The organism is Enterococcus sp. AMC2644 (assembly GCF_058216475.1).
Genome location: NZ_CM177095.1, coordinates 2,721,029 through 2,836,371 on the forward strand (window position 1 = coordinate 2,721,029; position 115,343 = coordinate 2,836,371).

The following is a 115,343-nucleotide window of genomic DNA, read 5'->3' on the forward strand; positions in this document are numbered from 1 at the left end:
AAATTAAAGCAAAATAATTAATTACGCTAGAAAATAGGAGGTCTCCAAATGGCCAATTATCGTGATCGTAGAGTTGCTCAAGAAATTTTGAAAGAAGTTAATCAAATTTTGAGAAGAAAAGTTCGTGATCCACGCGTCCAAGATGTCACTATTACAGACGTTCATGTGACCGGAGATTTACAACAAGCAACGATTTATTACAGTATTTTATCTGACTTAGCTTCAGATAAACAAAAAGCGCAAAGTGGCTTAGAAAAAGCAACAGGTTTAATTCGTCGTGAATTAGGTCATGAATTGTCACTTTATAAAACACCTGAATTAATCTTTGAGTTAGATGAATCTGTCGTTTATGGAAATAAAATTGACGAAATGATTCGTAATTTAAACAAAGACTAGTCGAGATGGAAACGAGACAGCATTGTTTCGTTTCCGTTTTTTGTTTTAGGAATTGTCCAATACGCAAGTGAAGAACGATATGTTATAATAATTGAGGTTAAAAAATAAATTGAGGTGTATCCATGAACGGCATTTTACCCCTATGGAAAGAACGCGGCATGACAAGTCATGACTGTGTATTTAAATTAAGAAAAATTTTACATACAAAAAAAGTAGGACATGGTGGGACTTTGGATCCAGATGTAGATGGGGTCTTGCCAATTTGTATTGGTAAAGGAACCAAGGTTATTGAATTTCTCAGTGATTCAGGAAAAGTTTATGAAGGGGAAATTACACTTGGCTATAGTACGACTACAGAAGACGTTTCTGGTGAAATTGTTGAAAAGCAGGCGATTGATACGCCTTTTTCTACTGAACAAATTGATCAGGCGATGCAACAGTTGACAGGAGAAATCACGCAAATTCCGCCGATGTATTCAGCAGTCAAAGTCAATGGAAAACGACTATATGAATATGCAAGAAATGGGGAGACGGTTGAACGTCCGCAGCGTAAAGCACAAATTGATGTGTTTGAACGGACGACAGAACCCGTCTGGAGTGACGAAACAAAAACGCAATCGTGGCGTTTTCGTGTAGTTTGCGGCAAAGGCACATACGTCCGCACGCTAGCAGTCGATACTGGTAAAGCATTAGGAATTCCTGCCCATATGTCTGATTTGACTCGTATTGCTAGTGGTGGTTTTACCAAAGAGCAATCAGTGACATTAGCTCAAGTAGCACAAGCTATGGAAGATGAATTGATTGCACAGCTTTTATTGCCAATTGAATTTGGTGTGAAGGATTTCCTACGAGTTGATATTACAGAAGACTTATGGAAAAAGGTCAAAAATGGGATGCGTTTGCCTTATCAGGAATTCGGATTTCCACAAATGCCTAAAGAAACTTTTGCGGTATTTTATCAAGATAAAGTTGTTTGTCTATATCAACCGCATGAAAAACAACAAGGAATTGTGAAACCATTAAAAGTATTACAAACAGAGTGAGGAGCAAAAGTAGAATGAAAGTAATTGAAATTCGTCATCCTTATGAACAAGCGATGATTCCAGATGATGACGTCGTTTTAGTAATGGGCTTTTTTGACGGTGTTCATCGAGGTCATCAAAAAGTTATTCAAGAAGGAAAAAAAATTGCCGATGAAAAAGGGCTGAAGTTAGCGGTTATGACCTTTAATCAGCACCCATCGATTGTTTTTCAAAAAGTACAACCAGAATTAATGCGTTATCTAACAAGCTTGGAACAAAAGAAACGTTTGATGGAAGAACAAGAAGTTGACTATTTATATATTGTTGAATTTACTTCAGCGTTTGCTAATTTAAAACCGCAAGATTTTGTTGATCAATACATGGTAGACTTACATGCAGCTTTTGTTGTTGCTGGTTTTGATTATACCTATGGACCAAAAGATATTGCTAACATGTCCTGTCTTGCAGATTATGCTAAAGATCGGTTTGGAATTCTAACAGTTCCCAAAGAAAGCTTAGAAGAACGTAAAATTAGTTCAACACGTATTCGTGAAGATTTAGATGCTGGCCGAATGGAAGAAGTAACAGAACTATTAGGCTATATTTATGAAATTGACGGAACTGTTGTTCATGGTGATGCACGTGGACGTACATTAGGTTTTCCTACAGCGAATATCAAAACTAAAAGTACAACTCGTTTACCTAAAGAAGGCGTTTATGTAACCGAATTGAAGGTTGGCGATAAGTGGTACCCATCAATGGGGTCAATTGGTCATAACGATACTTTTGAAAAAGGTCGACAATTAACAGTTGAAGTGTACATTTTAGATTTTAAAGAAGATATTTATGGAGAACAAGTTACTGTGCGTTGGAATCATTTCTTACGAGATCAGGTTGCTTTTGATGGAGCTGAAAGCTTAATTAAACAGTTGAAACAAGATGAATACGATACGAAGATGTATTTTGACTTAAACTAACACAAAGGATTGGTTGCTATTCAATAGCGAATCAATCCTTTTTTTGCTGTTTTTTTAGACTAAGTCCCCATGTTAATTGACAAAGAAAAATAAATAGAAAGAGGACAAAAATAATCGTGAAAGCAATTAATCGAAGTTCAAGCATTTGGATTGTATCAGAGGCTGCTGGTTTGCGGAAAAAAGTATAAGTGATTGTAAGAATAAATATAAGTGACCATAAAATATTTGTACCCAACCAAAGTGTTTTCATTGACACGCACCTCCTATAGTTACAATTATCATAACAAAAAATAAGTTTTAATAATATATAAAATATAGAAAATTCAGAAAATACGCTGTTAGTTTTACCATTTGCTTATTTTCGCCAAATTAAATGGTGAAATTGGAGGCGAACAAATGAATAATTGGATGAATAGTGAAAAAAGAACTGGTTAGTTTTATTGAAATATCATATAAGCATCGTTAAAGGTGCAGATTGATTAATTGAGTGGGGCACACAGGCGGATATATCTATGTAAAAAACATCCAAACGTTGGCGAAAAGGAACTCGTTTCAGTAAATCTGTGTGAAAATTTATTGAAGTATAAGTATTTCTCCCATTTGGATGTTTTTTTGTTAAACAGTTTTATTTATAGAATAATTCTGTAAAGTAAGGCTGATTTTCTTCGTTAAATGCTACGCCAATACCGAGATTTTCAAATCCGTTGTTCAAGATATTTTTACGGTGTCCTTCTGAATTTAATAATCCTTGATGAGCAAAAATGCTACTTGCTTGACCATACGCAAGGTTTTCACCTGCTAGTGTATAAGAGATTTGGTCATCGTTCATTCGATCGAAAGGGGATTTTCCTTGTAAATTAATATGGTCAAAATAATTATTTTCAGCCATATCTTTACTATGCTTACGTCCAGTCTCTTTCGCTTGGTCAGACCAATTCAAAACTGATAAGCCACGTTTCACACGAGAAGCGTTCGTCAATTCAAATAATTGTATTTCGAAACCTATTTGAAGATTGGTCGTTTGAGTTGCATAAAGATAGTTTTTATTTAGTTCTGCTTGTTTTTCGATAATCTGAACAGCAGTTAACTTCTCGCCATCATGTAAATCATAAAAGAAAGTAACGAAATTATTATCTATTTGATAAACATCATATTCACCTTCGCTATTGATGAGATAATTGTAAAGTCCTTTGCGAATTGCTCCTTCTGGTTCGCCAAGAATGTCTCGAATATTTTGTTTGGTTGTCCCTATCTGAATATTGAGAGTTGAAGCAAGTAACTCTTGATTCGTAAATAAACCACGAGCAATATTATCTTGATCGTATGCAACCATCATAAAATTTTGATAATTTTGATGATAGCTTGCCCATTGTGTGCCATATTCATTTTGTGTCTGGTTAATTGCAGTTCCATAGACTGTTTCGATGTCTTGTTTGCTAGCGCCAATTTCAATGTTTCCGACTGAAAAAGTTTGAGATTCTGGCTGATTCATTTCTAAAGTTGCGGGTGTCGACTCTTCATGGGTAATCAATTGAGAGACTGATTCGTGAACAAGCTGTGTTCCTTTAACAAATAAATCTAACCAAAAAGCACGTGTGAAAAACAATAATACGAGTACACAGAAAAAATAAAAAGTTCGTTTTAAGATAAAAAACACCTCCTAATAAGTCTACTATACTGGATAATTAAGCAATTCAATAAACTAGGAGTTTGAGAACTGCTTTTTCTTAATTATTTTTTATAGTATAAATAAAAAACTATCTGAGAATGAACTGAAAGTCCACTCAGATAGTCTTATTTATAGTTTTTCAATGATAGGTAAAATCTCACTTAGGGAAGTTACTTCATAAGTAGGTTTTACAGTATCTGGTATATGTTGGTGATGATTAATCCAAATATTAGGGATGTTTTGGCGATTTGAACCTAAAATATCAGTCATTAAATTGTCACCAACCATAATTGCTTGGTTCGGCAAGGTATTGTTTTTTTCAAGTGCAAATTCAAAAATTTTTGGATCAGGTTTACCAACACCAACTTCACCGGAAATAATAATATGTGTAAAATAAGGTGCAATTTCTGGTGTAATTGCTAATTTTGTTCGTTGTAATGAGGGTGAACCATTTGTTACTAGTACAAGTTGATAATTGTCTTTTAATTGGTCTAATACTGTAAAAGTGTCTGAATAGACGAAAGGATGTTTTTTGCGTTCCAGAATAAATTGTTGGGCTAATTTTTTTCCTAACGCTAAATCCTCAATGCCACAAGCTTTTAAACCGTTTGTCCAAGCATCGACTTGATATTGTTTGATTAATTGGTGCATTTGTTGAAACTCTTCGCCAGGATCATCGAATGTTCCCCATAACCCTTCGAAAGGATTGATGCCAATCATTTGAGTAAAAGAATAAGTTGGATAACCTTGATACAATTTTGTTGCTGCTTGCCTAACGGCGTTTTCCAATAGTTCAGAATCAAGAGTGGTAACTGTTTTGCAAGTTTCTTGAAATGCAGTTTTAATGCTGTGTTTGTCCCACAATAATGTATCATCTAAATCAAAAAAAATAGTCGAAATCATCTGGTTTCTCCTTTGTAGAGCTATAATTAGCTACATTTTAGCAAAATTTAATCGAAAAAGAAATCATTTTTTAATTGATTACTTAGGTAATAAAAATTTTTCGAAAACTTCATTTCCAATGAAAAGACCTTGTTGTGTTAATTGGATGCGGTCATCATTAACGATTAACCATTTTTTTTCAATTAATTCTGGCAAAATTTTACCATAGACATCCATAAAGGAAACTTCAAATTTTTCGGCAAAACGCTTTTGAGAGATGCCTTCTAATTTTCGTAATCCCAAAAACATCTCTTCTTCGATTTGATTTTTTTTAGTCAACTGTTCGGTCTCAACGATTGGTAGCAGGCTATCGCGCAGAGGACGCAAATAATGCTGGATCGGTCCAAAATTTTTATAGCGTTCATTACCTAAATAACCACTGGCGCCGGCACCAAAACCATAGTAGTTTTCATTATTCCAATAAACAAGGTTATGCTGTGATTCTTTTCCTGCAGTAGCAAAATTGCTGACTTCATATTGATGGTGCCCAGATTTTTCCATAGCTTCGATTGCTTCTTCAAACATTTGACTTTCGACTTCTTGTGAAGGTAATTCTAATCGACCTTGTCGTACCCAGTTCATAAATTGAGTTTTATTTTCTAAAATCAATGAGTACATTGAATAGTGTGGCAAGCCCAATTCGATTGCTCGATGCAGGGTATCACGAAAATCTTCTAGCGTTTGTCCTGGTAACGCATAGATTAAATCAATACTAACATTATCAAATTGGTTTTTTTCAAGAACTCGAATTGTTTCATAAACATCTTCAGCAGTGTGTTTACGACCAATTTTTTTTAATAAACGATTATTAAAGGTTTGGACACCCATCGATAAACGATTAACGCCATGATGCTTCATTACATGTAACTTTTCTTCCGTTAAATCACCAGGATTTGCCTCCACTGTAAACTCTGTTGTGGTATTAGTGGGTAGCAAATGGTGAATGCCGGTCAATAAGACATCCAATTGTTTTGCAGATAAAGAAGTTGGGGTGCCTCCCCCGATGTAAATTGTTTCCGAGTAATCAGTAGGATGGATTTGTAGCGTAAGTTCAATCTCTTTTAAAAGTAACTGGATATATTCGTCGACAGGTTGTCCTTCTAAAAAGACTTTATTAAAATCGCAGTAATAACAAATGTGTTCGCAAAAGGGAATGTGGATATATGTCGAGGTATTTTTAACTCGAGGTGTTTCTTCAAACATAAATGTGTTTCCTCCATTATCACAAATTCTGTGATCCATTGTATTCGAAAAATAGTGTACCATACTTTATAGAAGAGGCGATATATAGAAGTCTTTGATTTAATTAAAAAGCGATTAGCACTCGCGTGATTCGAGTGCTAATTATTGAGAGTTTCTTCTTGACTTCTATTTTAAATATGATATATTTATACATGTAGTTAGCACTTGATATGCAAGAGTGCTAATTAAGAGGTGATAAATTTGTTAACAGAAAGACAAGAAAACATCTTGCGTCTGATCATCCAAAATTATACAAATTTAGGCCAGCCAGTTGGCTCGAAAAAATTAATGGAGGATGGCATTGAAGCAAGTTCAGCAACGATTCGTAATGAGATGAAAATGCTTGAAGATTATGGACTGCTTGCGAAAACACATTCTTCTTCAGGTCGAGTGCCATCAATGACTGGTTATCGATATTATGTCGATCACCTACTAACACCTTCAAAAGTAGATAACGAAGATGTTGTACTGATTAGGCAGTCTTTTGGTAAAGAATTTCATGAGATTAATGAAATTATTCAACAGTCTGCGAATATTTTATCTACTTTGACAAGTTATACTGCATTGTCGCTAGGACCAGATGTCAAAGATCGGAAATTAACTGGTTTTCGAATTGTTCCTTTAAACAATCGCCAAATCATTGCAGTAATTGTCACAGATAAAGGAAATGTGGAAAGTCAGATATTTTCAATTCCTAAAAACTTAAGTAGTGATGACCTTGAAAAAATGGTTCGTATCATTAATGATAAATTGATTGGGCAACCGCTCATGAACGTCTATCATCGTTTGCGGACCGAAATTCCGATGATTCTGCACAAATACTTTCAAACGACTGACGGTGTTCTGGATTTATTTGACGGCATGTTAAATCATATTTTTGAAGAGAAGGTTTTTGTCGGAGGAAGAATGAATTTATTGAATTTCGAACATACCCAAGACGTGGAACAATTTAAGTCGATGTATTCATTTATGAAGGATTCAGAAAACTTAAATCAATTGTTAGCACCACGTGATGGCGCCATTCAAATTCGAATTGGTTCTGAACTTGGAGATAACCTATTGAATAATATGAGTATGATTCAAGCAAGTTATGACATTGAAGGACACGGGAAAGGAACCATCGCTTTGTTAGGGCCTACAAGTATGCCTTATTCGAAAATGTTTGGTTTAGTCGATGTATTTCGACAAGAATTAGCTTTAACGTTGGCTAATTATTATCGATCATTAGATTCTGATAATTAGCTAGTTAATCAATAGCATGATTTCAACATAGAAGGGAAGTTAGTCCATTGTCAGAAAAAGAACAAGCTTCTGAAGAATTAAAGGAAGCTAATGAAGTAGAAGAATCGACAGTAGACGAATCTACAGAAGAAACAGAAGTTGTTTCTGAAGTCGATGAACTGAAAAAACAACTAGAAGAGACAGAAGACAAATTCTTACGTGCGCGTGCTGAAATTGCAAATATTACAAATCGTAATCGCAATGAAAGAGAATTATTGCAAAAATATCGTTCGCAAGATTTAGGTAAGAAATTATTGCCTGCCATTGACAATTTAGAGCGTGCAATAGGGTCTGAAGTGACTGATGAACAAAGTATCAGTTTGAAAAAAGGCGTGGAGATGGTATTAGATAGTTTACGTCAAGCTTTAAAAGAAGAAGGAATTGAAGAAATTCTAGCTGCTGGAGTAGCTTTTGATCCAAATCTACATCAAGCTGTGCAAACCGTACCTGCATCTGACGAATATCCGTCAGATACGATTGTGGAAGTCTTACAAAAAGGCTATAAATTACATGATCGTGTTTTACGTGCAAGCATGGTTGTTGTCGCACAATAATAAAATTTGATAATTTAATTGAAACGAATACACACAAAGGAGATCTTTAATATGAGCAAAATTATTGGTATTGACTTAGGTACAACAAACTCAGCTGTTTCTGTATTAGAAGGCGGCGAAGCAAAAATTATTACAAACCCAGAAGGAAATCGTACAACACCATCTGTTGTTTCTTTCAAAAATGGTGAAATTCAAGTTGGTGAAGTAGCAAAACGTCAAGCAGTGACTAATCCTAACACAATTTCATCAATTAAACGCCATATTGGTGAAGCTGGTTATAAAGTAGAAGTAGAAGGTAAAACTTATACACCACAAGAAATCTCAGCAATGATTTTACAATACATCAAAGGCTTTGCTGAAGATTATTTAGGTGAAAAAGTTGAAAAAGCAGTTATTACTGTACCTGCATACTTTAATGATTCACAACGTCAAGCAACAAAAGATGCTGGTAAAATTGCTGGTTTAGAAGTTGAACGTATTGTTAACGAACCAACTGCAGCAGCATTGGCTTATGGTTTAGACAAAACTGATCGTGATGAAAAAGTTTTAGTATTTGACCTTGGTGGTGGTACATTTGACGTGTCTATCCTTGAATTAGGTGATGGGGTCTTTGACGTATTGTCAACAGCTGGGGATAACAACCTTGGTGGAGATGACTTTGACAATAAAATTATCGATTACATGGTAGAAGAATTCAAAAAAGAAAATGGTATTGATTTAAGTAAAGATAAAATGGCTGTTCAACGTTTGAAAGATGCAGCTGAAAAAGCGAAAAAAGATTTATCTGGTGTAACAAGCACACAAATTAGCTTACCATTTATCACAGCTGGTGAGGCTGGCCCATTACATTTAGAGTTAACATTAACACGTGCAAAATTTGATGAATTAACTGCTGATTTAGTAGAACGTACAAAAATTCCTGTACGCCAAGCATTAAAAGACGCTGGTATTTCTCAATCTGAAATTGATGAGGTTATCCTAGTTGGTGGTTCTACTCGTATTCCTGCAGTTGTAGAAGCTGTACGTAAAGAAACTGGAAAAGAACCTAACAAATCAGTAAACCCTGATGAAGTAGTTGCAATGGGAGCTGCCATTCAAGGTGGTGTTATTACTGGTGATGTTAAAGATGTCGTATTACTTGACGTAACACCACTTTCATTAGGTATTGAAACAATGGGTGGCGTATTTACAAAATTAATTGATCGTAATACAACAATTCCAACAAGTAAATCTCAAGTATTCTCAACAGCAGCAGATAATCAACCAGCCGTAGACATCCATGTATTACAAGGTGAACGACCAATGTCTGCAGATAATAAAACACTTGGAAGATTCCAATTAACTGATATTCCACCAGCACCACGTGGAATTCCTCAAATCGAAGTTACATTTGATATCGACAAAAACGGTATTGTAAATGTTTCTGCAAAAGATTTAGGTACTCAAAAAGAACAAACTATTACAATTAAATCTTCTTCAGGTTTATCAGATGATGAAATTGAACGTATGGTTAAAGATGCTGAAGCAAACGCCGAAGCAGATAAAGCTCGTAAAGAAGAAGTAGATTTACGTAATGATGTAGATGCTTTGTTATTCACTGTTGACAAGACTTTGAAAGAGTTAGAAGGTAAAGTTGATGCTGATGAAGTGAAAAAAGCTGAAGATGCACGTGATGAATTAAAAGCCGCTGTTGAAGCAAACAATATTGAAGAAATGAAAACAAAACGTGATGCGTTGAATGAAATCGTACAAAACTTAACAGTTAAATTGTACGAACAAGCCGCTCAACAACAAGCACAACAAGATCCTAATGCTGCTCAAGGTGGCGCAGATGATGTGGTTGATGCCGATTTTGAAGAAGTAGATAACGACTAAGCTCGTTACTTGTGAAAAGCCAAAGTCATCCGCTTTGGCTTTTTCTTCTGGATTGAAGAGATGAAAATAAACATTTTTTCAAAGGATTTTTTCAAAAGGATGTTCCTTCTTTCGGTTTTATGATAAAATACGAAAGACTGTTAAAAGCAAGAAAACGGAGGGAAGCCAATGGCAACAAAACGTGATTATTACGAAGTCTTAGGTTTACAAAAAGGGGCTTCGGATGACGAAATTAAAAAAGCGTATCGTAAGCTTTCCAAAAAATACCATCCAGATATTAACAAAGAAGCAGATGCTGAAACGAAATTTAAAGAAGTTTCAGAAGCCTATGAAATCTTAAGTGACCCACAAAAACGTGCAGCTTATGATCAATATGGACATGCCGGTACAGATCCAAACTATGGTGGCGGAGCTGGTGGTTTCGGTGGATTTAACGGTGGCTTCTCAAGTGCTGGAGGATTTGGCGGTTTTGAAGATATTTTTGAATCATTCTTTGGTGGAGGCGGGCGTACGGTAAACCCTAATGCTCCTCGACAAGGAGAAGATTTACAATACTCAGTTAATTTAACATTTGAAGAAGCAATCTTCGGTGTAGAAAAAGATATTCAATACAAACGCGATGAAACATGTCATACGTGTGGTGGGAATGGTGCTAAACCAGGAACACAACCTGAAACGTGTCATAAATGTCATGGCTCAGGTACGGTTAATGTGGAACGTCAAACGCCACTAGGTCGTGTTATGAGTCGTCAAACATGTGATGTTTGTCATGGTACTGGTAAAGAAATTAAGGATGTTTGTGAGACTTGTCATGGTACTGGTCATGAAAAGAAAACGCACAGTGTTAAAGTGAATGTTCCTGCGGGAGTAGAAAACGGTCAACAAATGCGTTTAGCTGGTCAAGGTGAAGCTGGTACAAATGGTGGTCCTTACGGTGATTTATATGTTGTTTTCTATGTAGAAGAAAGTGATATTTTTGATCGTGATGGTGCGGAAATTTATTATGAATTACCATTAAACTTTGTTCAAGCTGCCTTAGGTGACGAGGTTAATGTTCCAACGGTTCATGGTGAGGTTAAATTAAAAATTCCTGCTGGAACACAAACAGGAACTAAATTCCGGTTACGCGGTAAAGGTGCGCCACGACTACGTGGTAATGGTAATGGTGATCAACAAGTTACAGTTAAATTGATTACACCGAGAAACTTAAATGAAAATCAAAAAGAAGCATTACGCCAATTTGCAGAAGTTAGTGGTCAAAAAACTACGGAGCAACAACCAGAAGGTTTTTTCGATAAAATGAAAGATGCATTTGGAAAGAAAAAATAAAACGCTGAAAGTAGTAGAAAGTCTATTTGGAAATAGATTTTCTACTACTTTTTTTGAAAAAATGATAACTATATCCTATAGATTGAAAGTAACTTAATTACGTATTATTTAAAAGTTTTTATAACATGTAGAATATTTATTTAAACAAACTAACATTTTTGAAAGGTTGATAAACAAAGTAGTGTGGTACACTATAATTAACGATAGTAGAATGATTACTAGTTATTGTGAATTTTTTAACTTACGATTGTTCTTTATCAAATAAATTAAAAGGAGTAGATTTATGGAAACCGTTAAAAATTTAAAAAAGGCGAAAAGTTGGAATATGGTTTTGTTGGTGTTATGCAGTATTTTTTTAATTGTCACTTTGTTTAGTTTGCCTACAGCTTTAAATCCCGACCCTTCATTATACAATGAACAATTATTAGGGCCACAAGCATCACAATTATATGAGCAAGCCAATAGTTTGCAATCTAAAGTGTATGCAGCAATTGATGTAGTGATCTCAATTGCTATTGTTGTGTTGCTATTTCTAAATAATCAAAAGTTAAAAAGAAGGACGCTAGCGTCGAAAATGCCATACTATTTATATCTAGGTTGGGCTGTAATAGGTATTGTTTATTCTCTTTTATTTACACCTGCTGTTGATTTAGGAGAAATGACTCAGATGATGACTATCATCACCTTAGTTATTCAAATTTTACTAGCTTTGCCAGCAATCTTAGCGTTAATTTATTTATTTAAAGCTGATACTGGAGAGGAAGTATGAAGAAAGAAAAACGTAAAAAGTTAAGCAAAAAGAAACAAATTGTTTTAAGTATCGTTGCGGCTATCCTTGCGGTTTCAGTGATTGCTATGGCGTATGTTTACAGTCGTCCAACACAAGTAAAAGAAGATGCGTATCGAATTGTAACGCTTGAAAAAGCTAATCCGCTACTATTTAAAGGTATTGCTGCACCTGCCACAACCGATACTTTTTATTACGATCAATCAAAAGGTGATATATCAGAAATTTTAGTCCAAAATGGTCAGGAAATTAAAGCAGATACGGCTGTTTTGGCGTATGAAAATAAAGCTGTTCAAGAGCAAATAGATGAACAAGAACAAAGTCTAGAGAAATTGAATTTTGCTATCCAAACGGCACAACAAAATTTGGATAATGCCTATGCAAAAAAACAAGAAATTCAAGACAAGCTATATACGGCTTCTACGCGATTTGAAAATGCTGATGACAGCATGCCTGAAGGCCAAGCGATTCGTCAAGAAGAACAAGCTAAAAAAGATCAATACATGGAAGCTTTATCAGCACAAGATGATGTTATTTTACAAGCACAACAAGCATTGGATTCTGCTTATTTAGATGCAAATAGTGCAAATGAAAGTATTGAAAGTACTCAAAATAAGATTGTTACCAACATTTTTTCTAAAAATGAGGGGATTGTGATGATTGATATGAAAGGTGAAGCCAATCCAGCTGTTCCATTGATACAAGTGATTAGTAAAGAAACCATTATTGAGGCCAAAGTTACAGAATATGATTATAGTCGGTTGAAAAAGGATACACCAGTCACGATTCAATTAATAAATGACAATACAAAAATTGATGGCACAATTACAAAAATTAATCCTTTACCTGATTCATCCGAAGCAACTCAGACGAGTATTGCGACGTACACTTTTACCGTCAAGCCAGTTAAAAATATTCAATATGGCTATAATTGTCAAATTATGTTACCGATAGATGAGTTGCGTATTCCCGAAAATGCCTTGATAACTGAAAAAGAACAATCCTTTGTTTTTGTTGTTAAAAATGGTAAAGCACATAAAAAATCAATTTCATTTGAAAAAAAAGATGGTTTTGTTATTGTAACGAAAGGTTTATCTGAAAAAGAACAACTTATTGAAAATCCTGATAATAAATTAAGCGATGGTCAAGAAGTGATGGTGAAGTAGATGATTGATTTACAATATATCAACAAATATTATCAAAATGAAGAAGAACGTCTACAGGTCCTGAATAATATTAATCTACACATCGATTCAGGTGAAATGATTGCAATTATGGGGCCTTCTGGATCTGGTAAATCTACATTGATTAACTTATTGGGCTTTATCGATAAATCTTTCGAAGGTGAGTATTTATTTGAAGGAGAGTCTTTTATCACTTGGTCAGACGATGCTCTTTCAAAAGTACGTAACCAAACAGTCGGATTTGTTTTTCAAAATTTTAGCTTAATTGAAAATAATACAGTATATGAAAATGTTGAGTTACCATTACTTTATAATGGATATAGTTTTCATCAAACAAAACAAAAAGTTTTAGCAGCTCTAGAGATGGTTGGCTTAGCAGACAAAGCGACGAAATATCCTAAGCAGCTATCAGGAGGGCAACAGCAACGAGTGGCAATTGCTCGGGCAGTAATTAATGAACCCAAATTTATTATTGCTGACGAACCAACAGGTGCTTTAGATACCCATACTTCAGAAGAAATTATGAAACTTTTTGTTCAATTAAATCAAGAAAAAAATGCCACGATTATTTTAGTTACGCACGATCCAGAGATGATTCCGTATTGCACACGGCTAATTCAAATTCGAGATGGTGCCATTATAGAAGATAAGGGGTTGAATCGATGAATCTTTACGTAAATTGGCGGACATCGATTCGCTCTGTTTTTAAAAATCGCAAACGTAGCTTATTGACCATGTTTGGGATTATTATTGGCATCGCTGCCGTTATAACTATTTTGGCAATTGGACGTGGTTTTGAAAAAGATACGATTAAAAACTTAAATAGTGGTGATTCTGACGCAATTGAAATTCAAGTAAATTTTACGCCCCAAAATGAAAGCTTATATACAAGTAATGTCAATTTTTTTAACGATACGGACCGAGAAGTCGTTGATCAAATAACTGGAGTCAAAACAGTTACCTATCCTAAAATGGAAGGGACAGTTTATAAAGAGGTCAGTATTGCAGATAAAAAACAAACAAAGCAAATTTCTTTAGTAAAAAAGTCAACACAGGAAATACTTTTTGGGCGAGCATTAGTTGCTTATGATAATGATACAGAAAATAAGGTCGTCGTTATTGATTCAGTCACTGCTAAAGATTTATATCAAACAGCTGAAAATGCACTGAATCGTGGATTTGAAATTGAAGGCCATTTGTTTCAAATTGTCGGGGTTTACCAAGGAAATGAAATGGAAAGTATGTTTTCAATGCCTGAAAGTAATATTTCGATTCCAGATAAAGTTTATGAACGATACTTTACAAATGATTCTTCAAGTTCAACCTTAATTGTCACTTTAGAACAAGATGCTACACCCGCAACAGTGACCACGGATGTAATTAAACGCTTAGAAGAAAAAGGAACTATGAAAGATTTTGGTGAATATATGGTTTTTGATACCGCCGTGTTAACAGATGGTATCAGTCAAATATTAGGAACGATTACGTTGTTTATTTCATGTGTAGCCGGGATATCGTTATTAATCGCTGGTGTCGGAGTAATGAATATGATGTATATTTCAGTTTCTGAGCGGACCAAAGAAATAGGTATTCGCCGAGCTTTAGGAGCAACTCGCAATTCTATTCGTTTACAGTTTCTTCTAGAAGGAGTAACTTTGACCTTGGTAGGCGGAATTGTTGGGTACGTCATTGGTATTGCTTGTGCATATTTAATCGGTTCTTTAATCGATGTTTCGGTTGCTATTGATTTCTTTACAATTGCGCTAGCTGTAGGGGTGTCAAGTGGGATTGGTATTGTTTTTTCTGTAATGCCTGCTTCTGAAGCAGCTAAAAAAGATTTAATAGAGATTTTAAGATAGTTAAAAAGAGACGAGGGTATCAGTCTGATAACAGTGAAATATCCGAACTATATAGAGTGTGTCACTTTCTTTAACAGGCAGTGTACGTTCTATATAATTCGGATAGGGTCACCTTATTTGACTTATGTCATCGTCTCATTTTTAAATATTCAATACTTTGTCCAAGAAATCTTTGGTACGTTCATGTTGAGGATGATTGAAGAGTTGCTCTGGAGAGCCATCTTCTAAGAAATTACCACCATCAATAAACATCACACGATTGGCTACTTCTTTCGCAAAGCCCATTTCGTGAGTGACAATCACCATGGTCATACCTTGTTTGGCTAATTTTTTCATAACGTTTAATACATCACCGACCATTTCTGGATCAAGTGCTGAAGTTGGTTCATCAAATAACATAATATCTGGATTCATAGCTAGCGCACGAGCGATAGCCACACGTTGTTTTTGTCCGCCGGATAGATTATCGGGATACATGTTCTTTTTATCTGCTAAACCAACCGTTTCAAGTAATTTAGTTGCTTGTTCTTCTGCTTCTTTTTTTGAAGAACCTTTCAAATCCATAGGAGCTAAAATAATATTCTCTAGGACAGAAAGATGTGGGAACAAGTTGAAATGTTGGAATACCATGCCGATGTGTTGGCGGACTTGATTAATGTTAGTTGTTTTGTCCATCAAATGTGCACCATCGATGATAATATCACCACTTGTAGGCTCTTCTAAGCGATTTAAACAACGTAAGAAAGTAGATTTGCCCGAACCGGAAGGACCGATGATACAAACAACATCTCCCTCTTTAATTGAAGTGCTGACATTATTTAAAACAGTATTATCTCCATATTTTTTTACGAGATTTTCAACAAGAATTTTTTCTTTCATCTTAGTTCACCTTCTTTTCTAACACTTTGGCAAATTTTGTTAGTGCCGTAATTACAATTAAATACATAATAGCAATAATTAAGTAAACGTACGTACTTTGCATTGTTCTTGCTACAATAATTTTCCCAGTTTGTAATAGTTCCACCACACCAATAACAGAAATGATTGTTGTGTCTTTCAATGAGATAACAAATTGATTAACGAAAGAAGGAATCATAATCCGAATTGCTTGCGGTAAAATTATTTTTTGCATGGTACGAATATAAGAAAGCCCTAAGCTTCGGGAAGCTTCCATCTGTCCTTTAGGAACTGCATTGATACCGCCACGAACAATTTCTGCAATATAGGCACTTGCATTTAGGGTTAAGGTAATGACACCGGCTGCGAAGTCGGGGATAGTAACACCAATTGCATCAGATAACCCAAAGAAGATAAAGAATGCTAATACCATCATTGGAATACCGCGAATGATATCTACATAAATTGAAGCAAACACACGTAAAGCTTTAATTGGTGCTACACTAAATAGTCCAAAGATGATACCAACTACTAATGCTAAAGCAAAAGAAATTAATGCTAAAGCAATTGTTTTACCCAAACCTGTTAGTAAGATTTTGTAGTTGTTTTTAATTAAACCAGTGAATGTCGATTCATTCACGCTACTTTCAGCTTTTTTACCATCTTGAATATAGCGAGAAACAATTTCATCATATTCACCAGTGCGTTTCATTTCAGCTAAAGCTTCATTAAACATTTCTACTAATTCAGGATTTTGCCCTTTTTTAACAGCAAAACCATACTCGCCACCGGATTCACGGTCAATTGGCGTTTCTAATTCTTGGCCTTGAGCAATTGCGTAACCAATTACTGGATAGTCATCCATTAAAGCGTCAATTGCTCCAACACGAACAGCATCATACAATTGATCTGCAGCATCGTAATACTTAATATTATAATTGTATTCATCTTTATTTTTTTCTAAGAAATCAGCGCTTTCTGTACCAACTTTAGCACCAACTGTTTTTCCATCTAAATCTTCATAAGAAGTAATGTCCGTTGTCCCAGTCTTAACAGCTAATTGAATGCCACTTTCAAAATAAGGGTCTGAAAAATCAAAAGATTCTTTTCGTTGATCTGTAATTGACATTCCAGCAATCATACCGTCTGCTTGATTACCTTCGACTGCTTGAACTGCACCAGAGAAGCCAATGTGATTGAAACGAATGTTAAAGCCTTGTAGTTCAGCTACACGATTTAATAAGTCCACATCAATTCCAATATATTGATTATTTTCATCTTGGAATTCAAAGGGAGCAAATGCAGAATCACTAGCTATAATATATGAATCTTTCTTAGGCTCGATTTTTTTCATCTCGCCAGATTCAGCTTCTTCTGTGCCAGAGGTAATATATTTAGCAACAATTTTATCGTATTCACCAGATTCTTTCATTTTCTTTAATCCAGTATTGAACTTGTCTAGTAATTCTTTATTTTCGCCTTTTTTAACAGCAAAACCATAAGAATTTCCTTTTTCTGGCTCACCAACTAATTTTAATTGTTCGCCTTGGTTAATAGCGTATCCCAAAACAGGAAAATCATCAAAGATTGCAACGACTGTCCCATTTTTAATTGCACCGTATAAACCAGTTGCATCATCGTAGTTTTTGACATCAAATTCATACTTATCTTTGTTGTCTTCTAAAAAAGTTGCACTTTCTGTACCAACTTTAGCACCAACCGTTTTTCCTTTTAAATCATCTAAAGAAGTGGTGTCATTATCATCAGCTTTTACAGCCATTTGAATACCACTGTCAAAATATGGATCAGAGAAATCAAAGCTTTTTTTGCGTTCGTCTGTGATACTCATCCCAGCGATCATAGCATCCAATTGATTTGATTGAACTCCTTGTATAGATGAATCGAACCCAAGAGGGCGCAAGTCAACGTCAAAATCTTGATCGTCAGCGATAGCTTTTAACAAATCGATATCGATCCCAACGTATTCATTTTTTTCGTTTTGGAATTCAAAAGGGGCGAATGTGACATCCGTACCTATTTTATAAGTTTTTTCAGCAGCGAGTGTTGTCACGCTAGAAAAAAAGAATAACGTCATTATAAACGAAAATAATGAAATGAATAGAGTTTTTCTTTTCATATTAAATAATTCCTCCTAAGTGTCAGATATTACAAAATTATATATCAAAGCTTTTGCACTAGGCAAGAAAATAGCCGGAATTTACAAAAAAAATCTTTTCTTCTGACATTCAATGTCAGAAATAACGACATAATAACCTTTTTTGATTGAAAAGTTAGAAAAAATAGCGAAAGTATGTTCGCTGTGTTAAAATAATGAAAGTAGATGGTCTTGATATTCAAGACTTTTAAAGAAGAAAGAAGGCATGCATTTTATGATTGAAAGAGATACTACTCATCATTTTGAATTAGTCTCCAAATATCAACCTGCAGGAGATCAGCCCGAAGCAATTAAAGAGTTGACAGAAGGTGTGCTAGCAAATAAAAAAGAACAAATTTTGCTAGGAGCGACAGGTACAGGAAAGACATATACAATTTCGAATGTTATTCAAAATGTTAATAAACCTACGTTGATTATTGCTCATAATAAAACTTTAGCAGGTCAATTATATGGAGAATTTAAAGAGTTTTTCCCAAACAATGCCGTAGAATATTTTGTTAGTTATTATGATTATTATCAACCTGAAGCGTATGTTCCTTCAAGTGACACTTATATTGAAAAAGATTCAAGTATCAACGATGAAATAGATAAATTACGACATTCTGCAACTAGTGCATTATTAGAACGCAATGATGTGATAGTTGTTGCCTCTGTGTCGTGTATTTTTGGCTTGGGTTCACCAATGGAGTACCAAAAGCAAGTTGTTTCTTTACGTGTAGGTATGGAAATTAGCCGTGATCAGTTGTTGCGTTCATTAATTGAAATTCAATTTGAAAGAAATGATATTGATTTTCAACGTGGTCGTTTTCGTGTACGAGGGGATGTTGTAGAAATTTTCCCAGCTTCACGTGATGAGCGAGCGTTACGTGTAGAATTTTTTGGAGATGAAATTGATCGAATTCGTGAAGTGGATGCTTTAACGGGTGAAATTTTAGGTGAAACGGAGCATGTATCAATTTTTCCAGCAACTCACTTTTTAACTGATAGCGATCATATGGAACACGCTATTACTTCTATTCAAAAAGAATTAGATCTGAGGTTGACTATTTTAAAAGAAAATAATCAGTTGTTAGAAGCACAACGATTGGAGCAACGGACAAATTATGACATAGAGATGTTGCGTGAAATGGGCTATACCTCAGGAATTGAAAATTATTCTAGACATATGGATGGACGTCAAGAAGGCGAACCACCCTACACATTAATTGACTTCTTTCCAGATGACTATCTTATTGTTATTGATGAGTCACATGTGACTATGCCTCAAATTAGAGGTATGTACAATGGGGACCGTGCGAGAAAACAAATGCTGGTCGATTACGGTTTTCGTTTACCTTCTGCACTGGATAACCGTCCGTTACGGTTAGAAGAATTTGAAAAGCATGTTAACCAAATTATTTATGTTTCAGCAACACCAGGGCCTTATGAACATGAGCAGACAGATAGTGTTGTTCAACAAATCATCCGACCTACTGGTTTATTAGATCCCATCATTGAGGTTCGCCCAATTATGGGACAAATTGATGATTTAGTTGGTGAAATTAATGAACGTGTAGAAAAAAATGAGCGTGTTTTTGTTACAACATTAACGAAAAAAATGTCTGAAGACTTAACTGATTATTTCAAAGAATTAGGAATTAAAGTAAAGTATCTTCATAGTGATATTAAAACATTAGAACGTACAGAAATTATTCGCGACTTACGCTTAGGAGAATTTGATGTATTAGTTGGAATTAATTTACTGCGTGAGGGCTTGGATGTTCCAGAAGTTTCGTTAGTAGCAATTTTAGATGCTGATAAAGAAGGATTTTTACGAAGCGAACGGTCATTAGTCCAAACTATAGGACGTGCTGCAAGAAATGCAGAAGGCAAAGTAATTATGTATGCAGATAAGATGACTGACTCAATGCAACGAGCTATTGATGAAACGTCTCGTCGTCGTAGCATTCAGAAAGCGTACAATAAAGAACATGGAATTGTACCAAAAACGATCATCAAAGAAATTCGTGATTTGATTTCAATTTCGAAAGTTGCTGAAGAAGCTGCAGATTATGATGTGAATTCATATGAAGATCTATCAAAAGAAGAAAAAGAATTATTATTATTGAAATTAGAAAAAGAAATGAAAGAAGCTGCGAAAGCATTGGATTTTGAAAGAGCAGCAACTTTACGCGACACTATATTAGAGTTGAAAGCTTAGTTTACAGGAGGTATGTTATGGCGAATGATAAAATCGTGATTCATGGCGCACGTGCGCATAATTTAAAAAATATTGATGTTACTATTCCACGTGACCAATTGGTTGTAGTTACTGGATTGTCTGGTTCGGGGAAAAGTTCGCTAGCTTTTGATACGCTTTACGCAGAAGGACAACGACGTTATGTTGAGAGTCTCTCTGCTTATGCGCGTCAATTCTTAGGTCAAATGGATAAGCCAGATGTAGATAGTATTGATGGTCTGAGCCCAGCAATCTCAATTGATCAAAAAACAACCAGTAAAAATCCCAGATCTACTGTTGGAACAGTGACCGAAATTAATGATTATTTACGACTTTTATATGCTCGTATTGGTCATCCAATTTGTCCCAATGATCATATTGAAATTACTAGTCAATCCGTGGAACAAATGGTTGACCAAGTTTTGGAATTACCTGATCGAAGTAAAATTCAAATTTTAGCTCCTGTCGTCTCTCAAAAGAAAGGGCAGCATAAACGAGTCTTTGAAACTATTCAACGGGAAGGTTATGTTCGTATCCGTGTCGATGGAGAAATTTATGATATTTCTGAAGCCCCAGAACTTGAAAAAAACAAAAAGCACGACATTGCAATTATTATTGATCGGATTGTAGTAAAAGAAGGAATTCGTTCTCGTTTATTTGATTCTTTTGAAGCTGCTTTACGTTTATCGGAAGGCTATGTAATTGTTGATGTTGTTGGACAAGAGGAATTATTATTTAGTGAACACTATTCATGTCCTTATTGTGGCTTTACAGTGGGTGAGTTAGAGCCGCGTTTATTCTCATTTAATGCTCCATTTGGTGCATGCGCCGAGTGTGATGGTTTAGGTGTTAAACTAGAAGTTGATATTGACTTAGTAATTCCTGACCAGACGAAGACATTACGAGAAGGTGCTTTGATACCGTGGAATCCGATTAGTTCACAATATTATCCACAAATGTTAGAACAAGCGTGTTTAGAGTTTAATATTGATATGGATATACCGTTTGAAAATTTACCTGAAGACCAACGTGATATTATTTTGAATGGATCAAATGGTGAATTATTCCATTTCCATTATGAAAATGATTTTGGTGGTGTGCGAGATGTAGAGGTTCCTTTTGAAGGGATATTGACAAATATCAAACGTCGTTATCATGAGACAAATAGTGATTTTACTCGGGATCAAATGCGTTTATACATGACGGAATTGACATGTAAATCTTGTCAAGGTTATCGTTTAAATCCACAAGCTTTATCAGTCAAGGTCAACAGCAAGCATATTGGAGAAATTAGTGAATTAGCAATTAATAAAGCTGTATCTTTTATAGATAGTTTAGAATTAAGTACCCAAGAATCGATGATTGCCCGTCCAATTGTTAAAGAGATTGATGATCGATTAAGTTTTCTACAAAATGTGGGGTTGGATTATTTGACATTAAGCCGTTCTGCGGGAACTTTATCTGGTGGAGAAGCGCAACGGATTCGTTTAGCTACGCAAATTGGTTCCAATCTGTCGGGTGTTTTATATATTCTTGATGAGCCTTCAATTGGTTTGCATCAACGGGACAATGATCGCTTATTAGATTCTTTAAGGAAAATGCGGGATTTAGGAAACACTTTAATTGTTGTTGAACATGATGAAGACACCATGAAAGCTGCAGATTATTTAATTGATGTAGGACCAGGTGCAGGTCATGCAGGTGGTGAAATTGTTGCAGCAGGTACCCCAGAAGAGGTCGCCGCTAATCCTAATTCATTGACAGGTCAGTATTTATCCGGTAAAAGAAACATTCCTGTTCCCAAAGAACGACGTCAATCGAATGGTCAAGCAATTAAAATTACTGGTGCTTCTGAAAACAACCTTAAAAATGTGTCTGTTGCGTTTCCTTTAGGACAGTTTGTAGCTGTAACAGGAGTTTCTGGTTCAGGAAAATCGACTTTAGTTAATGAAATTTTGAAAAAAGCTTTAGCACAAAAAATTAATCGAAATTCAAATAAACCAGGGAAATTTAAGAAAATGACCGGTTACGAAAGTATCGAAAAAATTATTGATATCGATCAAAGTCCAATTGGTCGGACACCACGTAGTAATCCAGCGACTTATACAAGTGTCTTTGATGATATTCGTGATTTGTTTGCGCAAACCAATGAAGCGAAAATTCGTGGATATAAAAAGGGCCGCTTTAGTTTTAATGTAAAAGGAGGTCGCTGTGAAGCTTGTAAAGGTGACGGGATTATCAAGATTGAAATGCATTTCTTACCTGATGTTTATGTTCCCTGTGAAGTCTGTCATGGAAAACGATATAATTCAGAAACACTAGAAGTTCATTACAAGGGGAAAAATATTTCTGAAATCTTAGATATGACCGTAGAAGATGCTGTTGAATTCTTTAAACATATTCCGAAAATTCATCGTAAACTTCAAACAATTGTTGATGTTGGTTTAGGTTATGTGACTCTAGGACAACCAGCCACAACTTTATCAGGTGGTGAAGCGCAACGAATGAAGTTGGCAAGTGAACTTCATAAGAAATCGAATGGGAAAAGCTTTTACATTTTAGATGAACCAACAACAGGATTGCACTCGGATGATATAGCCCGATTATTGAAGGTATTAGAACGCTTAGTGGATGCCGGAAATACTATTTTAGTGATTGAACATAACTTAGATGTCATTAAATCTGCCGACCATGTGATTGACTTAGGTCCAGAAGGTGGCGAAGGTGGGGGAACCATTTTGGCAACTGGAACACCTGAAGAAATTGCGCAAGTTAAAGAAAGTTATACCGGAAAGTATTTGCAGGCAATTTTAGAAAAGGGTTAAGTTTATAGAAAACTCTAATAAAAAGCTTGCTACAATACTAGAGGTTAGATAAAATTACAGATAGTTGGAATCTTCTTAAATGAAATTCCACCTATAAGTTCTATCCGTTCAAATGGAAAAAAAGCGATCAGAAGAAATTCTAAATCGCTTTTTTTCTTTGAATTAAAATAATAAAAATTAGCAATGATACGCCCGGAATGATATAATGATATGTAAACATTGAATTGCACATATACGCAATAGATGAGAGGAGCAAAAACGATGGTAGAAAGTTTAGAATTAGTTATTATTACAGGAATGAGTGGTGCCGGAAAAACTGTCGCAATTCAAAGCTTTGAAGACATGGGGTATTTCTGTATTGATAATATGCCTCCAAGCTTAATTCCTAAATTTTGGGAACTAATTAAAGAATCAGGAAAAGTTACGAAGATTGCTTTAGTCGTTGACTTACGTTCTCGTTCATTTTTTGAAGAAATTCAAAGTATGTTAATAGATATTGAAAATACTGCTTTTATTGATACCCGTGTTCTGTTTTTAGACGCCTCGGATAATGAATTAGTGTCACGTTATAAAGAAACACGACGCACACATCCACTTGCGATGGATGGCTTGGTGACGGAAGGGATTCGTAAAGAACGAGCTATTTTAGAAGATTTAAAGACACGAGCATCTATTGTTATTGATACAACAACTTTAACACCACGTCAGTTACGTGAAAAAATCAATCAAGAGTTTCGTCATTCTCAAGATCATGGTTTCCGAGTTGAGATGGTATCCTTTGGGTTTAAATATGGCTTGCCAATTGATGCTGATATTGCAATGGATGTTCGCTTTTTACCAAACCCACATTATATTAGCGAGCTACGTCCATTAACTGGGATGGATAAACCAGTCTACGATTATGTAATGTCTTTTGATGAGACAGAAAACTTTTATGCACAATTTTTAAGTTTATTGAAAATAATTATGCCAGGCTATGTCAAAGAAGGAAAAAGTAGTTTAACGATTGCAATTGGTTGTACAGGAGGGCAACATCGTTCAGTAGCTTTAACTGAGCGTGTTGGGAAAGCCTTAGCTGAAGATTATAAAGTAAATATCACACATCGTGATAAAGATAAACGAAAAGAGACGGTGAACCGCTCATGAAAATGAAAACCTACCGTATCAGAAAACCAAAGATTGTCGTTGTCGGTGGTGGCACTGGTTTACCAGTAATATTAAAAGGATTACGAAATCAAGGGGTAGACATTACGGCAGTAGTAACGGTGGCTGATGACGGTGGAAGTAGTGGCCAATTACGTGACTCAGTAACTACCATGACGCCACCAGGTGATTTACGAAATGTATTAGTAGCTCTGTCAGATATGCCTAAACTATATTCAGATGTTTTTCAATATCGATTTAACAAAGAAGATAAATTTTTAGCCAATCATGCCTTAGGAAATTTGATTATTGCAGCCATGTCTGAAATGCGTGGTAGTACGTATGAAGCTGTGCAACTCTTATCAAAAATGATGCATGTTGACGGTCGGGTCTATCCTTCTTCTGATGAACCACTAGTCTTACATGCTGTGTTTAAGGATGGTACAACTGCTGTAGGTGAATCCAAAATTGCTTTAGATCGAAAAACTATTGATCATGTATTTGTTCGCAACCATGCAAATGATGATGAACCAAAAGCGGCACGTAAAGTCGTAACATCCATTTTAGAAGCAGATATGATTGTTTTAGGACCAGGTAGTTTATTTACAAGTATTTTACCAAATTTGATGATTTCTGAAATTGGTCAAGCTATGCTTGAAACAACGGCTGAGGTCGTATATATCTGTAATATTATGACGCAAAAAGGAGAAACAGAACATTTTACAGATACCGATCATGTTCGTGTTTTACATCAACATCTAAAAGCGCGTTTTGTTGATACTGTCTTGGTGAATACTGAACCAGTACCAGAAGGATATATGGATACAGAAACCTATGATGAATATCTAGTACAAGTTCAACATGACTTTAACGGTCTTCGTAAAGAAAACTGTCGTGTAGTTTCTACCGATTTTTTAGAATTGCGAGATAATGGTGTATTTCATGATGGAGAAAAAGTTGTACAAGAGTTACTACGTATTGTGTATGGCGCACGATTAAAAAACTAAAGAGAGGAGAAGGATAGGATGTCTTTTGCAGCAGATGTGAAAAAAGAACTGACGGGCTTAGAAGTTCATCGTGAACATGCAAAGGCTGAATTGGCAGCATTGATTCGCATGAATGGTTCAATTAGTTTATCAAATCAACAAATTATATTAAATGTCCAAACAGAAAATGCTGCGATTGCTCGTCGGATTTATTCTTTACTCAAAGATCACTATGATGTGCGTAGTGAGTTATTGGTTCGTCGAAAAATGAAATTGAAAAAAAATAACGTCTATATTGTTCGTTTAAAACAAGAAACACGAGCTGTTTTAGATGATTTAGGAATTATGGATGGTTTAATGTTTCATAGTCATGTTTCAGGAGAAATTATGGGAAATGCTCAAAAAATGCGCTCATATCTAAGGGGCGCATTTATGGCGTCTGGCTCTATTAATAATCCGGAGACAAGTCGTTACCATTTAGAGATTTATTCGATTTATGAAGAACACAATCAAGATATTTGTAATATGTTAAATTATTACGGGTTAAACGCACGTACCTTAGAGAGGCGTAATGGGTATATTTCTTATTTGAAGGGTGCCGAACATATTGCTGATTTTTTAACGTTGATTGGCGCAACGAATTCTATGCTAAAATTTGAAGATGTTCGGATTGTTAGAGATATGCGAAATTCAGTAAATCGTTTAGTGAATTGTGAGACAGCAAATATGAATAAAACAATTGATGCAGCATCAAAACAAATTGAAAATATACAATATATTGAAGATCGTGTTGGATTACAATCGTTACCAGAAAAACTGCAGGAAATTGCGGAACTTCGTTTGGAGCATCCGGAAGTGAGCCTTAAAGAGTTGGGGGAGATGATTCCTTCGGGTGTGATTTCAAAATCAGGAATTAATCATCGTATTCGCAAAATTAATGAATTTGCGGATCGTTTACGTGAGGATGCAACTTAAGATAGGAATGTAACATAAGTAAAAAAGATAAAACTATCCGGGCTATTTAGAGATTTCTATCTAAATAGCCCGGATAGTTTACTGTTAAAGGGGCTTATAGCCTAACTTTTATTTTAAGCTAAATAACTTTTTAATGTGTCTTGATCAATAGTTTCATCAAAAATGTGGTCATTAATAATAATTGTAGGCACAAACTTAATAGTTGCACGCTCTGTTTCTTCAATTAAGCTTTGAGCATAATCTAAATGGTTATGTTCCGACAAATGAAGTTCATTTTTAGCAAATTCAGCAACTTCTTCTAAGGATAAGTTTCCCCATTGTGCTTGTGTAGCAAAAATTTTTGTTAAATCCACAAGTGTTTGTTTGGCATCTTCTGTTGTTACAAAACGGTGCATAACATTTCCTCGTTGAAGTGACTCTTTCGGCCGATCAACTAACTTGATAATACGTTGGATTTTATGCTCGCTAACTGCTTCGTTTAAAAGTTCAAGAGACTCCTCAAACCATTTTTTGCAATAGGGACAACGAACATTAAGAAATTCTAATAATTGCTTAGGTGCTGAATCACCAATAAAAATTCCGTTGTCTGTGTTAGTTTCATTTGCTTTAATTACTGAGATATCCATGAAAATTCCTCCCTTTATAAAGTATAGTGTAACGAATTTTTATATGATTGAAAAGTTACCTGTTTGGAATGTATTCGGAAAGTTTTCAAAATTTTTCAAAGAAGAGCTTTTTTTATCGCCACCGGAAAAAAACCTATGCTATACTAATAGAAGAGCGAGTCTTAGAATAAAGGAAGGCTGTTAGTATGAAACTTAATATTGGCGAATTATTTAACTTAGAATATTGGAGACAATTGTTATCTATTGATGTATTTTCATTACCTTTTTTAATAAATGTATTAGACATTATTGTTGTTTGGTATATTGTTTATAAACTAATCCAACTGGTACGAGGAACCAAAGCTATCCAATTATTTAAAGGGGTAGCGATGTTTATTGGTATTCGTTTCGTAGCAGAACTAATTGGCTTACACACATTGTCGTGGTTGATGGATCAAGTAATCACATACGGGGTGATTGCGGCAATTGTTATTTTTCAACCAGAAATTCGACGGGGCTTGGAACATTTAGGTCGAACAACTTTCTTTACCCCTACAAAAAATGAAAGTAATAAAGATGAACAGATGATTAAAGCTTTTGATAAAGCAATTCAGTACATGTCAAAACGAAAAATTGGTGCATTAATTACAATTGAACGTAACACTGGCTTAGAGGAATATATCGAAACTGGGATTCCTTTAGATGCAGATATTACAGGTGAGTTATTGATAAATATTTTTATCCCGAATACACCATTACACGATGGTGCAGTTATTATTCGTGATGGGAAAATTTCTGTTTCTTGTGCTTATTTACCGCTGTCAGATAGTGTATTATTACCAAAAGAATTTGGGACTAGACATCGAGCAGCTCTAGGTGTTTCGGAAGTAAGTGATGCTTTAACAATCATTGTTTCAGAAGAAACAGGAAACGTAAGTATTACTTTGAATAACCAGCTATATCCAGATTTAAGTCAAGAAGAATATTTGAAAATGTTAAATGATGCATTTATTTTAGAAGAAAAACCAAAAGAAAAGAAGAATTTTTTTCGCACGATTTTAGATGAGTTGAATAGATTAAACAAAGGAGGCAAATAATGTTTACTAAGCAGAGAAAAAGCAACGTCATGTATGGATTGTTAGCTTTGTTGTTTAGTTTAGTATTATTTTTTAATGCTAATGGATCAAGCCTTCAAAGCAGTTTAATTACACCTAGTGCTTATGAGGAAACGGTGACCGATGTACCAATCCAGACTATCTATGATTCAGATAAGTATTTTATTCAAGGCTATCAGCCAACTGTAGACGTGACACTATCTAGTGTGAACCGTGTGCAATTAAATGCAGAAAAAAATGTTGAAACTCGAAATTTTCATGTAGTGGCTGATTTAACAGACTTAGATGTGGGAACACATGATGTGTTGTTAGAAATTCAAGATATGAGTAATAGTGTTACTGGGAAGATTGAATCAAGAATTTTTACTGTCACAATTGAAAAAAAAGTTAGCAAAAAATTTCCAGTTGAAATCAATTACTCAGAAGATAATTTGCAAGATGGCTTTCAATTAGATAAAATAGTTTCTGAGCCAAGTGAAGTGACTGTAGTTACTGGTGAACAAACGCTAAAAGATATTGCAAAAGTCATGGCTGATGTTGATGATTTAAAAGGTGTGACAAATAATCAGTCTATTGAAGCTCCCGTATATGCAGTAGATAAAAATGGTGAGATTTTACAAACCGAAATCAATCCACAAACAGTAGATGTTAGCTTGCAAGTTTCTGTACCTGAGAAATCAGTTAGTTTGTATGCTGTTCAGCAAGGAACAACACCTACTGGAGTTTCGCATTTTGACTTTCTAGTAAGTCCTACACAAGCAGTAATTTCTGGATCACAACAGTTGCTAGATACAGTTGAAAGTATCGGTGTCCCTGTAGATGTATCGGATGTGCAAAAAACAACAAAAAAAGTAGTGACTATTCCAACTGAAAAAGGCGTTGTAGCAACACCAAAACAGGTGACAGTGGAAATATCACCAATCTTTACAGAAAAAAGTAGCACGACAAATGTATCCAGTGAATCTGCAGAAGCAGAGGGAAGCAACGAGTCAACTACAGGAGCTGGACAATCACTACCGCAAACTTCTGAAGGAACAGTTCCTTCTACTGAAGAAAAAAATTCTTCAAACGAACCAGAAGTAACTTCAAGTTTTAGTGAAGAAACAATAGAAGAAAGTACTCAAGAATCATCTTCAATAATTGAAGAACAAGAGACAATGAGAGAGGAACAATAATTATGGGAAAATATTTTGGTACGGATGGTGTTCGTGGCGAGGCCAATAAAGAGTTAACACCAGAGCTAGCATTTAAATTAGGCCGTTGTGGCGGTTATGTATTAAGTCAACATGAAACAGAAGACAAGCGTCCACGTGTTCTTGTGGGGCGCGATACGCGTATTTCTGGACAATTATTAGAAAATGCTTTAGTCGCAGGCTTACTGTCTGTAGGGATTGAGGTGTTCCAATTAGGAGTTATTTCAACGCCAGGAGTAGCCTATTTAACCCGTATTCAAAAAGCGAGTGCAGGCGTTATGATTTCTGCTTCTCACAATCCAGCTCAAGACAATGGTATTAAGTTTTTCGGGAATGATGGCTTTAAATTAGTCGATGAGCAAGAAGCTGAAATTGAAGCTTTGTTAGATGCGAAAGAAGATACATTACCACGGCCTTCAGCTGAAGGTTTGGGAACAGTAGAAGAATTTCCAGAAGGGTTATTGAAATATTCGCAATTCTTGCAACAAACAATTAGTGGTGATTTATCTGGTTTAACGGTTTGTATTGATGCAGCAAATGGGGCAACTGCAACATCTGTTAATCGCTTGTTTGCAGATTTGGAAACGGATTTCTATACAATGGGAACATCACCAAATGGCTTAAATATCAATGATGGTGTTGGTTCAACACATCCAGAAAAACTAGCTGAATTTGTTGTTGAAAAAGAGGCAGATGCAGGATTAGCTTTTGATGGCGATGGCGATCGTATTATTGCGGTGGATGAACGTGGTCAAATCGTTGATGGCGACAAAATCATGTACATTTGTGCAAAATATTTAGCGCAACAAAAACGATTGAAGCAAGATACGATTGTAACAACTGTCATGAGTAACTTAGGCTTTCATAAAGCCGTGGAAGAAATTGGCTTAAAAGATGTTATTACACAAGTAGGCGATCGTTATGTTGTCGAAGAAATGCGCAAAAATGATTACAATTTTGGTGGCGAACAATCTGGACACATGGTCTTCTTAGATTTTAATACGACGGGTGATGGTATGTTATCCGGAATTCAATTATTGAGCATCATGAAGCAGACAGGAAAAAAACTATCAGAATTAGCGGATGAGGTGACCATTTATCCACAAAAATTAGTGAATATTCGTGTTTCAAACAAAAATGGTGCGATGGAAGTACCAGCTATCAAAGCTGTGATTGATGAAGCTGAAGCCGAAATGAATGGCGAAGGCCGTATTTTGGTTCGACCTTCAGGAACAGAACCGTTGTTACGCGTGATGGCTGAAGCTCCAACTGATGAAAAAGTTAATTATTATGTCGATAAGATTGCGGATGTTGTTCGTAAAGAAATCGGTTTGTAGAAAAATGAGAGAAAAATCCGAACGATTTTTCTCTCATTTTTTATAACAAATAGCAAGAAAATTCAGTAATTAGTTATGAGTATAGTTAAAAGGAGGAAGAATATGAGTCAAGAATTAACAAAAAAAATTCCTGAATTAATCACAGAGGTCGAAAAAGTCATCTTAGGAAAACGAGATGTTATCCAGCTAACTGTTGCTTCTTTATTAGCCGGTGGGCATGTTTTATTTGAAGATATACCCGGTGTTGGAAAGACATTGATGATTAAAACATTAGCTCAGGCTATTCATGGGAAATTTTCTCGAATTCAGTTTACTCCAGATCTATTTCCTAGTGATATTTTGGGTGTTTCTATTTTTAATAATCAAACCAATCAATTTGAGTTTCGTAGAGGCCCTATTTTCACAACAGTATTATTAGCAGATGAGATTAACCGGACTAGTCCGCGTACACAAGCAGCTTTATTGGAAGCAATGTCAGAGGGAAAAGTAACAATTGATAATCAAACCTATACTTTGTCTCCACATTTTTTTGTTTTAGCTACGCAAAATCCGATTGAATACGAAGGGACCTATCCGCTTCCTGAAGCACAACTTGACCGCTTTTTATTTCGCTTAAAAATAGGCTATCCAAATTTTCAAGATGAATTAACATTAATGACTGGAAAGCAACAAGAGATAAGTATTCGCCGAATTTTAACAGAGCAAGAAGTAGACGAATTGAAAGCATTAGTGGATACAATATTTATACAAGAAAATGTTGCAAAATATGCTTTGCAATTGGTTCAAGCTAGTCGTAATCATCAAGGAATTACATTGGGCGTTAGCCCGCGTGGAAGTGTAGCCTTTATTCGGGGGGCTAAAGCGTACGCACTAACTGAAGGTCGTCAATACGTTGTTCCTGAAGACCTCCAAAAGATTTTACCAGCGGTTTTTGGTCATCGTATCCAACTAAAAAATCGAAATAGTGAAGAAGAGAGAATAGCAATTTTACAGCAAATTATTGAGCGTGTTCCTGTACCTATCCGGAGGTGAGTGGATGAAACAAATTAAAAATTGGCGTAATGCATTTATGTTAGGTCTAGCTTACTGCTTTATTGTTGTTTATGCGCTTATTTTTACTAATGAAACTGGATGGACGCTTTTGTTATTTGCTAGCCTACTCATCATAATTGAACTGATCAGTGTGTTAGGTTCTTTGCGGCGCCTAAAAATTATTAGTAATGAGCAGCAGATTATGCAGGTAGGAGAAAAGACAGAGCTTCGGTTAGATATTACGAGACGAGGAAAATACCCGTTAATTTTGTTTCGCACAAAATTATCTAGTATCTGTTTTAGTGGCTCTATTTTCTTTTATTTTTTCAACGGGAAAATGCAAAAGCAGGTTGTTTGGTCACCAGAACAACGAGGCTATTATCAAAAAATTCCTATACAAGTATCTAGTCAAGACTTTTTTGGATGGTTTCGAAAAAGTCAAACAGTACAGCTAACAATAGCAGCATTTGTATTACCGAAAATTTCATCGGAAGCAGAAACAGTCATTTCTTATTTTCAACATGAATTGCAACGTAGTTCTTATGGGGAGTCAAGCTTCACAGTGAAAAACTATCGGCCTTATAGAATAGGGGATGCTTTAAAACAAATTGATTGGAAGGCTTCAAGTCGTCAGCAGGAATTAATTTATCGAGAGTATCAACAATTTCAAACTTCTGAATGGGTGTTTATTTTTTATGGCCAAGATAGCTTGTACTTTGAAGAGATGTTGAGTATATTTTATTCGCTACAACAGCAATTTCCGCAAATACCAACATTATTATTAGGAACACAATCAGATACTTTTGCTACTGATGATTTAAGACAGTATGCATTCATTCAACCTTTAACAATGCCTCCATCTTTGCCAAAATTTTATCAAAAGAGAATTTATATTTTTACACCTAAACATTCAGAGGAATTGAAAGAGCAAATCATTGATTTACAGCGAGACAATCAAGTCACTCTTTATACGTACAAAGAGTTAATGGCGATGTTAGGAATTGAGGTGAGCTTATGATTAAACAACTAAAAGAGAAGCTGGTACCCATGTTACTAACATTTATTACTTTTTTTCTTTTTTTTCTTCAATTTTTATCAATTTATCGATTAGGTAACCATCTGTTAGCTGGGATAACAGTAGGCCTTTTTTGTTTGATTGCAGGGATTATTCCTTATCGTTGGCTAAAACTTCCTTTTTATGGTTTAGCTAGTAGTTGTACAGCTTACCTTTTTATGCCAATGGAACAGTCTTTTTCCAAAGAATGGTTTGACCTTTTTTTACAGACCTTAAAAGAAGACTATTTGGGTTTTTCTAGTGGTGAAGTTTCTTTTATTCCACCAGCAATTGCGTTAACTATTATTTTGCTATTAATGATTTTACTGATTGAAATGCAAATTGAATATCTTCGTATTTATTTGAGTACAGTCATTGTTGTAGGTTATTTACTCCTGTTAGTTATTTACAATCACTTAGATTTAAGCTTAGTTATTTTGTTTATTTTATGTAACGCATTATTTTTTCGTTTAGTGGTTTATCTAAAGGAACGTCAAACAGTCATTTTAGGGACGCTGGTTATTGGAGTTCTATTTTTAGGTGCTTTAACAATTCCAAAAACTCAAATAGAAAGCCGGTTATTAGAAGCAAGTTCATCTATTAGGAATCAACTGAACCAGCAAGGATTTTACCGTTATTTTGAACAAAATGGACAGGGAAATGGGAAAGGTAGTCCGTTATCACGTACTGGTTTCAGCGAGGATGACAACTTATTAGGTGGTCCATTGTTAGATGATAGAACAATCCTGTTTGAAGCAAATCAACAGCAAGCACATTATTGGCGAGTAGATAGTAAGAATATCTATACAGGGAAAGGGTGGCAGCCTTCATCAGAAAATCTGACTCGTGAAAGCATATTAAATGCCTCTGAACTGACCGTATCAGCACGTGATTATCAAGGTGCGCTTGCTGAAAACGAGACAATTGATGTAACTTTTTATAATCGTAATAATAATCAATACTTGCCTTTGCCTTATGGAGAAAAACAAATTCAATTAACTTCGGGTCAAAGTAGTTTTTATCTTTACAACGAAAGCGACCGAATAGATTTCTTAGGTAATGCTGTACAAATTGATTGGCAAAATTTAAATTATTCTGCTGCAGAATTATCTGAAGTTGAAGTGACTGTGCCAACCAATAGTGTAAATTATTTGCAACTACCTGAGGACTTACCACAAAGAGTATATGATTTAGCTGATGAGTTGATTATGAATCAAGTAACGATGTTTGATAAGGTAACGGCTGTTCAAGATTATTTAAAAACATCTCCTGATTTTCGCTATTCGAAATTAGATGCGAAAGTACCACCAGAAAATCAAGATTATGTGGATCATTTCTTATTTGATTCACAAGTGGGCTATTGTGATAATTTTTCGACAGCCATGTCTATTTTGCTGCGAAGTGTTGGTATTCCTACACGTTGGGTGAAAGGTTTTGCTCCAGGTACAGTGACAGAAACCACTGATGACTATCAAACGTATACAGTTCGAAATCAAGATGCTCATTCTTGGGTTGAGGTTTATTTCGAAGGTTATGGTTGGTTACCGTTCGAACCCACTCCATCTTTTAGTCAGCCTCTAGAAGAAGTAACAGAGGAGACGCTTGAAACAACTGATTTAGAAAGTACAGAAACCACGAAATCATCAACAAGTATTTCAACGGCAAGTAGTGAGCAAGTAAGCATCATAGAATCTGTTCCAACAGAACAGAATAATCAACCATTTCGTTTAGCAAGGGTTTGGAATTGGTTGAAATGGTTGCTGTTATTTGTTGTTTTAATTACAAGTTGGTACTGGTATTTTTATGTGTTTATCTTACTTTTGTTGAAGATTAGTAAACAGCCACTACTAAGTATTTATCCATTGTTGCTAGCTAAACTAGAAAGAAAAATACCCCGTCCTCAAGAGCAGACCTTACAACAATATGCGGAACAAGTCGAAAAAGTTTCTTCAACAGTTGGTAGTGAATTTTTAATGTTAACCTCTTATTATGAAATAGCTATTTACAGTAATAAAAAAATAACCAAAAATGAGAAAGAAATAATAAAATCACTAGCATGGAAACTAAATAAACCATTTAAAGCATATAAATTGGAATAATTTATATGCTTTTTTCTTTAAAATCAGTCTTCAGACGTATGAGAAAAGTATGAGAAAAGCTTTTTTTATGTGCTATAATGAAGTGCAGAAGGGCTGAAGCCTTTTTTGAGTGAGAAGGAGAAAAGAAATGAAAAGTGTATATATTGTATTAACTGATACTGGGACGGTATTGACTAAATGTATCAAAATATTTACTAGAAAAAATTATAATCATTCATCGATTGCTTTAGATAGACAACTTGATAAAGTTTACAGTTTTGGTCGAAAAAAAGTTAACAATCCTTTTGATGGAGGCTTTGTAAAAGAAAACCTATATCAGGATTTTTTCTTACGTTCACGTTGTCAAGTATATTATTTAGAGATGTCTGATGAACACTTTGATCGAATACAAAAAAAGATTACAGAGTTTGAATTGAAAAGAACCGATTATCGTTATAATTTTCTAGGCTTAATCGGAATTGCCTTACACCAAGAATGGGAACGTGAAAACGCCTTTTTCTGTTCACAATTTTTAGCTTATGTTTTGCAAGAAAGTGGTATCGTAGAATTCCATAAACCTATTTATCTCATTACTCCAAATGATTTAGTTGCTCAATTGAATCCTCAACTAATTTATCAAGGAACAGTGAGTCATTACTTAGCAAATCAAACATTATATGCTGAAAATCAAGAACTAAGTTATGAAACACATTATCTACCTCAAACATTTACAAAAAAATGGACTTTTCCAGTTATTAATCGTTTTTTATAAATGCCATCATCATTAGAAAATCAGGCGAAAATCTTATAACATTTTAACTTATTTTGTTATGTTTTGACTAAAAATTTAAAAGAATAGTAGGATGTTAACAGAGAGTAATTTCTCTGTTAAATCATTTAAATTTTGAGGAGTGACACAACATGTATGAAGAAAAACGTTTTGACTGGAGTAGCTTAATTTTAGGGATACTATTTTTCGTTGTATCATTGATGGCTTTCCAAAACCCTGGTGGTAGCTTGATGGCAATCGTTATTTATTTAGCTATTACAGCAATTATTAATGGCGTTGCAAGCATTTTTATTCGCAACAAAGTGAAACAATTAACTGGCTTTAAAGGAACTGCTCTATTGCTTTTAGGCATTTTAGAAGTGGTTTTGGGAATTGTTTTGATGTTTAATTTATATGCAGGGGTTATGACGATCGCTTATGTCTTTGCGATGTGGTTTGTGATTGATTCTGTACGTAACTTATTTATATTAAATGAGGCACGTTTAGTAAGTACTGCCTATTATTGGTTTTCTATGATTTTAAATATTGTGGGAATTTTCATTGGGATTTCTTTATTTTTTGACCCAATTGTTTCAATGTTAACCTTATCATTCTTAGTAGGATTCTACTTAATGTTAACTGGAATTTTTTATATCGTACGAGCATTTATAAAATAAAAAAAGGGACGTTGATTTGATATGCCCCCTATATAGGACACTGAAATATAAAAGTCCTATATAGGGGGTGTTTTGTATGCAGAAAGTAAAATGAAGTTTACACCAGAAGGAAGAGTCGTGCTAGTAGAGAGCTATTTAAATGTTTTAGGAAGTCTAAATGCTCTTTCGAAAAATACGGTCTGAGGAATAATAATCAACTACAAGATTGGAGAAAGATACATAATACTCATAGAAATTTCGAATCAGGAAGCGGTGGTAAGCCATTTAAGTAACGAATATAAATTGAGCTTTTCTTAAATTAATAAGCTGTGAAAAAACATACCACAAGCGGAATTAATATAAACTGACCAATTTTCCTCTAGATTAAGTAAATTTTTTAATATCTATCCATTTCAGTTTGCTATAGAGTATTAAGTTAGTTGAATATAAATTTTAATGTAAATTCAATAGGTTGAGATATAAAATCACCTTATACTGTAGCTGCTGCTTTAATCATTTCGTAAGTTTCCATTGCTAAATGTAATTTGTGCCCTTCAATCATTTCTTTAGGAGTATCTTTAGGAAAATAAACCCTTGTTCGAATATTGAATCCTTGCTCTGTTTTTCTCATTTGATGATGGGCGATATCACGGCGTAAAGTACCATCCAATAACTTTGATGTCCCAGCCAATGAGGGAAGAAATCCTTCGTCAGATGGGATAGATTTATACCCAGGGATTACAATAACTTCAGTGGGACCACCATACATCCCCATTGTTTCTATGCCTACTTTTTCTACATCATCATTCTCTAAAGAGGCAAAATGAAAATGTTCAGGATGTTCCGACATAACTGAGGAATCTCCGCCACTCAATACAAATGTTAACTTCTCTCTGAATGTTTCAAGAGTCATCCCTTCAACAACTATATCTGCTGTAGCTGGAATCATTGAGTCATCATCATGATAGCTTTTTGAAATATCGCGCCACATTTGTGCAGAACGCTCCAATTCATTTTCATATAGTTTTCTAATCCCTTCAGCTCCAAGCATTTTTCTTGCTTGGAGATTAATCTCTTTTGCTTCCTTATAGCTCAAATAATTGACATCATCAAAACTTAAGTTTTTACCCTTATAAGGGATTTTTGCATCTAGATAAATCATTTCCTGTAACACATGTTTTTCTCTTTCATAACTAATATATTCAAGCTGTTTTTCTGAATAATTATCTCCATCAATTATTATCTTAATTTTTAAGTTTGTCATAATGATTCTCCTTTATTTATATTATTAATCACTATATAGCTAGAAATTTTCCATTTTCTCTTTAATAGTTAATCCCATATACACAAATTCATAGATCATATTTCCGTGACGTTTGATGGTAGTTTTCTCATCAATATATGTCATTTCACCCTTAGCGAAGTTTCTTGAGGTGGATGGGTGCATTCCTTTAATTTTTAAAAATAATTTGGCAATGAACGGTGCGCTTGAAAAAGCATCTCGTACTTCGAGTTCTTCTATTTGTGTGATTGTATATGTTAATTTCTTATCTCCTTGACTAAATACATATTCTATTTCTTTTGGATACATTTTTCCTGACAACTCTTCTTTATACTCCCTAATTAAACGGCATTTAGGATTTTGCAAGTCTTCCATTATTAAATTTCCGTCTTTATCTTGTAAAAACATCATAGGTAAGCGCTTATTTCCATATTCTTTCTGTGTACCAATATCAAAAACTAAAAGTGCATAATCCCCAAAATCCTGTCTGCCCCATAACCAGTGATCCCATGTTGAATTATGTTTCATATTTCCCCACTGATGATCGTGATAACCGGCTCCTGTGACTTGATGCTCTTCGCCGTTATAAAATAAGGTTCCTTTTACATTGCCTCTTGGTACTGCGCAAAGCCAAGTAAAGTAACCTTCTTCATCATCACCAAAAGTGAATCCACCTGCGCCAGGTCTCCATGGTTTAGTGGTACTTACTAATGTTAAATCTGCAGCAACATTAGAGGCTTCTCCAACGCCACCAGCTCCATCAGTTCCATTTACTCCGCCAGTTTGATCTACATGGATTTTATAGGTTTGAAGGTCTCCATCTAAATAATGTGGCCCGAATCTAACATCGCATCGATCTTTTCCGAAACTCGCATCGTTTTTAGTTAACACAACATTATCTTTATATTCTTTCCCATCTGGTGCTGTAATTTTTAAGACAACGGAAGGAATTGTACCATCTTTTCCAATTGTTTTATTGTCTTTTGTGTTGAAGTGGATAACTGCTTTTGAGCCATCATCTAAAATCATGTCAAAATACCACCATTCATAAACTCCTGCGCGATCATCGTCTCTTTTTCCATCTTCCCACTTTTCGATGATACCATTTTTCGTTCCCATCCTTTTATAATCTTTTTCTTGATCCATGACTCTGATTGAAATATTGGATGTCATAATAATCACTCCTAATAAATATTGTTGATGAAACAAAATATATCATCAGCTTTTTATTAATTCAATCCATGAAGCTGATCCAATATCTTGATTTTTGTATCAGCATAGTTGTTTAAGTTAATTTGCATACAGAGTCTCATCGTTTAATTTACAAAATAGTTCTAGGGTGATACAATTTATATCAACAATAATTATTGAGGATGATAAGGATGTCAAGAAATGAAAGAGAAAACTTACGTGTTAAGAAAAGTATTACAGATTCGCTATTCTATTGGCTTTCAAAAAAGAATTTTTCTGAGATTACTGTGACCGATATCATCACTAAAGCGAATGTTGCAAGAGCTTCATATTATCGAAACTTTTCATCTAAAGAAGAAATTATAGAGTCGTATATGGACGCAGCCTATGAGAATCTTGTTATTGAACACCTTAAAAACAATGATAATGGATTATTTAACTATAAAAATATGATTGATGGATTCGAACAGGCTTTGAACTTCTTCTTCTTAGATCGTTCTTATCTTTTATTATTGTATCGTGGTGGATTTGGTAGCCTTATTCAAGATACTTTTAATCGATATATAGAAGATTTAGCTGGTGATATGTCTAGTAACTCTATTGAAAGATTTAAATTATACTTTATATCGGGGGCTGTTTTTAATATTCTGATTAAATGGTTAGAAGATGGAGCTCTTGAATCTCCAACTGAAATTGCAAAGCTAACTGCTGATTGTTTACTTTTTGGAATACCTTCTACGTAACTTTATTAGTTGAACAGTCTTCTTTCGATATTTACCTTGTAAAAGTGGTCAAGAGTATCACGACCTGCCAGTTACTACAAAATAGATACGTTATTTAATTCAAAATGTGATATTTGGAGAACTTACGGAAAAATCCTTAGATTTTTTATTAGAACGCGAAAATAATAGTAGATGCTAGCATATTAGTTAGATATGTGAGGCTTAGTTCAAATGAACAAATATTTGAAAGATTCCTGTATTAAGAATCTGAACAAAAAATGAGAAAGAGTTATTTAATAATTGTTAAAATAATTATACAAAATAAATTATGATCCACTCCATATAAATATGATCTCTTATTTTCGTAGTAACTACTAAAAAAATACTTAAATAATCTCTTCAATATTCTACTTATAGAGAAGTGGAATTATTTTGAAGTAGTGGGAGGAGAAGTGTTACTTTTATGTTGAAACAGCGGTATAAATACCATGTTTGGTTTAAATACAGCTACATCTTTTTGTGTAATTTCTGATTTGTACTTCGACCCTTTCAACGAGGGCGTAGTGAGAATTATCTGATTGCTTTGTTTTTCATTGTCTTTTTCCGGATGTAGATAAGATGTTTTTAAACAAAAAACACATATCAACGTGATATGTGTCTAAAGTTTAATTAAATATAGGAAAACCAGAAAAAGAATTTTCGTCCAATTTTTCAATACGTTTGTTAATTCGTCGTACGATACCTTCAGAAAACTCGATAGCACCAATACTTTTACGTGTGATGATTAGCAACTCTTTTTCTTTAGTAAAACGCTGTTGTTTACGATAGATATTAGCTAATCGTTCAACATATTCATAGTGTGTGTAGTCAGTACATGCAATTAAATAAAGTAATAAATCGGCAGCTTTTTCTAATTCGTTATTGCTATAATACGTAATTGCTTCGCGATATAGTTTAATTTCTAATTCTTCTAGTAATTTGGCCTGTTGTTTTTGTTTTTTCCATTCATTCACTGAAAGCTTTCCAGCAATCTGACCAGTAGCATCATAAGAAAAGATCACAGGGACATCATTTGGATGTGCTTGTTCTTGATAAATTCTTTTCATGAAATAACCTCCTGTGTTTATGATGTAAGTTAAATATACTATATTTGTTAGAAAATTTCCACTTTATTTCTAGGCTGAATTAAGAGAGCGTGCGTTTGATTTGGATATAACCAATAATTTCGGAAATTCCCATAAAGATTAAAAGACTACCAAATAACGTCATAATACTAGCAACAGCTTTAAACATTAATAATAAACCACCAAAAACTAGTAATGCACCGTACAAAATCCATGGTAAATAGCGTTGATTTAAGTTTCTTAAATTAAATCCTTGAACAATCCGTAATGAACCGTTTAGAACAATTAAGATACCCAAGAAAATCGTTAAAATTGTAAAAATTGGTTTAGCTAGAGCTAAAACAGCAGCAGCAGCGACTAAAAAAAGCACTCCGACGATCATTTCGAAACCCATATAGCCCGAACGACGTTTTTCTTGATATGCACTCCAAAGATTACTTACCCCTAAGATTGCGATATAACCAGCGACTAAATAAATGATACCTTGAGTGAACTGTTTTGGATACATAATCGCAAATCCACCGGTTAAAATATAAAGTACGCTACGCAATAAAGCATATTTTTGAAATTGTTGAATAATTTTACTCATAATGTCACCTCATTTTAGTTATTTCCTTTATTTTAACGAAGTTTTATCAAAATAGAAAATTATTTGCTAAAATTAAGGAAATTCATTTGATAGAATTTCTCAACCTCTGTTAAACTAAAAAGAAAAGACTAGGAGAGTAAAATGGACGTGTTCACAGGATTATTTGGAGCTTTTACAGTAATATTATATGCCTACTTATTTTTATTAAAAAAAGAATTGGTGTTTGTAGCAAAACGTAAATCAACATTTTCAATTATAGTACCTATTGCGGTTGCGGGATTCATTGGCGCTTCGCAAATTTTTGCAGAAACACTTGATGAGAAAATGAGAGGTCTTTTTGCCACTTTATTGATTTTGAGTTATTTAATTAACGGGAGAGGAATGACCGAAGATCGTTTCGTTAGTCACTCACTAGATAATCGAGGGATTAAATTTACAGAAATTGATCGAGTCGTTTTATTTCAAGACGCGAAGGAGAAAGTGGTACGTATTAATTTTTTTAAACGTGGATTACGAGGTCCTTTGATGAAATTTAACACCTCGATTGAGGAAATTGCCGTTTTTTTAAAGCAACATTTAAAAGAAGGGACACCGATTGACGTTATTACACAAGATGAAAAAAATTAGGAGAATTTTGCCACTAGTTTTAGATTACTAGTAACCCTAACCAGCCATTCTTTGGATTAAAAGTATAAATAAAAGAGCTGTTATAAAAGGTTAAAAAAGTGTTTGTATGGGGATGATAAAAAATAATCGTGTCAAATGTATCTATTCCTTTTAATTTGCTGTTTTATTCTAGCGCGATTATTTATGAATAATTATGATCTTGAAAAAATTCAATCAAGCAACTAATAGCTGCATTTAAATCAACTGTACTGGGTTGTCTTATTTCTCACTTTTTATTTTGTAGGAATTGTAAAAAACTGTTGAACATCTAATAGTGATGAATGTAGGGCTTTTTTAGTAGCAGGTAGGAGAATTTATATTTTTTCAGTAGCTAAGATGAGTGAGCATTACTAATAATAAAATCTATTAATTGGGATTTTTGGCTGGGGTGTTGTTCTAGCGAGTGCATACCATGTGGAGAATAATTTCAAGGAGAGTTCTAATGGCTAGTAACCATAAATAGAATTGATTTGTCTACAATAAGAGCGAGTGGAATATAGCCACTCGCTCTTGTTGTTATTTAAAAATACGGAAACGTTCTTCGTCAGATAGAAATTCTTTTTCGCCAGCTTCAGCTTCTTTTGAGCCAAAGACTAATTGAGAGCGTAGTTTCCAATTAGCAGGAATATTCCACTCATTTGCAACAGCTTCATCAATTACTGGATTGTAATGTTGAAGACTAGCACCTATGCCAGCTTCAGCTAGGGCTGTCCAAGTGTTTGCAGTTGCAATTCCATTTGATTGTTCGGCCCATACTGGGAAATTATCTGCATATAAAGCAAATTGTTCTTGTAAGTTTGTTACTGTATCTTGATTGTAAAAGAATAAGACAGTACCAAATCCTGCTTTGAAACTAGCTAATTTTTGTTTAGTTCCTTCAAAAGCTTCCGCTGGAGTTAGGGGCTCTAAAGCAGCTTCTGTTAATTCCCATAATTTTTCGTGTGCATCTCCGAATAAAATAACTGCGCGTGTTGATTGTGCGTTAAAAGCACTTGGGCTAGCTTTTACAGCTTCTTTGATTAATTCTTCGATTTCTTTTTCAGATAAAGAAACGTTGCGTCCTAATGCATAGATTGAACGACGATTTTTTAGTGAGTTTAAAAAGTTTGTCATGTTGTATTCCACCTTTAGTTTTCTTAGTTACAAGAGCTAGTATAAACCCTTACTAAAAGTCAGTAAACAAATTTGCTTGGGTTTTATAAAAAAAGTAAAAATAGCGAACGTGCGTTTGTTATTTTAGGTATCTATGTTAAAATATAATATAAGGAGAATCAGGATTATTTCTATTAATGAACATGAAAATAATTGATACAATGCTATAATAGTGAAAAAAAGGAGGGTCTCACTTGAGCTTGCAATTTATAACAGGCGGTGGCAATACTAATCATCAAAAAGCAATTATTGATATTGCAAGTGAATGGTTAGCTAATCCGCAACAAGACGTTTTTTTTCTAGTTCCTAACTATAACAAATTTGAACGTGAACAAGAATTACTAGCACAATTAAAACAACAACAAGGGGCAAAAGAATTCACTTCTATTCGCGGACAGGTCTACAGTTTCAATCGTTTAGCTTGGTATTTTTTACAACGTACTGGCAACTTTGGAGGCACTATGATCTCTGATGTTGGTTCCGCTATGATTATGCGTAAAGTTTTGGAATCAGTGATGGGAAAATTGACGATTTTTCGAGGTGAAATTAACAAAACTGGATTCATTGCTCAGTTGATTGAGTTGTACAAAGAATTTCAACTAGGGAATATTCATGCTGAAGATTTACATTTTGGCAGTGGAAAAACAGACTTTGATTTAAAAATGAAAGAATTACAAGTGGTTTTTACTGCGTATGAGGAAGAACTATTGCAACGTCAATTGCAAATTGAACAACCCATTCCGATGTTAACACGATTTTTAACAAATACCGGTGAGTTCTCATCAAATCAAGAACTACCTAATCTGAATAAAAGTCTTTTTATTGTCAGTGGATTTTCAAATTTTTCTGCACAAGAACAAGCGTTGTTGCAGGTGTTAATGCAACAAAGTCATCTTTGTGTGGATTTATGTATTGATAACATCCATAAAGAATTAGACCCAATGGACTTGTTTTTTGAAGGACAACAAACTTATAGTCTTTTAAAAAACTTTGCTCAATTGTATCAAGTACCTGTACTTTTTGATAAGAAAGGGTCACCATTAGACAATGTGCCTGTAGGATATTCAAGTGTAGAAAAGTACTGGCGCACAAATGAAATAAACGATTCGGATAAAAAGACTTTAAAAAGTTTTTTAGAAATTTGGAAAGCAGACTCCCCAGAGGAAGAACTACGACAAGTTGGGGTAGAGATTCGTCGATTAGTTTCAGCGTCGACAAAAACTAATCAGCCGATTCGTTATCGGGATATTCAATTAGTAACATTAAAACCAGAAATTTATTATTCGTTGATTCCGATTGTTTTTGATGAATTGGCAATTCCGTATTATTTAGATGAAGACCGTAAAATGGAGCAACATCCTTTAGTAGAATTTATTCATGCTTTGTTTGCGTTGGATAAATATTATTATCGTTTATCCGATATTTTTCGATTTTTACGAACAGAACTCTATATTCCTCAAGAAATGAAAGTAGAGAGTAAAGACTGGCAACAAGCTCGTAATCAATTCCGTTACGCAGTAGATATTACTGAGAATAAAGCATTGTCTCATCATTTCCAAGGAAACGATTGGTTAAAAGCAGAAGATTGGCAGTTAATCGAATACAATTTTGAAGAGAAACAATTAACGGATACACTTTCCGTTGAAGAACAAACAAATCAAGTTCGTCGTGCTTTTCGTCGGGATATTGCTGCTTTCTTTAAAAAAATTAAATCAGCTAAAGTAACGTACGAAGCGCTTGAGATTTTTTATCAATTTTTAATTCAGCAAGGCATTGAAGAACAACTTATTCATTGGCGAAATCAAGAAATTGAACGTGGTCATTTAGAACAAGCCCGTAACCACGAGCAAACTTGGTCTTCGTTAATGGATTTATTAGATGAATTCGCTGAAATTTATGGAAATGATCCTTTTAATTTTGAGTTATTCGAAGAGATTTTATCCAGTGGGCTAGCTAACTTTACATTCGGTAAAATTCCTACAGCAATTGATCAAGTGAAAATTAATCCTTTAGATTTAGCAAGACCAATGCAAGCTAAAGTTACGTTTGCTATTGGATTAGATGAGACAACTTTTCCTAGGAAGGTTGAAAATAAAACCTTACTGTCTAGTGAAGAGCGTACACAATTAAACGAAACACTGAAAGAAAACCAATATTTACGTGATCATGTAGGTGAAACTTTACGAAATGAACCTTTTGTTGCATATAATGTTTTACTATCTGCTTCTGAGAAATTATATATGACGTATGCAGCTAACCATGACACGCAACAAAACATTAAAATGTCCTCTTATTTAGTTCGCTTATTGGACAGTACAGGAATTGAGTTACAGCATCGACAAAGTTTAACTTTAGAAAGCAATCCAACGTATTATGTTGGAACCTACCGTAGTTTAATTCGTCAATTAAATAGTTTGTATCGTCAATCATTGGATGAAGAAATAAATTTACCAAGTGTTTGGCGTTGGCTGGAAAAACAATTACGTGGTGAATATAAAGAACTGGCAGAACGAGTATTTGCTAGTCAACAGCATCGTAATGTACCTGTCTCTTTACCAAAAGAAACAGCACTTGCGTTATATGGAACAGAAATTCATAGTTCGATTTCTCGAATGGAGACGTTCTACCAATGTGAATATCGTTATTTTATTGATTATGGTTTACGTTTAAATGAGCGAGATATTTATGGATTAAACCCAGCAATTACGGGTGAGTTTTTCCACGATGCATTAGATCGTTTTTTAACTGTATTAATTGAGGAAAATATCTCATTAAGCCAATTAACTGCTGAAGATCGGGGTCATTTTGTTGAGAAGGTGTTAAAAGAAATTTTTGGCGAAATTCGTTACAATTTATTGAATCGCTCAGCGCGAATGAACTTTATTCGCCATCAATTAAGTAAGACAATTCAACGCGTAACTTGGGCCTTGCATAAACAAGGAGAAAAAACCCAGTTGTCTCCTGTACAAACAGAAGTTCTATTTGGTCAAATTGCAGGTAAGCGAGGAGTTACCGGTTTACAATTACCTTTAAATTCTGGTGGGAAGCTACACCTGCGTGGTAAGATTGATCGCATTGATACTGCTGTTGTAGATGGACAACCTTGGTTATCGGTCGTCGATTATAAATCCAGTAGTCGTGAATTTGATTTAACAGAAGCATATTATGGTTTGGCAATGCAATTAGTAACGTATTTAGATGTTGCTTTAACGGATGCAGTAGAATTAATTGGTCGCGATGATGCTAAAGTCGCAGGAGCTTATTATTTCCATGTACATAATCCAGTCATGGATAATCAAAAAGCTACCGATGACGAACGATTGAAGCAATATAAATACGATGGTTTATTTGTTGACGATGCAGAAGTTTTCCCGATTTATGATGATACACTAACGAAATCGAAAAATTCAGCACTATTTCCAATTCGCAAAGATAAGAACGAAACATTACAAAAGGTTACACAAAGCAAGGATAAATTTTATACAGAAGAAGAGATTAATTATTTAATTCAGCATAATCGAAAAAAAATGGTTGATGGCGGGAATCGAATACTTTCAGGAGAAATTGCATTAAATCCATCCTATAAAATGAAAGATAAGAAGCGAGCTTGTCAGCATTGCCCATTTCGAAGTGTTTGTAATTTTGATGTGATGTTACAGGAAAATGATTATCATCGTATAAAACAATTATCAAAAGAAGAAATTATCGAACGAATGAGGGAGGAAAAAAATGACTAAGATCCCCTTAAAACCTAGCAATGAAACCTTTACTGATACGCAATGGCAATCCATTTTCGATAAAGGTGATAACTTATTAATTTCTGCTTCAGCTGGATCAGGGAAAACGACTGTTTTAGTTCGGCGAGTTATCGAAAAATTAAAAAGTGGAAGTAATATTGATCAGTTGTTAATTGTGACGTTTACTGAAGCAGCGGCTAGAGAAATGAAAGAACGAATTCAGGCTGCTTTAAAAGATGCAATAAACAAAGAAAGTGATAGTAAAAAAAGAAGTCATTTTGTACGGCAGTTGACGCTATTGCCTATGGCGAATATTTCTACCTTACATGCATTTTGTTTAACAGTAATCAGACGTTACTATTTCTTAATTGATTTAGATCCAGTATTTCGAATGTTGACAGATGAAACCGAGAGTATTTTGTTAAAAGAAGAAGTATGGGAAGAATTACGTGATACTTGTTATGAAGCTAAAGATGAATCGTTTTATCGTTTGACTGAAAATTTCTCGAGTGACCGTTCAGATGAAGGCGTGACTGATTTAGTAATGTCATTATATAGATTTGCCCGTGCAAATCCTAATCCGGCACAATGGTTAGCTAATTTAGCGGAAAATTATCAAACAGAAGGTGGCTTAACCCAAAATCGGCTCTACAAGAATCAATTAAAACCCACAATTATTCAGACATTGGAAGCTGCGATTCAACGCTTAGAAATTGCTTTACAACTTGCACAAGTTGATACGCTTATTGAAAAGTCAGCGGTGTTAGTAGCTGATGAATTAGCACAAGCTCAACGATTGCTGTCTTATTTTAAGGAAGATAATTTGGATTTAGCTTATGCGCAAATCGAAGGACTATCATTTGGCCGTTACCCAGCTTTTCGTAAAGAGGAACAAAAAGAATTGTCTGAACCAGTAAAAATTCAACGGCAAACAGCCAAAGAATTAGTTGAATCAGTTAAACAGTTCTTTACGTACTCACCAGAAGAGATGCTTTTGTTAATGGAACAAGCCCGACCGATTGTCAAAGTGATGGGAACAATCACTCAACGTTTTATGGATAACTTTCAGAAACGGAAATTAGATAAGGGTGTTTTGGATTTTAATGATTTAGAACATTTTACTTTGGCCATTTTACAAGGTGAAGGTAAAGGTAGTGAAGCTTCTGTGTATTATCGACAAAAATTTGAAGAAGTTTTAGTTGATGAGTACCAAGATGTCAATCGCCTACAAGAAGCAATCTTGTACTGGGTACGTGAACCAGACGATAGCCAAGGCAATTTGTTTATGGTAGGGGATGTGAAACAATCGATTTATGCTTTTCGTCTAGCTGACCCAACTTTATTTATTAATAAATATTTAGCATTTGAAAGAGCCAAAGGTGGCCGGCGAATTGTTCTATCAGAAAATTTTCGTTCACGATCAGAAGTACTTCAATTTACAAATTTAGTATTTCAGCAATTAATGGATGAAGAAGTGGGGCAAATTCCGTATGACGATGCTGCAAAACTGGTTCCAGGCTTTCCTGCTTTTCCGGAAAGTGACCAGTTTCAAACCGAACTACTCTTATTTGAAAAAGGCGTCGAAGAAGATGCTGATATTGTGGATGACAAAACAGAAGGAGAATTACACATTGTTGCTTTAAAAATCAAAGAATTAATCAATCAACAATTTGAAATTTATGATAAAAAAGCGCAAACTAATCGCCCGGTTACGTATAAAGATATTGTGTTATTGACACCCACTCGTAAAAATAATTTGGTTATCATGGATATTTTCAAAAAATTTGCTATTCCGTTAGAAGTGAATGATGCTCAAAACTATTTTCAAGCGACTGAAGTCCAAACGATGGTTGCATTATTACAAATTATTGATAATCCTTATCAAGATATTCCATTAGTGGCAGTCTTACGCTCGCCTATTGTGGGTTTAAATGAACAAGAATTAGCTGAAATTCGTTTGGCGAAAAAAACTGGTGAGTATTTCGAAGCAGTTCAATTGTACGCAGTCAAAGATACTGAATTAGCGCAACGTCTACAAAAATTTCTGTCACAATTGGAGATATGGCGGGAAAGAGCTCGTCGTCGTTCTCTTTCGGAGCTTATTTGGTCGATTTATGAAGAAACAGCCTATTTAGATTATATTATTGGGTTGCCGTCTGGTCGCCAACGTTACGCTAACTTAGTTGCTTTGGCTAATCGTGCAGAGAGTTATGAACAGAGTAGCTTTAGAGGATTGTATCAATTTATTCGATTTATTGAAAAAATGCAGGAAAAAGATAAAGATTTAGCAGAACCTTTAGCTATTTCAACAGAAAATGCAGTGAGAGTAATGACTGTTCACGCAAGTAAAGGCTTAGAATTTCCAATTGTTTTTTTATTGGACACAACGAAACAATTTAATTATCAGGATTTTAATTCGCGCTATATTTTTGAGGAACGATTAGGTGCAGGTATCCAGTTTATCAATGAGGAACGGGTTCGTTTTGATACGTTACCTTACCAAGCAATTAAACAGGTACGTATTCAAAAAGCCTTATCTGAAGAGATGCGTAAATTGTATGTAGCTTTTACTCGTGCAGAACAAAAACTGTATTTAGTAGGTTCTTATAAAACAAAAGCAGATGCCTTTAAAAATTGGGAGCGAGCTTTAACTCAGGAAAAGTTAGTACTAGATTCATCCTTACGCCTAAGTGGTAAAGGCAATTTAATGAATTGGATAGGTTTAACATTAATGCGTCATCCAGACATGCAAAAAGTTTATGAAGATATTCATCCAGTTCGCACAGTTCATCATGATGCAGGTTTTCAAATCCATTGGTGGAATCAAGCAGAAATTTTAGAACAATTACCGAATGCATTGGCAGAATCGATTAAACCAGAGCCATTAGCGTTACAAGCCAGTGAAGAGACGACTGAATTCCAACGGCGCCTGTCTTTTGCGTATCCTCTAGAAAAATCTACAATGACAACTAGTTATCAATCGGTATCTGAAATGAAGCGTATTTATAATGATCCTGACGAAAAAGATATCGCAAAATTAGATTGGGAGAGTACCTTTGAACAAAGTCGTAAACAACATTTCCGTTATGCTTCTGATGAATTAGCTAAGCCGAAATTTTTACAAAAAGAAAAAATTGAAGCAACAGCGATAGGAAGTGCAACTCATACTTTGTTGCAACTATTACCTTTAACAACGAGTCCTACAAAAGAGAGTATTCAAGATAAGTTAAACGAATTAGTAATGAATAACTATTTAGAAAAATCTGTAGCAGATAGGATTAATATTGCTTCAATTGTTTGGTTCTATCAAACAGATTTAGGAAAGTCTTTAATAACTTATGCGGACCATGTTCATCGTGAACAACCGTTTTCTATGTTGAAAGATGCTCAGACAGTATTTTTGGATTTTGAAGAAACGGGTGCTGAATTGCTGGTGCATGGAATTATAGATGGTTATATTGAGTTGGCAGACCATATTGTCTTATATGATTTTAAGACAGATGCTGTTTATGCAGGGAATGAAGAGAAGTTACAACAACAATATCAAGGGCAATTACGATTGTACAAAGAGGCATTGCAGCAAGCTCTAAATAAACCTGTTACAGAAACTTATTTGGTGTTATTAAATGGTCAGACAATTTTATCGATGTAAAATTGTAAATCCTAGAAACAGTAAAAACTATCTGTATTATGGTATAATATGGTGAGAAGAGGTGAGTGCCAATGATGGAAACAAGTAAAACAAACTATACACTTTGCCCAAAATTTGAAAAAGCTTTTTCAATTTTAGGAAAAAAGTGGAATGGACTGATCATTGATGTGTTACTTCAAGATGGTGAACAACGATTTGTCGATCTTGCAAAAAAAATTCCAATGCTAAGTGACCGTGTCTTGACAGAGCGCTTGCGAGAATTGGAACGAGAAGATATTGTAGATAAAGTAGACAATTTATACCAATTAACCGAAAAAGGTATTGCACTAGCAAATGCCTTGGAATCTGTGAAAAATTGGAGTCACGATTGGGTAACTGAAGAAGAATGTAGTTGATTTCTATTTCAATATCTAGTAAACTAAAAATAATTGGATAAACAATAAGCGAAGATGGAAACAAGTAATTTGGATGAAACAGACCAGGGAGATTTGCCATAGACTGAAAGCAATGACTGTATTCGAAAGATGAAATTCACTTCCGGAGCTTGCTTAGTGAGAAAACTAAGCCGGTAGTCATTATCGTTAATGAATTAAGTGCGCGTTACTTTACGCGAAGTAGGATGGTATCACGAGACCTCGTTCCTTTTTTGGGAACGAGGTCTCTTTTTTTGTTCGCTCGTAACGACACCAAATTTCTTGAATTACTATATTTAAAGGAGGCAATAAAATGTCTTTACAGGAAAAACTGGAAGCATTAAAAACAGCAACAATTGAAAAAATTGAAGCAGTAGAAGATTTAAATCATTTAAATCAAATTCGAGTAGAAACCTTGGGAAAAAAAGGTCCGATTACAGAAGTTTTACGTGGAATGAAGGATCTTTCGGCTGAAGAACGTCCCAAAATTGGTAGTTTTGCAAATGAAATTCGAGATGCTTTAACACTTAAAATTGAAGATAAAAAAGTTGCTCTTGAAGAAGCGGCTATGAACAAAGCGTTGGCAGAAGAAAGCATCGACGTAACACTCCCAGGTAAACAAATGGTGCAAGGAACACGTCATGTGTTGACTCAAATCATGGAAGAAATTGAAGATATTTTTGTGGGCATGGGTTATCAAGTAATTGAAGGGTATGAAGTAGAGCAAGATCATTATAACTTTGAACGGATGAATTTACCAAAAGATCATCCAGCTCGTGATATGCAAGATACGTTTTATATTTCTGATGAAATTTTAATTCGTACGCACACTTCACCTGTACAAGCACGTACAATGGAAAAACATGATTTTTCAAAAGGACCTCTACGGATGATCTCACCTGGAAAAGTTTTCCGTCGTGATACAGATGATGCCACACATAGTCATCAATTCCATCAAATTGAAGGTTTAGTCATTGACGAACATGTGACAATGGGGGACTTAAAAGGAACTTTAGAAGCATTGATGCAAAGAATGTTTGGTGCAGACCGTAAGATTCGATTACGTCCAAGTTACTTCCCTTTTACAGAACCATCTGTTGAAGTAGATGTAAGCTGTTTTAAATGTGGTGGTAAAGGATGTAATGTATGCAAACATACTGGTTGGATTGAAATTTTAGGTGCCGGTATGGTTCATCCGAATGTTCTAGAAATGTCTGGTATTGATTCAGAAAAATACTCAGGATTTGCTTTTGGATTAGGTCCTGATCGAATTGCAATGTTACGTTATGGTGTTAACGATATTCGTAACTTTTATCAAAATGATACGCGATTCATTCGTCAGTTCAAGGGGGAATAAAATAAATGTTAGTTTCATATAAATGGTTAAATGAATATCTTGATTTATCAAAGGTTTCAGCACAAGAACTAGCAGATAAAATGTCTGTAACAGGAATTGAAGTTGAGGCAGTTGAAGTACCAGCAGAAGGCTTGAAAAAAATTGTTGTTGGTGAAGTAGTAGAATGTGTAGATCATCCAGATTCAGATCATTTACACATCTGTCAAGTCAACATTGGTGAAGAAGAACTATCACAAATTGTCTGTGGCGCACCAAATGTTAAAGCAGGGATTAAAGTAATTGTTGCGTTACCAAACTCACGTATTGCTGGCAACGTAAAAATTAAAAAAGGCAAAATGCGTGGCCAAGTATCTAATGGCATGATTTGCTCTTTAGAAGAAATTGGCTATTCTGACAGTGTCATTCCTAAAGAGTATTCAGAAGGGATTCAATATTTACCAGAAGATGCAATTCCTGGTGAACCGGTCTTTTCATATCTAGATATGGACGATGCGATCATTGAATTATCAATTACACCAAACCGTGCGGATGCATTAAGTATGCGTGGTGTTGCTTATGAAGTAGGTGCAATTTACAATCAAGTGCCAAACTTCAAAGATGAACAATTAACTGAAGTCGCTCAACCAGCAAGCGAAAAAATCTCTGTTAAAGTGGCAGACACTACCGATGCACCATCATATCAAATTCGTGTTATTGAAAATGTGAAAATCGCACCAAGCCCTCAATGGTTGCAAAATCTGTTAATGAATGCTGGGATTCGTCCGATTAATAATGTTGTCGATATTACCAACTATATTCTATTATTATTTGGACAACCATTGCATGCTTTTGATTACAATAAATTAGGTAGCCAAGAAATCCTTGTTCGTCGTGCTCATGAAAAAGAAGAATTGGTAACTTTAGATGGGATTACTCGTCAATTAACCAAAGAAAACATTGTTATTACGAATGGCCAAGTGCCAGTAGCTTTAGCCGGTGTAATGGGTGGATTAGATTCAGAAATTGATAATCAAACGACAACAGTTGCATTAGAAGCAGCCTTGTTTGATCCATTATCCATTCGTCGTACTTCCAAACAATTTAATTTGCGTAGTGAATCTTCTTCGCGTTTTGAAAAAGGGATTAACAAAGCAACAGTTGATCAAGCCAGTGACGTAGCGGCAGCAATGATTGCAAGTCTTGCAGGTGGTGAAGTATTGAATGGTGCAGTGAAAGGTTCAGAAGTAACCGCTGAGGATGTAGAAGTTGCTATCACATTGACACGCATTAATGACTACTTGGGAACTGAGCTAACTGTCGAAAAAGTAAATGGTATTTTTGAAGCTTTAGGTTTCTCTTATAGCGAAAACGATGAACATTACGTTGTTGTTGTCCCTCCACGTCGTTGGGATATTTCGATTGAAGCAGATATCATTGAAGAAGTCGCACGTATTTACGGTTACAATAATTTACCATCTACTTTACCAAGTGGTGAAACTGTTGCAGGTGCCTTAACTCGTGAACAACGCTTAACTCGTAAAGTCCGTAGTTTGTTTGAAGGCAATGGATTAAGTGAAGCGATTAGCTATGCCTTGACTACTGAAGAAAAATCAATGCAGTTTATGATGAAAACCAGTCAGCCAACTCGTTTGGATTGGCCAATGACAGAGGATCGTTCTGTATTACGCTTAAATCTAATTAGCGGTTTATTAGATGATATTGCATATAACGTAGCACGTAAAAATACGCAATTGGCGCTCTACGAGGTAGGTCGCGTTTTCTATCAAAATGAAGATACGACAACAGCTTTACCGATTGAAGAAACACACATCGCTTTTGCTTTATCTGGTGAATGGACAACGAAAGATTGGCAAGGAAAAGGCGAAAAAGTTGATTTTTACCACGCAAAAGGTGTCTTAGACAACTTATTTGCAATGTTATCAGTCGAAGATGATATCAGTTATGAAAAAACAAGTACGCTGAAAGAAATGCATCCTGGTCGTACAGCTGTAATTTATTTAGGAGAAGAAAAAATCGGTTTTATCGGTCAAATTCATCCTTCAGTGGCAAAAGCATATGATGTTCCAGAAACCTATGTTGCTGAATTAAATTTGGAAGCTTTATTAGCAAATGATGCAGGTAAATTAATTTATCAATCAGTATCTAAATTCCCAGCTGTTTCGAGAGATATTGCTTTATTAGTTAAAGAGGAAATATCTAATCAAGAAATTGTTCAAGAAGTGAAACAAGTTGCTGGTAAGTTTTTGACAAATATCGAAATTTTTGACGTTTATCAAGGAAAAAATATTGAAACAGGTCATAAATCGTTGGCATACAGTTTAACATTTGTAAATCCAGAAGCGACGTTAACTGATGAAGAAATCAATCGTGCAATGGATAAAGTAACAAACGCGTTAACTGAAAAATTTGAAGCAGTGATTCGTTAATAACTTTAATATTTGGGGTCTAGGAGTTTTTCCTAGACTCTTTTTTTTTTGCAAAATAATTTCTTTAAAAAATAAAAGATAACTTTGTATCGCTTAGGTTGACTTATGCCACTTAAAGTTAATCATCAATCCATTGTTTCAAAATGAATACTGCTTTAAAATAAAAGGAGAGGAGGGCTTTCTATGATTTTAAATATAGGTGATATTCTGGTAACACAACGAAAAAGAAAACAAATTACACAACAAGAACTTGCAGATTTTATTGGGGTAACGAAAGCGTCTGTGTCCAAATGGGAGAATGGTCAAACCTATCCAGACATTACCCTACTTCCCTTGCTTGCAGCTTATTTTGATTTAAGTATTGATGATTTGTTGAGTTACCATTCTCAACTAACATCAAAAGAAATTCAAAATATTTATCGCTCTCTTCAGAAAAGCTTAGGGAAATCAAGAATAGCGACAGTAGAATCCCTTCAAAATTTTTTAAAAAGATATTATTCATGTTATCCATTTATTTTGCAGATGGGCATATTTTTGCTTAATCATGGTGACAAATTATTAGAGGAAGATTCTGAAGAAAGAAAACAAGTACATGTTTCTAGGGCTAAAGAATTATTTGAGCGGGTAGTAAATTATAGTAATGATTCAAAATTAGTGGATGAAGCAATCATATTAGCTGCCTACTGCTCTTTGCTGTTGGGTAACTCAGAAGAAGTCTTATCATTATTAGGGAAAGAAACACCGCCAGTGATTCCTATTGAACCATTGATTGCAGGGGCCTATCAGCAAAAAGGAGAAATTAATGCCGCAGTTCGTGTTTCTCAGAGCGGAGTATTTCAATATATTGTTATTCTGATGAGTATGCTAACAAACTATTTGCAATTATTGATTGATCAACCAGAGAAATTTGAAGAGACTGTAAAAAGAGGCAGCAAGTTAGGACAGGCTTTTAACTTAGAGACGCTTCATCCAATAAACTGGCTGAATTTTTTAACCTCTTCAGCCGTAGGATTTGCTGCTATGGGAAAAGAGCAACAATTGTTTCAGCTACTGGAATTATTCGCTGAAAGCTTGACAAAAGTTTCGTTTCCTATTGTGCTTCATGGCGACACTTACTTTGACCAAATTGATGACTGGATTAGACAATTGGAATTAGGCAATCAGCCTCCGAGAGAAACAACATTGATTCGACAAGATTTTATTGACTTACTAGAAACACATCCGTCATTACAATCTTACAAAGCTGACTCACGAATGCAAAAAATTTTACAAAAAATTCAACTAAGAAAGGAAGACTTAAATGAATGAAACTGAGCTATTTTTAGAATATTTACCATTTTTAATTCCGCTGATTGTATTAGAATTTATTTTGATGTTTATAGCTGTTATCCATGTTTGGAAGCATCCTAACTATCGCTTTGGAAATCAAGCAATGTGGTTAGTAATTGTTATTGTTTTACAACTTATTGGCCCGATTCTTTACTTTACTATTGGCAAAGGAGAAGACTGATGGCAATAGTAGAAGTTAAACATATTTCCAAATCATTTCAAGGAAAACAAATCTTGAAATCCGTAAGCTTTTCAGTATCTGAAGGAAGTATTTATGGTTTTGTTGGAAAAAATGGTGCTGGAAAAACAACAACAATGAAGATGATTTTAGGATTGGAAACATTGAGTCAAGGTGAAATTAGGGTGGTAGGTCAACAAGTAAGGTTTGGAGAAACTGCAACAAATCAAGACACAGGTTATTTACCAGATGTACCCGAATTTTATCCTTATATGACAGCAAAAGAATATTTGATGCTTTGTGCTGATATCACAGGTTTAGAGAAAACCCAGAGAAAAAAACGAGTAAAACAAATGCTAAAACTAGTCAATCTTCAAAATGTCTCTTCTAAAATAGGCGGTTTTTCTCGAGGAATGAAACAGCGCTTAGGCATCGCTCAGGCATTATTGAACAAACCTAAATTACTGATATGTGATGAACCAACTTCGGCATTGGACCCTGTCGGACGCCGTGAGTTTCTAGATTTATTATATTCTTTGAGACATGAAACTACGATCATTTTCTCTACGCATATTTTAAATGATGTGGAAAGAATTTGTGATCATATCGGCATCTTGGACCAAGGTCAGATGGTTATTTCTTCTACAATCAGTGATTTAAAAAAAAGATATGGAAAAAAACAAGTTCAAATTACTTTTGAAAAGTCAGAAGAGAAGGAACAATTTTTGCGAAATTGGGGGCGAAAGTGTATTCAAGAAAAGCAATCAACGGTGATTATTACTCTTGAATCGAGTGAGTTCAATGCTAAAGATATATTTGAGTTGTTGCAAACACTTAAGATAGTTCCCCTTGATTTTACACAAAGAGAGCCTTCTTTAGAAGAAATTTATCTTGAGGTGATTGAATGAGTCAACTAGTTTCATTTACGAAAAAAGAGTTTCTAGAGTTTTATCGAACGAAAAAAATGTTAGTTCTTTGGATTGTATTTGCCATTTTAGGAATTATGAGCCCATTAATGGCAAAGTTAACGCCTGCTATTTTAAAAATGACTTTTGAAAATGAGCTGCTAATACCGCTTATAGAACCAACTTCTATTGATTCATGGATGCAGTTTTATAAAAATATGACACAAATTGGCATCTATTTGGTGGTGATTTTGTTTAGTGGGATTGTTAATCGAGAAATAAGTCAAGGGACGTTGATTCCATTAGTAACTAAGGGATTAAAAAGGCGAGTCATTATTCTTAGTAAATATATTTTGATGGTGACACATTGGACCTTTGCTTTAGTTCTTGCATTTGTGATTACCTGGGGCTACACACTATATTATTTTCCAGATGATGTAACTCCAAAACCCCTGCTTGGTTTAGCGATGCTCTGGTTTTTTGGATTATTTTTATTAGCCATTACATTACTGATGTCTACCTTATTAAATAGTAATTATGGAAGTTTAGTTGGTAGTATCATCGTTATTGTTCTGCTTTATTTGATTAATCTATTTGATCAGATTACAAATTGGAATCCAATTTCATTGACTTCAATTAATTTAGAATTAAGTCAAGGACTCGCTGATTGGAAAGATTATTTGCCAGCCATTGTTTTATGTATTTTGGGAAGCCTTCTACTTGTAGGGATCTCTGGAATGATTTTTAGGCAGAAGAGACTGTTACATAAGTAGATTGTTCGAATATTTTCATCTTTTTTTTCTTATGTTAAAGGCGTTTTAGTAGTTTTATAAAATTACTGCTAAAAAAATTTTTTAAATGAGTTTGTGGTAGGATGGTTATAATGAGCATGAAGGATAATTTAAACAGAAATTATTCGGGTAAAAAAACCAATAAATTTGGCAATGAATTATTAAAATACTTAGTTAAAACATCAAATAAAGGAGTGAGATAAATGAGAGCGTTCCGAGGTATCTACTCGATATAGCTGATTTGGTAGGCGCTATGTCGAGTAAACTTTCCTATCGTATTTCAGCTATATCATCATTATGAAATCAATGAATGAGGAGATATTGCTGTGAATAAAAAAATTTTAGAAACCTTTCAAAAAAATTTCAGTTTATATATTATTTTAGGAATTGGCGTGACCTTCTGCCAAGCAAGTAATGTCTATTTTCTACAACAGTTAGTCGACCAAGCGATGGCAAAACCCATTTGGCTAATAGTCGGCTACGCAAGTACGTTGTTTTTGAGTCCATTAATGGCATATATTTCTGAATATCCGTTTAATCAATTATACCAAGGGATTTTCTACTTTTTGAAACAACAGTCATTGGCAAAAATGAAGACCATCGATTATTTAACATATTTACAATACAGTTCTGGAGAATTACTACAAAAAGTTGAGTCAGGCGCTACAGCTGGGCGCAATATTTATTTACAATTTTATTGTCAGTTAGTTAGAAAAATTCTACCAGAAATTGTATTTACTTTATTTTTTATCACATTTATCGATAAGAAATTACTTCCATTTATTTTGTTAGGATATTTAATTATCTTTTTGTTTACCAAACTATTATTGAAACTCCTTCAGTCTTTGAAAGAGGCTACGCTAACTTTTGAAGAGGAAATGAATGCTAAGATCGTTAGGGGAATTACTGATTTATTAATCTTTCGAATTAATCGAAAGTATCAAAAAGAATTAGAAGATTATCAAAAAACGGCTCAAAAAGCAACTAATAGTACAACCAAAATGGCATTAATTCATGAGTCTTTCTTTACTTGCTTTGCAATAAGTGTAGTTTTGTTAAAAGTTGTAGTTGTCATCTTATTTTTCACACAAAAATTATCACTGACACTAGGTAGTTTTATTGCGTTGTTAGCTTATATGGATAAAATTTATCAACCAATTGCAGTATTTAACGTCTTATTTGTGCAGTATCGCTTAGATAAGTTAACTTATTCGCGCTTACTAACAATTCTTGCTGCTAAAAATGATACGAAACTACTAAAGATGAAGAGGCTTGAAGAAAAGGTTCAAAGTCTATCTCTTAAGAATGTCTCTTTTTCGATTGGAGAAAAAAATTTGCTGTCAGATATTTCATTACAATTTGAAAAAAATAGCATCTATGGACTAGTTGGGAAGAGTGGTTCGGGAAAGTCTACCGTTCTCAAGCTATTATTAGGTTTGTTTCAACCAAGTGAAGGAATAGTAAAAGTGAACGATTCTTCTCTAGCTACATTTAATGTGGATTCCTTCTATGAGCGGGTGTTTTACTTGTCACAGGAAGCACCTATTTTTGAAGGAACATTGCGGGAAAATATTGTATTAGATCAGCTAGTCGATGATGATGACATTGAAGATGTTTTGGCAAAATGTCAATTGACAGCGTTCTATCAAAAATTACCAGATAAGTTAGCGACAAAAATTGGTGCAAATGGTGTTAATTTATCTGGTGGAGAAAAACAACGAGTAGCTTTTGCTCGTCTATTCTTTTCAACAGTTGATGTCATTTTATTGGATGAAGCAACTTCTGCTTTAGATAGTCAAACAGCTGAGCAGTTGATGAATGAAGTGAAGAAATTATTCTCTCAAAAAATTGTAATAATCGTTACGCACAAAGCAAGTGAGTTAGTAGTAGTCGATGAAGTTATCACATTAGGCGAGGGGATTAAATCCAAATAAAAAAGGAAGCGACCTTTTGCGTCGTTTCCTTTTTATTTATTAACTAAAGTAATTAATACCCATAGCTGTTTTTACTTCAGCTAAAGTTTGCGCAGCAACTTGCTCTGCTTGGGCACTACCTTGTCGTAGAATTTCCATAATGGCGGAAGGATCCTTAGCAAACTCTTCACGACGTGCTCGAATAGGTGCTAATTCCTCTTCTAAAACGTCAATTAAGTAACGTTTAATTTTCACATCACCTAAACCGCCACGACGATAATGGTCTTTTAGCTCTTGGATGTATGCTTTATCTTTACCAAAAACATCTAGGTAAGTAAATACCATATTTCCTTCGACTTGGCCAGGGTCTTGGACATGAATATGATTTGGATCAGTATACATACTCATAACTTTCTTTTGAACAACATCAGCAGGATCAGCTAAATAAATACCATTGCCTAAAGACTTGCTCATTTTTCCATTTCCGTCAATCCCAGGCAAACGGCCCATACCTTTAGGCGGAAAAACACCTTTTGGTTGAACTAAAACATCACTATAAGTTGAATTAAAGCTATGCACAATTTCTTGGGTTTGTTCTAACATTGGTTTTTGATCTTCACCAACTGGGACTAAGTTTGCTTTAAAAGCAGTAATATCTGCTGCTTGAGATACTGGATAGATGAAAAAGCCAGTCGGTACACCTTCACCAAAATTTTTTTGCTCAATTTCTGTTTTGACTGTTGGGTTACGTCGCACACGAGCAACACTCACCAAATTCAAATAAAACATGGTCAATTCAGCAATTTGTGGAATTTGCGATTGAATAAAAAGCGTTGTTTTAGTTGGGTCTAAACCAACTGCTAGATAGTCTAAAGCAACTTCTAAAATATTTGAAGATACTTTTTCGGGTGTTTTTGCATTGTCCGTTAATGCTTGAACATCTGCAATCATTACAAATAATTTATTATTAGGATCAGCTTGCATCTCAACACGTGTTTTCAATGAACCCACATAGTGACCAAGATGTAAACGTCCAGTTGGGCGATCCCCTGTAAGAATAGTATTCAAATTCTTCACCTTTTCTTTTTATAGTCTCTAAGTCATCTTACCTTTTTTCGAGAAAATAAACAATCATTTATGGCGATAATCTTTAGGATTTCACCGATTTTTCCTTACATAAAAATGTTAGAAAAGCGTTTGCTTTTACAACCATCGATGACCTTCCTTATAAAAAACTTTACAAAATTGAAATTTCAAGCTTATAATATTTATTAGCTTATCATTAAAATAAGCTCATCATACTTAAATATAGGAGCGTGAAGGCATGTCAATGATTGAATTTAAGAACGTTGAGAAATACTATGGAAAATTTCATGCGTTGAAAAATATTAATTTGGAATTTGAAAAAGGAGAAGTTGTCGTAGTTATCGGACCATCAGGCTCTGGGAAAAGCACGATGTTACGGACAATTAATGGTCTGGAAACAATTTCTTCAGGAAATCTTTTAATTAACGATAAAGATATTCGAAGCAAAGAAACAAAATTAACTGAAATTCGTCGTAATATTGGAATGGTTTTCCAACATTTTAATCTGTACCCTAATAAAACCGTGTTAGAAAATATTACGTTAGCACCAACTAAAGTGTTAAAGTTAAGTGAAACTGAAGCAACAGAACGTGCAGAAAAAATCTTAGATCGTGTAGGGATGTTAGATAAGAAAGATTCCTATCCATCGATGCTTTCTGGCGGACAACAGCAACGGGTAGCTATTGCTAGAGGCTTAGCTATGCAACCAGAAATGTTACTGTTTGATGAACCTACATCTGCGCTTGACCCAGAGATGATTGGGGATGTATTGGATGTTATGAAAAAAATTGCACATGAAGGCATGTCAATGATTGTCGTTACACATGAGATGGGATTTGCACGCGAAGTAGCAGACCGTGTTATATTTATGGCGGATGGACAAGTATTAGAGGATAGTCGTAATGTCAAAGAATTCTTTGAAAACCCACAAGAGGAACGTGCGCAACAATTTATTAGTAAAGTAATCAACCATTAGGAGGAAAAGCGATGATTAAAAAAACTTTTTTTTCCTTACTAGTTCTAGTTGCAGCAATATTTAGCTTATCTAGCTGTAAATCAGGTAGTGTTGCTGACTTGGATATTTTGGAAACAAGTAAAGAGTCAAATGAAATTGTTTGGGGCGTAAAAAATGATACGCGTTTATTCGGTTTAATGGATATTCCTTCACGTGAAGTGAAAGGTTTTGATATTGATATTGCTAAAGCTATCACAGAAAAAGTTCTTGGTCGTGATGGACGTGCAACATTTGTTGAAGTAACGTCTAAAACACGTATTCCGTTATTGAAAAATGGCAATATAGATGCCATTATCGCAACAATGACAATTTCAGAAGAACGTAAAAAACAAGTTGATTTTTCAGATGTTTATTTTGATGCAGGACAGTCATTATTAGTAAAAAAAGGTAGTTCTATTACTAGTGTAGATAGTCTAGATAAATCAACTACTGTTTTAGCAGTAAAAGGATCAACATCTGCTGTCAATATTCGTAAAGCATCTCCCAACGCAAATATTTTGGAATTAGAAAACTATGCTGAAGCATTTACGGCATTGCAAGCAGGTCAAGGAGATGCGATGACAACTGATAATGCAATTTTATTAGGAATGGCTAGTGAAAATCCTGAGTATGAATTAGTTGGCGGAACATTTACAGAAGAACCTTACGGAATTGCTATTAACAAGGGACAAGAAAATTTCCTCCAAGCAGTTAATCATGCATTAAAAGAAATGCATGAAGATGGAACATATGATGAAATCTATACAAAATGGTTCCCAGATGACGATACTGGAAAAGTGAAATAGGAGGGGATACGATGATTGAGTTGTTTCAAGCAAATGCAGGTTTGTTTTTTGAAGGATTTAAATATACAATCCTTTCTAGTGTATTAGCATTAATTTTTAGTTTAATAATTGGAACATTAATGGCTATTTTTCAATTATCTGAAAATACGCTTATTCGCAATTTAGCTAAAGCTTATGTTGAGTTTTTTAGAAATATTCCATTACTGATTATTGTTATGTTTTTCTATGTTGTTCTCCCTTTATATGGCATGCCGTTTAATGGTTTTCAAGCAGGTACCATTGGTCTAACGATTTACACGTCTGCCTTTATTGCTGAAACAGTTCGTTCAGGAATTCAAACAGTACCAAAAGGGCAAATGGAGTCAGGATTATCATCTGGTTTTACTTATAGTGAAACAATGCGTTATATTGTATTACCACAAGCATTTAAGATTGTTATTCCTCCATTAGGTGGTCAGTTTATTAATTTAATTAAAAACTCTTCTATTCTAGCGATGGTAGCAGGTTTAGACTTGATGTATCAAGGCGATTTAGTCGCCAATGCAACATTTATTACATTTGAAACATACATTATTGTAGGGATTTTTTACTTGATTTTGACGTTGCCACTCTCTTATTTGATGGCTTATTTAGAAAAACGTTGGTCAGTAAGAGGATAGAAAGGAGACAACAATGGATTTTATCGGTGCATTTTCATTCGTAAATTTACGATTTTTATTAGATGGTTTACAGATTACCGTTGCGGTTTCCGTACTATCAATTGTATTTAGTTTTTTAATTGGTGGGTTAATGGGAACACTGCGTTTTGCAAATATTCCATTTTTCTCAAAGATTTTAGGAATATTTGTGGATATTATTCGTAATTTACCGTTACTATTAATTATTTTCTTTACGTACTTTGCTTTACCACAAATCGGTATTCGATTTAACATTTTCTGGTCAGCTGTTGTTGCATTAACTATTTTTGAATCAGCTATGTTATCAGAAATTTTCCGTGCCGGTTTAAATGCAGTACCCAAAGGTCAAATGGAAGCTGGACTTTCAACTGGTTTAACATATGTTGAAACGATGCGTACAATTGTGTTACCACAAGCTTTTCGTTCAATGATTCCAGCAATCGTTAGCCAATTAATTTCATTAGTGAAAGATACTTCATTGGCGGTCATTATTTCACTTCCTGAATTGACGCACCATGCACGTATTATTTATGGTCAAAATACGAACTATGTAATTCCAATGTTTGTAGCAATGACACTCAGCTATTTTGCAATTTGTTATGTGTTGTCATTGTTATCTAAATATCTAGAAACCAGAAAATACAATTATTAAAAAATAATCCGCTCATCAGGCGGATTATTTTTGCTTATCGAAGAGAAAACTTGAAAAAAAAGCCAAAAAAGTACAAAATAAAGAAACAGACTCTGTCTAGGAGAAACAAAGGATGGAAAGAAATGACAAATACACAACCCATTGGCTTTATTGATTCAGGAGTAGGTGGTTTAACTGTTGTTAAAGAAGCAATGAAGCAGTTACCAAATGAAAATATTATTTATTTAGGCGATACTGCTCGGTGTCCGTATGGTCCACGACCTGCAAAACAAGTCATAGAGTATACATGGCAAATGACTAAATTTTTATTGGAAAAAAATATAAAAATGCTGGTTATTGCTTGTAATACGGCAACAGCTGTCGCTTTAGAAGAGATTAAAGCTCAACTTGATATTCCAGTAGTTGGAGTTATCTTACCTGGAACAAGAGCAGCAGTAAAAGCAACAAAAAATCGTAATATTGGTATTATCGGAACTGCAGGGACAATAAAAAGTAGTTCTTATGAACGTGCGATTAAAACTAAAGTTCCTGAAGCCTCTGTTACTAGTCTGGCTTGCCCTAAGCTTGTTCCGATTGTTGAAAGCAATCAATTCCAGTCATCAGTGGCTAAAAAAATCGTTGCTGAGACATTAAGACCTCTGCGACATAAAAAATTAGATACATTGATTTTAGGCTGCACCCATTACCCTTTGTTACGCCCGATTATTCAAAATATTATGGGGAATAACGTAAAACTGATTGATTCGGGTGCAGAAACAATTGGTGAAGTAAGTATGCTACTGGACTATTTTGATATTGCAAATAGTAATGTACATCTGCAACCTGAATTTTTATTTTATACAACTGGATCAACAATAATGTTTGATGGTATTGCCAAAGAATGGTTACAATCAGCAAATGTTTATTCACAACATATTGAATTAGGAGGAACAGAATAAATGCGACACGATGGTAGAAGGCCGCAACGCTTGCGTCCCATTACAATTAGAACTCATGTTTACAAACACCCAGAAGGCTCTGTGGTAATTTCATTTGGTGATACAGAAGTAATCTGTTCAGCAACAATTGAGGAATCCGTTCCGCCATTTTTACGAAATTCAGGAACAGGATGGGTAACAGCCGAGTATAGTATGTTGCCACGTGCAACGAATACAAGAAATCGTCGTGAAAGTTCAAAAGGAAAACTGACTGGACGTACGATGGAAATCCAACGTCTCATTGGACGTGCATTACGAGCTGTCATCGATTTAGAAAAACTAGGAGAACGAAGTATTGTTATCGATTGTGATGTTGTACAAGCCGATGGTGGTACTAGAACAGCAAGCATCACAGGTGCCTTTGTTGCATTACGTTTAGCTGTGAATAAATTATTACAAACAAACGCTTTAAAAGAAGATCCGATTAAAGAACATTTAGCAGCAATTAGTGTTGGAATTTTACCTGATGACAGCTGTGCAGTTGATTTAGACTATGTAGAAGATAGCGCTGCACAAGTCGATATGAATTTAGTAATGACCGAATCTGGTCGTTTTGTTGAGATTCAAGGAACAGGTGAAGAAGCTACTTTTAATGGAGAACAACTAAATGAAATGTTAATTTATGGAAAGGGAGCAATTGAAGAATTAATTACAGCACAAAAAAATGCTCTTTATGCAAATGATGAAGATCGCGCTCAAATTGTGGATAAAACAATTATGATTGCGACAGGGAATTTAGGAAAGGCAAAAGAATTTGCTGAAATGTTCGCTAAAGAAGGCTATCAAATTAAAACCTTGAAAGATTTTCCCGATTTGCCTGATGTTGCTGAAACAGGGAGTACCTTTGAAGAAAATGCTCGTCTGAAGGCTGAGACAATTGCGAATATTTTACAATGTCCCGTTTTAGCAGATGATTCCGGTCTAAAAGTAGACACTTTAGGAGGAATGCCAGGTATTTACTCTGCACGTTTTGCTGGTGAACATAAAAGTGATGCATCAAATAATGCCAAATTATTATATGAATTGACAGAAATTCCAGATGAAGAACGGACAGCGCAATTTCATTGCACGTTAGTATTAGCTGCTCCTAAAAAAGAAAGCCTAGTAGTTGAAGCTGAATGGCATGGGAAGATTGGCCGGATTCCTAGAGGAGAAAATGGCTTTGGTTATGATCCATTATTTATTGTAGATGGAACTGACAAAACTGCTGCAGAACTCACTAGTGAAGAAAAAAATAAAACTAGTCATCGTGGACAAGCAATTGAAAAATTACAGTTGCAATGGAAAGAATGGTTAGAAGGAGAGACTTAAATTGAAATATTTAGTAGTTAGTGATAATCATGGGGATCGGAAAATTTTAGCAGACCTCTTTGCTCGTTACCAAGACCAAGTAGATTATATATTCCATTGTGGTGATTCTGAGCTATTAGCCGATGATGAATTATGGCAGCATGCTTATGTAGTCACTGGTAATTGTGACTATGATCCTAAGTATAAAAAGAATCAGATAATAGATACTGGTGTCGATCGCATTTATATGACACATGGACACTTGTCAAATGTCCGCTTTGGTATTACACATTTAGGATTAGAAGCACAAGCTGTAGATGCTACAGTCGTTTTATTTGGCCATACGCATCAAATCGGCTGTGAAAAAGTAGGAAAACGTCTATTTTTAAATCCTGGAAGTATTTCACAACCAAGAGGTCCAATTCAAGTAAAGAGCTATGCAATTATTGAAAGTACTTCTGAAGCGTATCACGTTCAATATTATGATCGTGATTTTCAAGCTGTTTCGGAGCTAGCTTTTGACTTCAAAAAATAAAAGTTATGAATTTATAAAGAAAGCGATTTTCTCGCTTTCTTTTTGTGTTTTGAGGTAAAATAAGGAGTAATGTAATAGCGAAATGGAGGTATTCATTTGATTGGTAAATACACTGAAGCTTTGTTGATGGAGAACCAAGAAACTTTTCTTGTGCCTGCTGACAACGTAGCAACCGTATTATATAGTCATCCTTTAGAACATGCATTATTAGTGTTATCTAAAGTAGGTTATGCAAAGATTCCAGTCTTAGATTCAGAAGATCATTTAGTAGGTCTAATTAGTTTAGCGAACATAATAGACAAAATGATGGGGTTAACAGGATTTGATGCGGAACAATTAGAAGGATTAACCGTAGCAGATGTTATGGAAGTAAACGTGCCTAGAATTCAAAATAAAGATGATTTAGAGGATATTTTACATTTATTAGTACAAGGTTCATTTTTACCTGTTGTTAATGAAGACAATGTGTTTGAAGGAATCATTACTAGAAAAGAAATCTTAAAAGCTGTGAATCATTTGGTACATGAATTAGAAAAGCGATACACAGTCAATGTAAAAGAAACTGTAAAAGAAAAATTAATTAGTTAAAAAAAAAGCGAGAGAAAATCATGAAAAGATTTTCTCTCGCTTTTTTTTTATTTGGTTGCAACTATTGGTGAGTTTGGAATTGTAAATCCTGCTTGTGACACTTCATAAATTGAAGCACTTAGCAGTTCTTCTTGAATTTTATGTTGACGACCATTACTTACGTACATCGTTGTACGTATTGCATAGTTGCTGTTACCTAAATCAACAATTCCAAAAATGACAGGTGGTGTTTGAATAAACTCTGCATAATTTTGAACAATTCTCTGATTTGCTCGTTCAATAGCAACTTGGATCCCCTCTAAATCTTCTGATGGATCGATACGCACATCCACTAAAACGCGCATATTCGCACGGGAGGTATTGCTAATCGTAGTTATGTTACGATTAGGAACAAAATGAATTGTTCCATCTGATGATTGTAACTGTAAAGTACGTAGACCAACAGATGTTACCGTTCCCTCGATTGTTAAATCATTTAGCTTAATATAGTCACCGACATCAATTTGTTGTTCAGTAATGATGAAAAATCCTGTGATAATATCATTCATAAAACCTTGTGCACCAAGACCGATTGCTAAACCAGCAATTCCAGCTCCAGCAAGTAATGAACCAACCGGAATGCCAACAGTCGATAACAAGGCGTAGATAAAGAAGAAACCCAATGTATAGTGAACAACATTACGAATTAGAGTGTGTAATGTTGTCATGCGAACTTCACTAGCTTTCTTGTTACGGTAAGAGATAAACGTACGATCGACTAAAAAGTCAGCCAACCGAGTTAAAACAGTAAACAATATAATAATAAAAAGAATGGTAATTGTTTTTTGAATAATTAATCCCGTAATAGCTTCCCAATTAAGACTGAGCCACCACCGCTGAATTGCATTTAATTGTTGAGCAGCAGGTTCAATGATACTTACGTCAGACGAATCTACCGTTGAATCTGCTGTCCCAACTGTTCCTAAAAGAAAATACATGAACACCCCTCCAATATTACTGTCCTTTATTGTAACAAGGCTCAGTAAAAAAAGGAATAAATTATTTTAGGATAAACAAAAAATTAAGATAAATGCACGCCTTTATCAACGAAAATTGTTTCACCAATAATTCCAGCAGATAGAGGACTAATTAAAAAGGCACAAACATTGCCCACTTCTTCAATCGTTACGCCTACATTGTCCGGTGTGCGGTCTTCAGATAATTGGATTAATTTCTGATAGTCTTTAACACCTGTGACTGCTAATGTTTTAATCGCTCCCGCAGAAATGGCATTGACACGAATTTTTTGTGGAGAAAGTTCCGCTGCTAAGTAACGAACACCGGCTTCTAAAGCAGCTTTAGCAATACCCATCATGTTGTAGTTTGGTACGGCGCGCTCTGCACCCAAATAAGTCAGTGTAACAATTCCGCTATTTTCAGCTAAGATTGGTTTTGCATAGTGAGTAACAGCGATTAATGAATAGCTGCTAATATCTTGTGCTAGAGAATAGCCTTGACGAGAAATGTCAGTGACATCACCTTGTAAGTCCTCTTTGTTTGCATACGCAACTGCATGAACAAGACCGTGGATTTCACCAGCGTATTCTTTAATTTCATCAAATGCTTTGGCAATACTTTCATCACTGGCAACATCTAGCTCAACTAAAAATTCGTCGCCTTCTAATAATTTTTCCAGAGGTTTTCTCATACGTTCATTTTGATAAGTATAGATTACTTCTGCACCTTGTTCACGTAATGCTTGAGCACAACCCCAAGCGATACTACGTTTATTTGCGACGCCCATGACGACAATTTTTTTACCAGTTAAGAAACTCATAATTCCACTCCTTATAATAAATAAATAATAAATATATTCCAATTCAATTCATGGCACAACTACCATGATTACTTATTATTAGATAAAATTGTTTGATTGTCAAACTAAATTTACTGAATTAATTCTAAAGTTGCCAAATTAATAAAAATATGATACTTTGATAATCAAAATAACTAAAATTTTGAAAAAAGGAAATGAGGACTCAAAATGGAAAAATTATTGACTGAAGTAGAAGTGATGGAGTTAATTCCTAACCGTTACCCAATTATTTATATAGACTATGTGGATTCAATTGATCCTGGTAAAAAAATTATTGCCACAAAAAATGTAACAATTAATGAGGATTTCTTCCAAGGACATTTTCCTGGTAATCCTGTAATGCCTGGCGCATTGATTTTAGAAACATTGGCCCAAGCTGGTTCAATCCTAATTTTAAAATCAGAAGAATTTCTAGGGCGTACTGCTTACATTGGTGGAATTAACAAAGCAAAATTCCGTCAAAAGGTTGTTCCTGGAGATACGATTAAGTTATCATTTGAAATTACAAAAGTAAAAGGCTCGGTTGGAACTGCAGATGCAATCGCTACGGTAGAGGGCAAAAAGGTAGCTGAATGTGAATTTACTTTCATAGTCGGAGAACAACGCCAGTAAAAAAGAAAAATTAATTGTATGAGAAAAGCTGGAAATCTTGATAAATAGAGGTTTCCAGCTTTTTGTGATTCGAATAACTATAAATGTAAATAAAAAATAGTAATTATTTTGATGATTGCCAAGTGAAGAAACAAAACGCTCAGAATTGATAGGATTTGACTCCTGATAAAAGACAGAAAAATGAGAAAGAATACTAGTCGGTGAGCGACATCAGTAAAAAAGATGAGAAATTCCATCTACGGAATTCCTCATCTTTTTTATTTTGCTTCTTGTAGGATATTAATTTTTTCAACCTTGTCTGGTTTAACTGGAGTAGATTTTTCGCCTGTTGCGCCTGCTTCAACTTCTGCTTTGGCAATCTTATCAACAACATCCATGCCTTCGATGACTTGGCCAAAGACAGTATAATTACCATCTAAGCTAGGAGTACCACCATTTTTGTAGGCATCAATGATTTTTTCTGGCGTAAATTGAATCGCTTGACCATCTGACATATCTTGGTCATTTTGGACAATAAAGAATTGACTACCTTGGCTATCCAAGGCTTGGGAACGTGCCATTGATAAGGCACCACGGATATGGTAAAGATTTGGAGAAATCTCAACTTCAAAACCTTTATCCCAAATACTTTCACCGCCCATACCGGTACCTTCAGGATCGCCACCTTGAATCATGAATTCTTCCATGACACGATGGAAAATAGTTCCATCATAGTAGCCTTCTTTAGCATGTGTCATAAAATTTTCGACAGCTTTTGGTGCATATTCTGGGAACAATTTTATTTTTATGTTCCCTTCTGTAGTGACTAATTCAATTAAATCTTCATTCTCTTTGACTTCTTTATTTAATTGAGGTAAATTGACTTGGCTCAAATCAACAGATGTGTCTGTTGTTGTAGAAGAAACTGTTGTAGAATCTGTTGTTGTAGTAGTATTATTACAAGCAGCTAATAAAGCAATGCTAGCAAATGTTGTAAATAAAAGAGCACGTTTTTTATTTTTCATAAAATAATTCCTTTCTTATAACGTCTTGTTTATCATAACAAATAACTATTTTTTTTCCTAGTTTTTCTATAGTAATTTTAAAAAATAGCTGTATTCGAAAGGGTTTGCATTTTTGGTCTAGAGCAATTATAATGTAAGAGGATACAAAATGTTTTTTTATTTTTAGGAGGATTTTCAACAATGGGAAAATTAGGTGTTTCGATTTATCCAGAACGTTCAACATTTGAAAAAGATAAAGCGTATTTAGATTTAGCGCATAAATATGGCTTTAAGCGTGTATTTACAAGTCTACTACAAATTACGGATGATAAAGAAAAAGTATTAGCAGAATTTAAAAATGTTGTTGATTATGCAAATAGTTTAGAAATGGAAGTCATGGTCGACATTAACCCTAGCTTATTTGAGCAACTAGAAATTTCTTATGATGACTTGTCCTTTTTCCATGAAATGGGTGCGTATGGCGTACGTTTAGATATTGGTTTTACAGGAGCAGAAGAAGCTCGGATGACACGTAATCCCTATAATATTAAAATTGAAATTAACATGAGTGGCGGTACAAAATATGTAGATAATATTATGTCTTACTCACCAAATACCGAAAATTTATTGGGGTCCCATAATTTCTACCCACATCGCTATTCAGGTTTAGGTTATGCCCACTTTGTTATGTGTTCCGAGCAGTTTCGTCAGTACAATTTAAATACGATGGCATTTGTTAATTCCAACGCAGCGACATTCGGTCCTTGGCCGACGCAAGATGGTTTATGCTCATTAGAAGACCATCGTGAATTAGAAATTGCAACACAAGTAAAGCATTTAATGTTAACAGGTTTAATTGACGATATTTTAGTAGCTAATGCGTATGCTTCAGAAGAAGAATTAAAAGCAATGGCAGATGCTTTTAATGCACCATATCCAACATTAAAAGTTGTTGTGGAAGATGAAATTACTGAAAACGAACGTGTTTGTTTATTTGATAATCTACACAGTTACCGTGGCGATCGATCTGAATATATGCTACGTTCAACGATGACACGTGTGTATTATAAGGATAAAGAATTTCCAGCGCATACTACACGTGATATCCTTCGTGGCGATGTACTAATCGATAATGAAAATTATGGACAATATAAAGGTGAAACACAAATTGCGTTAAAAGAAATGAAAAACGACGGCCGTGTTAATGTGGTTGGCCACATCTCTGAGGATGAGCTCTTTCTATTAGACTTCTTGAAACCTTGGTCAAGTTTTAAATTAACAGAAGTAAAATAAATTATGGAATCTCGCATTTTTGCGAGATTTTTTTTAGAAAAATGATAAAACGTCTGTTATAAGTAAATGGTTGTTGAAATATGTTTTTTTCTTTATACTTACTCTTGTAGGATAGAGGAGGACAGGTATGAAAGTTTTTGTACGGATAGCAGGAATCATTGTGATATTGGCAGTTGTCGGTTTAGGTTGGGCAGCAAATTATTTTTATAATTATGCGGTTGTCCCTTCAGAAAAAGATTTTTTAGATAACGAAACACCTGGTACCAGCAAAGTTGAAACAGAAGCAGTGAATCAATGGTATTCTGATGAAAAAAATCGAACAAGATGGTCGCTTGATGCAAAGGACGGCTTAAAACTATCAGCGATTTATATCCCTGCTGAAAAAAATAATCATAAAACAGCTATTATTGCGCATGGATACATGGGGAATGCAGAGACAATGAGTGAATATGCCAAAATGTATCATGATTTTGGCTATAATGTCTTAGTTCCAGATGCACGTGGTCATGGAGAAAGCGAAGGAAATTATATCGGTTTTGGTTGGCATGAGCGAAACGACTATTTACAATGGATCGATCAAGTGCTTGCAAAAAATGGGAAAGATGAAACGATTACGTTATATGGAATAAGTATGGGGGCTGCAACAGTTATGATGGCTAGTGGTGAAAAACTACCTAGAAATGTTGTATCAATTGTTGAAGATTGTGGTTATTCATCGATTAATGCAGAACTAGCATACCAATTGAAAGATATGTTTAATTTACCTGCATTTCCATTAATTCCAGCAACAAGTCTAATGACAAAATTTAGAGCTGGCTATTTCTTTGGCGAAGGCGATGCAACCAAACAATTGGCGAAAAACACGCGTCCTATTTTATTTATTCACGGTGATGCCGATAAGTTTGTACCATTTACCATGTTAGAGACTGTCTATCAAGCAACCAGTGCGCCAAAAGAAAAGTGGATCGTCCCTGATGCAGGGCATGCTAAAGCATTTTCTAAAAATAAAAAGTTATATAAAGAAAAAGTTCATGATTTTTTAGAAAAAAATGAATGAAACGAAAGAAACGTGGCGAAAAGATAGACAAATGGCTGTTAGCTAGGTACAATAATAAAGGCTTTGACACACAAGAGTATTAGTAAATAGAATGGAGGACAAAATTACATGTCCATGTTTTTAGATCAAGTAACCATCGACGTAAAAGCCGGTAAAGGCGGAGACGGAATGGTTGCATTTAGAAGAGAGAAATATGTTCCAGATGGTGGACCTGCGGGTGGTGACGGTGGTCGTGGAGGAAATGTCGTATTAGTAGTTGATGAAGGATTACGTACGTTGATGGATTTCCGTTTTAACCGTCATTTTAAAGCTCAACCTGGTGAAAATGGGATGAGTAAAGGGATGCACGGCCGTGGTTCAGAAGATATGTACGTAAAAGTTCCTGAAGGGACAACGGTTCGTGATGCTGAAACAGGCGCATTGTTAGGAGATTTATTAGAACACGGGCAAACATTAGTGGTCGCTCGTGGCGGACGTGGTGGACGTGGGAATACTCGTTTTGCAACACCACGTAATCCAGCTCCAGAAATGGCTGAAAATGGCGAGCCAGGTCAAGAACGAAAAATCGAACTAGAATTGAAAGTGTTAGCAGATGTTGGTCTAGTTGGATTTCCGTCAGTTGGTAAATCAACCCTTCTTTCTGTGATTTCGGCTGCTCGTCCTAAAATTGGTGCGTATCATTTTACTACGTTAGTTCCTAATTTAGGTATGGTGAATATGCCCGATGGTCGCAGTTTTGTTGCTGCAGATTTACCAGGATTAATTGAAGGTGCTTCTCAAGGAGTTGGGTTAGGTACACAATTTTTACGTCATATTGAGCGTACTCGTGTTATTTTACATGTGATTGATATGAGTGGCATGGAAGGTAGAGATCCATATGAGGATTATACAGCGATTAATAATGAATTAGGTTCTCACAATCTCCGCTTGTTAGAACGTCCGCAGATTATTGTAGCGAATAAAATGGATATGCCGGATGCAGAAGAGAATTTAAAGAAATTCAAAGCAGAATTAGCAAAAGAACAAGAAGATGAATTTGCCGATCCAATTCCTGTTTTTCCAATTTCTGGAGTAACTCGTCAAGGTTTAGAGCCATTATTAAGTGCTACAGCAGACTTATTGGATGTAACACCAGAGTTTCCTCTATACGAAGAAGAAATCGAAGAAGATGTGGTACAATATGGATTTGTTTCTGACGAGCCCGACTTTTCAATTGACCGTGATTCAGATGCAACTTGGATCTTATCTGGTGAAAAATTAGAAAAACTATTCAAGATGACAAACTTTGATCACGATGAAACAGTCATGCGTTTTGCACGTCAATTACGTGGAATGGGTGTAGATGATGCTTTACGAGCACGTGGGGCTAAAGATGGCGACATTGTTCGTATTGGTGAATTTGAATTTGAATTTGTAGAATAAAATAATAGAAACTAGCCATTTCAGCTAGTTTCTTTTTTTGGGATTCAAGGTATAATTCGTTTCCAAACTTTTAAATTATTGTTACAATTAGTAAAAATAGAAAGTGGGGGAATCATGATGACAAAACGAGTGATTGTATTGAATTTTGAAATCAGCTCACAAGCATATCAAGCTTTTTCAGAAATCAAAAAATTACATCTTGCTAAAGAAATTAAAGGCGAACAGATGGCAGTCGTTACCCATTCAAGTGAAGGTGACCACCAATTTAAAGTAGAAGATTTTCTAGATTTCACAGGGTCAAATAAGACATCTAAAGGTGGAATGATTGGAATGTTAGTTGGCATTCTAGGTGGACCATTAGGAATGATGCTTGGGTGGTTTGGTGGTAGTCTGTTTGGTGCATCTAAGGATGCGCAAGAAATTCGAGTTGCACAGACCATTTTTGAATTTGTTGGAAATAAAATTGGCGAAGGAGATACCGGGTTAATTTTAATTGCTGATGAAGAAGATAACCGTCCGTTAAATAACATTGTAATGTATGAATTAGGTGGCGAAATTTCACGCTTTGATTTAGATGAAGTAGAAATAGAAATAAAAAAAGCACAAGAAGTGGAAGCAGCAACAAAAGAAAATGCCCAAAAAATTTGGAAAGAAAAACATTCCAATGATTAGTTCATTCCAATTGAGCGATAAAACATAAAGAAAGTAAGGATAACTATGGAACTAGAATTTTTAGGAACCGGTGCCGGTGTACCAGCAAAGCATCGGAATGTGACAAGTATTGCTTTAAAATTATTAGAAGAGAAAAATGAAGTGTGGTTATTTGATTGTGGTGAAGGAACCCAAATGCAAATTCTTCATACGACAATTCGTCCTCGAAAAATCAAAAAGATTTTTATTACGCACTTGCATGGCGATCATATTTTTGGACTACCTGGACTTATTAGTAGTCGTTCATTCCAAGGAGGCGATGAGCCGTTAAGCCCATTGGAAATTTATGGGCCAGAAGGAACAGAACATTTTGTAAGAACTGCACTGAAAGTTTCTAAAACACATTTAGGTTATCCGCTTAAATTTATTGAAGTGGAAGAGGGTATCTTGTTTCAAGATGACCAATTTGAAGTTTCCTGTAAAAAATTAGATCATGGGATTGATAGTTATGGGTATCGAATTGTAGAAGCAGATCATCCAGGTGAATTGCAAGTAGATAAGCTAAATGTGTTAGGAATTAAGCCAGGTCCGATTTATGGGAAAATTAAACGTGGTGAAAGGGTTACTTTGTCAGACGGAACGATCCTTGATGGAAAACAGTTTGTAGGAGAGCCTAAAAAAGGGCGGATTGTCACCATTTTAGGTGATACACGCTTTACACAAAATGCAATTGAATTAGCCCAAAATGCTGATGTACTTGTTCACGAGAGTACCTTTAAAAAAGATGAAATGAAAATGGCGAAGGCCTATTTTCATTCTACGACTCAACAAGCAGCAACAGTTGCCAAAGAAGCAAATGTTGGCAAACTAATGTTAACACATATTAGTGCACGTTATTTAGCAAATGATGTATTAGATTTAAAAGCGGAGGCAGCAGAAATCTTTCCACAGGTGCGGGTAGCGAAAGATTTTTATATTTTGTCAATTCCTTTTAAAGAAAAGGAGGAGTAATCATGAATTTAGAAAATAAAGTTGTTCTAGTAACAGGTGCATCTACTGGTTTAGGGGAGCAAATTTGTTATGAAGCAGCTAAACAAGGCGCAATTGTTGTTGTTTGTGCTCGTCGTATTAATATAATAGGACAAGTGAAGGAACGCTGCATGGAAATCAGTCAAAAAGAAGCGTATGCTTTTCAATTAGATGTGGCAAATCCCGATAATGTTGAGAGCCTAATGGAGAAACTAAAAGAAGAGGTTGGCACCGTCGATGTTCTAGTTAATAATGCTGGCTTTGGTCAATTTGAAGAATTTGTTTCTTTTGATATGGATGTAACTCGAAATATGTTTGAAGTAAATGTCTTGGGTATGATGTTATTGACACAGAAAATTGCGATTGAAATGTTAGATAAGCAATCTGGGCACATTATTAATATTGCTTCTATGGCTGGAAAAATGGCAACACCAAAATCGACAGTTTATTCAGCAACAAAATTTGCTGTATTAGGATTCTCAAATGCATTACGTTTAGAATTAAAGCCTTTCAATATTTTTGTAACGACAGTTAATCCTGGGCCTATTGCTACAGAATTTTTTGATAAAGCTGACCCATCGGGTGACTATTTAGAAAATGTTGGCTCCATGATTTTAGATGCTCAAAAATTAGCAAAAATCATTGTTAAACAAATGTTGCGTCCAAAACGTGAGATTAATCGTCCTGTAGTGATGGAAGTCGCAGCCCGCTTTTATCAACTATTTCCTCATGTTGGAGACTATTTAGCAGGTGGATTATTTAATAAAAAATAAGGAGGAAAAAGTGTGAAAAATCAGTGGCGAATTATTATCGGTTTAATTTTAACTTTAATTATCGTTATCTTTGCAGTTTTAAATAATATGTCAGTACCGATAAATTTTGGCTTTTCTAAATTATCGGCACCCTTAATCATTGTGATTATTGGTTCAGCCTTTTTAGGAGCAGTTATTATTTCTTTAGTTACAACAGGTACCATCTGGCAACAGCGCCGTGAAATTAAGCAATTGAAACACGAAGTTGAAAATTTGAATAAGAATATTGAAACAAAAACAGAGCAAAAAAAGGAAGAGCTTGAACGGGAGTACAATAACAAATTAGCTGAGTTTGAAGCAGCGCATACTGTTTATTCAAGCGAAACAGAAACAGCATTACCAGAAGAAAATCAAGAAGTGTAAAAATCAGCCCTCTTTTTTATTAAAGAGGACTGATTTTTTTAAGATTATTTTTTCATCCGGCGATGAACTTTTTTCGTCCAGAAACCACCAGAAATTTGTTTTGGTTCATAGCTAATGATGAAGGCACGGCTTTCTACCTCTTTAATTTTTTGATAAAGTTGTTTTTCCTTATTACGAGGTGAAAGAATTTCTAACACCATTCGCGGACCTTCCAGACCTTCGCCATAACTGACTGTCACGCCATATCCTTCACTTCTCAAAATACTTGGCAACGTGTCTTCTTCTTTAGAGGTACTTGGTAAAATAGCCGTGATCATTGTGTAACCTAAGGCCATTTTATCCTCAATTTTTATACCTACTCCAATCCCAATTGCAAAACCTAAAGCATACACAATTAAATTAATCGGATTGTCTAGACTGTCCAAAACCATTGATAAGCCCAATACATAAATAATAATTTCAAACATACTCACGACAGGGGCGATGAAACGGTAACCTTTCATTGTTAGTAGTAAACGAATTGTACTTAATGTTACGTAGGCAAAATTGATTCCAAAAATCAGTGCCAACATTTTAATGTTAATATCCATTATAAATCCCCCTTCATGTTAAATAAAATATTTTTACCAGTGTAACATACAGTTATTGTGAAGTCATATTATTCGGTAATTATTTCTAAAGAAGCTTGTTATAACAGTCATTTTGAATACTTTCATTTGTTTTTAGGTAGTGATGTGGTAAAATAACTTGGTTAGGAGTGATTAGGTGAAACAAGCAAGTTTTCAATGGCAATTACCTTCAGAAGAGGCGTTACCTGAAACATTTATCCAAATATTAGAAGAAAAGAAAATTCCTCATTCGTTAGGAAAGCTTTTTTGGAATCGTGGTTTGCAAACTGCTGAATCGTTAGAAACATTTTTAACACCTTCGTTAGAACAATTGCACGACCCATTTCTGCTTTTTGAGATGGAAAAGGCAGTCGAACGGATACAACAAGCCATTATCAATGAAGAACGTATTTTAGTGTATGGTGATTATGATGCAGACGGAATTACTAGTACGACAATTATGAAAGAAACGTTGGAAAACTTAGGTGCGGATGTTGAATTTTATTTACCCAATCGTTTTACTGATGGCTATGGACCTAACCAAACAGTTTATGAACAAAAAATTGCAGATGGAATACAGTTAATTGTGACAGTCGATAATGGGGTTTCAGGACATGAGGCAATTGCCTATGCGAATAGCCAAGGTGTTGATGTTATTGTAACAGACCATCATGAATTACCTGATGAACTGCCTGAAGCGTATGCCGTTATCCATCCAAGACATCCAGAAGGAAGTTATCCATTTGGTGATTTAGCTGGAGTTGGTGTATCGTTTAAAGTTGCCTGTGCCTTATTGGAGGAAGTTCCAACTGAATTTTTAGATTTGGTTACAATTGGTACGATTGCTGATATGGTCTCTTTGACGGATGAGAATCGTACTTTAGTTTCATTTGGTTTACAGTCAATCAAACAGACTGAACGAATTGGCTTAGAGAAACTGTTAGAAGTCAGTGGTGTTTCGGCTGATAAATTAGACGAGACGAGCATTGGTTTTTCAATTGGACCAAGATTGAATGCGATTGGCCGCTTAGAAGATCCTAATCCTGCTGTTACATTAATGACAACGTTCGATGACAAGGAAGCAGAAGAATTAGCAGGTCGTTTAGATCGAGTGAATACACGTCGTAAAGATTTAGTAGAAGTAATTACGCAAGAAGCCCTATCAATGATTCGACCAGAGGATAAGATTCATTTAATTGTTGGTGAAAATTGGCATGAGGGTGTATTGGGCATCGTTGCGGGTAAAATTTTACGAGCAACAGGCAAACCTACAATTGTCTTGGCAAAAAAAGCAGATGGCATAGCTAAAGGTTCAGGCCGAAGCGTGGAATCAGTTAATCTATATGAGATGCTTAATGGTATGCGGCAATGGATGACTAGCTTTGGTGGGCATCATGCAGCTGTTGGTTTGAGCCTAGCAGTTGAAAATATTACCATCTTACAAGAACAAATGAATCGTTATATGGACGAACATCAGTTGACAGGTGGGATGCATCTGGTAATTGATTCCAAACTAGCAGTTGAAGAAGTTTCTGTTGACTTCATCGAATCATTAAAATTATTAGCACCTTTTGGAATGGATAATCCATTACCGAATTTCTTGTTTGAAAAAGTTGCAGTTAGCAATAGCCGAACAATTGGTGCTAATAACCAGCATTTAAAATTTACTTTAACTGATACAAGCAGTCAATTAGATGGTGTTGGCTTTGGCTTTGGTGCACAAGAATTAGAATTTCGCAGTGATGATTTAAGCGTAGTAGGACAACTGTCAATTAACGAGTGGAACGGCAAACGAATTCCGCAATTGATGCTAGAAGATTATCAAATTAATGCGTTACAAGTATTTGATTACCGTGCAAAGAAATATCAACAAGCCTTACAGTTTACTGAACCGACACTCTTTATTAGTTTTTCTGAAAAAACAGCACAAAAGTGGGAAAAGAAACTTCAGCAAAAAGTAACGGTAGTTTCTGATAATACCCATATTCAATCTGAAGCAGAGCAAATTGTCTTTTTAGACTGTCCAGCCACATTATCTGAGATGAAGAAAACAGTGAATGACTCACAGGTTTCTCGTGTGTATATTTTGTGCCAAGCAGAAGATGATGCTTATTTAGATGGTTTAGGTTCACGTGATCAGTATGCTAGGTTATTTAAATTTATTGCATCACAAGATAAAGTAGATGTTCGTTATAAATTGTCAATTGTGGCAAATTACTTAAAAATCCCTCAAAAATTACTTATTTTTATGATTCAGGTGTTTTCTGAGTTGGGTTTTGTTACAATAACGGATGGCGTTATGCGTAAGGTTGACCATCCTACCAACCACGCATTGACGGAAAGTCGCATCTATCAAGAGCGCGCGAAACAAATTAAAATAGAAGAATTTTTATTATTGAGCGATCTAACAACATTAAAAGATTGGCTATCAATACAGGAGGAAAAAATATGAACTTAAAAAATTACATTGCCAGCATTCCAGATTATCCATCGAAAGGAATTATTTTCCGAGATATTTCACCATTAATGGCTGATGGGGAAGCATATCGAGCAGCGACAAAAGAGATTGTTGATTATGCACAAGAACAACAGATTGATATGGTCGTAGGTCCAGAGGCTCGTGGCTTTATTGTCGGTTGTCCCGTAGCTTATGAATTAGGTGTCGGTTTTGCTCCAGTACGTAAGCCAGGAAAATTACCTCGCGAAACGATTGAAGTTTCTTACGATTTAGAATACGGTAGTGACACCTTAACGCTTCATGCCGATGCCATTAAACCTGGTCAACGTGTTTTAATTTGCGATGATCTTTTAGCAACTGGTGGAACAATTAAAGCAACGATTGAATTAATTGAAAAATTAGGTGGTATAGTAGTTGGTTGTGCGTTCTTAATTGAACTGATGGATTTACATGGACGAGATAAGATTGAAGGCTATGATATCTTGACATTAATGGAATACTAATAAAGCAGAACACTACAAATAGATTTTAAGTCAAAGCTAATTAAAAAAATTGTATAAAATAGAAAAGTCATACTCAAAAAGAGTGTGGCTTTTGTATCGTTAAAAAAGAGTATGGATGAGACTTTTACCACTATTTTACATTAGATTTCTTGGTTTATAGGCATGACAAAGAACGAACTAGCTAGTTGGGTAGCTGGTTCGTTCTTTTGTTCTAGGATATTCCCATTAAACTAGCTCGCTAGTTTAGTTTTACGAAATAGGCGTATTGCCAGTTTTCATTATTTAGAATCGATTTTACATTTCTTACGTTATTTTTATTCATAATGATAATATTCAGAAGAATAGTATTCTTCTTGTTCCTGATAATATTTCCGTTCTGCTTGACGAAACTTCTTATCATCCCAAAGAATTAACCAAAAAGTAAAGAGAGGACATACAATTAAAACTGCTGTTAACATACCAAAATTACCAATAACAATACCAATCAAAAGAATAGTTAACATTAAACCAAAACGACGGATTGCTTTCATTTTTCTCACCTCTTCAATAAATACGAACGAATGTTTGTATTTATATTATACGAATGTTTGTTCGGTTTGTAAAGTAGAAAAAGTAAAAAAGATGATTTTAATCTAATAAATATTTTTTTGCTGTTTCTATTTCTTCCTATTAGAAAAATTGTTAGAATAAGAAGAACGGAGGTAGAAGTGAAATGGTAGCGCTTTTTATTATGGTTTGTATTGTGCTGGTTAGTTTGATTTTAAGTGTCTTCTTTTTAGAAATACAAAAATTAGAAGGAATTGAACTCACTTTAACTGAAGAAGTAAAAGAGATTGTTTTAATTATTGTAGGAGTATCTTTTATTTTCACACTAATCGGTCAAATTGTTTGGGCATATTTTGCAACAAAAAAATGGATAAAGTAAAACAAACCACCAATTAGTGAATCTAACTGGTGGTTTGTTGCTGAAACCATTCTGGGGCATAATCAGAAAAAGGGTGTGTTTGAATAATTTTTTTTGTACGTTCTTGGACTGCTGTACTATTTCCAAGTCGATAGCCACTGAGCTGACTGGCATGACAATTTAGGGCTACAAACAAGTGATACTTTTTCCAAAAATCTTTTGGAATATTCCCGTCAAAATAACCAATTATTTGTCCCTTAGCAAATTCAACACTAATCGGTATCGTGTATTTTGGAAGCTTGAAAAAGTCCTCCCATGGATCACCCCAATCAAATGAATCGAAATCAAGAACAAAAATCTTATTATGATGATAAAGTAAATTTTGTGGATGAAAATCATCATGCTGAAAATATATAGGGCTATTTTTTAAGACATAGAAATTTTCTTTGATAAATGTTTCAATTTCTTTTTGATGATAAAAATGTAAATTTAATGCTTCACACTGCTTTTTTTTATCTTGATATTTAGTATAGCGTGTTTGATACCAATTAAAATTAGATGAAACAGAGAGTAAGTGGATTTTTTTAAGTTCTTGACCAGCTTGAATCCCTAATTCGTATTGTTTAGTTAGAGTAATATTAGGTAGCAGATTATCTAATGTAACACCGGAAAGATATTCATAAATGAAATAGCATAGTTGATTGTCTTCAAAAACACCATAAAAAATGGGGACTTGACAAGTCACTTGATTTTTTTGATGTTGTTTTAAGAGTAGCATTTGTTGTTGTAAGCGTTCAAATTTAGCTAGAGGAAAAATTTTTAAAAAATATTTGTTATTGCAAGTATTTATTAAATATTTTTTTGAATTTGAGAATCCCGAGGAAAGTTCTTGGTAATCATTCACTAATAAATGATGACGCTCAAAAATATGAGTAATTTTAAGCATAGTTTACCTCCTTTTGAAATAGAAAAACTTTGCAAGATATATCTTGCAAAGAATTTTTTTTTATTGAGTAAATGATAGTAACAGATAAAAATCACCGTCAACATTACGTTCTTCTTCGACAAATAAACGTGTAACATATAATGTTAAGGTTAACTCATCAAATTGCTCACTGAAAGTCAATTCTTCTGGAGCTAAGGTCACACTTTCATTAGAAACATTTAGCTTTTCGATTTCGCGTAGGAAACGTAAATCATAAGAAGCCAGTGTTTTTTCTTGATTTTTAATTTCTAAAATCAATTTTTTTTCTGCGTCTTCTTCCCAAATTAATTGATAATCTTGATTTTGATAAGTTATCGTCAATTCATTGGTATCATTTGATTGTGCAATTTTACCATCGTAAACGGAAAACGGTACAAATATATTTGCACTAGATACATCTAGTTGTATTCCTTTTTCTTGATCCATATCAATATAAATATTTTTTGCTTGCGGATAGCCTTGATTAGGTGAAGGGATATCTAAAGAATAGCGGTCAAATCCAAAAGTTTCTGCGAACTCACGACTACTTAAATAATTGGTATCAAAATAAGGTAATTTATCTAACTCATCAACTTTTTGTAAATAATTATAGCTTTCAACAATTCGTTTTTTATCAGCTTTCGATAATTGACTATTTGGTTGAATGTTATTATTTTCTAACATATCATTTCGAGTTAACGTTGCTTCGAGTTGCTGCGTTTGACTATATATACCAATCGAAACAGCATCGATGTAAGGTAAGATTGAAATGATGGATAAGAAAAGTAACAGTCCAGGAATCCATGTCATTTTTCTATGCCAAAATAGATAAATCAAACTTGAAAGGGTTGAAAAAATAACAAATAGCAAAATAAAGTAACGACCATCTGTAATACCTAACTGTTGAAATTTGATGAAGGAAGAAGCACCTTGCAGAGCCGTTACTATGAACAAGAGAAGTGGAAATACTTTTTTAAACACGCGTACAGTCTTATTTTCAAGTGTATCAATTAAGAATAAAGTAAACCAACCAGCTACTACATAACTGACTAAAAGGGGTTCTAAAAGGCTGTTATTCCAAAAATCACCAGTGATATTCTGGATAATATAAAGTAATAAAATCAAGGTATAAGCGATAATAATTGGAATTACAATATAAGAAAGTAGAATTTCTAAAAACTTGGGAACCATAGAGGAACGTAGGTAATTCTCATCATCATCAGCACTATTATGTGGGAAATGAGGAATTAATGATAGAAAATACAAGGTGAAGAAACCAAACCATGTAAATGCTCCAATATGTGCATAAATAGTATAATCAATTGTTTGGATTAAGAAACTGTATGCGCTGACAATTGCAAGCAAACCTAACATTAAAACCAGAGAGAAGAGCGTAGCAACAAATAAAGCTTTCGTAAAAATCATGAAACTACGAGAAAAAGCAAACTCATCACGTCTGATAGTAGGAATCCAAATAATGCTTAGGCAAATAATGAATACTAAAATGCCACTACGAATTCCAGTGAGATATAAATAAAAATCAGTATAATACAAGTAGAGATAGTAACCAACAGAGAATAAAAGAACGTTTGCATAAAGTAACAAGGGAATTTGAAATGGGCGTTTAGAAAGTCGTTCGCAAATGAAACGAACTGCAATTCCTAACAAACCCGCAATAACTAAAGTCAAAATTTCTTTGCTTAAATCAGTTTCTGTCTCAATAGCAAACATAACCGTTCCCGTAGTTAAAATAAAAATAATTGTAGAAAACCAAAAACGAGTAATTGCTAAAGATATATTTTTTAGTCTTGCTCGGCTTTTTTGTGCGAAATTCATGTTCATCACCTCTTTTTTTATTTATTATACCATTGAGCTGAGTAGAAAGGATAGTTCTTTGTTATACTAATAAAAAGGGGGAAAACGATGAAATTAAAAACAGAACGTTTAACAATTCGACCATTTATTAGGGAAGATTTTAATGAAACTTTCGCAATTTATCAACGTGCTGATGTCTGTCGTTATTTGTTGCATGAGCCGTGGACGGAAGAAAAGGCTCAGGAAGCTTTTATGAAGAAGGTAAAGGCGCACACCTTGACCTTAGACAATAGTTTACATTTAGCAGTGAATTATCAAGAAACCGTGATTGGCGATATTACTGTATTTTATACAGAAATGCGAGAAACACTTGAAATTGGTTATACTTTCCATCCCAGATACAGTGGAAAAGGTTTAGCGACTGAAGCGTTGCAGGCTGTTATTACGCAGTTATTTCAAAAATACGAAGTTCATCGAGTTCAAGCCGTGCTAGATAAACGTAATCAAGCATCAGAAAAGGTTTGCTTACGTTTAGGTATGCGCAAAGAAGGCGATTTTAAAGAAGACTTTTGGAATAAAGGAGAATGGACAGATACATTAATCTATGGTCTTTTGGCCGAAGAATGGCAAAATAAAAAGAGGTGATGGGATACACCTCTAACGCATAATTTTTTCTGTCTTTTTACCTTTGGCTAATTCATCAACAATTTTGTCTAAATAACGAATTTTTTTCATTAACGGATCTTCAATTTCTTCGATTCGTACACCACAAATCACGCCAGTAATTAAAGAAATATTTTCGTTTAATGTCGCACGTTTAAAAAACTCTTCAAAAGTGACTTGTTCGTCAATCAGTTGTTGTAAACTGGTTGTATCAAAACCTGTTAGCCATTCAATGATGGTGTCTAATTCAGCTTTTGAACGGCCTTTTTTTTCAACTTTTGTAACATACATTGGATACACACTGGCAAAAGTCATTTTATAGACTCGTTCTAGATTTGTTTTCTTCATCATCATCACCTATTTTCTTTTAGCTAAATTATAGCATATTTTCTTACGGAAGCAAACGTACGTTCTAGAATGGCGAAATGTATCCTAGAATAGTTGCAATCGTTTACTATCTATAAGAAAATAGTCATGAAAGGAGTTTTTTGATGAAGATTGAATTAAGAGAAATGACCGCGACGGATTGGTCTCAAGTCTATGCTATTTATCGACAAGGAATGGAAACGAATTTAGCTACTTTTGATATTGAAACGTTGAGTTATGAAGAATTTGATGACGAACGTCTACCAATTGGCCGATTAGTGGCATTAGCTGGTGAACGAGTGATTGGATGGACTTCTTTAAAACAAGCCTATGAAAAAATTCCAGAATATTATGGCGTAGCAGAAGTTAGTATTTATATCGATCAAGAATATCAAGGCAAAGGGATAGCAACACGTTTATTGGAAAAATTGATTGTCTTATCTGAAGAGAAAGATTTTTGGATGTTAGAAGCCGATATTTTTGCAAATAATAGCGGGAGCATTCTACTACATGAAAAGTGTGGTTTCCGTCAGGTAGGTTATCGTGAAAAAATCGGTAAAGATCGTTTTGGCGTTTGGCGAGATGCCGTATTAATGGAGCGTCGAAGCCAAAAAGTAGGAATCGATTAACTATAAATAAAGTGATTAGAACACTTTAGCTAGTGCATAAATTAAGAACATGAGGTGAATGAACATGGCAATCTATGAAGCAGATGTAAATGGCACATTTGAAGAAGTGTTGACGTTCCTTAGTACGACAATTGTGAACGGTAGTAGTACTTGTTCCTTAGAAGAAAGTACTGAATTTCAAGTTGGAGATACTAAAGTAGCAATTCATGCATATGAGCGTTATGGATGGTTAAGTGATAACCGAGTAAGTTTGCATTTAACTGTTGTATCTGATATGGATGCAACTCATGTAACAGTTATCTCTACGGGTGGTAGTCTGGGCATGATTTTCAAATTTAACACAATTAGTGAAGATAATTTTTTGCGAACAGTTGTACCAGCCATTCAGGAAATTGAAAAATGAAAAGAAGGTAAAATTAATGAAGCGATGCGATTGGGTAACGAATGAATTAGAGCAGCTTTATCATGATTATGAATGGGGTAAACCATTGCACGATGAAGAAAAACTATTTGAAATGTTGGTATTAGAGAGCATGCAAGCAGGCTTAAGCTGGTCCACTATTTTGAAAAAAAGGGAAAGCATGCGTGAGGCGTTTGATTCTTTTGACTATCATAAAATTGCTGATTATCAAGAAGATAAAATTTTAACATTATTGGCTAATCCAGGCGTGATTCGCCATCGAAAAAAGATTGAAGCACTCATCAATAACGCACAAGCTTATTTAAAAATTCAAGAAAAATATGGAAGCTTTAATGTTTTTATATGGAAATTTGTCGAAGAACCTATCATTAATCAATGGCAAAATACTCACGAAGTTCCAGTATCTACAGAGTTAGCTAAGACAATAAGTAAGGAATTAAAACAAGCGGGATTTAAATTTTTAGGACCAACAAGTGTGTATGCTTTTATGCAATCAGTTGGGATGGTCAATGACCATTTGATTTCTTGCTCCTTTAAATAAAAACATCGGAACGATATTGAGCACGCTCATTTCTATCGTTTCGATGTTTTTTTTAATTTTAATTTGTGATGGCTTCGAGTTTTTTCATCGCTGAAACAATTACTTCAGGTGTAATCGTCTCTTTTAGTAAGTGAATCGTTTCTCCAGGTAAGGATGCACGTTCAGCAACACGTTGATAATCTTCATCTGTTAATTGAAGATCCATCGCTTTTAATGAAATTGGTAAGTTTAATTGCTGATAAAAAGGTAATAATTGTTCAATTTCAGCGAGTTTATTTTCAATCACTAATTGCACTAAAATACAATAAGCAACTTTATTTCCGTGTAACTGATAATGACTACCCGGTAAAATGGTCAACGCATCATGTAGGGAATGTGCTCCGGAAGTTCGTCCGAAGTCATCACCATAACCGCCTACCATGCCAGCAAGTAAGATATTTGTTTCTAAAACATTTAGAAAAGCTGGTGTTAATGTTTGCTTTTTCATAGCGAGTAAGGCATCCGAACTATCTGCTAATAAGATATCACGGCTTTTTTTAGCAGCGAATTCAGCGACTTGTATTTCGATTGGTTTGGTAGCTAATTGTGCAATGATTGGTTCAGCTTCATACCATTTTGCTAATGTATCACCAATTCCCGCAATCATTAGTTCAATCGGTGAATGTAGGATGACTTCAGGTTCAATTAAAACTAATGCATTTGCTTGATTGAATACATCGTATCGATCCATGGAACCATCTTCAAAATAGACAACACTCAATGGTGTATAAGCTGCACATGTTGCTGCTAAAGTAGGTAGTATACAGATTGGGACATTTGCTTTGTTAGCAATTGCTTTTCCTAAATCAGCGACTTTACCACCACCGACTGATACAATGCCGTCAATAGCTTCTTGTTGAATTAGTTGTGTGAAAAAAGCTGTTTTTTTATCGGTACAATCGCCTCCGTAATATTCAAAACGAGAAGTGATTGTTTTTAAGGTAGGGAAATAAGGTTTGGCAGCCTCCCAAGAATCTTTTCCATGAAGAATTAAAACTCGATTTAACTTTCGTTTTAATAAATGTTCCTCTAAGTTTTGCCATGAACCAACACGACATTCATATTCTTGGGGTGCTCCTCGAACAATTAATTGTTGCATCATTTTTACACTTCTTTCTCTCTAGATTGTTGTATTTTTATTCATCGATAACGAGGAATTCTTTGGTGAATTGTTTGACAGTTAAAGGGTAACTAAATAAATATCCCTGCATGTAATCAGAATGCAGCATTTTGGCAAGTGTTGCTTCATTTTCTGTTTCAATTCCTTCACAACACGTTTTTAATTGCAGATTCTGTGCTAAAGCAACAATATGTTTGGCGATAATTCCTTTAGTTGTTGTAATCGTTTGATTAGTAATAAAGGAGGCATCCACTTTGACAATATCTACCGGAAGTGTTCCGAGTAAAGCCAAAGCTGAGTGGCCTACGCCAAAGTCATCTAGTGCAATTTTAAAGCCACATTCTTTTAACTGCTTCATGATTTTTAAAGCAATTTCTGAATTTACCACTGCTTGATGTTCGGTTATTTCAAATACAATATGATGGGCATTGACATTATGTTTTTTTACAAGAGCGTGAAGCATTTGTAAAAAGTTTGGTTGTTCAATCTGAGTTACATCTACATTGATAGATACATTTGGGATTGTTTCATAGATTTTGTCTTTAAATACTCTTTCGAAAATCCAATGAGTTAATTCAGAAATATGACCATGTTTTTCAGCATGTTTAATAAGCGTATTTGGTGGAACATGGCCTAATTCAGCATCATTCCAACGAAGCAAAGCCTCTGCACCAATAATTTGCTTATCATGATCGAATATGGGCTGATAGTACATTTCTAATTCATCTTTGGCAATTGCTAACATGAGTCGATCAATCGTTTTTAAACTCATGACAAATTCTTGAGTCATCTTTTTGGAATAACAGATAATTTTGTTTTGCTTATGCTGTCTTAAACAAATTTCTGCATCTTCAAGAAACGAGGATAGATTAGTTGTTTCTTCAGGAAAACAAGTGACACCAATTTCTATATTCAAAAAAATAGTTTGCTCAGAAATGACTACTGGTTCCAAAAGGCTATTACGAATAGCTTCTAATAATTTTTTGAATGAATCTGTATCAGTTAAAGGATAAGAAAAATCTCCAAAAACTTCACGTGATAGACGGTAAACTTTATAATCCTCTGGTAATAAATGTTGAATTCTTTTGATTACTTCCAAAATGACGATTTTTCGAACGTTTTTAGAGTAAAGAGCTGCAATTTCAGCTATGTTACTACATCGAAATAATGCCACTGCGCATCTTTCAGGAGTTGTTTTTTGCTCAATTTTATGAACATCATATACAAACTGATTAAGATTTGGCAAACTAGTTACTGGATCAACGTAAGTTAAATGGGCATTAGTCATATCAGTATCTTTTATGAATGTTTTATCTGTAAAATAAAGCCCAAAATAAGCTGGTTTCCCCTCAGATGTTTTAAAGTGAACAAATTTAAACCACTGCGTTCGAATTTCACCTGAAAGATGCTGATACTCAAGTGTGCCATTCCAACCGTTTGTAGCAGTGCCTTTTTTCCAAATTTGTTGGAAATCAGTTTTATGGAGATATGCTGGTAAAATTTTTTCCAACTTTTGACCAAACACTTCTTCTCTACGCATATTGGCTTGCTCCAAGCCTGCCTGATTAATATACAGGATCTGTTGATTTGCATCAATAAAGAGTTTGGGGATAGGAGAAAGGTGAATCATTGAGATAAATGCTGCATAATCTGTTACATAAGGTTGTTGTGCGAGTGTCCCTAATAATTGATCGTAATGGAATTGTTCTTCAAAAAAGTTAAAAGGACTCGATTTTAAGAAAGGGCTCTTGCCATCCGTCAATGGTCGTCTCCTCCTATCAATATTATTTGTCATATCATCCACTATTTTACATTCTTTTCCCATGATATTAAAGATAAAAACGTATTAATTTGTGTTCTTTATTCAGATGTTAGAAAATAAAGAGAAGGTCTTATAAATGACTTTTCCTTTAATACGTTCTATGGTATCATAAAAAAGTTGTAAAGATGTATAAAAATACATCTTCCAAACTAGAAAAAGGAGAGAATTATTGTGAACAAAATGAAAAAATTTTGGTTGTTTTTGTTGCCAGTGTTTATGCTACTTATTCCATTCATTCCATTAAAAACTGCATTCGCAGAGACAACTGATCCGTACTATGAAAAAATTCAACAAAAGGGCGAATTAATTGTTGGATTATCCGCAGACTATGCTCCGTATGAGTTTCATGCTGAAGTTGATGGAAAAGATACAATTGTTGGCTTCGATATCTCAATTGCACAAAAAATCGCAGATGATATAGGTGTTAAACTTCATATTGAAGAATTAGGTTTTGATGCATTACTAGGTGCATTAAAAACTGGAAAAATTGATTTAATTATTTCTGGGATGGCGGTTACAGAAGAACGTTTAAAAGAAGTTGATTTTTCTGATACTTATATGACAATGAAGCAACGTGTAATTGTGCGTAAAGATGATGCAGAGCAATACAAGAGCACATTGGATTTCGAAGGAGTTCCTGTCGGTGTTCAAAAACAAACAACACAAGAAGCTTTGGCACAAAATGAGTTGGTCGGTTCAATTCCAACTTCTTTACAAAAAATTCCTGACGTTATTATGAATCTAAAAAATGAAAAAGTTGATGCAGCCATTTTGGAAGGGCCTGTTGCTGAAGCTTACGTTGATCGTAATCCTGATTTGGTATTTGCCGATGTTGAATTTAAAGATGGTGATAAAGATACCGCAGTAGCATTGCCTAAAAACGCACCTGTTTTATTAGAAAAGATCAACACGTCTGTTAAAGAGATAAAAGATCAAGGTTTATTAGAGCAATATCAAAAAGAAGCTAATGAATTGATGTTTCATGATGACCAAGGTTTTTTTGCAAAGTATTATAAATTCTATGTGAATGGTGCTGGCTACACGATTTTCTTAGCATTGATTGGTGTGCTGTTTGGGACTGTTTTAGGTGCCTTTCTAGCTTTAATGAAATTAGCTAAATCAAAATTTGTCCGTATCTTAGCAACAATTTATATTGAATATGTTCGTGGAACCCCCTTATTAGTTCAAATTTTTATTGTCTATTTCGGAACAGGTATTATGGGTATCGATATGTCTCGTTTGGCAGCAGGTTGTATTGCTTTAGCTTTAAATAGTGGAGCATATGTAGCTGAGATTATTCGTGCTGGTATTACTGCAGTAAATAAAGGCCAACTAGAAGCTGCACGTTCTTTAGGAATGAATCAAACTCAAGCAATGCGTTTTATTATTTTCCCGCAAGCTATTAAAAATATTTTACCAGCCCTTGGGAATGAGTTTGTAACGGTTATTAAAGAATCTTCTGTTGTTTCTGTCATCGGTGTTTCTGAATTGATTTTCCAAGCCGGAAACGTGCAAGGAGCTAGCTTTAAACCATTCTTACCTTACGTGATTGTTTCCTTAATTTATTTTGTTTTAACGTTTACACTTTCTCGTTTATTAGGTGTTGCTGAAAGGAGAATGAACACAAGTGATTAATATTCAAAATTTACACAAAACATATGGCCAAAATGAGGTTTTAAAAGGCATCGATTTAACAATTAATGCAGGAGAAGTTGTTGTCATTATTGGTCCTTCAGGAAGTGGAAAAAGTACGTTTTTACGTTGTTTAAATCTATTAGAACAGCCTACTGATGGTCGAATTGAATTTGAAGGGATTAATATCCTTGATAAAAGCACTAATATCGATCAATTACGTCAAAAAATGGGGATGGTTTTTCAAAGTTTCAATTTGTTCCCTCATAAAACAGTATTAGAAAACTTAACAATTAGTCCAATTAAAGTAAAAAAAGAAAACCAAAAAGAAGCAGAAGAGAAAGCTTTCAGTTTGTTAGAACAAGTCGGTTTGAAAGAAAAGAGTAGTAGTTATCCAGCAAATCTTTCTGGCGGTCAACAACAACGAGTGGCAATTGCCCGTGCGCTAGCGATGGACCCTGATGTCATGCTTTTTGATGAACCGACTTCAGCACTTGATCCAGAAATGGTGGGTGAAGTATTATCTGTTATGAAAAATCTAGCAGAAAATGGAATGACAATGGTTGTTGTTACTCATGAAATGGGCTTTGCAAGAGAAGTAGCTGATCGCGTCATTTTTATGGATGAAGGGATTATCCAAGAGCAAGGAACACCCAAAGAAATTTTTAGCAATCCACAGAATCTGCGGACGCAAAGTTTCTTAAATAAAGTGTTATAACCAAAGGAGATGCAAAAAAAGATGGATGCATCAAAAATTGCCAAAAAGTACCAACAACCAACAGAAAATCTATTAATGGATATTGCTTTGTTAGCTAAAACTAAAACAGATTTAATCGATTTATCGATTGGTGATCCAGATTTAATTACAGATCAAACGATTATTGAAGCAGCTTTTAATGACGCAAAATTAGGACACACAAAGTACACGGCTTCTGATGGAAGTCGCGAATTCTTACAAGCAGTGGTTGATCACTATCAAAAACGATATGGGTTAACAGTTGAGCGAAATCAAGTGCGCGCGACAGTTGGTGCGATGCATGGTACGTACTTAGCTTTGTTAGCAATTATTGATCCAGGGGATGAAGTGATTATTCATGAACCATATTTCTCTCCGTATAAAGAACAAGTTGAAGCAGCAGGAGGGATTCCTGTCTTTATTCCTACTTATGAAAAAGATGGTTTTCAAATTGATTTAACTATTTTAGAACAAGCGATTACGAATAAGACAAAGGCGATTTTAGTTAATTCACCTAATAATCCGACTGGTGCAGTTTTTTCTAAAGAAACATTCAAGGGGATTGCTGAATTGGCAATTGAGAATGATCTATTTATTCTATCTGATGAAATTTATGAAGAATTGAGTTTTTATGAAGACTTTACACCAATGGCAACTTTTGCCCCAGAGCATACGATTACATTTAGTGGCTTTTCGAAAGCCTTTGCGATGACTGGCTGGCGAATTGGTTATATGATTGCTCCTGCATATGTAAATGATGTTGTACGTCAAATCAATGAGAATGTCACATTTTCTGCCCCAGCAATTTCACAACAAGCAGGAATTTATGCACTAAAACATTCAGAAGAGCTTGTACCGAAAGTTGTTAAAGTCTTTAAAGAACGTTTGGAATATGTTAAAAAACGTGTAGATGCTATTCCGTTTCTTTCATTAGGAGAAATCAAAGGAACAATGTATGCTTTCATTAATATTGAAAAAACCCAGCTTACTTCAGTGGCTTTTGTTGAAAAAGTACTAAAAGAAACGAATGTCTTGATGATTCCAGGAAAAGCTTTTGGTCATAAAACTGGCGATACTCATATACGCTTAGCAGTAACGCAAGATTTAACACAACTAAAAGAAGCATTTGATCGAATTGAAAAACTAACTTTCTAAACTAGAAAGGCGCCTTCTAAGTGAAGGGCGTCTTTTTTTGTGTGTCTTGAAAACCCCTGGCTATGCCGGGGGTTCTAAAGAGCTTCTAGCGAGGTATTAAAAAAGCCTCCCAAAGATGATAAGATGAAATTGGTTTCCCGACCACCACATCAATCAACTTAGGAGGTGCCTTCTATGAAAAAGGCTAATGAAAGTTTATCACACACTACATGGAAATGTAAGTACCATATTGTATTTGCACCAAAGTACAGACGACAAATTATTTATGGGAAATATAAGAAAAGTATTGGAGAAATCATCCGCACGTTATGTGAGAGAAAAGGTGTGGAAATTATCGAAGCGAATGCCTGTAGAGACCATATTCACCTACTCGTAAGTATTCCACCGAAATATAGCGTATCAGGATTTGTGGGATATCTAAAAGGAAAGAGTAGCTTAATGATTTTCGATAGACATGCGAATCTGAAATATCGATACGGTAATCGAAAGTTTTGGTGTAGAGGCTATTATGTTGATACGGTAGGACGAAATAAAAAACAGATAGAAGAATATATTCGAAATCAAGTACAAGAGGATTATGCAGCAGATCAATTAACGTTGTTTGAAGAGTATGATCCATTCACAGGAAAGCAAAATAAGAAGAAGTAAAAGAGATTCATTAAGAATCGGTGAGTAAAAGTGGTGCAAGCGTGAAACCCTTCAGAAAGCCTTTTAGGCTGTGGCCGGTAAAAGAGGCTTTCAGCCGAAGAACAAACCTCCAGTTCACACTGGAGGTTTTGATTGTGGAATTCTTTTATTACATATTATAGAAGAAAAAAGTTTGCCAATGAAATATATGCAAAAATTTGGCGATTAGGTGAGAAATTTTTCGCTAAAACATTGTCACAAAAGATGATGTTTTGTAACAATCCCTTTAAGAAAGCGATTTATTTTTTTGTGTATACCAATTTTTGATATTTTTTTAATTTTTTTTATTACAAAAAGTAACTTTTTTCTAAAAATAATTCCTTATTAAATCAACATTTATTATGAAAAAACTTAAATTAAATGACAAAAAAAGCGAAGTTACATCAAATTGAAATATTTCGTCACTTTTTTGTTACCTAAAGAGTCGCAACTCTTGGTAAGATTTATCCAGTTGCTTCGGCAATACAAAATTTTGCTTTAAGGGAGTCTATATATAATGAAACAATTCAAACAAATTTTACTAGGTAGTGCAGCATTTTTTAGTATCGCAGGTTTTTCTTTGACAGCACACGCTGATCAAGTAGAACATACAGTAAGTTCACAAGATACATTGTCAAGTATTGCTATCCAATACTTTGGAGATATAAGCTATGTGAATAAAATTGCTCAAGACAACAATATTTCAAATCCAAATATTATTTTTGATGGACAACAATTAAAAATAAACACAGATGGTTCTGCGGAAGTGTCTGCACCTATTGAAACTGTTGCTGCAGAAGTTCAAGCAGATACTCAAAATGAAACACAACAAGCTGAGCCAGCAACTCAAGCACCTTCTGGCCGTACATTAACGATGGAATCTACTGCATATAGTTCAGATCCAGCTGATACATTAGGTGGTGGGACTGTTACGGCAACTGGTCAAAATTTATTGTCAAATCCAATGGCGGTAGCTGTCGATCCAAGCGTTATTCCATTAGGTACAAGATTATATGTTGAAGGTTATGGAGAAGCAATTGCTAGTGATACAGGTGGCGCAATTAAAGGGAATATCATTGATGTTCATTTCTCAAGCTACGAACAATGTATTGCTTGGGGTCGCCGTACTGTTCAAGTAACAATCTTAGATTAGTAGTAAATTAATTAGATGAAAAGCAAGAAATTTCTAGTGAATTTCTTGCTTTTTTTGTAAATATTCAGAAAATATTTACGCTTATTTTGATAGTAGCTATCGTGGGAGAACGAAAGGTGTGCTATAATAGAAAAAAATTCAAGGAGGAATCGTTGATGAGAGCTATTTTAACGGTTATTGGTAAGGATAAAGTTGGAATTATTGCTGGGGTTAGCCAGAAACTATCTGAATTAGAAATAAACATTGTAGATGTAACACAAACGATTATGCAAGAGTACTTTACGATGATGATGATGTTAGAAATGGATAAAAAAATTGATTTTGAATATACACGTCAAGAATTATCAAAAATTGGTGAAGTACTAGGTGTTAAAATTAGTATTCAAAATGAAGAAATTTTCGAAGCGATGCATAAATTATAAGCAGGAGGCCAGTCATGGAAACAAATCAAATACTAGAAACGATTCGTATGGTCGAAGAAGAAAACTTAGATATTCGTACAATTACGATGGGAATCTCTTTACTGGATTGCATGGATGCTGATGTTGATGCAGCTTGCGAAAAAATTTATCAAAAAATTACAACGCATGCTAAAGATTTAGTAAAAGTTGGTGAAGCGATAGAAGTGGAATATGGTATTCCGATTATTAACAAACGTATCTCAGTTACACCAATTGCGATTGTAGCTTCAGCTTCGCGTGCAACCGCAGCTGAATGTGTGAAATTTGCCAAGACATTGGATCGTGCCGCACAAACTGTAGGAGTGAATTTCATTGGTGGTTACAGTGCTTTGGTTGAAAAAGGCTATCAAGGTTCTGATCGTGCATTAATTGATTCTATTCCTCAAGCTTTAGCTGAAACAGCTTTTGTTTGCTCATCCGTCAATATCGGTTCAACTAAAACAGGAATTAATATGGATGCCGTCAAATTGATGGGTGAAACGATTAAAAAAACTGCAGAGGCGTCTGATATGGGATGTGCAAAATTAGTTGTATTTGCAAATGCCGTAGAAGATAATCCATTTATGGCAGGTGCCTTTCATGGTGTTGGTGAAGCAGATTGCGTAATTAATGTGGGTGTCAGTGGACCAGGTGTAGTAAAACGTGCTTTAGAGAAAGTTAAAGGGGAATCCTTCGATGTTGTTGCTGAAACAGTGAAGAAAACAGCATTTAAGATTACTCGTATGGGACAATTGGTTGGACGCGTTGCTTCTGAGCGATTAAATGTACCTTTTGGGATTGTCGATCTTTCTTTGGCTCCCACACCAGCAGTTGGCGATAGCGTGGCATTGATTTTAGAAGAAATGGGCTTGGAATCAGTAGGAACACATGGTACGACAGCTGCTTTAGCATTGTTAAATGATGCAGTAAAAAAAGGTGGCGTCATGGCATGTAACCATGTGGGTGGTTTATCAGGAGCATTTATTCCAGTTTCTGAAGATGCAGGGATGATTAAAGCCGTTGAAAATGGATTATTGAATCTTGAAAAATTAGAAGCAATGACGGCTATTTGTTCAGTTGGTTTAGATATGATTGCTATTCCAGGCGATACACAAGCAGAAACAATTGCTGCTATGATTGCCGATGAAGCAGCAATTGGTGTGATTAATCATAAAACAACTGCTGTCCGTATTATTCCTGCGAGTGGTGCAAAAGTCGGTGATATGATAGAATTTGGAGGATTATTAGGAACGGCCCCAGTAATGAAGACAAATCCAGCGAAATCAACTGATTTTATTCAACGTGGTGGACGTATTCCAGCACCAATCCATTCATTTAAGAATTAGAGGAGTTTTTTATTTTATGTTTGAAGCGTATATTTGGGATTTTGATGGCACTTTGTATGATTCGTATCCAGTGATATTAGAAGGGTTTATGTCGACATTAAGCGACTATGGAATTCAAGCAAATCGTCGAGAAATTTATCGAATTTTGAAAGAAAAGTCATCAGCTGCTATTGCAGAAAAATACCACTTAGATTTTGATGAGTTTACAAAGATTTATAAAGAGCATGAAGCAAAAGACCCAAGGATTCCAGTCTCTTATCCTGGCACTAAAGAAATTTTAGAAGCAATCGTTGCAAAAGGGAAGAAAAATTATATTTTGACCCATCGTTTAGTGGGATCAACACAAAATTTATTGGAACGAGAAGGGATGCTTCATTTAGTAGAAGAAATTGTCGGACCTGAAAATAATTTCCCAAGAAAACCAGACCCCACGTCTTTAAATTATTTGATTAACAAATATCAGATGATTCCCAATAAAGCAGTCATGATTGGTGATCGTACAATGGATGTTGATGCAGGAAAAAATGCTGGTATTCAATCTATTTTTTATGATTTGGAAAATCTACTAGAGGATATGGATGCCGATTATACTGTTCGTTCAGTCAAGGAAATGACCCAATATATTTAAAAAAAGTGCTACTTTCAAAAAAGAAAGTAGCACTTTTTTCGTATCTAGATAGTGGAAGGTGTGATTTGATGAATAGAATAGAAAAATATAAAAAGTATATTCCCTTTTTGTTGGTAGGTATTGTCATAGTTAGTGCAATTTATATTTTTTTTCCAAAAAAAGCAACTATTTCTGATTGGGAGGAACTACCCTTGGAACAAACAGAAACTTTCACAACAGAAACGACAACTATTTCAAGTTCAGAAAAAATGCTGGTCGATATTAAAGGTGAAGTAAAAAAGCCGGGCGTTTATGAATTAGAACAAGGTGCTCGTGTAGAAGAGGTGGTGATATTAGCAGGTGGTTTTACAGATCAAGCAGAAGAACGTCAATTGAATTTAGCAGAAAAATTAACCGATCAGCAAATGATTTATGTACCTAATAAGGAAGAAGCAAAAGAGTTCCCATTGCCCACTTTAGCTAATGAAGCCAATAAGAGTGCAGATACTACTGTAGTCAATATTAATACAGCAGATAGCACTGAATTACAAACACTTACAGGAATTGGACCATCAAAAGCCCAAGCAATTATTGATTATCGGGAGGAAAATGGTAATTTTAAAACAATAGAAGAATTGAAAGAAGTTAGCGGTTTTGGTGAAAAGACGCTTGAAAAATTAAGGACAGAAATTACAGTATAAGAAAATGTTAAATTTTCATAGTTATTTTATAAATAAATTTACACAACACCTTAAAGTTAGATAAAGTTAATGCAGTTGATAGAAAGAAGAGAATAACTTTGAAAAATAAATTATTATCAGGAACATTTTGGTTATCTGCAGCTAATATAATTTGTAAAATATTGGGAATTGTCTACTTGATTCCGTGGTTAATGCTTATGGGAAATTATCAAGAGCAGCATCAAGCTCAAGCGTTGTATAATGTTGCTTATCTACCATATGCACTATTTTTATCTTTAGGTACAGCAGGGTTTCCTAGTGGAATTGCTAAAAAAATAGCAGAATTAAGTTACCAAAATGATCAGTCCAAGCCAAGAGAACTCTTTCGTAGTGCTTTAGCAGTAATGGAAGTTATTGGAATCATATCGGCAATTTTAATGTTTATATTTGCACCGGTTTTAAGTAAGATTAGTCCAATTGCCAATCAAGAAGCAGCAATTTATGCCATCCGTAGTTTATGCCCATCTCTGCTAATTATCCCTATTTTGAGTGCTATTCGAGGATATTTTCAAGGCTCAAGCTTAATCATGCCTTTTGGAATTTCTCAAGTAGTGGAGCAGTTGGTACGCGTATTAGTAATTATTGGAGGAACTTATTACATTCGTGTCATTGCAGGTGGAGATATATTATCCGCTGTAGTCATTAGTACCTTCGCATCTTGCATCGGCGGCATGGCAGCTATTTTGTATTTAGTTGTTTTAGGCAAAAAAGAGGGGCTGTTTCGTTTACGAGATTTCTTTATTTTACCGTTACAATATTTACGGAAATCAAAAGAAGTAACCATTGCTATTATCAAAGAGTCATTACCTTTTGTGTACGTTGGTTCGGTGGTATCTTTAATGCAACTAATTGATCAAGTGTCATTAAAGCCAATCATTCAACTTCTAAAACCAATTTTCAATCAAACACAATTAGAAACACTTTATACCTTTGCATCAGCTAATCCCAATAAATTGACACCGCTATTACTTTCGATTATTGGGTCCATTACTGTAACATCATTGCCATTATTAAGTAAACTGAAAAATAAAGAAGAATTACTTATTGGGGTTTCAGATACTCTACGCTTGTCTTTAACCGTATTGTTACCTTCGTCAGTGGGGATGATTTTATTATCCATACCGTTAAATACCATTTTTTTTGGGTATAATTTAGCTGGCAGTATGTATTTAGCCTTAGCAATTGCGACCACTTTTTTAACGGGGATTTTCACAGTGTTACTATCAATCTTACAAGCGTTGAATGCACACCGCCAAGCGATTTACTTTACAACACAAGTCCTGTTGTTTAAATTTGTACTGCAAATACCTTGTATCTATTTTTTTGAAGGAATGGGAATGTCGCTATCATCAATTTTAAGTTTGATACTTTCAATTGTAGGAACCTATCATTTCATTACTAAATCATTTGCGATTCAACCAGTACGTTATGTTCGTACCTATTACTTAAAAGTTTTACAAGCGACCCTCTTGATGGAAGTTATAGGTATTGTTTTATTTTTTGGTTTATCTCATGTATTAACGATTAGCAGCAAAATTCATTCAGTTATTTTAGTGATTTGTATTTCAGTAGTTGGCGCTTTCGTTTTTCTGAGCGTAGTTTTTGGTAAAAATATGAAAAAAATGTTTTTAAATTATCTGCATTTATCTTAATCAAACGAATGTCTCGAAGTGAGGGAGACATTTGTTTTTCTGACTACGCTGTTTAAGTTTGAATATATTATTGCATACGCATTTATATAAGAAATTGCTCTCTCACTAAAATTTTCTTAAACGTTAACCAACTTATGCTATAATCAGTAGAATAAAAAGGAGTAGAGGCGATTAAATGGTTAGTATTAATGATGTTGCTAAGAAAGCAAAAGTTTCCAAGAGTACGGTATCCTTAGTTATTAATGATACAGGTTATGTATCAGATGCAACAAGAAAAAAAGTGGAAGCTGCGATGGAAGAGTTATCCTATGTACCCAACCAATTGGCAAAAAATTTATCTAGCCAGCGCTCTAATTTAGTAGGAGTAGTGATTCCCGATATCATTCATCCATTTTTCTCTTTATTTGTTAAACATATCGAGAATTTTTTATATGAACATGGCTATATGACGATGGTTTGTAGCACATTAGGGCGTGAAAAAGTCGAACGAAAATATCTTGAATGGCTTAATCGATATACAATGGATGGTATTATCATGGGTGTGCATACGTTAGATGTTGCAGAATATCAGGCAACAACACGCCCAATTGTTAGTTTAGACCGTTTTCTAAGCAGCGAGATCCCTATGATTTCATCTGATCATGTTCAAGCAGCACAGTTAGCAGTTGAGATGCTACGTAAAAACGAGTGCAAGACGGTCGTTCAATTTGTAGGTTCTAGCAAAGTGAAGATTGGTGCAGAAACATTTGTGACAGAATGCAAGCGATTGTTTAATCAAACCAATGAAACGATGTATACGCATGTAATGCCTACGAATACTTTTGCATTAGACGATTATTTTGCTACAGCCAAGGAAGCATTTGAAAAATATCCTGATGTCGATGCGTTTATCGGTTCAGATATGGTAATTACACAATGTTTGAAATTAGCAGAAAAAAAACAGCGCATTGTTCCAGCTGATTTAAAATTCATTGCTTATGATGGTACACAAGTTACTCGAATCGGTCCTAAACAAATTAGTGCTGTGGTTCAACCAATCGAACAACTAGCCCAATCAGCAGCAGAGCAACTAATTGCAAAAATTGAAGGAAATCAAAAAATTGCTACACCTGAACCGCTTGATGTTTCTTGGCAATTAGGCGAAACAACTATTTATTAAAAACGATGGTACATTTTACATAGGTGAAGTGTATCATCGTTTTTTTTCAAAAATGTGAAACGGTTCCAAAAAATGTTTGACTCGAAGAAATTGATATGGTAGTATCGTTCTATCGAACCGGTTCGATATAAATTTAAAGGAGAATGATATGAAAAAAGATCCTAGAAAAACAGCGAATGATTTAATACCGTTATTTGGCGGAAAAGACAACATTATCTCTGCAACTCATTGTGCTACAAGACTTCGGATTGAAGTGAAAGATGATTCATTAGTGAATAAAGAAGCAATTATTGCTATGGATCACATTGCTGGTTATTTCTTCAAAAGTGGTCAGCATCAAGTTATCTTAGGAACAGGTTATGTCAATAAAGTATATACGGAATTTCAAGCATTATGTAATCTTGATGATCATCCGGATTCAGTAACTGAACCAACCGAATCATTCAGTTTCCAACAATTAACAAAAATGATTTCTGATATTTTTATTCCAATTATACCTGTGTTGTTGGCGACTGGAATATTGATGGGTTTACGAGGATTATTAATAAATGGCTTTAATCTCGTGCTTCCTGATAATATCGATCAAATTTTTAGTGTCCTAACAGATACCGCGTATACGTTTATACCGGTGTTAGTTTGTTGGTCAGCGGTGAAGAAATTTGGTGGTTCACCGATTATTGGTATTGTGCTAGGGCTAATGTTAGTCTCACCAATTTTGCCAAATAAGTGGGAAGTCGTAAATAATCTAGTAGAACCGATTCAATTTGATTTTGGTGGATTGACCTTGGATATTGCAGGTTACCAAAGTTCTGTCTTACCACCACTGTTTTTAGGTTTCTTTGCTGCAAAATTGGAGATTAAACTCCATAAAGTTATCCCTGATATCTTAGATTTGTTGCTTGTACCATTTTTGACGTTATTAGTGAGTTTATTATTTGGCTTATTTATTGTAGGACCGATTTTATTATTCATTGAAAATGGTTTAACTCAAATTGTTTTAAAAGCATTAGATTTACCATTCGGGATTGGTGGGATTGTTTATGGCGGTGGTATTCAACTATTGTGTGCAGTTGGAATGCATCATACCATTACACCGATTATTGTTAGTTTATATACGCAAACCGGTATTGATTATATTAACCCATTAGGAACGGCAGCGATTGCTGGTCAATTAGGTGCAGGACTTGCGATGGTGATGTTACAAAAAGACCGTATCCAACGTGCGAAAATGATTCCAGCTCTTGTACCAGCATTGTTTGGTATTTCTGAACCAGTCATGTATGGTTTAAACTTCCCTAAAATTAAACCATTTTTTATGGGCTGTTTAGGTGGTGCCGCTGGGGGAGCGTTTGCAGGAATCATTCATTTAGCAGCTAAAGGAACTGGAGCTTCCATGTTGCCAGGAGCACTATTGTATTTAGATGGTGGATTAATATCGTATTTCCTAGTATTAATTATTGCTATTGCAGTTGCCTATATAAGTACGTATGCGGTGATGAGAAATGAAAAAGTATAAAGGAGGATTTGATGGATTTTATAGACTTTTCCGATAGAAAAAACCGCTACATCCGCAAAACAGATGTGGGAAGTTCATATGTAGCCAAGATGAAACAAAAAGTTGCAAAGGATACGGAGTTTTATCCGACAAGTCACATTGCTCCACCACATGGACTGCTAAATGATCCTAATGGTTTATACCAAGATACAGAAGGTTGGTACCATATTTATTATCAATGGTTTCCGTTAGGGACAGTTCATGGATTGAAGCATTGGTATCATATTAAAACTAAAGATTTCCTTCATTATGAAAGCTTCGGTCCAAGACTAGTTCCTGAAGATGAATTTGATGAATATGGTTGTTTTACTGGTATGGCATTCGTTGAAGAAGATATCCATTTGTATTACACAGGAATTCGTAAAGCTGGCGATAATTTATTGCCAGCGACTATTCATGCTTTAGTTCAAGACGGTGAAATACAAAAGACCGGTATTGTAGAAGATGTTGATTTAACGAAAACAACAATGAATTATCGAGATCCCTTTGTGTTTAAGCGTAAGGATAAATATTATATGATTACAGGTGCTGAAAATTGTCAAAATGAAGGAGTATTATTGTTAAGTCAAGGTGACTCACCTACGAATTTTAAAGCGGCAGATACGATTCATCTGATGGATTACCCATTTGGTTATATGCTAGAGTGTCCGAATTATTTTGAAGACGAAATCAATGGGGTGTTGATTTTTTCACCTCAGGGTATTCAAAAGGTTGATCCATATGATTTTCAGAATGTTTTTTCTGTTGTATATGCGGTGGGTGAACCGCTCAATGTTGAAACAAATACGTTTAAACATGAATCTTTCTACGAATTAGATAAGGGATTTGATTTTTATGCTCCTCAAATTTTTAGAGATAGACAAGGTCGTCGTATTCTTTTGGGGTGGTTAGGCAATTCAAAGTGTGCGTATCCTTCTGACGAATTTCAATGGGCACATATGTTGACTATTCCACGTGAAGTAACAATTTATCAAGACCGTCTGCGTCAACTACCACTAAAAGAAGTTGAGAAATTAAGGCAATATCCTGAAAAACTATTAAGTTCCAAAGATATCGAGCACAAAGCTTTTGAATTAGTTGTAGAGATGAAGGATCAGCTGAAAATTATACTAAAAAATAAAAGAGGCGAGCAACTAGTTTTCACTGGCAATACTGCAGAGTATTGTCTGGATCGTAGCCAAACAACACGATTATACAATGAACAATACGGGCAAAAACGTTTTGCTGTTCGTCAAGTAACAAATTCTCATACTTTGCGTATATTTATTGATCATTCCAGTATTGAAATTTTTGCAGATGAAGGTTTAACAGTTTTTACTGGACGTTTCTTTCTTGAAGGCGACTGGACATTAGAAGTTCAAGGATCAGCTACTTATTACGAATTGAAAAAACTGGAAATAGTTGTAAAAAAGGAATATTGAGATAAGCAAAGACTGTTGCGCAAGTGACAGTTTTTTGTTGTGTTTATCTTGGTTTTAGTAAATACGAAATAGCTGGACGTAAGAGTCTCTTAGGTATGGAGATTTTTAATGATTGTTTGGTTCAAATTAAAGGGCTGAATGCTATTTATTTTCAAAAAAAGATGGTTACGACGGAATGACACGGAAATAACAAAAGAAATTATTCGTGGGTATTTTATAGAAATAAAGAAAGGCCACTCAAGCAAAGATTAGTTAACTTGGGTGGTCATTTTTTAGTTACTATTTAACCACGTTCGATATTTGTCAAAGTGGTGAGAAGTCTGTTTAGCATTGGTCACGATTGATTCTGGATAACCTAAGATACTTAATAAAGCAATTGCATTACGTGTTTTAGCTACACCTGTTTTCACACGATAATCAAAAGAAATACCGATACCTTCATCAATTTGTTCTGAAAAATGAATATTTTCACACTTTGTTTTTAGAATTTCCGTCAGCTCAATATCATGAGTAGCAATCATTGCAAGGCTGTTTCTTTGGCTTAACCAAGCAACAATACTAGAGGATGCGGCAATTCGCTCAATTGTGTTTGTACCTTTTAAAATTTCATCAATAAAACAGTAACAATGTTCGTTTGTGGCAACTTTATCCAATAATCGTTTTACGGATTTAATTTCAGCAACAAAGTAACTGTCTCCTTCGGCAATATTATCTTCGACAGCCATTGAAGTTAAAACATGGCCACGTTGCATAACAAATTTTTCAGCAATTGCCGTTTGAATGGTTTGTGCCAAAATACAACTGATTGCGATACTTTTAACGTAGGTTGATTTACCAGAAGCATTTGAACCAGTCACTAAGGTTGTTTGTTGCCAATCAACAGGATTCATCACAGCTTTGTCCAATAATGGGTGGTAGATATTTTTTGCAGTAACCGCTCTATTTTCAAATGTTGGCTGACAAGTTACTGGCATAAATGTACGGAAATTTAAAATTGCTGCAGCAACTTCTAATTTCCCCAATATTTCCCAAAGACGAATGGCATCATTTTGATAATGACTAATCCGATGAATAACGAATGAATAGGAAATAAAAGGTAGCATCAACATGGTATTTAAATAATCAAAAAGCACTTCTGTTTCTGAGTTACCTTTTGAACGAAAAGAAACACCAAAATAGAGGATGCTCTTTAGATTTTTTAAAGTCACCTGTAAATCATCTTGTAAAGGCTGGCTGATTTTCGCAATTTTTTTGCCAGTAGCGATGGTTTGAATTAAATAACGCATACTATTGAGTTCAATATCTAATTGAGCTTTTTTAATTTGATAAAAAATCGTGTTAAAGACCAAACTACTAATAGTTAAAACAAGACCGCTAGATTGTCCAAGGAAAAAGAAGAACAAACCAATAAAAGGTAAGCTTCCTAACAAAATAAATATCGGTAAACTACCTAAAGGTTTTTTTTCTTGATTAGAGAGGTAATATTTGGAAAAATTATTATCTTGTTTTCCTAGCTGAGCAAAGGCGTATTGGATTTTCTCGCGCTCGTCAGGATATTTTTGATAATGAGCGATAATTTTTTCAATTTCAGAATCCTGTTGCCAATGGTAGTTCCGCAATTGCTGATAAAGAGCTTCTGAACCAACACTAGAGTAGGTCGCATTGATTAATTCAAATATTTGAAACATATCTAAATCATGCCAAGTGATATCATCAATTTCACTGTCCCATGTTTTAAAAGAACGTTCTTGTTGCCAAGCATTTTTTAAACTTTCTTCGTTATCAAACCTTGGCTGACGAGGAATGTTGCCCCATTGTTTTTTCACACGCTGTTTTAACTTCAAACGTTGGTAGTATTCCATACCAATAATGAGCAGAAAAATTCCTACAATCACGATTAAAATAAAAGTACGTTCATCCATTTTTTGTCACCTTTTCTAATAGTTGTCATATAATAAGGATAACATATATCATTCATAGGTATCTTAAAGAAAGAGAAAAAGTTATAATAAACAAGCAATAAAATATATTGGAGGGTCACAATGAGTACATGGTGGAAAGAAGCAGTCGGTTATCAAATTTACCCACGAAGTTTTAAGGATTCAAATAATGATGGAATTGGGGATATCAATGGTATTCGAGAAAAATTAGTTTATTTAAAAGAGTTAGGTGTGGATTTTATTTGGATAACTCCTATTTATGCTTCGCCTAATTTTGATAATGGCTATGATATTTCGGATTATTGTGCAATTTCTAGCGATTTTGGTACGATGGAAGAGTTTAAAGAGCTTGTTAAAGAAGCAAAACAGTTGGATATAAAAATTATTATGGACTTGGTTATTAATCATACATCTAATCAACATAATTGGTTCGAAAAATCTCGACAAAAAGATCCTGAGTACAGTGATTTCTATATCTGGCATGAGCCAGTAAACGGGAAAGCACCTAATGATTGGCAGTCAATTTTTGGTGGTTCTGTCTGGACGTATGATGAAGTAAGAAAAGAATATTATTTCCATACTTTTGCAAAAGAACAGCCTGACTTGAACTGGGATTCGTTAGCAATGAAGAAAAAAATATTTGCAATGATTGAGTGGTGGGCAAATCAAGGTATCGATGGTTTCCGAATTGATGCCATTTCTCATATAAAAAAAGAAAAATGGGATATACCAAATGATGACTCGAAGCGACCATTTAAAGCTTTTCAAAATGTAGAAGGTATTGGCGAATATTTAACTGAACTAAATGCTGTCTTTAAAAAACATCATTTAATGACTGTTGGTGAAGCATCTGGAGTTACTGCAGACGAAGCGGAAGTTTGGGTAGGTAAAGATGGTTATTTTAATATGATCTTTGAATTTGAGCATACTGGATTATGGCGAACAGTGAATGATGAACAACCCTTTAAACAATTTAAAGATGCTTTAGTTCGATGGCAAAAAGCTTGTGGCAACGATAAAGGCTGGAATGCATTATATATGGAAAACCATGACCTGCCAAGAAGTGTATCTGTATATGGGGATGATAGCCCAGCCTATCGAACGATTTCTGGAAAAGCTTTAGCGATGGCCTTTATGTTATTGCAAGGAACGCCTTTTATATATCAAGGACAAGAAATCGGCATGACAAATACTGCATTTGATACGATTGATGAGATCAATGCAACGGACACTATTTATATGTATAATCAACTAATTACTAGTGGTTACTCTGAAAGTCAAGCAATGGAGCAAATATCAGCTGTTACACGAGACAATGCTCGTACGCCGATGCAGTGGACTGGTGCAAAATTTGCAGGCTTTTCTGAAACAAAACCTTGGTTAAAAGTGAATTCAAATAAGGGAACAATCAATGTGAAGTTAGAACAGGAAGATTCGAATTCTGTGTTTAATTTTTATAAACGTTTAATTCAATTAAGAAAAAAACATCCTGTATTTATTAGTGGTGACTTCCATTATATTGAAACTGAAGCAGAACCGGTTTTTCACTATGAACGTAGAAATGAACAAGAACATTATGCAATTGTGGTGAATTTAAGTAAGGAAGAGCAAGCTTTTGTTTCCTTAGATGAATTGACGGACAATAAACTCGTGTTATCTAATTATTTAGATTACGATTTTTCAAAATTGCGTCCTTTTGAAGCACGTCTGTATAAATTGTCATAGTTAGCTAAACTAGAGAATTATCTTTGCGTAATTCTCTAGTTTTGTAAGGAAGAATAGCTATAAAAATAAGAATTAATGTTACCTTGTAATTAGAGATAGCTTAGATGAACTCTTGTTTTCTAGAAGTAAGTAAAGCGTCTAAATTTCAGCTAAACTGTTTGGGGGATTTCATCCGATAGTACCAACCAGTTTTAAATCATGTATGTGTAGGGTTAATATAATTACTTTTTTGCGCAATTGTTTTCAAACTTTGAGAATCTAGGAAGGGAGATAGAAATGTTAGTTCTTCTAAAGTTATATTTAGATATAACTCTTCACGTATAAGCTGAGCTAAAGTTTCTCTACTTAGAAAAGGAACTAACTCTAAAACATCATTTATTGAGTGGTGTTTGAGACATTTTTGTATTAGTTGAACGAGAGTTTCTTCATTTAAAAAAGGAGCTAGCTCCGCCACATCGCTTATTGAGTAGTCTTCTTTAAATAATGAATAATCAATAATTTGAGAGATTTGTCTTGTATCTAAAAAAGGAGCAAGTCCAGTAAGCTCAGCTAAAGTTACGTTTGTCAAAGAGGCTTTGATACAGTCAAATAAATGATTTTTATCAATAAAGGGTGCCAATTCTAGTAAAATATCGATACTGAAATGTGGGTCCTCTATTTCTTCGATGATTTCATTTAAAGTAGTAGGTTTAACAATGGGTGCGATATTAATTATTTCTGCTTCTTTTAGTGAATTGTGCTCTTCAATTTTAGTAATGGTTGCAGCTAATTCGTCATTACCTAGTAATCTATCAATACTCAGATTAAAAATTTTAGCTAGCTTTGATAAGTTTGAGATATCTGGAGAAGTCAGTCCATTTTCCCAAGAGGAAATTGCTTGATGGCTGACATAAAGTGCTTCAGCTAACTCACTTTGAGTTAGATTTTTCATTTTTCGATAGTTTGCAATCGTTTTACCTAAACTTACAGCATTAAAGGGTTGATTTTTCATTTTATCCGCCTCCTTACTGTAATAGTAACTATTTGTACACTGCTCGTAAAGCAAGTCTTACTTGAATTGTTTTCAAGGGAGACTTGCTTTACAAACCATTTTATCTAAAAGAAGCAAAAAATGATTTTTTTGCGCCATTATTTACTGTTAGTTAAACTATTAATGCAGACAAAACATGAGTAGGCTTTGTCTGCATTAATAGTTATTTTTTTATAAAAGTGGAAAAATATAAATGACAAACTCCAGTTGTAGATTGTCTCCCGGTGTATCAAAACTAATATTCAAAATTTCTTCAATCTTACTTAGACGATGTAATAAAGTATTCCGATGAATAAATAGATTTTCAGCAGCTTTGGTAATATTCCGATTTGCTTGATAATAAGCTTGAAGGGTTTTTAAATATTCACTTTTATTCAAATTATCAAATTGTCTTAGTGGTGTAATAAAACGTTCAGTAATTTTATGTAAGCCATCAACTGACAAATGTTCTCGGATAATATGCTTTAAAAAGACATCGTCATACGAAATAATTCGATTGGAGGAATCTAAAGAAGCATCACTATTATAAATATCCAATGTTTGTAACGCTTGCTGGAAAGAGACATATATCTGTTTGATATTTGGTACGGTAGGGCCGATAACCATTGTAATATCCGGTACATTAGACTCTTTAGCTAATTGATTTAATAAAGATTTTCCAAGGGTATTCATCGTTTTTAAATATTCTTTTTCATCGGCAGGCGGATCTTGGATTAATAAAATAAATGAATTGCTGTATTCAATGCAAATCATTTTCTGGCGATACCCACTTAACATTTGATTCAAACGAGTACTTAAGTTCATCATCTGTCGATTGGAATGAGTCATGGTATTTGTTGAGAGGATAGCAATAGAATAAATAGCATCAGTTTTTAGCTGATAGTATTTAATGAATTGCATTAAGTCATCTTCATTTTGATACTTATTCCGAATAATTTCAAAAAACATTTCATTTCGTTTTTGATAGCTTTCAATATTTAATGAATCTTCCAATTGTAGCTGCAGTAATAAATATTGTGCCGCTACTTTTAACTCAATAATATCTAAAGGTCCCAATTCATGCATGGTATTCCAAATGATTAAATATGAAAGAATAATATTATTCTTTTTAATTGGAAAAATTCGAATAGGTACCGTTTCTTGACCAAAGTTAAAGTCTAAATTTATTGGATCTTGATAAAAACGCAATGATGAGTTAATTCGTTCATTCAAAAATTGCTGGATATATTGAATATTTTGCGGTTTTTTTAGGATGCTTGAAATTGGTATCTGATTATTGGGGAGATCGGAATAAAAGGTAGGATTAAAATTCTGGTCTAATAATGCCACGGGATTCTGAATTGATTCAGATAATTTTTGAACCACGTGCTTACTCCCGTTTCCTGCTTCTAAAATTCGATACATTTTGTTGTGCATTGAAACTTCTAATGAGCTAACCATTCCTTGATTAAACTTATGATTTTGATTAATGATTGAGATAATCTCTGTGAAATTATAATCATAAGGAATCGATAAAATAGGAAGATTGACTTTATTTGCTAGCTTGACCATTGCTTCAGGAATTTCGTCAAAGTAACGTTGTAATTTAAAGCCAAGTGCCGAACAATTCATCTTAGCTAAGTCGCGTATTAATCGCTTTTGCATCGCTTCATCATCTTTAAAAATAAAGCCAGTTGTCAACAACATCTCTCCAGGTGTAAGCCAATCAAAGGCATCCGGGTTTTCCATAATATTCACCTGTAAGATTTGATTTTTGATATTTTTTTCACCAGCTAAGAGGGTAATTCCTTTTAATTCATCTAAATGTAGCAAATCTTCTACTGTTAACATCGTTAAAATCCTCCGACTATCTATTTTATCCAATCAAATGCAATATTCATTGGAAATATTCCTAATTGAATCCGTATTCAAATGATTTAAAATATTAGTATAAGCATATTTAGTTAATAACTAAATGACACTCAGAAATAATTTTCTACTTCCTATCATAATCTATAAGAGAGAAATTATCCATTAGTTAAAAGAAGGAGAAAATTATTTTTAATAAATTTTATTAGGTATCTATGCCAAAAGTAACAGATATACAAGTAGGGAGGGATAAAATTTTTAGTGTTAGTTGAGAGCACAAGAAGACACAGCTCTCAATATTGTCAGCCTATCAAAAATAGGAAATTAAGGAGGAAAACAAATGAATTTCACAAAAGTACTTAAAGCAGGTTTGTTGGCAGTAGTAGTAAACTTATTAGTACCAACAGTAGCATTTGCACAAGAATTAGAAGTCCAAGCACCAACAGGATTTTCCGCAATTCTTACTTTAATTCCATTAATTATTGTCTTGGTTTTGTTGTTTTTAAAGGTAGATATGATTATCGCTGGTTTAGTTGGGGGAATCTTAGCAATTATCATTGGCGGAATTAGTTTAGCTGATGTAAACCAACAGATACTTGATGCGATTCCAACAATGTTAGGAATTACTGTGCCAATTATTAACTCAGCAATAGCAATGGCTGTATTTAAATCAGGTGGTTATTCTGCTGCTTTAGCTTTAGCTAAACGAGGAACGAAAGGTAAAGTTGAGTTTGTCTCAGTGTTTATCGTTATCTTATTAGCAGCTGCAACGTATATGTCAGGTATTGGTGGCGGTAGTGCGATGGTAATTGCTCCATTAGCTTTTGCAGCAGTAGGCGTAGTACCCGAATTAATTGCTGCAATGTCTTTAGCAGCTGCCGTGTCATTTACTACTTCACCAGCGTCATTAGAAACAAGTATTACCTCTCAATTGGCTGGTATTGATGCAGCAGAATATGTAACTACAATGCGTCCATACTGGTTATTCTTTGTAGTCTTAGCATTAGTCTTAGCTTATTGGGGAACAAAACGTCGCGGAATTGGTTTTAAAGAAGCAGCCGATGATGAGTATAGCAACATGACAAATGGTCAGTTATTTAAAATCACAATCCCAGCAATTTTCTTATTATTTGCCGTAATTTTTGGTCCAGTAGTAAATAATTTAGTAGGTATAGCAATCTTCACGCCATTAACATATATGGTAGTTACGCTTGCTTTAATCTATCTATGTACTAAATTTGATATGAATGAATCTGTCACAGCAATGGTTGATGGTTCATCTTATATCTTAACTCGTTTATTCCAAGTAGGGATCTTCTTAGGATTTATCAACGTTATTGCAGCAACTGGAACATTCTCAGTTATCGCAGGGGTTGCCAATAATGCGCCAACAGCAATTGTTATCCCAGTCGCTGTATTGACAGGGATTTTAATCGGAATTCCGGCAGGTGCTTATGTTGGTTCAGTGTTAACCTTAGTATTGCCAGTCGCTGTTTCATTAGGTTTCCCAGTCGTTGCTTTAGGTTTTGTAACGATGGGTGTCGGTTTAGGTAGTCAAATGAGTTTTGTAAATATCACAATGCAAGCATTATCTTCAGGTTTCCAAACACCAATTTTAGATATTGTTAAAGGAAATATAAAATGGATTAGTATTGCATCAGTGATTCTGCTAATCATTTCGTTCATCTTTGCCTAAAGACCAACTTTTATAAAGCTACTCAAATCAAATAATTTAGTTATGGTATAAAATAAAAGAAAGTAGGGACTTATTATGGATTTAATTATTAGACAAGCTCGTCTACAAGATCATGAGGAGTTAAAAGATGTTGCCGTTCAAAGTGGTAAAATCATTGAAATTGCGGATGCGATTGAAGGCAATGCGGATAGAGAAATTCAAGCAGAAGGACGTGTATTGATTCCAGGTCTAATTGAAAGTCATATTCATTTGGATAAAGCTTTGATTGCTAGTCGCAAACCTAATAAATCAGGCACTTTACAAGAAGCCATCAAGGTCACAGCAGAGTTGAAACCAACTTTTACTAAAGAAGATGTGTACACACGTGCTAAACAAGCTTTGGAGATGATTATCACTAGTGGCGTAACTACTATTCGGACACATTCAGAATTTGATCCTGCCCAAGGATTTACTGGTTTTGAAACGATTTTACAATTAAAAGAAGAGTATAAAGATCTAGTAGATATTCAAGTAGTCGCATTCCCACAAGAGGGTATTTTTAAAGCGCCTGGTACAGAAGAAATGATGTATCAAGCAATGGAGATGGGGGCTGATGTGGTTGGAGGAATCCCTTATAACGATGCACCTGCCAATGATCATATTGATTTAGTATTTGAAATCGCTAAAAAATATAATAAAGATATCGACTTACACCAAGATTTTGCTGACGAAGCTGACAATTTATCTATCGAGTATCTATGTAAGAAAACCATTGCGGAAGGTTACCAAGGTCGTGTATCAGTTGGCCATCTAACTGCCTTACATGCTTTACCGGAAGTAGAATTACGTCCAATCATTGAATTAATGGCAGAAGCTGATATCAGTGTGATGGCTTTGCCAGCAACTGACTTACATTTAGGAGCACGCTCTGATGAATATAATCTACGTAGAGCGGTTACGCCAATTCGTAAATTACGTGATGGCGGTGTAAATATGTGTATTGCAACGAATAATATCCGTAATGCTTTTACACCTTATGGCACAGGAGATATTATGCAAACAGCAATGTTAGCTATTCCAGTTGCACATTTAGGTGGGGCAGATGATTTGCCAACTGTATTACCAATGATTACAACAAATCCTGCGCGAGCAATTGGTTTGAAAGAATATGGAATCGAAGTTGGTAATCAAGCGGATATGGTTCTATTAGATACTAAAGTTGTCAATGACGCGATTATTGATTTACCAACACGTCTTTTTGTTATCAAAAGTGGCCGTGTAACAATTGAAACAACAAAAACAGTCAAAGTTAATCGTTAAACTATCTTTTTAATAAAATAGTTATCCGCCGATTCGTTTCTCATGAGTAAACGAGTCGGCGTTATTTGGTTGATTTTTGAATAAGCAAACTTTTTAAAAGTTTTAGATGACCACATTTATATTGTTTTACTAACGCTTATCAAGTATACTTAATTTAACATAGCAATAGACCGACTGTCGGTCTATAAGAAAGAGAGTGTAGTGTATGCGGGAAACTAAGACTGCGGAAGAAAGGAAAAATGAAATTCTAGATGTTGCAGAGCAATTATTCAATAGCAAAGGCTATGATGCAACTAGTACAAATGATATCTTAAAAGCTTTAGGTATTGCACGTGGCACACTTTATCACCACTTTGATAGCAAAGAAGCAATTATGGATGGGATTATTCATCGCTATAATCAAAAAATATTTGTTCGTGTTAAAAATATAATAGATAAAAAAGATATTCATGTTATTGATCGATTACTAATGGCGTTTTCTTCGCTAAATATTAGTGAGGAAACGACAGAAGAGGTAATGACTCAAGTTCATCAACCGCAAAATGCACTTATGCACCAAAAAATTTATCAAGTCTTAATCCAAGAAATCATTCCATTATTTGTACCTCTTATTGAAGAAGGTGTGGCAGAAGATATTTTTCATACTGCGTATCCGTATGGCAGTATCGAAATGCTTATTGTATATGCTGTCACCATTTTCGATAATCAAGCATTAACGCTACCACCAGAAGAAGAGAACACAAGAATCAATGCTTTTGTATTTAATGTAGAAAGGATTCTCGGCACACAACCTACAATTATCAGCCAACGCTTGCTTCCATTTTTAACCAAAGAATAGGAGAGGTACGATGTATACTCAAATTATTCGTAATGATTTATTAAGAAATAAATTGATTAGTTTTACCTCTATGCTGTTTATTACCATAGCAACTACACTGGTTAGTATTGTGGCAATTTTAACAGTAAACTTGGTTGGATCAATCGATGCGTTGACGAACCAAGCGCAAGTACCTGACTTTTTACAAATGCATAGCGGTTCGATGGATCAAGCTCGGATGGATCAATTTGCAGATAAAAATGAGCAAGTTCAAGCGTATCAAGTATTGAATTTTTTGAATGTAGCAAACTCAAAAATTCAATTAGGAAATACGCAGTTGTTGGATAGTGTCCAAGACAATGGTTTTTCTGTACAAAGTCCGTATTTTGACTTTCTTTTAGATTTGGAGGGGAAACCAATTCAAGTTGCTGAAGGGGAACTATATGTCCCTATTGGTTACCTGAGAGATGGCTCTGCTAAAATTGGTGAAAAAGCAGTAGTTGCGGGCAAAAAGTTTCAGATAGCTGGATTTCTCAGAGATGGGCAAATGAATTCTCCTTTAGCATCTTCGAAACGATTTTTAGTGCA

104 protein-coding genes (2 of these 104 running past the window's edge) are annotated in these 115,343 nt (G+C 34.7%); 78 read left to right on the forward strand and 26 right to left on the reverse strand.

The features are described 5' to 3' along the window. From infB to ribF, 4 genes are all read left to right on the forward strand, one after another. Positions 1 to 17: the end of a translation initiation factor IF-2 gene (gene infB / locus AC4BC5_RS13220; RefSeq protein WP_490495825.1), read on the forward strand. 2,407 nt of this gene lie to the left of the window's left edge; 17 of the gene's 2,424 nt are visible here — the last part of the coding sequence; the start codon falls outside the window, past its left edge; it ends in the stop codon at positions 15 to 17. 31 nt (positions 18 to 48) lie between these two features. Then, on the forward strand, positions 49 to 396 hold the full coding sequence (rbfA, locus tag AC4BC5_RS13225) for a 30S ribosome-binding factor RbfA (RefSeq protein ID WP_207940253.1): 348 nt from the start codon (positions 49 to 51) through the stop codon (positions 394 to 396). 122 nt (positions 397 to 518) lie between these two features. After that, positions 519 to 1,439: a tRNA pseudouridine(55) synthase TruB gene (gene truB / locus AC4BC5_RS13230; protein WP_490495826.1), complete on the forward strand. Its 921-nt coding sequence runs from the start codon at positions 519 to 521 to the stop codon at positions 1,437 to 1,439. A gap of 14 nt (positions 1,440 to 1,453) precedes the next feature. Continuing rightward, entirely contained in the window at positions 1,454 to 2,395 is a 942-nt protein-coding gene (ribF, locus tag AC4BC5_RS13235; protein ID WP_490495827.1) for a riboflavin biosynthesis protein RibF, read from the forward strand. 31 nt (positions 2,396 to 2,426) lie between these two features. On the opposite strand, the gene AC4BC5_RS13240 is transcribed toward ribF, so the two are convergent. From AC4BC5_RS13240 to hemW, 4 genes are all read right to left on the reverse strand, one after another. Further along, complete coding sequence (locus AC4BC5_RS13240; protein WP_490495828.1) at positions 2,427 to 2,645, reverse strand: DUF3923 family protein; 219 nt, start codon at positions 2,643 to 2,645, stop codon at positions 2,427 to 2,429. A 375-nt stretch (positions 2,646 to 3,020) separates the two neighbouring features. After that, positions 3,021 to 4,052, reverse strand: coding sequence for a CAP domain-containing protein (locus tag AC4BC5_RS13245; RefSeq protein ID WP_490495829.1), 1,032 nt, complete (start codon positions 4,050 to 4,052; stop codon positions 3,021 to 3,023). A gap of 141 nt (positions 4,053 to 4,193) precedes the next feature. Next, positions 4,194 to 4,967, reverse strand: a complete 774-nt coding sequence (locus AC4BC5_RS13250; RefSeq protein WP_490495830.1) for an HAD family hydrolase — start codon at positions 4,965 to 4,967, stop codon at positions 4,194 to 4,196. 78 nt (positions 4,968 to 5,045) lie between these two features. After that, complete coding sequence (gene hemW / locus AC4BC5_RS13255; protein ID WP_490495831.1) at positions 5,046 to 6,209, reverse strand: radical SAM family heme chaperone HemW; 1,164 nt, start codon at positions 6,207 to 6,209, stop codon at positions 5,046 to 5,048. A 240-nt stretch (positions 6,210 to 6,449) separates the two neighbouring features. On the opposite strand from hemW, the gene hrcA reads away from it, so the two are divergent. From hrcA to AC4BC5_RS13295, 8 genes are all read left to right on the forward strand, one after another. Then, positions 6,450 to 7,490 carry a heat-inducible transcriptional repressor HrcA gene (hrcA, locus tag AC4BC5_RS13260; protein ID WP_490495832.1) on the forward strand — a complete coding sequence of 347 codons (1,041 nt, stop codon included), beginning with the start codon at positions 6,450 to 6,452 and terminating at the stop codon, positions 7,488 to 7,490. Between the two features lie 47 nt (positions 7,491 to 7,537). Next, a complete protein-coding gene (grpE, locus tag AC4BC5_RS13265) occupies positions 7,538 to 8,083 on the forward strand; it encodes a nucleotide exchange factor GrpE (RefSeq protein ID WP_490495833.1) in 546 nt (181 codons plus the stop codon). 51 nt (positions 8,084 to 8,134) lie between these two features. Further along, entirely contained in the window at positions 8,135 to 9,958 is a 1,824-nt protein-coding gene (gene dnaK, locus AC4BC5_RS13270) for a molecular chaperone DnaK (protein ID WP_490495834.1), read from the forward strand. Positions 9,959 to 10,126: 168 nt separating this feature from the next. Further along, on the forward strand, positions 10,127 to 11,287 hold the full coding sequence (gene dnaJ, locus AC4BC5_RS13275) for a molecular chaperone DnaJ (RefSeq protein WP_490495835.1): 1,161 nt from the start codon (positions 10,127 to 10,129) through the stop codon (positions 11,285 to 11,287). Positions 11,288 to 11,570: 283 nt separating this feature from the next. Next, complete coding sequence (locus tag AC4BC5_RS13280) at positions 11,571 to 12,056, forward strand: hypothetical protein (protein ID WP_490495836.1); 486 nt, start codon at positions 11,571 to 11,573, stop codon at positions 12,054 to 12,056. Next, the gene (locus AC4BC5_RS13285) at positions 12,053 to 13,240 is read left to right on the forward strand and encodes an efflux RND transporter periplasmic adaptor subunit (protein WP_490495837.1); all 1,188 of its coding nucleotides are present in this window, start codon (positions 12,053 to 12,055) and stop codon (positions 13,238 to 13,240) included. Before AC4BC5_RS13280 ends, AC4BC5_RS13285 begins: the two co-directional genes overlap by 4 nt. Next, positions 13,241 to 13,924 (forward strand): ABC transporter ATP-binding protein, encoded by a 684-nt coding sequence (locus AC4BC5_RS13290; RefSeq protein ID WP_490495838.1) that lies wholly within the window; start codon positions 13,241 to 13,243, stop codon positions 13,922 to 13,924. Then, positions 13,921 to 15,117, forward strand: coding sequence for an ABC transporter permease (locus AC4BC5_RS13295; RefSeq protein ID WP_490495839.1), 1,197 nt, complete (start codon positions 13,921 to 13,923; stop codon positions 15,115 to 15,117). The genes AC4BC5_RS13290 and AC4BC5_RS13295 overlap by 4 nt, the downstream gene beginning before the upstream one ends. A 141-nt stretch (positions 15,118 to 15,258) precedes the next feature. Here AC4BC5_RS13295 and AC4BC5_RS13300 read toward each other — a convergent pair whose 3' ends face one another. Both AC4BC5_RS13300 and AC4BC5_RS13305 read right to left on the reverse strand, forming a co-directional pair. Then, positions 15,259 to 15,996 (reverse strand): amino acid ABC transporter ATP-binding protein, encoded by a 738-nt coding sequence (locus AC4BC5_RS13300; protein WP_490495840.1) that lies wholly within the window; start codon positions 15,994 to 15,996, stop codon positions 15,259 to 15,261. A 1-nt stretch (position 15,997) separates the two neighbouring features. Further along, a complete protein-coding gene (locus tag AC4BC5_RS13305) occupies positions 15,998 to 18,151 on the reverse strand; it encodes an amino acid ABC transporter substrate-binding protein/permease (protein ID WP_490495841.1) in 2,154 nt (717 codons plus the stop codon). A gap of 253 nt (positions 18,152 to 18,404) precedes the next feature. Here AC4BC5_RS13305 and uvrB point away from each other — a divergent pair, with 253 nt between their 5' ends. The 5 genes from uvrB (at position 18,405) to whiA (ending at position 26,337) form a co-directional block, all read left to right on the forward strand. Beyond that, positions 18,405 to 20,390 (forward strand): excinuclease ABC subunit UvrB, encoded by a 1,986-nt coding sequence (uvrB, locus tag AC4BC5_RS13310; RefSeq protein ID WP_490495842.1) that lies wholly within the window; start codon positions 18,405 to 18,407, stop codon positions 20,388 to 20,390. 17 nt (positions 20,391 to 20,407) lie between these two features. Further along, on the forward strand, positions 20,408 to 23,233 hold the full coding sequence (gene uvrA / locus AC4BC5_RS13315; protein ID WP_490495843.1) for an excinuclease ABC subunit UvrA: 2,826 nt from the start codon (positions 20,408 to 20,410) through the stop codon (positions 23,231 to 23,233). A gap of 261 nt (positions 23,234 to 23,494) precedes the next feature. Continuing rightward, entirely contained in the window at positions 23,495 to 24,379 is an 885-nt protein-coding gene (rapZ, locus tag AC4BC5_RS13320; RefSeq protein ID WP_490495844.1) for an RNase adapter RapZ, read from the forward strand. Continuing rightward, positions 24,376 to 25,383: a gluconeogenesis factor YvcK family protein gene (locus tag AC4BC5_RS13325; protein WP_490495845.1), complete on the forward strand. Its 1,008-nt coding sequence runs from the start codon at positions 24,376 to 24,378 to the stop codon at positions 25,381 to 25,383. The genes rapZ and AC4BC5_RS13325 overlap by 4 nt, the downstream gene beginning before the upstream one ends. Before the next feature lie 18 nt (positions 25,384 to 25,401). After that, the gene (whiA, locus tag AC4BC5_RS13330) at positions 25,402 to 26,337 is read left to right on the forward strand and encodes a DNA-binding protein WhiA (RefSeq protein ID WP_490495846.1); all 936 of its coding nucleotides are present in this window, start codon (positions 25,402 to 25,404) and stop codon (positions 26,335 to 26,337) included. 113 nt (positions 26,338 to 26,450) lie between these two features. On the opposite strand, the gene AC4BC5_RS13335 is transcribed toward whiA, so the two are convergent. Next, positions 26,451 to 26,963 (reverse strand): thioredoxin domain-containing protein, encoded by a 513-nt coding sequence (locus AC4BC5_RS13335; RefSeq protein ID WP_490495847.1) that lies wholly within the window; start codon positions 26,961 to 26,963, stop codon positions 26,451 to 26,453. 185 nt (positions 26,964 to 27,148) lie between these two features. Between AC4BC5_RS13335 and cdaA the strand changes: the two genes are divergently transcribed. From cdaA to AC4BC5_RS13375, 8 genes are all read left to right on the forward strand, one after another. After that, positions 27,149 to 28,039 carry a diadenylate cyclase CdaA gene (cdaA, locus tag AC4BC5_RS13340; RefSeq protein ID WP_490495848.1) on the forward strand — a complete coding sequence of 297 codons (891 nt, stop codon included), beginning with the start codon at positions 27,149 to 27,151 and terminating at the stop codon, positions 28,037 to 28,039. Beyond that, a complete protein-coding gene (locus AC4BC5_RS13345) occupies positions 28,039 to 29,232 on the forward strand; it encodes a CdaR family protein (RefSeq protein ID WP_490495849.1) in 1,194 nt (397 codons plus the stop codon). Before cdaA ends, AC4BC5_RS13345 begins: the two co-directional genes overlap by 1 nt. 2 nt (positions 29,233 to 29,234) lie before the next feature. Next, complete coding sequence (gene glmM / locus AC4BC5_RS13350) at positions 29,235 to 30,587, forward strand: phosphoglucosamine mutase (RefSeq protein ID WP_490495850.1); 1,353 nt, start codon at positions 29,235 to 29,237, stop codon at positions 30,585 to 30,587. A gap of 102 nt (positions 30,588 to 30,689) precedes the next feature. Beyond that, positions 30,690 to 31,619, forward strand: coding sequence for an AAA family ATPase (locus AC4BC5_RS13355; protein ID WP_490495851.1), 930 nt, complete (start codon positions 30,690 to 30,692; stop codon positions 31,617 to 31,619). 4 nt (positions 31,620 to 31,623) lie between these two features. Beyond that, positions 31,624 to 32,637, forward strand: coding sequence for a DUF58 domain-containing protein (locus tag AC4BC5_RS13360; RefSeq protein ID WP_490495853.1), 1,014 nt, complete (start codon positions 31,624 to 31,626; stop codon positions 32,635 to 32,637). Beyond that, positions 32,634 to 34,772: a transglutaminase-like domain-containing protein gene (locus tag AC4BC5_RS13365; RefSeq protein WP_490495854.1), complete on the forward strand. Its 2,139-nt coding sequence runs from the start codon at positions 32,634 to 32,636 to the stop codon at positions 34,770 to 34,772. The genes AC4BC5_RS13360 and AC4BC5_RS13365 overlap by 4 nt, the downstream gene beginning before the upstream one ends. Positions 34,773 to 34,899: 127 nt before the next feature. Further along, positions 34,900 to 35,523, forward strand: a complete 624-nt coding sequence (locus AC4BC5_RS13370; RefSeq protein ID WP_490495855.1) for a hypothetical protein — start codon at positions 34,900 to 34,902, stop codon at positions 35,521 to 35,523. Positions 35,524 to 35,672: 149 nt separating this feature from the next. After that, entirely contained in the window at positions 35,673 to 36,197 is a 525-nt protein-coding gene (locus tag AC4BC5_RS13375) for an HdeD family acid-resistance protein (RefSeq protein ID WP_490495857.1), read from the forward strand. 469 nt (positions 36,198 to 36,666) lie between these two features. Here AC4BC5_RS13375 and AC4BC5_RS13380 read toward each other — a convergent pair whose 3' ends face one another. Both AC4BC5_RS13380 and AC4BC5_RS13385 read right to left on the reverse strand, forming a co-directional pair. After that, the gene (locus tag AC4BC5_RS13380) at positions 36,667 to 37,440 is read right to left on the reverse strand and encodes a hypothetical protein (RefSeq protein ID WP_490495858.1); all 774 of its coding nucleotides are present in this window, start codon (positions 37,438 to 37,440) and stop codon (positions 36,667 to 36,669) included. Positions 37,441 to 37,479: 39 nt separating this feature from the next. Next, on the reverse strand, positions 37,480 to 38,631 hold the full coding sequence (locus tag AC4BC5_RS13385) for a lipocalin-like domain-containing protein (RefSeq protein WP_490495859.1): 1,152 nt from the start codon (positions 38,629 to 38,631) through the stop codon (positions 37,480 to 37,482). A gap of 209 nt (positions 38,632 to 38,840) precedes the next feature. Here AC4BC5_RS13385 and AC4BC5_RS13390 point away from each other — a divergent pair, with 209 nt between their 5' ends. Further along, positions 38,841 to 39,392, forward strand: a complete 552-nt coding sequence (locus AC4BC5_RS13390; RefSeq protein ID WP_490495860.1) for a TetR/AcrR family transcriptional regulator — start codon at positions 38,841 to 38,843, stop codon at positions 39,390 to 39,392. 644 nt (positions 39,393 to 40,036) lie between these two features. Here AC4BC5_RS13390 and AC4BC5_RS13395 read toward each other — a convergent pair. Both AC4BC5_RS13395 and AC4BC5_RS13400 read right to left on the reverse strand, forming a co-directional pair. Beyond that, complete coding sequence (locus AC4BC5_RS13395; protein WP_490495861.1) at positions 40,037 to 40,477, reverse strand: hypothetical protein; 441 nt, start codon at positions 40,475 to 40,477, stop codon at positions 40,037 to 40,039. Between the two features lie 79 nt (positions 40,478 to 40,556). Further along, positions 40,557 to 41,084, reverse strand: a complete 528-nt coding sequence (locus AC4BC5_RS13400; RefSeq protein ID WP_490495862.1) for an HdeD family acid-resistance protein — start codon at positions 41,082 to 41,084, stop codon at positions 40,557 to 40,559. Between the two features lie 141 nt (positions 41,085 to 41,225). On the opposite strand from AC4BC5_RS13400, the gene AC4BC5_RS13405 reads away from it, so the two are divergent. After that, positions 41,226 to 41,711, forward strand: a complete 486-nt coding sequence (locus AC4BC5_RS13405; protein ID WP_490495863.1) for a hypothetical protein — start codon at positions 41,226 to 41,228, stop codon at positions 41,709 to 41,711. A gap of 555 nt (positions 41,712 to 42,266) precedes the next feature. On the opposite strand, the gene AC4BC5_RS13410 is transcribed toward AC4BC5_RS13405, so the two are convergent. Beyond that, positions 42,267 to 42,863 carry a nitroreductase family protein gene (locus tag AC4BC5_RS13410; protein WP_490495864.1) on the reverse strand — a complete coding sequence of 199 codons (597 nt, stop codon included), beginning with the start codon at positions 42,861 to 42,863 and terminating at the stop codon, positions 42,267 to 42,269. Positions 42,864 to 43,096: 233 nt separating this feature from the next. Between AC4BC5_RS13410 and AC4BC5_RS13415 the strand changes: the two genes are divergently transcribed. From AC4BC5_RS13415 to AC4BC5_RS13460, 10 genes are all read left to right on the forward strand, one after another. Continuing rightward, positions 43,097 to 46,639 (forward strand): PD-(D/E)XK nuclease family protein, encoded by a 3,543-nt coding sequence (locus tag AC4BC5_RS13415; RefSeq protein ID WP_490495865.1) that lies wholly within the window; start codon positions 43,097 to 43,099, stop codon positions 46,637 to 46,639. After that, the gene (addA, locus tag AC4BC5_RS13420) at positions 46,632 to 50,291 is read left to right on the forward strand and encodes a helicase-exonuclease AddAB subunit AddA (RefSeq protein WP_490495866.1); all 3,660 of its coding nucleotides are present in this window, start codon (positions 46,632 to 46,634) and stop codon (positions 50,289 to 50,291) included. Before AC4BC5_RS13415 ends, addA begins: the two co-directional genes overlap by 8 nt. A 74-nt stretch (positions 50,292 to 50,365) precedes the next feature. Then, positions 50,366 to 50,686 carry a winged helix-turn-helix transcriptional regulator gene (locus AC4BC5_RS13425; RefSeq protein ID WP_490497557.1) on the forward strand — a complete coding sequence of 107 codons (321 nt, stop codon included), beginning with the start codon at positions 50,366 to 50,368 and terminating at the stop codon, positions 50,684 to 50,686. A 331-nt stretch (positions 50,687 to 51,017) separates the two neighbouring features. Then, positions 51,018 to 52,061 carry a phenylalanine--tRNA ligase subunit alpha gene (gene pheS, locus AC4BC5_RS13430; protein WP_490495867.1) on the forward strand — a complete coding sequence of 348 codons (1,044 nt, stop codon included), beginning with the start codon at positions 51,018 to 51,020 and terminating at the stop codon, positions 52,059 to 52,061. A 5-nt stretch (positions 52,062 to 52,066) separates the two neighbouring features. Further along, positions 52,067 to 54,487: a phenylalanine--tRNA ligase subunit beta gene (gene pheT / locus AC4BC5_RS13435; protein ID WP_490495868.1), complete on the forward strand. Its 2,421-nt coding sequence runs from the start codon at positions 52,067 to 52,069 to the stop codon at positions 54,485 to 54,487. A gap of 183 nt (positions 54,488 to 54,670) precedes the next feature. Then, on the forward strand, positions 54,671 to 55,795 hold the full coding sequence (locus AC4BC5_RS13440) for a helix-turn-helix domain-containing protein (RefSeq protein WP_490495869.1): 1,125 nt from the start codon (positions 54,671 to 54,673) through the stop codon (positions 55,793 to 55,795). Continuing rightward, entirely contained in the window at positions 55,788 to 55,997 is a 210-nt protein-coding gene (locus AC4BC5_RS13445) for a PLDc N-terminal domain-containing protein (protein WP_490495870.1), read from the forward strand. The genes AC4BC5_RS13440 and AC4BC5_RS13445 overlap by 8 nt, the downstream gene beginning before the upstream one ends. Then, positions 55,997 to 56,902, forward strand: coding sequence for an ABC transporter ATP-binding protein (locus AC4BC5_RS13450; protein WP_490495871.1), 906 nt, complete (start codon positions 55,997 to 55,999; stop codon positions 56,900 to 56,902). Before AC4BC5_RS13445 ends, AC4BC5_RS13450 begins: the two co-directional genes overlap by 1 nt. Further along, entirely contained in the window at positions 56,899 to 57,672 is a 774-nt protein-coding gene (locus AC4BC5_RS13455; protein ID WP_490495872.1) for an ABC transporter permease, read from the forward strand. Before AC4BC5_RS13450 ends, AC4BC5_RS13455 begins: the two co-directional genes overlap by 4 nt. A 344-nt stretch (positions 57,673 to 58,016) precedes the next feature. Then, positions 58,017 to 59,624 carry an ATP-binding cassette domain-containing protein gene (locus AC4BC5_RS13460; RefSeq protein ID WP_490495873.1) on the forward strand — a complete coding sequence of 536 codons (1,608 nt, stop codon included), beginning with the start codon at positions 58,017 to 58,019 and terminating at the stop codon, positions 59,622 to 59,624. Positions 59,625 to 59,663: 39 nt separating this feature from the next. On the opposite strand, the gene trpS is transcribed toward AC4BC5_RS13460, so the two are convergent. Continuing rightward, positions 59,664 to 60,671 (reverse strand): tryptophan--tRNA ligase, encoded by a 1,008-nt coding sequence (gene trpS, locus AC4BC5_RS13465; protein WP_490495874.1) that lies wholly within the window; start codon positions 60,669 to 60,671, stop codon positions 59,664 to 59,666. A gap of 256 nt (positions 60,672 to 60,927) precedes the next feature. On the opposite strand from trpS, the gene AC4BC5_RS13470 reads away from it, so the two are divergent. The 8 genes from AC4BC5_RS13470 (at position 60,928) to cbpB (ending at position 67,208) form a co-directional block, all read left to right on the forward strand. Then, on the forward strand, positions 60,928 to 61,665 hold the full coding sequence (locus AC4BC5_RS13470; RefSeq protein ID WP_490495875.1) for an amino acid ABC transporter ATP-binding protein: 738 nt from the start codon (positions 60,928 to 60,930) through the stop codon (positions 61,663 to 61,665). 11 nt (positions 61,666 to 61,676) lie between these two features. Further along, positions 61,677 to 62,489, forward strand: a complete 813-nt coding sequence (locus tag AC4BC5_RS13475; protein ID WP_490495876.1) for a transporter substrate-binding domain-containing protein — start codon at positions 61,677 to 61,679, stop codon at positions 62,487 to 62,489. Positions 62,490 to 62,500: 11 nt separating this feature from the next. Further along, the gene (locus AC4BC5_RS13480) at positions 62,501 to 63,148 is read left to right on the forward strand and encodes an amino acid ABC transporter permease (RefSeq protein WP_490495877.1); all 648 of its coding nucleotides are present in this window, start codon (positions 62,501 to 62,503) and stop codon (positions 63,146 to 63,148) included. A gap of 13 nt (positions 63,149 to 63,161) precedes the next feature. After that, entirely contained in the window at positions 63,162 to 63,818 is a 657-nt protein-coding gene (locus AC4BC5_RS13485) for an amino acid ABC transporter permease (RefSeq protein ID WP_490495878.1), read from the forward strand. Between the two features lie 122 nt (positions 63,819 to 63,940). Next, entirely contained in the window at positions 63,941 to 64,756 is an 816-nt protein-coding gene (racE, locus tag AC4BC5_RS13490; RefSeq protein ID WP_490495879.1) for a glutamate racemase, read from the forward strand. Then, positions 64,757 to 66,106, forward strand: coding sequence for a ribonuclease PH (gene rph, locus AC4BC5_RS13495; RefSeq protein WP_490495880.1), 1,350 nt, complete (start codon positions 64,757 to 64,759; stop codon positions 66,104 to 66,106). It begins immediately after the preceding gene. 1 nt (position 66,107) lies between these two features. Further along, complete coding sequence (locus tag AC4BC5_RS13500; protein ID WP_490495881.1) at positions 66,108 to 66,620, forward strand: metallophosphoesterase; 513 nt, start codon at positions 66,108 to 66,110, stop codon at positions 66,618 to 66,620. A gap of 96 nt (positions 66,621 to 66,716) precedes the next feature. Next, the gene (gene cbpB / locus AC4BC5_RS13505) at positions 66,717 to 67,208 is read left to right on the forward strand and encodes a cyclic-di-AMP-binding protein CbpB (RefSeq protein ID WP_490495882.1); all 492 of its coding nucleotides are present in this window, start codon (positions 66,717 to 66,719) and stop codon (positions 67,206 to 67,208) included. 47 nt (positions 67,209 to 67,255) lie between these two features. On the opposite strand, the gene AC4BC5_RS13510 is transcribed toward cbpB, so the two are convergent. Then, complete coding sequence (locus AC4BC5_RS13510; RefSeq protein ID WP_490495883.1) at positions 67,256 to 68,185, reverse strand: mechanosensitive ion channel family protein; 930 nt, start codon at positions 68,183 to 68,185, stop codon at positions 67,256 to 67,258. Between the two features lie 83 nt (positions 68,186 to 68,268). Further along, positions 68,269 to 69,024: an enoyl-ACP reductase FabI gene (gene fabI / locus AC4BC5_RS13515; protein WP_490495884.1), complete on the reverse strand. Its 756-nt coding sequence runs from the start codon at positions 69,022 to 69,024 to the stop codon at positions 68,269 to 68,271. A 207-nt stretch (positions 69,025 to 69,231) separates the two neighbouring features. Here fabI and fabZ point away from each other — a divergent pair, with 207 nt between their 5' ends. After that, positions 69,232 to 69,675 carry a 3-hydroxyacyl-ACP dehydratase FabZ gene (gene fabZ, locus AC4BC5_RS13520; protein WP_207940307.1) on the forward strand — a complete coding sequence of 148 codons (444 nt, stop codon included), beginning with the start codon at positions 69,232 to 69,234 and terminating at the stop codon, positions 69,673 to 69,675. A gap of 257 nt (positions 69,676 to 69,932) precedes the next feature. Here fabZ and AC4BC5_RS13525 read toward each other — a convergent pair whose 3' ends face one another. Continuing rightward, positions 69,933 to 70,679 (reverse strand): peptidylprolyl isomerase, encoded by a 747-nt coding sequence (locus AC4BC5_RS13525; protein ID WP_490495885.1) that lies wholly within the window; start codon positions 70,677 to 70,679, stop codon positions 69,933 to 69,935. Positions 70,680 to 70,859: 180 nt separating this feature from the next. On the opposite strand from AC4BC5_RS13525, the gene AC4BC5_RS13530 reads away from it, so the two are divergent. The 7 genes from AC4BC5_RS13530 to AC4BC5_RS13560 all read left to right on the forward strand — a co-directional run bounded on the left by AC4BC5_RS13530 (position 70,860) and on the right by AC4BC5_RS13560 (position 77,285). Then, a complete protein-coding gene (locus tag AC4BC5_RS13530; protein ID WP_490495886.1) occupies positions 70,860 to 71,951 on the forward strand; it encodes a DUF871 domain-containing protein in 1,092 nt (363 codons plus the stop codon). Between the two features lie 127 nt (positions 71,952 to 72,078). Then, the gene (locus AC4BC5_RS13535; protein ID WP_490495887.1) at positions 72,079 to 73,008 is read left to right on the forward strand and encodes an alpha/beta hydrolase; all 930 of its coding nucleotides are present in this window, start codon (positions 72,079 to 72,081) and stop codon (positions 73,006 to 73,008) included. A gap of 108 nt (positions 73,009 to 73,116) precedes the next feature. After that, positions 73,117 to 74,430 (forward strand): GTPase ObgE, encoded by a 1,314-nt coding sequence (gene obgE, locus AC4BC5_RS13540; RefSeq protein ID WP_490495888.1) that lies wholly within the window; start codon positions 73,117 to 73,119, stop codon positions 74,428 to 74,430. Positions 74,431 to 74,547: 117 nt separating this feature from the next. Next, on the forward strand, positions 74,548 to 75,102 hold the full coding sequence (locus AC4BC5_RS13545) for a DUF1269 domain-containing protein (RefSeq protein WP_490497558.1): 555 nt from the start codon (positions 74,548 to 74,550) through the stop codon (positions 75,100 to 75,102). Between the two features lie 45 nt (positions 75,103 to 75,147). Then, positions 75,148 to 76,092: a ribonuclease Z gene (gene rnz / locus AC4BC5_RS13550; protein WP_490495889.1), complete on the forward strand. Its 945-nt coding sequence runs from the start codon at positions 75,148 to 75,150 to the stop codon at positions 76,090 to 76,092. A gap of 2 nt (positions 76,093 to 76,094) precedes the next feature. Continuing rightward, positions 76,095 to 76,883 (forward strand): SDR family NAD(P)-dependent oxidoreductase, encoded by a 789-nt coding sequence (locus tag AC4BC5_RS13555; RefSeq protein WP_490495890.1) that lies wholly within the window; start codon positions 76,095 to 76,097, stop codon positions 76,881 to 76,883. A gap of 12 nt (positions 76,884 to 76,895) precedes the next feature. Continuing rightward, positions 76,896 to 77,285 (forward strand): LapA family protein, encoded by a 390-nt coding sequence (locus AC4BC5_RS13560; RefSeq protein WP_490495891.1) that lies wholly within the window; start codon positions 76,896 to 76,898, stop codon positions 77,283 to 77,285. Positions 77,286 to 77,329: 44 nt separating this feature from the next. On the opposite strand, the gene AC4BC5_RS13565 is transcribed toward AC4BC5_RS13560, so the two are convergent. After that, entirely contained in the window at positions 77,330 to 77,875 is a 546-nt protein-coding gene (locus AC4BC5_RS13565) for a DUF2179 domain-containing protein (protein WP_490495892.1), read from the reverse strand. A gap of 175 nt (positions 77,876 to 78,050) precedes the next feature. Between AC4BC5_RS13565 and recJ the strand changes: the two genes are divergently transcribed. After that, positions 78,051 to 80,345, forward strand: a complete 2,295-nt coding sequence (recJ, locus tag AC4BC5_RS13570; RefSeq protein WP_490495893.1) for a single-stranded-DNA-specific exonuclease RecJ — start codon at positions 78,051 to 78,053, stop codon at positions 80,343 to 80,345. After that, positions 80,342 to 80,854: an adenine phosphoribosyltransferase gene (locus AC4BC5_RS13575; RefSeq protein WP_490495894.1), complete on the forward strand. Its 513-nt coding sequence runs from the start codon at positions 80,342 to 80,344 to the stop codon at positions 80,852 to 80,854. Before recJ ends, AC4BC5_RS13575 begins: the two co-directional genes overlap by 4 nt. Before the next feature lie 314 nt (positions 80,855 to 81,168). Here AC4BC5_RS13575 and AC4BC5_RS13580 read toward each other — a convergent pair whose 3' ends face one another. Further along, the gene (locus tag AC4BC5_RS13580; RefSeq protein ID WP_490495895.1) at positions 81,169 to 81,384 is read right to left on the reverse strand and encodes a hypothetical protein; all 216 of its coding nucleotides are present in this window, start codon (positions 81,382 to 81,384) and stop codon (positions 81,169 to 81,171) included. A gap of 182 nt (positions 81,385 to 81,566) precedes the next feature. Here AC4BC5_RS13580 and AC4BC5_RS13585 point away from each other — a divergent pair, with 182 nt between their 5' ends. After that, positions 81,567 to 81,779, forward strand: coding sequence for a hypothetical protein (locus tag AC4BC5_RS13585; RefSeq protein ID WP_490495896.1), 213 nt, complete (start codon positions 81,567 to 81,569; stop codon positions 81,777 to 81,779). A gap of 22 nt (positions 81,780 to 81,801) precedes the next feature. On the opposite strand, the gene AC4BC5_RS13590 is transcribed toward AC4BC5_RS13585, so the two are convergent. After that, a complete protein-coding gene (locus AC4BC5_RS13590) occupies positions 81,802 to 82,704 on the reverse strand; it encodes an aminoglycoside phosphotransferase family protein (RefSeq protein WP_490495897.1) in 903 nt (300 codons plus the stop codon). Between the two features lie 60 nt (positions 82,705 to 82,764). Then, complete coding sequence (locus AC4BC5_RS13595) at positions 82,765 to 84,558, reverse strand: DUF4153 domain-containing protein (protein ID WP_490495898.1); 1,794 nt, start codon at positions 84,556 to 84,558, stop codon at positions 82,765 to 82,767. 87 nt (positions 84,559 to 84,645) lie between these two features. On the opposite strand from AC4BC5_RS13595, the gene AC4BC5_RS13600 reads away from it, so the two are divergent. Beyond that, a complete protein-coding gene (locus AC4BC5_RS13600; RefSeq protein ID WP_490495899.1) occupies positions 84,646 to 85,182 on the forward strand; it encodes a GNAT family N-acetyltransferase in 537 nt (178 codons plus the stop codon). Between the two features lie 12 nt (positions 85,183 to 85,194). On the opposite strand, the gene AC4BC5_RS13605 is transcribed toward AC4BC5_RS13600, so the two are convergent. Further along, entirely contained in the window at positions 85,195 to 85,548 is a 354-nt protein-coding gene (locus AC4BC5_RS13605) for a DUF2200 domain-containing protein (protein ID WP_490497559.1), read from the reverse strand. 143 nt (positions 85,549 to 85,691) lie between these two features. Between AC4BC5_RS13605 and AC4BC5_RS13610 the strand changes: the two genes are divergently transcribed. From AC4BC5_RS13610 to AC4BC5_RS13620, 3 genes are all read left to right on the forward strand, one after another. Further along, a complete protein-coding gene (locus AC4BC5_RS13610; RefSeq protein ID WP_490495900.1) occupies positions 85,692 to 86,195 on the forward strand; it encodes a GNAT family N-acetyltransferase in 504 nt (167 codons plus the stop codon). A 64-nt stretch (positions 86,196 to 86,259) separates the two neighbouring features. Beyond that, positions 86,260 to 86,598, forward strand: coding sequence for a DUF6054 family protein (locus AC4BC5_RS13615; protein ID WP_490495901.1), 339 nt, complete (start codon positions 86,260 to 86,262; stop codon positions 86,596 to 86,598). Between the two features lie 16 nt (positions 86,599 to 86,614). Next, positions 86,615 to 87,157: a DNA-3-methyladenine glycosylase I gene (locus AC4BC5_RS13620; RefSeq protein WP_490495902.1), complete on the forward strand. Its 543-nt coding sequence runs from the start codon at positions 86,615 to 86,617 to the stop codon at positions 87,155 to 87,157. A 58-nt stretch (positions 87,158 to 87,215) separates the two neighbouring features. On the opposite strand, the gene AC4BC5_RS13625 is transcribed toward AC4BC5_RS13620, so the two are convergent. Together AC4BC5_RS13625 and AC4BC5_RS13630 are read right to left on the reverse strand one after the other, a co-directional pair. Continuing rightward, complete coding sequence (locus AC4BC5_RS13625) at positions 87,216 to 88,298, reverse strand: iron-containing alcohol dehydrogenase family protein (RefSeq protein WP_490495903.1); 1,083 nt, start codon at positions 88,296 to 88,298, stop codon at positions 87,216 to 87,218. Between the two features lie 34 nt (positions 88,299 to 88,332). Next, a complete protein-coding gene (locus tag AC4BC5_RS13630) occupies positions 88,333 to 90,078 on the reverse strand; it encodes an EAL domain-containing protein (RefSeq protein WP_490495904.1) in 1,746 nt (581 codons plus the stop codon). 231 nt (positions 90,079 to 90,309) lie between these two features. Between AC4BC5_RS13630 and AC4BC5_RS13635 the strand changes: the two genes are divergently transcribed. The 13 genes from AC4BC5_RS13635 (at position 90,310) to AC4BC5_RS13695 (ending at position 104,400) form a co-directional block, all read left to right on the forward strand. After that, positions 90,310 to 91,773 (forward strand): ABC transporter substrate-binding protein/permease, encoded by a 1,464-nt coding sequence (locus AC4BC5_RS13635; RefSeq protein ID WP_490495905.1) that lies wholly within the window; start codon positions 90,310 to 90,312, stop codon positions 91,771 to 91,773. Beyond that, on the forward strand, positions 91,766 to 92,488 hold the full coding sequence (locus tag AC4BC5_RS13640) for an amino acid ABC transporter ATP-binding protein (RefSeq protein WP_490495906.1): 723 nt from the start codon (positions 91,766 to 91,768) through the stop codon (positions 92,486 to 92,488). The genes AC4BC5_RS13635 and AC4BC5_RS13640 overlap by 8 nt, the downstream gene beginning before the upstream one ends. A 21-nt stretch (positions 92,489 to 92,509) precedes the next feature. Beyond that, positions 92,510 to 93,661, forward strand: coding sequence for a pyridoxal phosphate-dependent aminotransferase (locus tag AC4BC5_RS13645; RefSeq protein WP_490495907.1), 1,152 nt, complete (start codon positions 92,510 to 92,512; stop codon positions 93,659 to 93,661). 174 nt (positions 93,662 to 93,835) lie between these two features. Next, positions 93,836 to 94,309, forward strand: coding sequence for an IS200/IS605 family transposase (tnpA, locus tag AC4BC5_RS13650; RefSeq protein ID WP_490495366.1), 474 nt, complete (start codon positions 93,836 to 93,838; stop codon positions 94,307 to 94,309). A 535-nt stretch (positions 94,310 to 94,844) separates the two neighbouring features. Then, positions 94,845 to 95,480, forward strand: coding sequence for a 3D domain-containing protein (locus tag AC4BC5_RS13655; protein WP_490495908.1), 636 nt, complete (start codon positions 94,845 to 94,847; stop codon positions 95,478 to 95,480). Positions 95,481 to 95,635: 155 nt separating this feature from the next. Further along, positions 95,636 to 95,902 carry an ACT domain-containing protein gene (locus AC4BC5_RS13660; RefSeq protein ID WP_490495909.1) on the forward strand — a complete coding sequence of 89 codons (267 nt, stop codon included), beginning with the start codon at positions 95,636 to 95,638 and terminating at the stop codon, positions 95,900 to 95,902. A 14-nt stretch (positions 95,903 to 95,916) separates the two neighbouring features. Next, positions 95,917 to 97,266, forward strand: a complete 1,350-nt coding sequence (locus AC4BC5_RS13665) for a PFL family protein (protein ID WP_490495910.1) — start codon at positions 95,917 to 95,919, stop codon at positions 97,264 to 97,266. Positions 97,267 to 97,282: 16 nt separating this feature from the next. Further along, positions 97,283 to 97,894 (forward strand): HAD-IA family hydrolase, encoded by a 612-nt coding sequence (locus tag AC4BC5_RS13670; RefSeq protein WP_490495911.1) that lies wholly within the window; start codon positions 97,283 to 97,285, stop codon positions 97,892 to 97,894. A 68-nt stretch (positions 97,895 to 97,962) separates the two neighbouring features. After that, positions 97,963 to 98,574 (forward strand): helix-hairpin-helix domain-containing protein, encoded by a 612-nt coding sequence (locus tag AC4BC5_RS13675; protein ID WP_490495912.1) that lies wholly within the window; start codon positions 97,963 to 97,965, stop codon positions 98,572 to 98,574. Positions 98,575 to 98,672: 98 nt separating this feature from the next. Continuing rightward, entirely contained in the window at positions 98,673 to 100,265 is a 1,593-nt protein-coding gene (locus AC4BC5_RS13680; protein WP_490495913.1) for an oligosaccharide flippase family protein, read from the forward strand. Between the two features lie 175 nt (positions 100,266 to 100,440). Continuing rightward, on the forward strand, positions 100,441 to 101,424 hold the full coding sequence (locus tag AC4BC5_RS13685; RefSeq protein ID WP_490495914.1) for a LacI family DNA-binding transcriptional regulator: 984 nt from the start codon (positions 100,441 to 100,443) through the stop codon (positions 101,422 to 101,424). Between the two features lie 148 nt (positions 101,425 to 101,572). Continuing rightward, positions 101,573 to 102,940, forward strand: a complete 1,368-nt coding sequence (locus AC4BC5_RS13690) for a PTS transporter subunit EIIC (RefSeq protein WP_490495915.1) — start codon at positions 101,573 to 101,575, stop codon at positions 102,938 to 102,940. Between the two features lie 11 nt (positions 102,941 to 102,951). Next, positions 102,952 to 104,400, forward strand: coding sequence for a glycoside hydrolase family 32 protein (locus tag AC4BC5_RS13695; RefSeq protein WP_490495916.1), 1,449 nt, complete (start codon positions 102,952 to 102,954; stop codon positions 104,398 to 104,400). A gap of 272 nt (positions 104,401 to 104,672) precedes the next feature. Here the strand turns inward: AC4BC5_RS13695 and AC4BC5_RS13700 are convergent, their stop codons facing one another. Beyond that, positions 104,673 to 106,322: a MutS-related protein gene (locus tag AC4BC5_RS13700; RefSeq protein ID WP_490495917.1), complete on the reverse strand. Its 1,650-nt coding sequence runs from the start codon at positions 106,320 to 106,322 to the stop codon at positions 104,673 to 104,675. 120 nt (positions 106,323 to 106,442) lie between these two features. Between AC4BC5_RS13700 and AC4BC5_RS13705 the strand changes: the two genes are divergently transcribed. Then, positions 106,443 to 108,065: a glycoside hydrolase family 13 protein gene (locus AC4BC5_RS13705; protein ID WP_490495918.1), complete on the forward strand. Its 1,623-nt coding sequence runs from the start codon at positions 106,443 to 106,445 to the stop codon at positions 108,063 to 108,065. A 196-nt stretch (positions 108,066 to 108,261) separates the two neighbouring features. Here the strand turns inward: AC4BC5_RS13705 and AC4BC5_RS13710 are convergent, their stop codons facing one another. Both AC4BC5_RS13710 and AC4BC5_RS13715 read right to left on the reverse strand, forming a co-directional pair. After that, entirely contained in the window at positions 108,262 to 109,056 is a 795-nt protein-coding gene (locus AC4BC5_RS13710) for a helix-turn-helix domain-containing protein (protein ID WP_490495919.1), read from the reverse strand. 210 nt (positions 109,057 to 109,266) lie between these two features. Next, entirely contained in the window at positions 109,267 to 110,925 is a 1,659-nt protein-coding gene (locus AC4BC5_RS13715) for a PucR family transcriptional regulator (protein ID WP_490495920.1), read from the reverse strand. 358 nt (positions 110,926 to 111,283) lie between these two features. Between AC4BC5_RS13715 and AC4BC5_RS13720 the strand changes: the two genes are divergently transcribed. From AC4BC5_RS13720 to AC4BC5_RS13735, 4 genes are all read left to right on the forward strand, one after another. After that, a complete protein-coding gene (locus AC4BC5_RS13720; protein WP_490495921.1) occupies positions 111,284 to 112,639 on the forward strand; it encodes a citrate transporter in 1,356 nt (451 codons plus the stop codon). A 75-nt stretch (positions 112,640 to 112,714) separates the two neighbouring features. Further along, complete coding sequence (locus tag AC4BC5_RS13725) at positions 112,715 to 113,938, forward strand: amidohydrolase family protein (protein WP_490495922.1); 1,224 nt, start codon at positions 112,715 to 112,717, stop codon at positions 113,936 to 113,938. Between the two features lie 205 nt (positions 113,939 to 114,143). Next, positions 114,144 to 114,776 (forward strand): TetR/AcrR family transcriptional regulator, encoded by a 633-nt coding sequence (locus AC4BC5_RS13730; protein ID WP_490495923.1) that lies wholly within the window; start codon positions 114,144 to 114,146, stop codon positions 114,774 to 114,776. 10 nt (positions 114,777 to 114,786) lie between these two features. After that, positions 114,787 to 115,343, forward strand: partial view of an ABC transporter permease gene (locus tag AC4BC5_RS13735; protein WP_490495924.1) — the 5' end (the start) only. The gene runs 1,759 nt beyond the window's last position; only the first 557 of its 2,316 coding nucleotides appear in the window; the start codon lies at positions 114,787 to 114,789; its stop codon lies beyond the right edge, outside the window.

What these genes read in the sequence shown, in the direction of transcription:
- rbfA (WP_207940253.1), top strand. Translation starts at nt 49, where the DNA reads ATGGCCAATTATCGTGATCGTAGAGTTGCTCAAGAAATTTTGAAAGAA.
- truB (WP_490495826.1), top strand. Translation starts at nt 519, where the DNA reads ATGAACGGCATTTTACCCCTATGGAAAGAACGCGGCATGACAAGTCAT.
- ribF (WP_490495827.1), top strand. Translation starts at nt 1,454, where the DNA reads ATGAAAGTAATTGAAATTCGTCATCCTTATGAACAAGCGATGATTCCA.
- AC4BC5_RS13240 (WP_490495828.1), bottom strand. Translation starts at nt 2,645, where the DNA reads ATGAAAACACTTTGGTTGGGTACAAATATTTTATGGTCACTTATATTT.
- AC4BC5_RS13250 (WP_490495830.1), bottom strand. Translation starts at nt 4,967, where the DNA reads ATGATTTCGACTATTTTTTTTGATTTAGATGATACATTATTGTGGGAC.
- hemW (WP_490495831.1), bottom strand. Translation starts at nt 6,209, where the DNA reads ATGTTTGAAGAAACACCTCGAGTTAAAAATACCTCGACATATATCCAC.
- dnaK (WP_490495834.1), top strand. Translation starts at nt 8,135, where the DNA reads ATGAGCAAAATTATTGGTATTGACTTAGGTACAACAAACTCAGCTGTT.
- dnaJ (WP_490495835.1), top strand. Translation starts at nt 10,127, where the DNA reads ATGGCAACAAAACGTGATTATTACGAAGTCTTAGGTTTACAAAAAGGG.
- AC4BC5_RS13280 (WP_490495836.1), top strand. Translation starts at nt 11,571, where the DNA reads ATGGAAACCGTTAAAAATTTAAAAAAGGCGAAAAGTTGGAATATGGTT.
- AC4BC5_RS13285 (WP_490495837.1), top strand. Translation starts at nt 12,053, where the DNA reads ATGAAGAAAGAAAAACGTAAAAAGTTAAGCAAAAAGAAACAAATTGTT.
- AC4BC5_RS13290 (WP_490495838.1), top strand. Translation starts at nt 13,241, where the DNA reads ATGATTGATTTACAATATATCAACAAATATTATCAAAATGAAGAAGAA.
- AC4BC5_RS13295 (WP_490495839.1), top strand. Translation starts at nt 13,921, where the DNA reads ATGAATCTTTACGTAAATTGGCGGACATCGATTCGCTCTGTTTTTAAA.
- AC4BC5_RS13300 (WP_490495840.1), bottom strand. Translation starts at nt 15,996, where the DNA reads ATGAAAGAAAAAATTCTTGTTGAAAATCTCGTAAAAAAATATGGAGAT.
- AC4BC5_RS13305 (WP_490495841.1), bottom strand. Translation starts at nt 18,151, where the DNA reads ATGAAAAGAAAAACTCTATTCATTTCATTATTTTCGTTTATAATGACG.
- uvrB (WP_490495842.1), top strand. Translation starts at nt 18,405, where the DNA reads ATGATTGAAAGAGATACTACTCATCATTTTGAATTAGTCTCCAAATAT.
- uvrA (WP_490495843.1), top strand. Translation starts at nt 20,408, where the DNA reads ATGGCGAATGATAAAATCGTGATTCATGGCGCACGTGCGCATAATTTA.
- rapZ (WP_490495844.1), top strand. Translation starts at nt 23,495, where the DNA reads ATGGTAGAAAGTTTAGAATTAGTTATTATTACAGGAATGAGTGGTGCC.
- AC4BC5_RS13325 (WP_490495845.1), top strand. Translation starts at nt 24,376, where the DNA reads ATGAAAATGAAAACCTACCGTATCAGAAAACCAAAGATTGTCGTTGTC.
- whiA (WP_490495846.1), top strand. Translation starts at nt 25,402, where the DNA reads ATGTCTTTTGCAGCAGATGTGAAAAAAGAACTGACGGGCTTAGAAGTT.
- AC4BC5_RS13335 (WP_490495847.1), bottom strand. Translation starts at nt 26,963, where the DNA reads ATGGATATCTCAGTAATTAAAGCAAATGAAACTAACACAGACAACGGA.
- cdaA (WP_490495848.1), top strand. Translation starts at nt 27,149, where the DNA reads ATGAAACTTAATATTGGCGAATTATTTAACTTAGAATATTGGAGACAA.
- AC4BC5_RS13345 (WP_490495849.1), top strand. Translation starts at nt 28,039, where the DNA reads ATGTTTACTAAGCAGAGAAAAAGCAACGTCATGTATGGATTGTTAGCT.
- glmM (WP_490495850.1), top strand. Translation starts at nt 29,235, where the DNA reads ATGGGAAAATATTTTGGTACGGATGGTGTTCGTGGCGAGGCCAATAAA.
- AC4BC5_RS13355 (WP_490495851.1), top strand. Translation starts at nt 30,690, where the DNA reads ATGAGTCAAGAATTAACAAAAAAAATTCCTGAATTAATCACAGAGGTC.
- AC4BC5_RS13360 (WP_490495853.1), top strand. Translation starts at nt 31,624, where the DNA reads ATGAAACAAATTAAAAATTGGCGTAATGCATTTATGTTAGGTCTAGCT.
- AC4BC5_RS13365 (WP_490495854.1), top strand. Translation starts at nt 32,634, where the DNA reads ATGATTAAACAACTAAAAGAGAAGCTGGTACCCATGTTACTAACATTT.
- AC4BC5_RS13370 (WP_490495855.1), top strand. Translation starts at nt 34,900, where the DNA reads ATGAAAAGTGTATATATTGTATTAACTGATACTGGGACGGTATTGACT.
- AC4BC5_RS13375 (WP_490495857.1), top strand. Translation starts at nt 35,673, where the DNA reads ATGTATGAAGAAAAACGTTTTGACTGGAGTAGCTTAATTTTAGGGATA.
- AC4BC5_RS13380 (WP_490495858.1), bottom strand. Translation starts at nt 37,440, where the DNA reads ATGACAAACTTAAAAATTAAGATAATAATTGATGGAGATAATTATTCA.
- AC4BC5_RS13385 (WP_490495859.1), bottom strand. Translation starts at nt 38,631, where the DNA reads ATGACATCCAATATTTCAATCAGAGTCATGGATCAAGAAAAAGATTAT.
- AC4BC5_RS13390 (WP_490495860.1), top strand. Translation starts at nt 38,841, where the DNA reads ATGTCAAGAAATGAAAGAGAAAACTTACGTGTTAAGAAAAGTATTACA.
- AC4BC5_RS13395 (WP_490495861.1), bottom strand. Translation starts at nt 40,477, where the DNA reads ATGAAAAGAATTTATCAAGAACAAGCACATCCAAATGATGTCCCTGTG.
- AC4BC5_RS13400 (WP_490495862.1), bottom strand. Translation starts at nt 41,084, where the DNA reads ATGAGTAAAATTATTCAACAATTTCAAAAATATGCTTTATTGCGTAGC.
- AC4BC5_RS13405 (WP_490495863.1), top strand. Translation starts at nt 41,226, where the DNA reads ATGGACGTGTTCACAGGATTATTTGGAGCTTTTACAGTAATATTATAT.
- AC4BC5_RS13410 (WP_490495864.1), bottom strand. Translation starts at nt 42,863, where the DNA reads ATGACAAACTTTTTAAACTCACTAAAAAATCGTCGTTCAATCTATGCA.
- addA (WP_490495866.1), top strand. Translation starts at nt 46,632, where the DNA reads ATGACTAAGATCCCCTTAAAACCTAGCAATGAAACCTTTACTGATACG.
- AC4BC5_RS13425 (WP_490497557.1), top strand. Translation starts at nt 50,366, where the DNA reads ATGGAAACAAGTAAAACAAACTATACACTTTGCCCAAAATTTGAAAAA.
- pheS (WP_490495867.1), top strand. Translation starts at nt 51,018, where the DNA reads ATGTCTTTACAGGAAAAACTGGAAGCATTAAAAACAGCAACAATTGAA.
- pheT (WP_490495868.1), top strand. Translation starts at nt 52,067, where the DNA reads ATGTTAGTTTCATATAAATGGTTAAATGAATATCTTGATTTATCAAAG.
- AC4BC5_RS13440 (WP_490495869.1), top strand. Translation starts at nt 54,671, where the DNA reads ATGATTTTAAATATAGGTGATATTCTGGTAACACAACGAAAAAGAAAA.
- AC4BC5_RS13445 (WP_490495870.1), top strand. Translation starts at nt 55,788, where the DNA reads ATGAATGAAACTGAGCTATTTTTAGAATATTTACCATTTTTAATTCCG.
- AC4BC5_RS13450 (WP_490495871.1), top strand. Translation starts at nt 55,997, where the DNA reads ATGGCAATAGTAGAAGTTAAACATATTTCCAAATCATTTCAAGGAAAA.
- AC4BC5_RS13455 (WP_490495872.1), top strand. Translation starts at nt 56,899, where the DNA reads ATGAGTCAACTAGTTTCATTTACGAAAAAAGAGTTTCTAGAGTTTTAT.
- AC4BC5_RS13470 (WP_490495875.1), top strand. Translation starts at nt 60,928, where the DNA reads ATGTCAATGATTGAATTTAAGAACGTTGAGAAATACTATGGAAAATTT.
- AC4BC5_RS13475 (WP_490495876.1), top strand. Translation starts at nt 61,677, where the DNA reads ATGATTAAAAAAACTTTTTTTTCCTTACTAGTTCTAGTTGCAGCAATA.
- AC4BC5_RS13480 (WP_490495877.1), top strand. Translation starts at nt 62,501, where the DNA reads ATGATTGAGTTGTTTCAAGCAAATGCAGGTTTGTTTTTTGAAGGATTT.
- AC4BC5_RS13485 (WP_490495878.1), top strand. Translation starts at nt 63,162, where the DNA reads ATGGATTTTATCGGTGCATTTTCATTCGTAAATTTACGATTTTTATTA.
- racE (WP_490495879.1), top strand. Translation starts at nt 63,941, where the DNA reads ATGACAAATACACAACCCATTGGCTTTATTGATTCAGGAGTAGGTGGT.
- rph (WP_490495880.1), top strand. Translation starts at nt 64,757, where the DNA reads ATGCGACACGATGGTAGAAGGCCGCAACGCTTGCGTCCCATTACAATT.
- AC4BC5_RS13510 (WP_490495883.1), bottom strand. Translation starts at nt 68,185, where the DNA reads ATGTATTTTCTTTTAGGAACAGTTGGGACAGCAGATTCAACGGTAGAT.
- fabI (WP_490495884.1), bottom strand. Translation starts at nt 69,024, where the DNA reads ATGAGTTTCTTAACTGGTAAAAAAATTGTCGTCATGGGCGTCGCAAAT.
- fabZ (WP_207940307.1), top strand. Translation starts at nt 69,232, where the DNA reads ATGGAAAAATTATTGACTGAAGTAGAAGTGATGGAGTTAATTCCTAAC.
- AC4BC5_RS13525 (WP_490495885.1), bottom strand. Translation starts at nt 70,679, where the DNA reads ATGAAAAATAAAAAACGTGCTCTTTTATTTACAACATTTGCTAGCATT.
- AC4BC5_RS13530 (WP_490495886.1), top strand. Translation starts at nt 70,860, where the DNA reads ATGGGAAAATTAGGTGTTTCGATTTATCCAGAACGTTCAACATTTGAA.
- AC4BC5_RS13535 (WP_490495887.1), top strand. Translation starts at nt 72,079, where the DNA reads ATGAAAGTTTTTGTACGGATAGCAGGAATCATTGTGATATTGGCAGTT.
- obgE (WP_490495888.1), top strand. Translation starts at nt 73,117, where the DNA reads ATGTCCATGTTTTTAGATCAAGTAACCATCGACGTAAAAGCCGGTAAA.
- AC4BC5_RS13545 (WP_490497558.1), top strand. Translation starts at nt 74,548, where the DNA reads ATGACAAAACGAGTGATTGTATTGAATTTTGAAATCAGCTCACAAGCA.
- rnz (WP_490495889.1), top strand. Translation starts at nt 75,148, where the DNA reads ATGGAACTAGAATTTTTAGGAACCGGTGCCGGTGTACCAGCAAAGCAT.
- AC4BC5_RS13555 (WP_490495890.1), top strand. Translation starts at nt 76,095, where the DNA reads ATGAATTTAGAAAATAAAGTTGTTCTAGTAACAGGTGCATCTACTGGT.
- AC4BC5_RS13565 (WP_490495892.1), bottom strand. Translation starts at nt 77,875, where the DNA reads ATGGATATTAACATTAAAATGTTGGCACTGATTTTTGGAATCAATTTT.
- AC4BC5_RS13575 (WP_490495894.1), top strand. Translation starts at nt 80,342, where the DNA reads ATGAACTTAAAAAATTACATTGCCAGCATTCCAGATTATCCATCGAAA.
- AC4BC5_RS13580 (WP_490495895.1), bottom strand. Translation starts at nt 81,384, where the DNA reads ATGAAAGCAATCCGTCGTTTTGGTTTAATGTTAACTATTCTTTTGATT.
- AC4BC5_RS13585 (WP_490495896.1), top strand. Translation starts at nt 81,567, where the DNA reads ATGGTAGCGCTTTTTATTATGGTTTGTATTGTGCTGGTTAGTTTGATT.
- AC4BC5_RS13590 (WP_490495897.1), bottom strand. Translation starts at nt 82,704, where the DNA reads ATGCTTAAAATTACTCATATTTTTGAGCGTCATCATTTATTAGTGAAT.
- AC4BC5_RS13595 (WP_490495898.1), bottom strand. Translation starts at nt 84,558, where the DNA reads ATGAATTTCGCACAAAAAAGCCGAGCAAGACTAAAAAATATATCTTTA.
- AC4BC5_RS13600 (WP_490495899.1), top strand. Translation starts at nt 84,646, where the DNA reads ATGAAATTAAAAACAGAACGTTTAACAATTCGACCATTTATTAGGGAA.
- AC4BC5_RS13605 (WP_490497559.1), bottom strand. Translation starts at nt 85,548, where the DNA reads ATGAAGAAAACAAATCTAGAACGAGTCTATAAAATGACTTTTGCCAGT.
- AC4BC5_RS13610 (WP_490495900.1), top strand. Translation starts at nt 85,692, where the DNA reads ATGAAGATTGAATTAAGAGAAATGACCGCGACGGATTGGTCTCAAGTC.
- AC4BC5_RS13615 (WP_490495901.1), top strand. Translation starts at nt 86,260, where the DNA reads ATGGCAATCTATGAAGCAGATGTAAATGGCACATTTGAAGAAGTGTTG.
- AC4BC5_RS13620 (WP_490495902.1), top strand. Translation starts at nt 86,615, where the DNA reads ATGAAGCGATGCGATTGGGTAACGAATGAATTAGAGCAGCTTTATCAT.
- AC4BC5_RS13625 (WP_490495903.1), bottom strand. Translation starts at nt 88,298, where the DNA reads ATGATGCAACAATTAATTGTTCGAGGAGCACCCCAAGAATATGAATGT.
- AC4BC5_RS13645 (WP_490495907.1), top strand. Translation starts at nt 92,510, where the DNA reads ATGGATGCATCAAAAATTGCCAAAAAGTACCAACAACCAACAGAAAAT.
- tnpA (WP_490495366.1), top strand. Translation starts at nt 93,836, where the DNA reads ATGAAAAAGGCTAATGAAAGTTTATCACACACTACATGGAAATGTAAG.
- AC4BC5_RS13655 (WP_490495908.1), top strand. Translation starts at nt 94,845, where the DNA reads ATGAAACAATTCAAACAAATTTTACTAGGTAGTGCAGCATTTTTTAGT.
- AC4BC5_RS13660 (WP_490495909.1), top strand. Translation starts at nt 95,636, where the DNA reads ATGAGAGCTATTTTAACGGTTATTGGTAAGGATAAAGTTGGAATTATT.
- AC4BC5_RS13665 (WP_490495910.1), top strand. Translation starts at nt 95,917, where the DNA reads ATGGAAACAAATCAAATACTAGAAACGATTCGTATGGTCGAAGAAGAA.
- AC4BC5_RS13670 (WP_490495911.1), top strand. Translation starts at nt 97,283, where the DNA reads ATGTTTGAAGCGTATATTTGGGATTTTGATGGCACTTTGTATGATTCG.
- AC4BC5_RS13675 (WP_490495912.1), top strand. Translation starts at nt 97,963, where the DNA reads ATGAATAGAATAGAAAAATATAAAAAGTATATTCCCTTTTTGTTGGTA.
- AC4BC5_RS13685 (WP_490495914.1), top strand. Translation starts at nt 100,441, where the DNA reads ATGGTTAGTATTAATGATGTTGCTAAGAAAGCAAAAGTTTCCAAGAGT.
- AC4BC5_RS13690 (WP_490495915.1), top strand. Translation starts at nt 101,573, where the DNA reads ATGAAAAAAGATCCTAGAAAAACAGCGAATGATTTAATACCGTTATTT.
- AC4BC5_RS13695 (WP_490495916.1), top strand. Translation starts at nt 102,952, where the DNA reads ATGGATTTTATAGACTTTTCCGATAGAAAAAACCGCTACATCCGCAAA.
- AC4BC5_RS13700 (WP_490495917.1), bottom strand. Translation starts at nt 106,322, where the DNA reads ATGGATGAACGTACTTTTATTTTAATCGTGATTGTAGGAATTTTTCTG.
- AC4BC5_RS13705 (WP_490495918.1), top strand. Translation starts at nt 106,443, where the DNA reads ATGAGTACATGGTGGAAAGAAGCAGTCGGTTATCAAATTTACCCACGA.
- AC4BC5_RS13710 (WP_490495919.1), bottom strand. Translation starts at nt 109,056, where the DNA reads ATGAAAAATCAACCCTTTAATGCTGTAAGTTTAGGTAAAACGATTGCA.
- AC4BC5_RS13715 (WP_490495920.1), bottom strand. Translation starts at nt 110,925, where the DNA reads ATGTTAACAGTAGAAGATTTGCTACATTTAGATGAATTAAAAGGAATT.
- AC4BC5_RS13720 (WP_490495921.1), top strand. Translation starts at nt 111,284, where the DNA reads ATGAATTTCACAAAAGTACTTAAAGCAGGTTTGTTGGCAGTAGTAGTA.
- AC4BC5_RS13725 (WP_490495922.1), top strand. Translation starts at nt 112,715, where the DNA reads ATGGATTTAATTATTAGACAAGCTCGTCTACAAGATCATGAGGAGTTA.
- AC4BC5_RS13730 (WP_490495923.1), top strand. Translation starts at nt 114,144, where the DNA reads ATGCGGGAAACTAAGACTGCGGAAGAAAGGAAAAATGAAATTCTAGAT.